This window comes from Metabacillus malikii, from assembly GCF_030813355.1.
Classification (GTDB): Bacteria; Bacillota; Bacilli; order Bacillales; family Bacillaceae; genus Metabacillus; species Metabacillus malikii.
Window position 1 is genome coordinate 115,343 of record NZ_JAUSUD010000004.1, and the last position, 115,343, is coordinate 230,685.

The following is a 115,343-nucleotide window of genomic DNA, read 5'->3' on the forward strand; positions in this document are numbered from 1 at the left end:
CCGTTATCCCTACGTAAGAAACTGCATTAGAATGTGAACCTAGTTCTTGTGCATGCTCTTTATAAACTAAGTTACTATAATCAATTTGTAATGTTGAACGTAATGCATTACTTATTGCGTCTAGTCGGCCATTTCCTTCACCAACGAGCTGCTGTGTTTCCCCATTAATTTTAACGGTAACAATTGTGTTGTAATCATCATGTTTTGTAAATTGATAATCAATAAACTCTAATGGGTTGTTAATGTTAACATATTCCTTTTGGAAAATAGCATGGATTTCTTCTGGCATAAGTTCTTTATTTTGATGGTCAGAAACATTTTTAACAGTGTAACCAAATACTTCACGCATTTCTTTAGGTAAATCTAGGCCGTATTGCTGTTCCAATACATAACCAATACCACCTTTACCAGATTGACTGTTAATTCTGATAACGTCACCTTCATACTCTCTGCCAATATCTTTAGGGTCAATCATTAAATATGGGACAGACCAGTGTTCGCAGTCATGTTCCTCGCGCCATTTCATCCCTTTAGCAATTGCATCTTGATGTGACCCTGAAAAGGCAGCGAAGACAAGTTTTCCACCATATGGTTGTCTTTCGTTTACCTTCATTTTTGTCATACGCTCATATACTTCAATAATCTCAAGAATGTTTTCGAAGTTCAATTTTGGGTCAACACCATGTGAATACATATTTAGTGCGAGAGTGACAATATCAACATTTCCAGTTCTTTCACCATTTCCAAATAGGGTACCTTCAATTCTTTGTCCCCCTGCTAACATACCCAATTCTGCATCCGCTACACCACTACCGCGATCATTATGAGGGTGAAGAGATAGAATGACGTTATCTCGATAGTTTAAATGGTTACTCATGTATTCGATTTGACTTGCATAAACGTGTGGCATTGAAAGCTCTACTGTTGCAGGTAAGTTAATGATTACTTTATTTTCGGCAGTAGGTTTCCAAACATCTAACACTTTATTGCAAATTTCAAGTGCAAAGTCAATTTCTGTCCCTGTAAAGCTTTCAGGGGAATATTGAAATTGGAAGTTTCCTTCTGTTTCTGCTGCATATTTTTCTAGTAATTTTGCTCCTGAAACTGCTATATCAATAATTTCTTCTTTTGATTTTCTAAATACTTGTTCACGTTGAGCAACAGAAGTTGAATTGTATAAGTGTACAACTGCTTTTTTAGTCCCTTTTAATGATTCAAATGTTTTTTTGATAATGTGGTCGCGTGATTGTGTTAATACTTGAATCGTCACATCATCAGGAATTAAATCCTTTTCAATTAATGTTCGAAGAAATGTATATTCTGTTTCGGATGCAGCTGGAAATCCTACTTCAATTTCTTTAAAGCCTATTTTCACAAGTAATTGGAAATATTCAAGTTTTTCTTCAAGTGTCATTGGAACAACTAATGCTTGGTTCCCATCACGTAAATCAACACTACACCATATCGGAGCTTCAGTAATGTATTCCTTCTCAGTCCATTTCAAGCTTTTTTCAGGAGGCATGAAATAACCTCTCGCATACTTTTCAACATTTTTCATTTTAATGACACCCTTTCGTTTCAATTCAATTATTGTTCATTATCTATTTAGTGGAATGAGTTAAGAATGGGATGAAAGAAAACATAAAAAAGCCTTTCATCTCGTAAATAGAGACGAAAGGCTGTTATCAGCTTACGCGGTACCACTCTAATTCATGCCAGATTGACATGCACTCTAGTAGATAAAAGGAATGACTCCTCCTTATATCCTCCTAAAATAACGGTTAGGATCCGTCTCCACCTACTTTTTCTAACACGAAATTTCAGCGAGCTACTTCAAGGTGAGTTCAGATTTTCTCCACGACTGTTTTCCACCGACCAACAGCTCTCTGAGCGTTTTAAAAATCTTACTAGTCCTTTTCGATGTATTTAAATATTTAGAATATTATATCAAGTGAATTCATTTTTATCAATGACTTTTACAGAAAATTTTAGAAACTCAATATATTCTGTATAAGTCTGTATTGGTAAAAAGCTTAATATTATAATGGAAGACTACCCTGAAAATAGTCTCTTTTCTAAAAGATTGTGGCTTTTTGCACTAACCTTTTTAAGGGTTTGTTGGAACTGACCTGAGAGACTCCTGCGGGATGCGTGGAAGAGGTGAGACCCCGCGGAAAGCGAGTACTATAGCGGAGACAAACCCTAAACGACAACTCAGTTAAAAGCACCAATGTTTACGAAAAATGCCTAATGGAAATAGAATATTATTGTTGATTTTACCCTCATAACAGTTAATCATTCATTATTTTATCGGGCTGTGGGTATTCTACGCCAAATGTTTCAATTGTCATTTCTTTAATTTTTTGGTCTTCTAATGGCTTGTCGTTTTCATTTCTCTTTACACTTACTATCTTATCTACTACCTCAATGCCCTCAATAACTTTTCCAAACGCTGCATATTCACCATCTAAATGTGTGGAGTCTTTTACCATAATAAAAAACTGGGATCCAGCTGAATCAGGAGCTTGCGCACGAGCCATTGAAATAACGCCGCGTTCATGTTTTAAATCATTTTCAAAACCGTTTTTAGAAAATTCCCCTTTTATCGAATAATTTGGTCCACCGCTACCGTCGCCATTTGGATCGCCACCTTGAATCATAAAATCAGGTATGACTCTGTGGAAGGTTAAGCCGTTATAAAATCCACCTTCAACAAGTGAGATAAAGTTATGTACAGTATTTGGAGCAATATTTGGATATAATTCTAGTTTCATTTGTTCGTTATTCTCCATCGTAATTGTAACGATTGGATTTTTTTCTACTGTTGTTTTTTTAGTCGTTGTTGCAGTATTTTCTTCCTCTGCCTTCCCACAACCTGCGATAAGCAATAGGATAAATACTACTGTTGTAATCAGATAGGTTTTTAATAAATTTTTCATTGTTTTATTCCCTCCTATTTTCGAACTTCTTTTAATTGTTGCTGTTATCGTAAACATAGTTGCTACTTACTATTAGTAGTTTTGGTTGAATTCCTCCTTGTCGTACTTTCTCTCAATGAACCCTGTTTTAGTTTTGCAATATTATCAGATACTATAGCAAATTTTATCATTAATCTTTAATAGATAGAATATTGATTATATCTAAACAAAACTTTACTGCAAATAAATTACACTAAAATCACCACGTTCGCTTAATTTCTTTTTGTACACATTATGAACTTGGTTTTAGAACATTATAATGAGTTTCAAAATTCAATGAAGCTACAGTGAAACCTATTTTATCGATATTTTATTTCATCGTAGATTAAACTGAAACTCTTATCATACTTAAGAGATAGGCTATCCCTCCCCTTTCACATCATTCATCATTTATGTTACGGTTAACGTATACGTTTTTAGGAGGTTGCGATTAACATGGCGATAACTGAATTAAAACATCTTCTGAGAGATTTCTATCCTTTTTCATTGTTAACCGACTACCAACTACAAGAGATGACGGATAAAGCAACGGAGGTTACATTCTCCAAAAATGAGTTTATTTTTCATGAGGATGAATCGGTTGAAGAATTAGATTTATATTTTCTTGTTTCAGGATTAGCAAAAAATATATTACACCAATCTAATGGCAAACAATTATCACTTCGTTATTACTATCCGGGAGATATTATCGGAATCATGGTGATGTTTACGAATGGAGCATTAAACTTTTCAGTGCAAGCTTTAGAAGATTGTACAGTTTTTAAACTAAATAAGAAACATTTCTTTGAAATGATGACAAGGAATAATGACTTCTCAAAAGTTATTTGGGAAAGTATCGGTGAAAGAACGAAATCATTATATGATGAAATGAAAAACAAAACGAGTGATGACGAACGAGATAATGTTCATTTACTTACTTCTCGTGTCAATACATGGATGGATACTCCTGTTTTCATTTCACCTGAAGCAACTATGGAGCAAGCAGCTAAATTAATGAAGGATAAGAATGTGCTTGGTTTAATTGTAAGTGAGAAGCCGCCAATGAAATATGGAATCATTACTATCGGAAATATCATTCAATACGTGGCAAAAGATATTTATAGTAATAAAGTAAGAGATTGGGTAAATGTTGAACCCTATTATGTGCATGCAGAAGCATTTGCATATGAAGCATTATCATTTATAAAAAATAAATCTTTGGAATTTATTCCTGTTGTTCATTACGATAAAGTAATTGGAACATTGTCAAGTCGTTCCTTTCTGCAATTACAGGATTCAAGTTTTTTAGATTTAACTTATCATGTAAAAAATGGTAAATCTGTTAAGGAACTTGTTAACGAAGGACCTTTGGTTAATCAAACACTTCACACATTTATTAAAAGCTTGATGGAGAAAGATACGTATGCTTATGATATTGCGGAAGTGATTACAAATCATAATGATAACCTCTATCGTCAAGTTTTGAAATTAGCTGAAAGTGAAATGAAAGCTGAAGGATATGGTTTGCCTCCTATCAATTACTGCTTTATTATAATGGGCAGTCAAGCACGTAGAGAGCAAGGGTTTCGTACAGATCAAGATAACGGTATGATATTACATGATTATGAGCATCTCCATAATAAGGAAGAAATCGAGAAGTATTTTAACATCTTCACAACTAAGATAAATAGCCACCTTGCAGCAATTGGTTTTACGGAATGTAGTGGTGGCATTATGGCTCGGGAAAATAAGTGGAGGAAATCATCAACTTCATGGAAAAAAGAAATCGATACATGGAAAAAGGAATTAGATGCCGAGGAAATTCAGAAATTTACGATGTTTTATGATTTTCGGCCAATATATGGTGATTTCTCCCTGGCCGAAGATATCCGTACGACTATTACTGAAAAAGCAATGCGTTCCAATACATTACAGCAACTATTAATGAAAGATGCGTTGCGCTTTAAAATATCAGCACATCCGTTTGGTATTGTGCAAATTAAACAAAAAAATAAAAAGATTAATGTGAAAAAAACTGGATTAACACAAATTATCTATTCCATTCGTATTAATGCGATTAAGTATGGAATCCGTGAAGTTAGTACAATAAAGCGACTTGATGCACTAAAGAAACTGCATGCTATGCATCCTCGTGATGTTGACAATGCAAAAACTGCTCTACATTATTTACATTATTATCGCTTAAAGCAAAATTTATTGGAGCTTGAACTTGGTGAAATGACAACGAATGATATAAACATTATGAACTTAGAAAAGGAAGATCGTCTGAAGCTTAAAGAGGCTCTGCAAATCGCTCACCGTATGCAGCAAGTCACGAAAATCAGCTTCAACAGAAACCGGGTGGTGTAGTGACGTTTGCCGTATGATTTACAAATTATTAAATATTATTTATGGGATCAATTCTTCTTTAAAATGCATCGGCGTAAGTTAAATCATTTCGAATTAAAAAATGTAGCGCATTCAATTGAATTATTTCTAGAGAGTCAAATAGGAGTAACAGTAGATGATTTTTCTTCAACTACCTATACAATATTTGATTTAGAAACAACTGGTTTTTTCCCACAAATTGGTGATGAAGTTTTATCGATTGGAGCAATAAAGGTCCAAAATTATAAGATTCAATATGATGAAGCCTTCTATACTGTTCTAAAGCCTTTTAAAAAAGTACCAAAATCAGTTCAGCAATTGACCGGAATTACAATGGAGACTGTTCAGAATGCACAGTTATTTCCGGTCGGTCTCCAGAAATTTCTTGAATATAGCCAAGGAACTGTCTTGGTTGCACATCCGGCAACTTTTGATGTTGAATTCTTAAAGACTAGTATTAAAAAATGGAAATTGCCAAATTTCAATCCAACCTACATAGATTCACACAAGCTTGCTAATCAAATGTATACGGATAAAAAGAATTATTTAGATCATTTAATTAAACGATTAGGAATTAATGAACGTGAACGACATCATGCGTTAAATGACGCAATAATGACCGCTGAAATTTTTGTACAGCTTGTTCAATTAATGAAAGAGATGATTGATTCAACTACAACATATGAAATTGAAAGAGGATGACGTCGATGGACGTAACATCCTCTTTTTTATTTTTATAGTAGATTTATAGCTTCTTAAAGATTGCCGATATTGTTTCTGCTCCATCACTTTTTTCAGTAATAATATGTGAGAATGTATAAATAGAGCCACAACCATCAATATCAAAGAGTGTCATTTCCATAAAATCTCGAGGTAGTTCATGTAAATGCTTCAAAATGATTTCTTTATTTGATTTCTTCAAAAGGTCTCCTTCTTGCAAATAATGTACATAGGGATTTGTATCAAGAAGATTTTCAAAAGGAACATGGATAAATTTCATTTAAAAGCACCTCACATTGTAGTTTTCAGTATTTTCTGATTATTTATATCATACATGAAATACGTGATTTTGAACAGATATTTTTGAAATTTTTTATATGGAAATATTAAACTGTCAATTAAAATTTATTTCAAATGAAGACTCATCCTACCTATACCATTCATTGTAATCAGGCTAATTTATTCAATACTGATAACAAATGATACCAATTTCAAGCTATCGATTACATGTTAAAATGATGGAAAGGAAGTGACAAAATTGCCAGTTAAAATGAGAGTTTTTATTATATTGATATTTTTGTTGCCTTTTCTATTAAGCTTTCAATCTGAGGGTCGTTCCTATCCTACCTATGAAACATATTTAACTCCAAAAGGGATTGAATTCACTAGTTATTCATCGAATTGGGATCAGAGGAAGTTACAGGAGTTATATGTAGAGCTTTTAAAGAATGGACATGGAGAAGAATTAACAGAGTTAAAAGCGGTTAAAATTTACCCTGATAAGCATCAGGCTTCTAATACAAAGGGCAGTTATCAGGCACTTTCAAAGACTATTACACTATATCAAGGCGATAAATATGTTCATGTTGAAGACTATCGAGATACACTATCACATGAATATGGTCATCATTTTGCATATTATTATTTTCCATCTCATCATTTTCCATTTTCTAAGTGGAGTGTGGTCCGCGGTTTAGAACATGAAGCAATTCGTTGGGATGCATTCTGGAATTATAAAGAGGAGCATCACGCGAACTATCCACAAGAAATATTTGCAGATGATTATGTCCTTCTATTCGGTTCAACATCGGAAATGAATAGTAAAACATTTACTGATCATGAACCATTTTACTTGCGTACAGAACACGAAAATCAGAATATACCTAACATTCTCGAAAATAAACCGTTAATTGAGATGATTGAGTTGGAGAGTGGCTTAAGTGTGGAACCTTCTCGATTAATCGAAATGCCACATTTTACAAATATTACTGATAATCTGGTTAGCTATCAAATTACGAAAAAAGCAAATATCGCTTATCGCTTAAATGTACATTTACATGATATTAAAAATGAGTATGGAAGTACCGTTATGGAGTTTTATGAAATTACAGTAAACGATGATATCTCGGAATTACACTTTAATATTGAACAAGCCATTGAAAAAAATGATTCGAACTATCTATCATTTAGTCTTGATGTAGTCGATCTCTCGACATCAATAGGCTTTGAAACTGAAAAAATTACTGTAGGTATATAAAAGAATTATTGTCATTAATAGAATCTGACCCATCATAAGCATTTAGAACAGATATGAACCATATTCTTTATGTTTTATGGGTCAGGCCTATTGTCAGAGGAGTCTCCTCATAACCTTCCTCTTACTTCATTGCGGATTACTTCAATTTCCTCGTCTGATAAATTTGCTGGGAGTGACGTTTCTTTCTCGAAAATCCAAGCATTTATTAGTTCAAAATCATCTTTATCAAATGTTACACTGTATTCCTTCCCATCATGTGTTACCTGAGCTGTGACGTGTTGCTCGTCATATTGACCTTCATCAACAACCATTGAAAGTATTTGAAATGATTCCATGTACAAAGCTCCTTTTCCTTAGTAAAACTCATATTTGTAGGATGTTCATTAATAGAGCATTTATACTATGTTGGATTACCACCCACCCCGATATTGTGGGACTCGTGGTGCGAAAAACTAGCACAAATATTTTGTACAATAAAAAGTAACACGGAGTCTTAACCCTGTACGTTTTTATCTATTTTGGAAGCATTAATAGTAAACTCTTCTCTAACTTAATAAATCGATAATATCTTCGTCGGATATAGATGGACTTTTACTAGATTGAATGATGTCTTCGATCAGCCCTTTCTTTCGCTCTTGGAGTGCGTTCATTTTCCCTTCTATTGTTCCGTTCGTTACTAGCTTTATGACTTGGACGACCTCAGTTTGTCCGATTCGATGTGCACGGTCAGCTGCTTGCATTTCAACCGCAGGATTCCACCATAAATCGTATAAAATAACTGTATCTGCACCAGTTAAATTGAGTCCAGTACCCCCTGCTTTTAACGAAATTAAAAAAATTTCTCTTTCACCATTATTAAATCTTTTACATAACTCGATTCGCTCAGCTGAAGCTGTTTGGCCATCTAAATAAAAATATGGAAAATCCAATTTAGTTATTTCAGCCCCAATTAGCTGGAGCATTTTCGTGAATTGTGAAAAGATAAGAATTCTTTTACCTGTACTATGGCATTCTTTTATAATATCGATTAATTGATCGAGCTTTGCAGACCTACCATCATAATCATCAATAAATAAGCTTGGATGACAACAAATTTGGCGTAAACGTGTGATTCCAGCTAAAATCTTAATCCGGTTTTTTTGTATCGTTTCTTTATCAAGATGCTTAAATTTATCATGCTTTAATTTGGCTAAGTAAGCGAGATAAAGTTGTTTCTGCTCTGGATAGAGGTCAGAGAAGAATTTATTTTCAACCTTTGCCGGTAGCTCTTGTAAAACATCTTTTTTCTCTCGACGTAATATGAAAGGTTTTACCCGTTTAGCAATTACTCCTCGTGGTAAATGTAGAAACGCTTTACGATTAGGAAACAAACTAGGAAAAACAATTTGAAATATGGACCATAGCTCAGTTAAAGAATTTTCGACAGGAGTTCCTGTTAACGCGAACCGGTTTTTGGCAACAACCATTCTTGCGGATTTAGCAGTTTGAGTTAAGGGGTTTTTAACTGCTTGTGCTTCATCCAAAAAGAGTGTATGAAACTGTTTATCTTTATAATGGTTGTTGTCCTTTACTAATAACGGATAAGACGTAATTAGTACATCGTACTCCCCTGCTTGGTTAAATATATGATTTCTTTCTTTTTTTGTTCCGGCAACGACCATCACTCTAAGTTCAGGTGCAAATTTCTTCAACTCATTTGCCCAATTATAAATAAGTGAAGAAGGTGATACAATAACTGCAGGTTTTTTCAGATGTCGTATTTCTGATACATTAGAAAGAATAAATGTAATTGCTTGGATTGTTTTGCCTAAGCCCATGTCGTCAGCAAGAATACCACCAAATTGATATTTAGATAATGTTTTTAACCAGTTAAAACCAATTTTTTGATAATCCCGAAGAGTGGCATTTAAGTTAGGTGGAACACCATATTGTTCTTGATTTGGTGTTCGTAAATTCTGTAAAAACGATTCGAATTTCTTGCCGAGTTTTACAACTGCTTTATCTTCCAATTTGTCTAATTGTTGTATTCCATATAAAATTGGCAGGTGAATTTCTTTTTGAAGGTCATCGTGATTTAGCTCTAGGCCTTCTAAAAATCGAGCAACTTTTTCAAACTCCTTGTTTTCTAATGACAAAAAGGAGCCGCTTGTTAATTTATAATATGGACGCTTTAGCTCGAGTGACTGTAATATCCCTCGAATATCTTCTTCATTTAAACCATTAATGTCAAACTGAATTGATAACCAATTTGTTCGTTCTTCGACCTCTACTCGAAAAAAAGGGTAAACAGGTTTTGTGAATAATCTTGCTCGAACAGCAGAAGTTGCAAATATCTCAACAAATGATTTTAGCTGAGGAATCATATTGTGTAAAAACTGATACTCTAATTCTTCATTTTGTAAGAAATATCCGCCTTCTGTTTTAGATAGCATACTCTCTTCCAATAGTCCTAGTATTCGTTTCTCTTTTTCTTCATCCCTTACAATCGATGAAGCTTGTTCTTCATAGTCTATTTCTAGAGGATTTAAAATAATGTCATTATATTGAAATTCTAAACCTGCTAACAGCTTATGATTTATTCTATCTAGATATAGTCTAGCTTTTAATTGGTTACCTTTCAGTATCGGTGAGAAAGTCTGTGATACCTCTACTTTACCAAGCTGCTTCATTATTGGAATTACTTTTGTCGTGTATTCTTCAAGTTTCTCTATTGATAGTAGAAAATGACTTCCTTCATGTTCTTCGACCATATTTCTCAACTCTGCAAGTAAATGAAAATGCGTATCTTTTAACATAACTAGTTTATTTTCAATAAATATTATTTGATAAAGGTGCAAGAATTTAAGTTTTTCTATACCGTATATCTTCAAGCGGAAATTATTATCACCATTTTTATAATCGAATGAAAACGATATGGGTAATGTTTCGGTACATTTTGTAACGCCTTCATAGTGCTGATTTTCATAGACGAGCTTCGTCGAAGGTGCCGCTATGAGTAGAGGAAGTACCGTTTCAAATGAGCTTGGCGGAAGATAAAGTCTTGCCGAGTTGTCGCTATGTGTAGTAGTGGCTACATTTTTTGTATAAAATGTTTCTTGTTTAAATATTGTCAGTAATTGCTTGATAAGCTTGTCTGTTTCTCGTTGTAGAAAAAACTGCTTATTATGGTAAGTAAAATCATCAGACACTATAAATGGTTGACCTTTTTCATAATGGGTTAAAAACTGCTTTATATTTACTTCAGTCAACTTATCGCTCCCAATACGAAGACGAATACTTAGCATGTCGTATTGGTCTTCAATGTTCAGGATAAATTCCGTCTTCAATAATTTTCGATCTTCTATATAGTGCTGATTATTTTTAGGAGCTATGGAACTCGGTGAAAATAAATGTAGCAAGTCTGGTTTAGATCTATTAGAAGATTGAGATGAGGTATGTGTTGGAAGAGACTCTTCTTGATAAGAAGAATCTCGTTTAGTCGTATCATTAAGGAAAAGCAACGTTGCTGCAACATGTTGACAATGCTTGTTGAAGGAAGATAACTTAGGGCAGTTGCATTCTGCCTTAATTTTTCCCATTTCTTTTTGTATGGTTACATAGAAATTCTCTATTCCTTTAATAACCGCTTTATATACGAATGGATCTTCATCACTGTTTATAAGTGATACGTGCCCTTTTTTATTATATTGTTTGCCCCTTTTAAAGGATTGCTCCCCGCATAATTCTTTAATTAGTTTTTCACTAGCAAATTGATTCATTTTGATTCCCTTCCACGCGTGGCGCCCACTGCTATAACAGGCACAAGATACCTTTTATTATACTTTATAGAGAGCCTAGCCAATCATTAATTCGATATTGAATATCTGAAAACCAAATATTGAAAAATGTCATTTTATCAAAATACAGCAATATACCAAATATAATCATGATAGCTCCGCCAATTTTCATTAGCTTTTGTGAATGCCTAACGATAAATTTTGTCTTACCAATAAAGAACGCTAATAATATAAATGGGAGGCAAAAGCCTAATGAATAAGCAGTTATATTAATAAATGCCTGTGATGGATTAAGTATACTTGCAGACATGATTACACCAAAAATGGGTCCAATACAAGGTGTCCACCCTGCAGCAAATCCTAGGCCAATTAAAAATGAGTTAAGAAAACCAACTTTCCGCCCTTTTCTTTGAACACGCGTATCTTTCATCATAAATTTCGGCTGGAATACCTCTAGCATAAAGAGTCCCATTAAAACAATAAATACTCCACCCAACATTCTGATTAAGTCTTGATTATTTTTAAACAGTGTTCCGATACTGCTAAACGAAAAGCCTAATATATAATATATGACGGAAAATCCTAGAGAAAAAAAGATGGAATGAAGTAAAATCGTTTGTTTATGGCGACGGTCTTTGTCACCTTTTAATTCACTAATGGACATTCCTGTTATGTATGAAACAAATGATGGATATAATGGCAAACAGCATGGTGAAATAAAAGCAAGTAAACCAGCTGAAAAAGCCATAATAAATGTAATATTTTCCATAATAGCCCCCTTAAGTCATATAATAGTCAATCCTAGTTAATAACGAAAATATGACTATTATCTCCTACGCTCTAGTACATTGGAAATCAGCAGAGAACTCCCTTGTTTGTCAGGAATTATCTGCTGATATCAGTTTAGCATATTCTCATTTATTTTAAAGTAGATTGTTTAAACTGTATGGTTTAGGTGAAAGTATTACTCAACATTTTTAGTACATGTAAAACTAACCTTATCATAAGGTACGGTTAAATTAAATACTATTATGTTCATGTAATTGTTGAAATTTAAATAACTATTTCTGATAAGACGTACTCAATCACTTGTTTAGAATGTAGTCTCGCCGCAATATATGGTGGTTGAACATGCATAGTTGTTTCGAATGGTAACCCTAACCACAAATATTTTTTATCAATTATGATGAAAGGAAATGGCACTGCTACTGATGTGTCAGTTTTATTTTTCTGTTTTACATCATTTGTTGAGAATACTTCAAGTGTTGTAGAAGGATGCCGTGTATTTAATATGTTTCTCCATTCTTGTGTAAGCTTCTTCCTGTCAGGTATATAAATGAATATTGTATGTTTAGCATGTATAATATCATCTTTTAACTTCTCAAGCTTTTTAGCATGAATCCATAAAAGCTTTGGATGTTGGTTTTTTACCCATGAACCAATTTGCCGCGATTGGATAATTTGTTGATTGGTAGTTTGATGATTGACGAGCTGGTGAATTGTCTTGTTGCGATATACATTTGAGCGGATAAATTGCTCGTTGCAAATATGGACAAATTTCCCCCTTGTACGAGTAATCGCGACGTTTATTAACCGTTCACTATCTTTTCCAACTAAAAGCATACCAGGTCTTTCCTGAGGGTAGCTATCAACAACATCAAAAATCATGACATCACGTTCGCTACCTTGAAACTTATGAACTGTAGCTGCAATGATGTCAGCCTCTAACAGCTCTTCTTCATAAAGGTCAGATAATAGTAAATCCATTAGATAAGCTTGTGCCCGATATGGGGTAACGAAACCAATTGATTTTGCCCCAGAGAGATATGCTTCATGGATGACTTGGAATGACAACAAAAGGTGCCAAATATTAAAGCGTGAATTCGTTGATTTCTCACGCAGACAATAGTTGCCCATCCCGGATGTATTAACTAAAATCGATGCAAGATTTTCAAATGGTGGACGCTCAACAATTGGGGTCCTTGAGCGTTTTACGCTTTCATGATCTCCGACCAATGAGTTGTATATATGTTTGTTTGTAAATGCAGAAATATCAGGATGCATTCGTCTTTGTTCTTTTAGCAGGAACAGATGTGGATGAATAGAATGTTTTTGCTTATCTTGTACCCAATTGACAACTTGTGCTTTATGGAAGATATCCTCCCGCAACCATTCATCCACTAGTTTGTGTCTTGCTGTTGCAATTGGTGGTAGTTGCTTAAAATCGCCACATACAATCGTTCGCTTAGCTAACGAAGCTGCAAATGCTATTTGAGGTACATATGCCATACTTGCTTCATCAACAATTACTAAATCATATTGCTTCTCATAAATGGCTGGGTCTGTTGCGGCTTTTGCTAATGTTGTTCCGATAATTTCTGCATCGTTGACAAAACTTAGTTCCTGTTCTCTAATCTTTTCATGCATTTGTGATAATTTTAATTCTAGCTTAAGTAACTGTTCCGAATCTCTATTGGTATAAGAATTTCCTAACGTTTCTTTAAGGCCTTTTCTCTCTTCTATTAGTGCTTGGCGATTTGTTGCGAGACTTGGATTATGGATGTTCAGCAGCTCACTAGTTGTCATAAAATGAGTAGATTTTTCTGTATGTGCACCGTAACGTAAAACATCACCAGTTCGTTTCAATTTCCCCTTTTTATGAATGAATTGAGTTGTCTCAGCAATTAATACATCTACAGCCTGGTTGCTTTGTGCAAGTATTAGGACAGTTTTATGTTTAAAATATTTATTTGCTGCGACTCTGCCGAGGGTATATGTTTTACCAGTACCTGGAGGGCCCCAAACGAATGTAACAGGATTATATTTGCTTCTTAAAACAAGCTCATGCACATTTGATGAGATGGAATCTGTAGGATGTTTCACTTCTAATGGGGGATTCATAAGTTTTTTTATACGTGTTCGTTTCTGTTTACTTTCCTTTATTTCATCCAAACGGTCATGCAACTGATCTAATAATTCCCATGGATCATATACTAGATATAGTTGTTGTAAACTTCCTATTGGGGCTTCAACCGCTATTATAATTGATTTACCTTCAGAAGATAATATTCTACCCGTCATTGCAATAGGTTCAATTGAAATTTTCGATCCGTTGGGAATTCTAGTCGTTTGGGTTGTTTCAAAATAATAAGTGTAGGTCCCATTAGATGCTGTCATTGGTTGACCATTTTTTAATACGTATTTAGAGCTGCCATATTTTTTTAGATGACTAATTTCGGCCCGTAATGCTTTTTGCCAAACATTGAGATAAAAATTTGTTGATTTCATTCTTAACTAATCCTCGTACTTTCATGTATATATTAGCCATACTAATGGATTCTGATCAAAAAATCTAGGAAAGTGTAATGGGGAACTAAAAAACACATTATGATTGTATACGATTAATGAGATGCTTGCCATTCAAAATTAAAGAAAGATAACAACATAAATGAAGGAGGTTGAAATTATCGTAATTTCAACCTCCTTTATAGAAGTTTATTTCTTATTAAGTTCGTCTAAGATTGGATAAAGCTCTTCCAAATGTGTAATTTCATAGGTAGGAACTACTTCGTTTCTTTCTTTATCATGGCGATTAATCCAAACATTCTTCATGCCAATACGGGATGAACCTAAAATATCTGTCATTAGATTATCACCAACCATAATTGCTTCGTCTTTTGAAAGTTGCATTTTTTCTAAAGCATGCTCGAAAATTGTTGGGTCAGGCTTCCCTCTTCCAAACGCACCGGAGATGATAATCTGTTCGAAATACGGTACAAGTTCTGGTGTGATTTCTAACTTAGTATTTTGTAAATCAGGTGAACCGTTTGTAAGTAATAATAATCGATAATCTTCTTTTAACTTATCTAAAACGCTAAACGTCTCATCATACACGAATGGACTTTTACGGCGATTAGCAGGGAATTCTTCAGCTAGTTTAGCTCCGAACACGCTGTTATCGATTCCACATGCCTTCAGTCCCCTAATCCATGCTTCTTTACGATATGTTGGTACAATGGCAGCCATCTTTTTGAAGTTTTCCTCATCATCAAGGAAGTTGCCCCATAGCCCTTCAAAAGGATTAATTCCTATCATTTGTGTGAATTCATACGTTTCATATGAAGAATATAGCTCTCTTGCTTCATGACGAACTGCTTCTTCTAGTTTATTCGCGTCAATACCAAATTCAGCTTCTGCTAGTTTACAAGTTGTAATAAAAGCTTCCTGAACACTTTTCTGGTCCCATAATAATGTATCATCTAAATCAAAAAATATCGCTTTAATCAATGTGGTTGCCTCCAGTTCTATGTACGGTAATACGAAATATTTCCACTATTCTTTCAATAGATTAACCGATTTTTCATAGAGTTGTAAATAGTGGGTTGAAACTTCTAAACTTTGAAAAAACTAAATGAGCTATATTTGAACCTTTTCCTTCAAAATAAATTTTTCAACGACTTTAGCGACCCCATCGTTCATGTTTGTATCTGTGACATAATTTGCAGCTTGCTTTATATCATCTGGAGCATTGCCCATTGCTACTCCAAGACCTGCAAATTCAATCATTGCAAGGTCATTGTAGCTATCACCAATTGCAATAACTTCGTCTTGCTTTATGTTTAAGAGCTGTATCAACTGATTAAGACTTGTCCCTTTTGTCACTCCTTTTTCCGTGAATTCCAGGAAGAAAGGCTTCGAACGCATTACACTAAATTGATCCTTTAATTCCTTTTGTAACGTTTTTTCAACAACTGCCATTTTTTCTGGGGCATCTACCATTAGTACTTTTACTACAGATTCTGTAACTGCTTCTTTGAAACTCGGAACGACCTTAATCGGTAATCCTGTTAGTTCAGATTCTATCGCTGTAAATGGGTTGTCTTTTTCGGTAATAATTTCATCACCAACATATGTATGAATAAATACATCTTCTCGTTGACTTAAATGAAATAATGAATGCGCTTGGTTTGGTGATAAAGTACTGCTAAATATCTCTTCACCTGTTTGGCAATTAATTATTTTCCCGCCATTAAATGATAAAATAAAGCTTCCATATTCAGCTAATAATAATTCATCAGCAATATGCTTCATTCCAAATGTAGGACGGCCAGAAGCTAGTACAACCTTGACTCCATTTTGTTGTGCTTCCATTAAGGCCTGTTTTGTTCGGTCAGATATGGAGTGGTCGTTGCGAAGTAGTGTATCATCTAAATCTAATACGATCATTTTATATGTCATCCTTCATAACCCTTTCTGTATACAAGTACTTATTATCGTACTACAAAAAGCGCTATTATGGGGAGTAATTTATCAAATAGAATAAAAAATGCTGACTTCTTTTTATTAGGAGAAGTCAGCATCGTTTAAGTTTAAAAGTTTTATAGTTTCGCAGCAGCTTGTTTTGATGTTAAAATTTGAACTTCAATGGAGCCACCGTTTGTATCAACGATTGTTTTAATCATCACAGGATAATCTTTATTATTCATAAATTTAAAATCCGGACCATTCCAGGATACTGTTGCATCTCTTCCTGGAGGTACATACCCAATTGACCGGGAATGTGAATGAACTTCAATAACTTCTAATCCTGCAGCTGTCACAGCATTATATAGTGTCGATGAAGTTTGACATATACCGCCACCAATTCCTTCAACAAATTCTTTGTCAACGATCTCCATAGCCTTTTGATAACCTCTTTCAACCGTACGTTCTCCAACAACTAAATTAAAGTAAAAACGGTCTCCTGGGCCTAATACGATTTGATTTATCGTTCCTGCTGACAAAGCAATATTTTTCGTTCTACCTTCTACCCCTGCATTAAACGTAGTTTTATAAGAACCGATGACAACTTCATCAATACCTTTTACTGTCTCTTCGGTGACATTTGGTGCTTCTTCTTCGACAGGAAGAATTACAGTCTTATCGAGTGCACGAATATTTTTTAAGGAATCGACTAGCTTTGCTTCATCGAGAACAACACGTTTTTGTCCCTGTGTAAGTTTTCCGTTTGAAAATTTTGCAGGTACCATTGGTTTATCTAAATCGTTAGCCAAGTTACTAGCAATACTTTTTAATTCTTTTTCGTATTCTTCAGTATTCGGTTTAATCTTTGGATTAAATGAGTATAGTGTTTCTTGAGTAGTTGGATGAAGTAAATCAACTTTATGTTCAATCGATTTTTCAATTAATTGAAAGCTATTCGTACCCATAGCACTAGCCGTTAATGGTTCATCCTTGTTGCCATTTGTGACACCTGAACTACATCCTGTAACTAATAAAATCATAAATAATGAAGATACATATTTTTTGTACATTCTCTCTCCCACATTTCCCACTAAGATATTGTTTCTTTTATAAAAGAGTTAATACTTTTTGAAGACCCCTCCGTCTAGTAATACATCAACCAATTTTATCTTATTCTATAACTGGATTAATTATCATTATTAAATGTAAAAAAATGTTAAAATCAAAAACTCCTGATTGGATTCACACTCTGTTAATGTTAAATGAAGTCCCTATCATATCTCAGATGTTCATATTAATGTACAATTCACGAATGTGTGTTTAGTAAATTGAAGTGAAGTAAGTATATATACAGCTTATTTGTAAGAATATCCCTAAAATTTAGGATGTGAATCATTAACAGATTAATTATTATTTTACTATATTTATAGATGTAAAGTATCAAATTCATGACAAATTTTAAGTTTTTATTTCTAACAGTAAGACGAATCAGGTAATGCAAATGTTTCATTTTTTTCAGCTAAATGAAAAATTATTTAAATTTTCATTAAAAATGTAGTGTAATAAAAACGACCGCTTCTCAGCGGTCGTTTTAACTACATAATTATTCTGTTACTTTAACTACCCAATTAAATAGATCTTCATGTGTACCCGTTTGGATTCCAGTGAGTGTATCGTATAATTTTTTAGAAATTTCACCGGTTTCTCCGTTATTTAGAACCATTTGCACATCGTTATAATAAAACTCACCAATTGGACTGATAACTGCAGCTGTTCCAGTTCCGAATGCTTCCTCTAACTGGCCATTTTTATATGCATTATACACATCTTCCATTGAGATTCTCTTCTCATGAACTGTAAGTCCCCAATGTTTTAACAATTGAATGATTGAGTTACGTGTAACACCTTCTAGTATACTACCATTAAGAGCAGGTGTAACAATTTCACCATTAATTTTGAAGAAGATGTTCATACTGCCAACTTCTTCGATATATTTTTTCTCGACACCGTCTAACCAAAGAACTTGGGAATAACCGTTCTTCTCAGCTTTTTCCTGTGCTTTTAAGCTCGCTGCATAATTTGCGCCAGTTTTTGCCGTACCAGTACCACCTTTAACAGCACGCACATAATTATCTTCCACATAAATTTTCACGGGCTTAATGCCTTCTTTATAATAAGATCCTACCGGAGACAAGATAATCATGAACCGATAAAATTTTGATGGTGCAACACCAAGATAATATTCAGTAGGGATAATAAATGGGCGAACATAAAGTGATGTTCCTTCCAAATTAGGTACCCAATCTTTTTCAATAGCTACTAATTGTTTTAATGCTTCAAGTGCAAATTGTTCGTCAATATGTGGTATACAAAGACGGTCATTTGATTGGTTCATCCTTTGGAAATTTCTGTCAGGTCTGAATAGAAAGATTTCGTCTTCTTTTGTCCGATATGCTTTAAGACCTTCAAAAACGGTTTGACCATAATGAAAAACCATCGTTGATGGACTTAATGAGATTGGTTCGTAAGGGACGATTCGTGGATCATACCATCCTTTTGTCACACTGTAATCCATTACAAACATGTGATCAGTAAATACACGCCCGAATTCTAATGTTTCAGGATTTGGTTTCTCTTTTCTAGTAGTACTAAGTGTAATGTTGATTTTATTTTCCATAGCTAACTCTCCCACTTCAATATAATAATAAAAGTAGCTATTATCGAAATAATAACTTTCTCTACTACGAGAATATCTGTTAACCTATTTTATAACTTTTCTCGTATAATTAACAACTGTTTTTCGACAAAAGATTCAAAATAATCTATAAAAATATAAAAACTCATAATTTTTATACTATTTATATATAGTTTTTTGCAATAATGCAAGAGATAATTAGTCACTTTAATGTGAGAATGGGTAGTTATTTAATGAAAAAGAATTATATTCTACAAATTTTCCTATTACTTTTTTAAGGAATAATTATTTATAGGTTATTACTCTCATCAATTAATAATAGTAATGAACGCACTAATTTCTATGAATCAGATTAACGTGATCGAAACATTTAAGGGTAGATTTGTGAAATATAGCTGTACTTTTTTAAATGTCATTTGAACACTGCGTTGTGAAATATAAAAAGAGAAACTGTATATAGTTTCCCTGAAAATTATATGTCTGCATTTAAACTGTTGCTTTTTACCTTTTCTTATATGGAAGGTTTTCCCGGAATTACTCCAACCAACTATTAAAATAACATAAAATAAGCTATACCCTTCATGAAAAGAATCTAATAAAGTACTTCTTTTATTTCAGTTCCAGCTCTTTCAATCGTATCAATAACTGCTGAAACATTCGTTGTATCTTCGTTATATTCCACTTTAATATCGCCATCACCTACATCGATTAATGCTCTTTCAACACCTTCAATCATTAATAATGAGGATTCTAATTGCTGAAATGCTTGTACATTCTTATGCTGTACTGTAAATGTTACTGTTTTCACGGTTAGAGAACTCCTTTATGCGTTTTTACATAGTCTTTGATGTTTTTTATGTTTTTATCCTCTTTGTTATGCTTATAAAAATGATTATATATTTAACCTGTAAGTATGTTTTTAAAAGGCTGATTTAGCAAACATTCTTGCTTTTTACTTAGTTGCCGTTTTGGGTTGGTTTCTTCTTGCAGTACTCGCTTTCCGCGGGGTGGGTGTTGAGCCTCATAGCTCCTTGCGGCACGAACAAGTAAACTTCAGGTCATCTCCCTACGATAAGTCAACCTTTTAAAAAAGGGTATCTAGATAAGGTATACATTATGTCTAAGTGTCATAAATTTATATAAAAAGCAGCCAATGTTGAATGGCTGCCTTCATAACATATTTAGATTTCTTTTTTGCGTTTCATGTAAATTGCTCCAAATGCGAGGAGGATAAGTCCAATCATTAACAGATTATAAGTAGGTGTTGCTGTATCGGGTAACTTATTTCCTGTTGAGTTATCCTTGCTCGAACTAGTAGTAGTATCTTGTTTGTTGCTAGGTTCAAATCTATTCTTGTTCAACTCATATTTTGTAGACGAATTGTTATTTTTTATGGCAGGCTGTTCATCTTTCTCTTTATCTTTTTCTTCGGTTTCTTCTTCGTTGCTATTCTCTTCATTTGGCTCATTAGCTGTATCGTCTTTTGGTTGTTCATTTATCGGTTTTTCGTTGCCATCTACAGGCTTCGTAGGCTGTTCCTCAGGTTGATTGTCGTTATTTGTTGGTGGTTCTTCTTCATTTACAGGCTCTTTTACTTCGATACCAATTTGGTAAGCAGCAATTGTACCAGAGACTTCATGTGCTGCTAATAATATATTTTGTCCAGTTGGGCTATTAGATGAAGGAATAAATGTCAGTCCTTCTGGTGCGACATCAGCATTAGCAGTTGTTACATTTTCATCTTCGCTGATGATTCGACTTGAGAAGTATTGATTAAAACTTGGATGAGCAGGGTTACTAATATCATAAATCATAATTCCGCCTGTTCTTTCTAATCCGATGAAGGCGAATTGTCGGTCTTGAACTTGTCCAATCGTAACAGTTTCGGGTTCCGGACCTTTATCATCACTGCGTGAATCAAATTCATTCGTATCGTTGCTAGTGTTAAAGTAATCTGGGTATACTTTTGCTGTTATTTCTTCAAAGTCCGATCCGCTATCATATGTCATCGTTAGTGAATCAGCATTCCAAATTGAAAAGGAACGTCCCCCGTATCCATAAATTGCTTCATAATTACCTGACCCATTGACTGGTGCAGAAATTGTTGTTTTTAATCTCCCTAATTGGTGGTCTTCAAACAGACCTTCTTCAATCATTTTGTCAAGCTCTTCTTGGGTATAACCTTCAAATAAGTCAGCGTTTAACGTATAGGAGTCTTTTAACTTCTTTACCCTTTCTTCCTCTGAAAAACCATCATAATCTTGGGCATCTCCTTCATTTGCTGTCAAAATATAGGTTTGTCCATTTACACTATAGGTTGCCATTCCGTCAGGCATGTACATTGATAAAATTGGCCAGTTCCGTATGTTAATTTGGTCATCTTTATCAGATGCATCAAGTTTATTTTTGTCAATTGAATGGTCTTTATAGCCGAGGCTTTTTACTTGAACCACTTTCGAATTGTTTATATCTAACTTGGCAATTGCGTTATTCTCTTGGAGCGCAACATATGCAAATCGATCTTGATTGTCTACGACAATATACTCAGGCTCAAGGTTTTGTTGATTAGTACTATCTTCATGCACCATTCGTACATTTTCATCAATCACTTCATCTGGAAAGCTAACATTTGTTACGCTGTTAGATGTTACATTTTCAGGTCCAGAGGCAACATTTATGATACTTACTGTTCCTTCTGGGTTAACGGTGTAATCATCGTTTGGCTCACCTTCGTTCGCAACAAGTACCTTTGTTCCATCGTGCGTAAATGTTAGCATATCAGGTAATGAACCTACGTTAACATGTGATAGATACTCCCCATCAGTTGAAAGGAACACAACAAACCCAGCATTTACCTTTTCTTTTGCTGGAGCAGCTACTGCAATATAGTTACCATCCGGATGAATGGCTACACTTGTCACATCAGATGCTTCAACACCTAAATCTGCAAGGGTGATTTGTTTTTGACGTGGAAGAGTTTGTTCACCTTTAGCAAGCACAGATAAATCAATGATATCGAGTGCCTTAGCAGCGCCATTAACTGAATATGCTTGGAATGTCTTCTCGTTATAGGCAACGATTTCGGTACCTCCATCTCCGACTGCCGCACCACTTGTGTAACGACCTAATAATTCGACATGTACCGATTCATTTGAGTGATGTACATGTCTTGTTAGGTTCTCAGCAGCATATGTATATGTGGGTGATAGTAAGAGTGCGCAAGATGCAGCTGTAATAATTGACTTTGAAATAAATCTATGAAGCTTTGACATATTTTCCTCCTTTATAATACTTGATAAATTTATGTAGACATCAGAATCTTACAGGAGGGTTATTAAGCTAGTTTGAAAGTTATGTAATGTTTATGTAAATATTGTCGAAATGACTCATAGATTTATTAAAGTTGAATAAACAGGGTGTTTTCCCGACAAGTATCTGCATGTTTATGACAACGTTCTCTGTTATTTAATTAAACGTTTGTTTAAAAGATGTCCTTTTTAAAAAAAGTTTGTTGTTTTTTGTACGAACTACTACTTAAGTGAAAATTTTTTGGAAATGACAATAAATGAATAGAAGATATAAAAACATACTAAAAAAAGAGGCTGAGACAAAAAGGTTGACGTTCTGGTTGATTGCAGCACGAGTGCTCGCTTTCCGCGGGGTGGGTGGTGAGCCTCCTGAGATACTCCTGTGGGGTCTCACCTCTCCCACGTATCCCTCAGGAGTCTCGCAATCAGCTCCAATCAACCTTGACAGAATTTGTAATATTGAACCCCTAAAAATAATGTTCGTATTTAACTAGGTTATTTATGTTATGTCCCAGCCTCTTTCCTTCTTTACTAATTAAATGTTTTCTTGCTTTAATCCATCAATTATATTTTCTTTTTTGACTTTACTTGAGGAATAGAGCATTGCACTTCCGACGATAATGAAAATGGCAATAATCACAAAGATGATACTACCCCAATGTAATGTAAAACCATACTCAAATGTGTTTTGCATTGAAAAATATATGAGCACCATTACAAGTAGACTTAGAGGTAATCCGTAAAGTAGACCTTTAACCCCATAAAAAATACTTTCATAGTGAAGCATTTTATTGAACCCTTTAGGTGTCATTCCAACAGATTTCAGCATGGCAAATTCACGTTTTCGTAAGGCAATACTAGTCGTAATCGTATTAAAGATATTCGCAATCGATATGAAAGAGATGAGTACGATGAAACCGTATATGAAAATTGACATCAACAACATCGTTTGTTCCGCATCTTTCCGTTCACGACTTACATTGTACACTTCCATATTGGATTTTTTCAGTTCTTCTATTTCACGTTGTGTTTTCTCAGGATCTGTAGTATTCATAAAAAAAAATGTTTGAAGCTCTTCCTTTAATTCTTCATCTAATATTTGTTCCAACGTTTTATCTGATACGATAATATCTAATCCACCTAATCTCGAGTGGTTAATCCCGACTGGGACTTGATCGGTTAGTGCGCCAACCTGCACTTTACTCATAAGTTTTTTTTCATTCGTTTCATAATTCATTGAATATAAATCGATAGATGATCCAACCTTTGTTTCAATTGTTTTTGTTTCAATAAATTTGCGTGTTGCCGCATCTTCATAAGTTACTTCGTTAATGATGATTGCTTGAGGTTCTTTAGATGAAGTTAATTTTTCTGGATTGACCCCTATCTGCTTTGCATACTTATGGAAGCTAGCTTCATCCATACCGTATATTGATAGATAATACGGATACTTTCCGTCTTCAAGATTATAATCATCTGTTGTTTCGACTAGCTCCAAAAGTCTATCAGGCATTTCTTCTGGTCCGATTGAGCTATATGCAGATACTACATTATAAATTGTTGAATCAGTAACTTCTTTTAAGGTTCTGAAAGGTGAAAAGTCTTTCACCGTAAGGTCCTCACCATAGATTTGGATATCAAAGTTAGCTTGGTCTTGTGACATATCTAGTGACTTTTGAATACTCCCGGTAAAAAAGGAGACAGTTAAAAATAAAACGATACTGATAATAAGTGAGAAGATCGTCGCTTGATATCTTCGTTTATTCCGTTTCATGTTTTTTAAACCGATATCTGCCTCTATACCGAAAAGTTTACGGACAAGCTTCGATGTCTTAACTGCTTTTTTCGTTAATTTAATGTCTTCTGTTTGTCGTATTGCATCAATGGCAGAAATTTTTGATGCCTTTTTTGCCGGTACAAATGTCGAGATAAAGATTGTAACAATAGAAATAATGCAAGGGACTATTATTGATAACGGCGTTACAATAACGATTAGTTTTTCTTGTATCCCAAACGTATTTCCAATGAAAGTATTGATAAAATGGAAAGTAAGCCCAATTCCACCGATACCAGCTATAATCCCTATCGGAATACTAATCGTGCCAATGACGATGCCTTCAAAAAAGACTGAGTTGCGCTTCTGTTTTTTTGTTGCACCTACACTTGAGAGCATTCCTAAATGACGTGAACGCTCTGAAACACTGATTGCAAAAGCATTGTAAATAAGTGATACAGACCCGGTCATAATAATAGCGATGATAATAGCAATTAATGAGAACAATGTTTTTGCTAAATCACTATTATTCGTTATAGCAGAGTATCTTAACAGTTCTGAATTATAGTGGAATGTTTTTATACCGAGTTTGCTAGCTAACTCTTCTGCATGGTTATAAAGGTTATAGTTAACATCTTTTAATTGAATGACAGCATTTACTTTTTCATCACTCTTTAATGACTTTTTATCAAGATACGTTATGGCTGTATGCCCCGGGGACCAAGACTTTTCCCATAAAGGTTGATTGATAAAGCCAACGATTGTATATGTTTCTGTTTGTTTAGTGATGAGTGTTTCATTTACTGTATCTTCGCCCATCTCTAATGTATCAGTTTGTGTAAGTGGTACTGGCGAAGAATCCGTATATCTGTCGCCAATATCAAGTGTTAGTTGGTCACCGATCGAATATTCGGTATTTGTATCCTTTTCGATTTCTACAGAGAGAACAATTTCGTTTTCTTTTTCAGGTAATCGCCCTTTAGTTAGCTCGATTGGAAATAAATTATTTGCAGTATCGTTATATTGTTTAATAAAAATATATGGCTTATATTTGTTTTGCGCATTTTCTAGACTCGCGTACCCTACATCATTTGATAAAGCTAGCTTTTTAGTTTGTTCATCTTTTTCAAGTTCGTTTACTTGGTCGACAGTAACTTTCTGATATTGGACGTGCCATTCTCCATCTCTAGCAATAGTATCTCGTTTCATCAAATCTAAAAAAGAAAAAACAGAGGTTGCTACTGCTGAAACCATCGCTACCGAGATAATGACTCCTATTATCGTAATTAGGGTCCGCCGTTTATTTTCTATTAAATGTCTAACGGTCAGTTTGTTAACAATATTCATGGACGAATCACCTCGTCCTTAGCAACTCTACCATCTTCTATAGCGATTACACGGTCAGCCTGCAAGGCAATTCGTTCATCATGAGTAATTACGATTAATGTTTGGTTATATGTTTTATTAAACATTTTTAATAATTCGATTATTTCATTGCTATTTTTACTATCTAAATTTCCGGTCGGTTCATCAGCGAGCATAATAGCTGGGTTACTAATCAAAGCTCGTCCGATTGAAACACGTTGCTGTTGACCACCAGATAATTGGTTTGGGAGATGTTGAAGGCGATCCTCTAATCCTAACACCGTAACGATTTGGTTGAATTGTTCTTTGTCAACTTTATGACCGTCTAGTAAAAGTGGTAATGTAATGTTTTCTTCAACAGTTAAAATCGGGATTAAATTATAAAATTGATAGATTAATCCTATTTGTCTGCGGCGAAAAATGGCTAATTGCGTCTCATCTAAGCTATAAATATCTGTATTGTCAATCAGAACCTTTCCACTTGTTGGACGATCGACACCACCTAGCATGTGCAGTAATGTCGATTTCCCCGAACCTGATGGTCCAATAATCACGACAAATTCTCCCTTTTTAATTGAAAATGATACATTATCAAGAGCTTTTACCGCTGTTTCCCCTTTACCGTATATTTTCGATAAATTTTCAATTTTTAAAATATCCATATCTATTTTCCTCCATGTCATTCAAGATGGTTTAAGTATATCCACCGAAAATGACGATAAGGTGACTGTTAAGTGACATTTTAGTCACTTAACAAGAAATACCGCTATTTAAATCACCTGTTTATAAAATTTAATGAGAAAAGTAGTTCCTACTCCTTCTTTGCTCTTTACTTCAATATCACCATTTTGACTTGAAATAATGCTATAGGACATTGCTAATCCAATTCCGACACTATCCTCACTTGTATTTGTCCCTTTATAAAATCTTTTAAAGATATGTGGTAAGTCTTTTTTTGGTATCCCTGTTCCATTATCAGAAATGATAATTTCCGTAAACAGAGGATTTTCTGTTGCTGTAACGGTGATTTTCCCGAAGTCAGCTGTATGTTCAACACAGTTCTTTAAAATATTTATAAATGCTTCAATTGCCCAATTAGCATCACCAGTAAATGTAATATTGTCTTCTTCAATTTTTACCTGAAGGTTTTGTTGTTTAATATCAATTGGTATTAAGACAGGTTCAATTGCTCTTTCTATCGCCCTTTTAACATTCACCTTCTCTTTTTTAAATACAATCGTACCTGCATCAATTTTTGATAGCTTTAATAAAGAAGAGACTAACCATTCGATTCGTTCAAGTTGCATTCTAATGTTTTTCGTAAATTCTGCACGTTTCACTTCGTTTAAATTTGCATCACTTAATAAGTCTGCCATAACCATCATTGAGGTTAATGGTGTTTTAAGTTGATGGGATATATCAGATATCGCGTCAGTTAATTGTAATTTATCGCGTTTTAAAAGTGATTGCTGCTCCGCTAGCATACGAGTTACTGTATATATGTTATTTTTTAATATGCTTAGCTCTCCCTCTTCATTATCACGAATATCTAATGTGTAATCCCCATTGCTAATCCTTTGTAAATAATGAGATAGTTTATAAAGCTCCCGATATCTCCGAGATGTATAATAGAAGCATATACTTATGATGATGATTAAAGTAATAAAAGTAAAGAGTGCTGCATTTTTTGACATTGTAAAAGCGGCAATACAAACAGCAAGAACTGTAAATGAAATCATACTAAACGCCATTATTTGATTTTCACGGCTTCGAAACAACGTTAATCACCTACCTTGTAACCCATGCCACGGACAGTTTTTATTAACGTCGGTTTTTGAGGGTCATCCTCTAACTTTTCACGCAATCTTTTTATGTAAACAGTTAATGTATTATCGTTTACGAAGTCACCTGCAACATCCCAAATTCTTTCTAAAAGCTGACTTCGTGTCAGCACTTGGCCAATATGTGTAGCGAATATTAAAAACAAGCGGTATTCTAGTGCGGTTACATATACTTCTACTTCATTTTTATATATCTTTCCCTCTAATGTATTAATCTTTATCTTTCCGATTTCTATAATAGGCTTTACTCCGACTTGGTTTGTGTAACGGCGGAGAACGGATTTAATTCGTGACAAAAGTTCACGTATGCGGAACGGTTTTGTAATATAATCATCGGCACCCATATCTAGTCCCATCACAACATTCACCTCATCATCAACTGCTGTTAAAAAAATGACAGGTTTATCACTTTGTTGTTTCACAAGTTTACATAAATCATAGCCACTGCCATCTGGTAATGACAAGTCAAACAAAAATAAATCAATTTGGTCAATTTGTTCGCTTATAATCTTTTTAGCTGCTTCACATTGATAACATAATACTGTTTCAAAATCTTCGTTTTGTAAGGAGTATTCTAAACCAGTAGCAATTGTTTTATCATCTTCAACGACTAATATTTTCATTAATTGTTTCCTACCTTTTCTGTATTAAAAGTACTTTTATCATAGTGAATTAGGGAACCTCCGTCAAAGTATTTCATTATTACCGCAGTATATATTGTTGATTTAGAGGGCTTTTATTTGCGAGCCAATCATCGATTAATTGATTAAACATCGTCGGGTTTGTGAATGAAAAACCGTGTCCAATGTTGCGGATAATGAGTCCGTTACATTGTTTATTTGAAGCGATTAGGTCCTTTGCAGATTTCTTCATGATTGTGCGTTCTTTTTCTCCGACTGTAACTAGGATGTTACTATTTGCCTCACTAAACTGTGGTGGAAGGCAGAATGTCATATTTTCTACTAACACTTGAATAAGTGTTTCTTTTTTCATCTCTATACTTTCTTTATAATATAAAGGGAATTGCTCCTTACCTATATAAAGTGTTTGTGCTTGTAGACGGGAGAATGTTTTGATTTTAATAAGTGGGAAGCTTAAATGAATAAGCGGTTTTATCATTGAAGCTGAATAAGGCATTGGTCTAGTGAGGGCACTATTTATCATTGCATAATCGATTAAGTTAGGATTCATGCTTAACATCTGTACTAATACTTGTGCACCGAGTGAAAATCCAACAACGACTATACGCTTACTTTTCCCCTTTTCTTTAAGGATATCAAGTAGTAAATGCGCACTGCGCTTAATCGTAAATGGGCTACAACATTGACTTAAACCTTGTGCTGGCAAATCTGGTATTAAACAATGATATTCACTATAATAATCAACTTGCTTGTCCCACATCCAGCCACTCACACCGCCTCCATGGATAAACATGAATAAAGTATTGGAATGAATATTTCCTGTTTCCTTTATATATATCGACATAATGTTCTCCTCTGCTTTAATAGATTCATGGTATACTATTTTATATTTGTAAAGTCGGTGATTGATTGAACAAACAACGATTGTATCCGTTACTTATTTCACAAGTTATATTTTTTCTAAGCATGCCTTTTTGGCTAAAATTTTTAGATTATTTACACCCAATTGTAATCGGTGTTATTTGGATATTATTAACGAGTATTGCCTTTATCCTCAACGCCATCATTAGAAAGGATAAAATATTTTTACCGATATGGTTCGTTCATCTCATCATTGTTCTGTATACAATTAGCTTATTTGTTTTGTTGTTCTTTAGACCTGAAACACAAACTTATGGAACAATGAATCTGATCCCATTTGATACAATAAACTATTACTTTTCTGGAGATTCTAATCGTTTCATTGCTTTTTATAACATAGTTGCTAATATTTGTCTATTTATACCGTTTGGGATTTATTATCATTATGTGGTGAGTAAACCTCATTGGATGTGGTTAATGATTGTAAGTGTATATGCGATTAGTTTGATAGAGCTTACGCAATTTTTAACAAGAAGAGGAAGCTTGGATGTCGATGACTTAATATTGAATGTGTTGGGGGTTTGGCTCGGGTATTTAATAGCACCTATTTCCTATAAAATTCTAATTATTAATAGAAGAAGGTAGAGTATATGTAGTATCTACCTTTTTCTATATCTTTATTTTAGTATATTTGCTTTTTCAATAGAGAGAATTGCTTCTTTTAATACTTCTACCTCTTGTACTAGAGCAATGCGTACATACCCCTCTCCATGAGGACCGAATGCATGTCCTGGGGTTACGACAACATTTGCCTTTTCGATTAACTCATACGTAAATTGAAGAGAGGTCCATCCGTCAGGCACTTCTGCCCAAATAAACATACCTGCGTCTGGTTTGTCGATAGGCCAGCCTATAGATGTTAATCCTTCAATGATAACGTCACGACGTTGTTGGTAAATTCTTCGACTTTGTTCACAAAACTCTTCTCCATTTTCCAATGCCTGAATAGCTGCTGCTTGAATTGGAAGAAATACACCATAATCTAGATTGCTTTTTAGCTGCTGCATCGCATGGATAATTTGTTGATTTCCTGCTAAGTACCCGATACGGCTACCTGCCATATTGTAGTTTTTGGAGAAAGATGACATTTCAACTCCTACATCTTTTGCACCCTCAACCGAAAGAAAACTAATTGGTTTATTTCCTTCAAAGTAGAGCTCAGAGTATGCAAAATCGTGTAATACAATGATATTATGCTTCTTTGCAAAGGCAATGATTTTCTTGAAAAAGGTCTCATCTGCTAATGCCGGTACTGGATTTCCTGGAAAATTTAAAAACATTAATTTGGCTTGATATGCAATATCCTCAGGAATAATGGAAAGGTCCGGTAAAAACCCGTTTTCTTTTGTTAACGGCATAAAATATGGTTTTGCACCGGCTAATTCTATACCTGCTGTATACGCTGTATAGCCTGGGTCAGGTACTAAAACGATGTCCCCTGGATTAGCGAATGCCATTGGGAAATGGACGAGTCCATCTTGGGAGCCCATCATTAATAATACTTCATGTTCCGGTTCAATATGAACAGAATATTGTTTCTGATAGTGTGATGAAACTGCAAGTTGGAATTTACTCGTTCCCCCCAACGAATACCCGTATTGATCGTCATCTAAAACTTGATTTGCGAGCGCTTTTTTTATAAACAGAGGCGGTGGCAGATCAGGACTTCCGATACTCAAGTCAATCATTTTAACCCCTTCAGTGAGTTTTTTCTTTTTATATGCAGCAAGTTCTGCAAAAATCGATGCGTGAAACGCATTCATTCGATTCGAATATGTAATGTGCATTTGATAACCTCCACCATTGACGAATTTAGTATATTTATATAATTATATGTATTCTGAAAATAAGTTTATCATATAACATGATATAGTTGGAATAAGATTATCAAACTTAAATAAGGAGAAATAAAAAGTTGGTCACTACTTATGAGGACCAACTTTACAATAAACACAGCTTATTTTTTGATTGTGCCTTATAAATTTTTATAGTGTTTCAGTTTCTAGACGAAAGCCTTCAATTTCGACATCTTCATCAATTTCTAATAATAGACATCGTTTACCTTGGTACATAATATATTTTACATTTTTTAAATCTTTCGGATTGATTGATAAGTTTGCTAGATTTGTGTTAATTTTGATTGATTTAGGTACGAGACTACTTGCTTTGAATTCATGTTTTTCATCATCGATAACTTCTTTAAAAGCATGCTCTACCTTAGCGGAATCAACATCTTCAACCCCACTAACTTTCAAAATACGGCCAATGTCTTGGTAATCGAGCATTGGTGTATCTGTCTCTCGGTCTTCTTCCTCTTCATTTTCTTGAACAAGCTTGTCAATTTCTTCATATACATTTGAGATTACTTTCGAATCTATTTCATCGCCTATGACGTTCTTTAAGACATGTTCAAATATCTCTTTGTCCTCGACTGCAGTAATAATCTCCTCACAAGTTAACACTTCTTCAATAAAGACTTCATCTGGTTGATTTGCTTTTCCAGCATAATAAAGAATGTGATTAACATCTGCTGCATTATCAATGAATGCTGGGAATAAAAAGCCAGATAGCGGTGCTGCTAGATTTATTATCGGGTCGACTGCATTGTTCGGTCGGAATTCCTTTTGGACATAATCAAACAGCAATGTCTTCTTCGGTTGGTCCGTTTTATTTTGACTGCATAAAATAAACTCACTAGAGTATACTTCATCGTCGCCACCCAATTCTGACTCGAGGTCACGTTTTTTCGTTGGTTTTCGATACTCCCCACGAATAAATGTAACCATCGTATCGAATTCATAGGCAGAGTGGGCATACATTTTTTCGACGACTTGGAGCATATTCTCTTGCCAATCCTCTGATAATGTCTCATGTAAACCTTCATATAGTATAGTTTGTGTGTTATCTTCAACATCTCTTCTAAATTTGAGGTTGAATAATTTTGAATCAAGTTGGCCTGTTAATACCTTTTTGAAATTAGCTAAAAATAGTTCCTGTGTTTCTTGATCGAGCATACCAAAAGGTAAGCAGAATTGATGATATATTTCACCAGTTTCCTTTTTTACATATACAATAAGGATTTCTCGGATTTCTAATAAGTGATTGTTTAGTTTAAATTGTTTGCGTATAGCTGCTATATCTTTTTTGTTCATTTTTTTCAACTCCCAATCCTGATTATACAGTTTTGGAAAGAAAATAGTAATACTTGAATTTTGACATATTATTACTAGGAATGACTAATATTTCTTAATAAGAAATTAGAGTGTGCAGAAAAAAAGGAGGCTGAGACAAAACAAAAAACAACTTAGTTAAATACGAACTTTGTTTCGGGGGGTTCAATGTTACAAATTCTGTAAAGGTTGATTGGAGCGGAAGTGCGAGACTCCTGCGGGATGCGTGGGAGAGGTGAGACCCCACAGGCGTTTGCGCCGAGGAGGCTCACCACCCACCCCGCGGAAAGCGAGTACTGCAGTGGAAATCAACCAGAACATCTACCCTGTAAAAACATCATGAAGGATAAATGGAAATCTCATCTAATAATTCGTATTGTTCTTATCTTTAAAACCTTTTGTCTCAGCTTCTCTATATTTTGATTATATACCTTTAAATGCTTGTCGATATACTTCGGCTAGCTCTGTTACTAATGGTAATTTTGGATTTGCTGTTGTACATTGGTCTTCAAATGCTCTTTCTGCTAGATAATCAACTTTGCTTTCAAATTCTGCTTTATTAACGCCGTTTGCTTCAATGCTCATTGGGATTTGTAGTTCTTTACCTAACTGGATTACTGCTTGAATCAAGCTTTCTACTCCTTCTTCTGTTGAACGAGCAGGTAAGCCTAGTATTCTAGCAATTTCTGCATAGCGTTGGTCTGCTATGAAGTGAGAGTATTTAGGGAATGATACAAATTTCTTAGGTTTAGTCGCATTGTAACGAATAACGTGTGGCATTAAGATGGCATTTGCACGACCGTGAGCGATATGGAATTCAGGTCCTAATTTATGCGCAAGGCTGTGGTTAATCCCTAGGAACGCATTTGCAAAAGCCATACCAGCAATTGTTGAAGCATTATGCACTTTTTCCCGAGCTAGCTCGTCACTTCCGTCTCGATATGCACGTGGTAAATATTCAAAGATAAGCTGAATTGCCTTAATTGCTAAGCCATCAGTATAATCATTTGCCATACAAGATACGTACGCTTCAATCGCATGTGTTAAGACGTCCATACCTGTATCAGCTGTAATGACTTTAGGTACTGTCATTACAAATTGCGGGTCGATAATCGCAACGTCCGGAGTTAATTCATAATCTGCTAACGGGTATTTAATATTTGCCTTTTTATCTGTAATAACCGCGAAAGATGTTACTTCAGAGCCAGTACCAGATGTTGTTGGTATCGCGACGAATTTTGATTTCACACCAAGTTTAGGATATTTCACTAAACGCTTACGGATATCAAGGAATTTTTGCTTTAATCCGAAGAAATCAGATTCCGGATATTCATAGAATAGCCACATTCCTTTTGCAGCATCCATTGCAGAACCACCACCGAGTGCAATAATGACATCTGGTTGGAATTTTGCCATCATCTCAGCACCTTTCATCACTGTATCGATAGATGGATCTGGTTCAACTTCAGAGAACACTTGACAATGTACATAATCAGAACGTTTACGTAGGTAATAGAGTACTTTGTCGACATAGCCTAGTTTTACCATACCTGGGTCAGTGACAATAAATGCTTTCGTAATATCAGGCATTTTTGCTAAATATTGTGTAGAGTGTTTTTCAAAGTAAATTTTATTTGGTATTTTAAACCACTGCATATTCACATTCCTTCTCGCTACTTTTTTAATATTGATTAAATGAATAGCTCCAACGTTTGTAGAGACAGAATTACCACCATACGTACCACAGCCTAATGTAAGTGATGGGATATATGCGTTGTATATATCACCTATCGCACCTTGAGAAGATGGTGCGTTACATATAATTCTTCCTGCTTTCATACGTAGACCGTATTGTTCAATTACTTCTTTGTCTGAACTGTGAATAACTGCAGAGTGTCCTAAGCCACCAAATTCAAGCATTTCTTCCGCTCTTTTTAAGCCTTCCTCCGTGCTGTTTACTTTATAACATGCAAGTACAGGACTTAGTTTTTCTCTTGATAGTGGATAAGCTGGGCCAACACCTTTTAATTCAGCAATTAATATTTTCGTATCTTCAGGTACTGATACACCTGCCATTTTAGCAATCTTTGCAGCAGCCATCCCTACTATATCTGGGTTTACCGCACAAGATTGTTCATTAATGACGAGCTTTTCAACTTTTGCTTTTTCTTCTTCATTTAAGAAATAGCATTTGTTGGCAATCATTTCTTCCTTGACTTCCGTATAAATTTCCTTATCTATAATCACAGCTTGTTCAGAAGCACAAATCATTCCGTTATCAAATGTTTTTGATAGAATTAAGTCGTTTACTGCTTGTTTAAGGTTTGCTGTTTTCTCAATGTAGCATGGTACGTTACCAGGACCTACACCAAGTGCTGGCTTACCTGAGCTATAAGCTGATTTCACCATTCCTGCTCCACCTGTTGCTAATATTAAAGACACTTTGCTGTGATTCATTAAAGACTGAGTAGCTTCTAATGAAGGTGTTTCGATCCATTGAATACAATGCTCTGGTGCACCTGCTTTAATCGCTGCGTCGCGAAGAACTCTTGCTGCTTGACTACTTGATTTTTGAGCTGACGGGTGGAAAGCAAACACAATTGGATTTCTTGTTTTAATAGAGATTAATGCTTTGAACATTGTCGTAGAAGTTGGATTTGTAACAGGTGTAACCCCTGCAATCACACCTACTGGTTCAGCGATTTCAATGATTCCTTCGTGTTCGTTTTCATTGATGATACCTGCTGTTTTATCATATTTTATCGTATGGTATACATACTCAGTTGAAAACATATTTTTTATAATCTTATCCTCGTATACACCCCGTTTGGTTTCTTCAATTGCCATTTTTGCAAGAGGCATATGTTGATCAAGACCTGCTAACGCCATTTCTTTGACGATATTGTCAATTGCATCTTGGTCCATCTTACGGAATTCATTTAATGCTTTTAACCCATTGTCTACTAATGTGTCTACCATTTGTGATGCATTTTGTTTTGCTTTCTCTTGTTTACCAACTACCGTCATTACAATCCCTCCAAAAGGTTATCTTTGTGAGATGTTTCACATACACTTTTAAAAAATGCGATTTTACTCAAGTTATCTAGGTTAGTCTAATTGTGAAACATTTCACATGAATTTATATAAAAAAAAGTATGACAAACATTTTAATTCAAGTCACGCTAATATTATTCACATACAGGATTTCTTGGTAACTTCTCAAATGAAATGTCTGTCAATACTTTTGAATATCGTTTTACAATTACTACGTAATTAATTGTCCAAATGTACGCTGGTACTTCTTCATTTCCCTTAAACATCATTGCTTCAAACTCATCGCCTACTGCTTCCTCGAATGCCTCTTGTGTGTAAACCTCTGAATCTGTGGTAAATGTTTTCCATTCACAAAGCATCATGTTTATCAACTCCTTATACTTTATGAATTTATCTTACCATGATTTTCTGCAAAAAGTTTGTGAAAAGTTGAACAATGTGTGAATTTATTTTTAATTTTTCTTTTACAAATTCTAATCATGACAAAAGAATGATAAAACCCGCATCATTGCTATTATTTTAGCTGGTTGATACGGGTTAGCGTTATTAATTATTTAAATATTGCTCTAGTTCATATACAGGTAATGGTTTACTGAAATAATATCCCTGTGCTTTATGACAATCATGTTGTTTAAGTACTTCTAATTGTTCTGCTAATTCTACTCCCTCTGCAATAACCTTTAAGCCAAGATTATGTGCCATGAGTAGTATAGCAGTTGCAATATTTTCATCACTTAGATTAATGGCAATATCGCGAATAAAAGATTGGTCTATTTTTAAGAAATCTATCGGAAACGTTTTTAAATAACTAAACGAACTATAGCCTGTTCCAAAATCATCCATTGCTATCGTTAACCCGAGATTTTTTAGTTCGTGTAATATTTGGGTAGCAGACTCAACATCCATGGTCATACTTTCGGTAATTTCAACAATCAGTAACCTTGGATTTATTGCAGTTTTGTTGAGAATTGATTGCATCATATTGATGAGATTTGATTGATAAAATTGTCGAATTGATAAATTAATAGAAACAGAAATTTGCCCAAAGCCATTAGTTTCCCATTCTTTTATTTGCAAACATGCAGTTCTGATTACCCATTCTCCAATCGGAACAATAAGTCCTGTTTCCTCTGCAATCGGGATAAACTTGTTCGGAGGCACCATTCCAAATGTTGGATGTTCCCAGCGAATAAGAGCTTCTACTCCGGACATTTTATTTGTAGATAAATCAATAATTGGTTGATAATGTAAGGTGAACTCTTCTTTATCAAGTGCTTTACGTAGATGGTTTTCAAGCTCTAGACGTTCTTGAACGATTTTGTCAAGCTGTTTATCATAAAATTGAAAATTATTACGCCCACTTCTTTTCGCTTGATACATCGCTAAATCTGCTTTACGAAGTAGTTCATCCTTATTTTGTCCATCATGCGGATAAAGACTGATACCTATACTTGGTGTAACAAAAATTTCATTGCCTTCTATAATAAATGGCTTTGAAAGTATATCAATGATTCGATTAGCAATTGAACTAACATCACTTTTCGAAACATTATGTAAGAGAATTGTAAATTCGTCTCCACCTTGTCGAGAAAATGTATCATTACTTCTAATACAACCTAATAATTGCTTTGATACTTCCTTTAAAAGTAAATCACCTATATTATGTCCTAATGAATCGTTAATAATTTTGAAACGATCTAAGTCGATATAGAGTAAACCTAATGTATGTCTATTAGTTAATCCGTTCTGAATAGCACTATTTACACGGTCATCAAAAAGCCGTCGATTTGGGAGGCCAGTTAACGCATCATGATAAGCCATATAATTAATTTTTTCTTCAGCATAAAAATGTTGGATAACTAGACTTGTTAAATAGGTCGCCTTTTCAATTAGTATACGATCAGATTCAGCAGGTTCTGAAGGTTTGTTATAGTACATTGCGAATACACCTAAAACATTTTGTGCTTGGTCAAAGAATGGCGATGACCAACATGCTTTTAAATTATGCTCCAAGGCTAGGTCTTTAAAATCTGTCCATAATGGATTTGTCTCGATATCACTCACAATAACGGTCTCTTTTAAGAAGGCTGCTGTTCCACAAGAACCAGTACTTGGACTAATTGGAATACATCTTAATTTGTCACTATACTCAATTGGCAGGTTTGGTGATGAATAAAGAATTAATGTATCTGAGTTTTCTTCTGTCAATGATATTGAGCATGTTCCGCCATTTGAACTTTTTTCAATGAGGTAAATGATTTCATTTAGTATACTTGAAAGTGGAAATCCCTTCGCCAGCATTTCTAACACTTTATTTTGCCCGTTTAATAGGGTTTGAATTTGGTTTATTTCAGTGATGTTTTTTGCAATGCCTCCAACACCACAAATCTCATTCTCATTAAAGATTGGTACCGCAGTGACAGATAATTGTTTTAGTACACCTTCAGTCGTCCTAATGACAGTGTTAAACCTTTCACTTTTACTATGGCCATTCATTATTCGAAGAAGGGTAAGATTTGTAGCTTCTATGTACGATTCGTCTAATATAGAGGCAAAAGGCTTGTACAAAAGGTCAGCACGTTTTATGCCAATTAAGTCTACTGCGGCATCATTGATTAATAAGAAATTTCCGTGTAAATCAATTACATAACAAGCATCAGGATTATTCTCCAATAAAGATTGATAGGTTTTATATAAGCATTCTTTATCCATGACTGCACCATTCTTCCTATGTTGTGTTCATCTATTTACTATAATACTATAAAAATTGGCTATAAAATAGTATTAAATACCTATAAAATGACTGGTAAAGTAATCCATAGTCTGAAATAGTTAGTATACTCTCAGTTAACTGAAATTATAGTTAAATAGAAAGAAGGTATCGTTTACTAAACAAGCATGGTCTCTCCTGATTAATTTTCATCATGTTATCTGTATAGAAAATACAATTATGAAGAAGATAAAAGAGGCTGAGACAAAAGGTTTTAAAGACAAGAAAAATACGAACTATTAGATGAGATCTCAATTCAACCTTCGTGTTGTTTATACAGGGTTGACGTTCTGGTTGATTTCCGCTGCAGTACTCGCTTTCCGCGGGGTGGGTGGTGAGCCTCCTCGGAGTAAACTCCTGTGGGGTCTCACCTCTCCCACGCATCCCGCAGGAGTCTCGCACTTCCGCTCCAATCAACCTTGACAGAATTTGTAACATTAGACCCTAAAAATAATGTTCGTATTTAACTAGGTTATTTTTGTTATGTCCCAGCCTCTTTTACTATTATTTTGTCCATCCCTTTTGTTTCAACATATCGATGATAGTTGATTACGATTGAAGCTAGTTCATAAACATCAATTGATAGTTATAAATTTTTATAACGAGTAAGTTTTGTTCCCCAGCCATCTTGTAGGAATCTAGTAATCAGCCTCCATAATTTTATTGATTAAGTAAAAGACAACAACTTACTAGAAAGTTGCTATCCACCTATACAATTAAGATAGATTACTAATCCCTCGTTTAATCTATTTTACAGTGATTACTGTTTTGACAGATTATTTTTTTGTCACCCTTTTTATTGGCTCTATAATGTAACTACGTTACCATGTTTATTATTCAATTACCTACAGACATCAACCAATAAATTATCTTTATATTTAGCTTGTAATTGTTTCGGAATCTTCTTAAAAATATGAGGAGGTATGCCAACTGAATCTTTTATAACAACTTCTCTTCCCATTTCAATAATGTGAATGAATTCCCAATACGCAATAAAAAAGTGAAATGCTGGCTCATGAATAAATTCCATCCATCCTTCTGCAATATGTTCATCCTTTTCATTAAATATGTTAATTCCTGAGAAATTCTCTACAGTGCCATCTAAGTAATCGGTATCGTGTCCTTCTATACAACTTTCGGACCAATCAAATTTCAATTGGGATTCAATCAGGCCATATGCATATATATCTTTCGATAGTTGATGTTCAATTAACTTTCTTAACTTAGGTCCCATTTTGTCAGAGAAACCTAACGATGTATAATTTGGTTTCATTTTTTCCACTCCGATTCTACCTATCTCATAATTCTTCTAAAGATAGCTCACTAACTAATATGTGAGAAAATCTCCAGAATAGATACTTGTCCAATTGAATCCTAAGTAACTATTAATTTATATATAGTGATGGATTAATAGCAGCAATAAGCTGTCTATTCTTCATTTCGTTTTTCCCATTCATCTTTCAACATACTCATTTCCCAAAGACTCCAGTATTGCTCTCCCATTTTCCTAGCATCTCTTAGTAAACCCTCTTTGACAAACCCTACAGATTCATAACATGCAATTGCTAAAAAATTAAAATCAAACACTCCAAGACTAACTCTATGTAAGTTATGCTCTTCAAAGGCGACTTTAAGAATTTGCGTCATCATTAATTGACCAATTCCTTTACCTCTTAACGTTTGCTCACCTACTAGCACTTTTCCTACTCGAGCTGACTCGTTTTCTCGGTCAATATTTCCTAATGAAATATGTCCGATTACTTCATTGGTATTGTTTACTACACTGTATATAAAATGATTGGATTTGTCTTTATTAGCACCTTTTACATAACTTTTTAATTGTTCTTCGCTTAATGGATAGCGAAACTGTGGGCCACCCCATTGGAGTAAAAGCTCTGGTGTCTTTATCCAATCAATAAGTTGCTGAAAATCTGAATCTTCAAAGAATCTTAAATGGACGATAATTAGTCCTCCTCACTTATTTTTTTAACTATTCCCCTTCATTAACTACCTACATGTTGCTTGGGTCTTTCGAAAAAGTTTTTAAGTTGCTTTCCTCTTACTGTACTCCCTCACGGTACACGTTTAGGGGGTGTTCCGAGGAAAAAATTATACTTTATTGTTGACCAACTCCAAAATGTCATCCATTTTCTTATTTGTCTTACGCTTAAATGCGTACATATCTTTTTTTATCTCTGATATTTTATTTAAGAGTTCTTCTAAATCCCCTTTATGGATTGATTTACTCATATTTTTATGTCGATGTTCACTTCGCGGTGATGTGTATTCATCGTCAATTAAGTATAAAGGCGTATTAATTGTTATCATTTCTACTTCAAATGTTTGACCTGCTGTTTCACGTAATGTATCAAAGATTAGAGATTTATATCGTGATTCAAGCCAATCCCTTGAGAATTCATTTGGTGCAATAACATATAATAAATCATCATCTATTTTGACTTCGGTGTTTAATATCCAAGTTTCATAGGAAGGTTTACTAATTTTTTTGGAGATTTTCTCCTTTACTTCGCTCCATAGCTTCGCTTGATATGCTTCGTTTATGTTTATAGTTTTCACAGATGTTTTATCATCAGTTATTTCTTTGTTTGAGAGGATGTTTATCGAATCTTTATTAACTTCTACATTCTTTTGTAAATAGGAAAGGTATTGATAGGCAAGTTTTCGGTAGGTTTTTGCAATATAAGAAGCACGTTCCTTCATGTCAGTTATTGGTGGATTGAATAAATTTTCTGTAACCAAGTAATAATCGTCATCTTCAAATTTCAAATGCTTAAGAAGTCTTTTAAATTCCTCATACGATTTCATTTCCCAAACGGATTGTTCAAAGCTACGTAGAATTGTTTTTATGTCATTTTCTTTTAGTTCAACATAACTGGAATTATCGTTGCTTGGATATAACAAATTTTCTGCTTTTAACCCATTGTTTATATTTTGCTTGGAAAGATAATCAATAATTTCTTGTTTGTATGCTAATTGTCTTAAATCTGCTTCCGTTTCTTTCCCTATTGTGCGAAAATCATTACCTGTAATGAAGTGCATCATCATATCAAGTGTTTCTTTAGGACCGTACCCATATTCTTCAATTCTTGCTACTACATAGTCCCAAACTTGTTGTTTATCGTCGTTATTCAAAGTACTCGTCATAGGATCACCTAACCTTAGATAGTTAATTTAATGATAAAAATAGTAGATTGCAATAGGAATATTTTATAATATTTTCACGATGCTTCCAATAATAAAAAGTCGTTATGATAATATAAATAAATTAGTGGGCAATTCAAAAAGCTCCCCCCTCTAATTCAAACAGAACCGCCTACGATACCTTTTATTTAGTACAGCTAAGCTTAAATTTAATGCAACTAAAAAACGCTATTCCACTGGAATAACGTCTATAATATCTTTTGATTAAAATAAGGACCTTTTTTCTTATCACCATAATGGTTAGTAGCTATAACCTTCGCTGTTAAGATTAATGAACTATTATCCTTCTACTACTTTTCGAAGTTGTTTATTTACGATGTCATTCCAACCATTATTCATTCGTTCACGAACAACTGAACTTTTCTCGTTCGCTTTTGTAATCGTTTCTGAAGCTCCCCAGCCACTATGAATAAGGGTGAATTCTGTTTCTTCACCTAAGTCTTTTAGAAGGAAAGTAATAATCCAACCATCTACATCCCATGTAAACGAAATTTTGTTCGGCTCATCGACTTCTATTACTTTGCATGGAGATGGACCGAACGGAGATTGTAAGGTAAATTCGTGACTTACTTTAGGTTCAAAATCATTAGGCATAAACCATGATGATATGCCTTCAGATGATGACACCGTTTCCCATACCTTTTGTAAAGGTGCTCCGAGACGGATTGTATGCTTAATATCTTGAATTGTTTCCATAATTAATTACTCCTTTTAAAAATCCCAATATTCATAACGGATTCTTTTATATCGTTTTCTGAAAAGATAAAATTAATTCAGGTGAATTTTATCTTTATCATAGTTTATATTTGTATCTTAATACAAATCATAAGAATATTTGTTAATTTGTACGGGCTACTTTCTCATAAGTATAAAGAGCAAAACTTAAGATTTGAGTCTTGTTTTGCCATTACTGACAAATCATTAATATATTTCCATCAGGATCTTTAAAGTTAAACCAATGTCCATGTTCAATTCCTGTTATAAGTTCAACATTTTTTTCTATCATATATTGATAAGCCTGCTTTATATCATTTGTGTTTAATTGGAATGCTGGTACTTGAAAAATGTTTTCAGGGCTGTATAGTTTGCTATCTAGGACAATATTTGGACCTTCTAATGGAAGCACATAGATATGGTCAAAAAAGATATCCCCGTTTGTTGGCAATCCTAATAAGTCACAATACCAATCACGGGCATTTTCGACATTTCGTACAGGAATAAAGACACCACCGATTTTCTTTGAGATTGGATTCAAAAGTCTCCCTCCAAATTAGTTGATATGTTTGGATATATTCGACATATGTTATTCCGTGTCCTTTTTACAAGGAAAATCTTAGATAAATGAATAGAATAAAAAACAAACCTCTTGTACTGCAAGGTTTGCTTTTATAAGTATTACTTTTCTTTGACAATTTCCTTTAATATCTCGTATGAGCGTTTTTGCTTGTCTTCGTCATAAATATAGGAAACGGCCATAATTTCGTCGACATTGTATTTCTCTTGGAAGTTGATTAGCTGTGCTTTTACTGTTTCTTTACTTCCCATAAATGTCACACTTGACATTGATGAAGCCATTTCTTTTTCGGCTGGACTCCATATTCCTTCCATCGTATCAACAGGCGGTTGTAATGGATTGCTGGAGCCACGGACAACATTTAGGAAAAATTGCTGCATTGTTGTGATTTCTTTTTCGGCTTCTGCATCGTTTTCTGTCGCGATGACGTTAAGGCAAACCATCATGTACGGCTTGTCTAAGTACTGTGATGGCTGGAATCTAGCACGATAAATGGAAATTGCCTCTTCCATATATCTTGGTGCAAAATGGGATGCGAACACATATGGTAATCCAAGTTTTGCTGCCAAATATGCTGAATCTGTTGATGAACCAAGAATATAAATCGGGATGTTAGTCCCTACTCCTGGATAAGCTTTTACATAACCCTGTTTTTCTTCCGGACCGAAATATGTAAGCAATGCATTAATATCGTCAGGAAATGTGTAAACTGAATCATTCTGTGAGCGTCTTAATGCACTTGCGGTCATCATATCTGTGCCTGGCGCTCTCCCTAACCCTAAATCAAGTCGGTTTGGATAAATTGTTTCCATTGTTCCGAATTGTTCTGCTACAACTAAAGGTGAATGATTCGGTAGCATTACTCCTCCTGAACCGACACGAATAGTCTTCGTATGTTCTAACGTATGTTTGATTAGAATTGAAGTTGCAGAACTTACAAGTGTTGGCGAGTTATGATGTTCAGCTATCCAATAGCGCTTATAGCCCATCTTTTCCGTTGCTTGTGCTAAATCTACCATTGAGTCAACAGCATCTTTAGGAGTTTGCCCTTCACGAACGGGTGCTAAATTTAAAACTGATACGGGTATATTTATAGTTGACATATTTATAATCCTTTCTCTCACGGTATATTACTATAGTAACAATTGATGGTAAGTAAACAAACAAATATGCTTATGCATTTTATAAAACGAATACTTGTTAGTAGTATTGTGCCATAAAGGTTGTAATATTACTTGCTCATTATTGGCTTACCTGTTATGGAAATTGATTCATTAAAATGATTAGAGTAACCTCATTTCAAGCTAATAAAGTAAATGTAAAGCAAAAAGGGTAGAATATTCCATCCATGATGATAAATTCTACCCTTTTAAATATATAAAAAATATTAATTATTGAACGAGTTCATCAACTGATAAATTTTCGTGTATCCGTTTTATTGCTTCACCAATAAGTGGTGCAACGGAAAGCTCGACAATTTTGTCAATGCGTTTTTCTTCTGGAAGTGCAATTGTATCAGTAATGACTAGTTCTTTAATTTTCGAATTGTCGATTCTGTCGATTGCTGGGCCTGATAGAACTGGATGTGTACAGCACGCGTATACTTCTTTCGCGCCATTTTCCACTAGTGCGTTAGCTGCTAATGTAATTGTACCGGCTGTGTCGATGATGTCGTCAATTAATATCGCTGTTTTGCCTTCAATATTTCCGACGATGTTCATCACTTCCACTACATTTGGTCTTGGTCGTCTTTTGTCGATTATGGCAATCGGTGCTTTAAGACGGTCTGCTAATTTACGTGCACGTGTTACACCACCGTGGTCAGGAGAAACAACGACGATATCATCTAAATTTTTGTTTAAAAAATATTCTCCTAGTATTGGTACACCTAATAAGTGGTCAATTGGAATATTAAAGAACCCTTGAATTTGTTGTGCATGGAGGTCGAGTGCGATGACACGGTTTGCTCCAGCTCGTTCAATGAGATTTGCTACAAGCTTCGCAGTGATTGGCTCTCTTGCTCGTGCTTTTCGGTCTTGTCTAGCATAGCCATAATAAGGGATGACTAGATTGATTGTATTTGCAGAAGCACGTTTTAACGCATCAACCATGATAAGTAGTTCCATTAAATGCTCGTTTACTGGGTTGCTTATAGACTGGATGATATAGACATCATTGCCACGGATACTCTCTTCTATATTAATTTGGATTTCACCATCACTAAAGCGAGTTACAGAGCTTTTTCCCAATTCTACACCAAAGCAGTCACTAATTTTTTCCGCTAGTGCTTTGTTTGAATTTAGTGTAAAGATTTTTAATTTTGTTTTTGGATATTGATTAGACATTATTAAGTGAAGACCTCCACAAGGAATTTTATCTTTTCATCTTTCGACATAATTCTAGTTTACACTATAAAGAATTCATACAATAGTCATTAGATGAAATTTTTATGTGAAATTTTAAGCTTTGTTAAATGGTTTTGACTTTTTTTTGAAGGAATGTAGTTATTTGTTTGGTGACAAACATTTAAAATTACAGCATTTGTTAAAAATTGTAGGTTTCGAATATCTTCTTATACTGGTGGATTTCTACTTAGCTGTCGGATTGAGTTACTTTTCTTTCTTAATCTTCATTGAAAATATAAAAAACATTTAGTTAATAACCTTTCAATAAATCCTTCCTATAATTCTTTTATTACCTTAATTTCTATTCCCCTTCATTCAGGATTAGTTTGTGGTTCATGATAAAGTTTTACTAAAAATCCCTTTTAAAATGGCGATCCAAAAATTAGTCCTTGACAAATTATTGTAACAATAGCTTCATATTATGTTCACATTTTCACAATGAAGGATGGCTATTTTGGTGCTATATTTTAATTGGAAATACGTAGGAGGGATAATATGACAGAACTTATGCTGGCAAGATTACAATTTGCATCAACGACAATTTTTCATTATTTCTTTGTCCCATTGTCAATCGGACTTGCTTTTTTAGTTGCGATTATGCAAACGATGCACTTTGTGACGAAAAATGAAATGTTCTCAAAAATGACAGATTTCTGGGGGAAGTTCTTTTTAATTAACTTTGCGGTAGGAATTGTAACGGGGATTATTCAAGAGTTTCAATTTGGAATGAACTGGTCCGAATATTCACGATTTATGGGTGATATTTTTGGTGTTCCATTGGCAATTGAAGCATTACTAGCCTTCTTTATTGAATCAACGTTTATTGGAATTTGGGTATTTGGGAAAAACCGTATACCAAAAGCATTACATTTAGCTTGTATTTGGCTTGTGTCAATCGGAACTGTTTTATCTGCGTTTTGGATATTAACTGCTAACTCCTTTATGCAAAATCCAGTAGGTTACGAGCTGGAAAATGGGCGGGCACTTATGAATGATTTACTCGCTGTACTTACAAACGAAAAGGTATTAGTGGCTTTCCCGCATACAGTATTTGCAGCATTTGCAACAGGCGCCTTCTTTATTATTGGTGTTAGCGCATGGAAGTTGTTAAAGAAACAAGATGTAACATTCTTTAAATCTTCAATGACGATTGCATTAATTGTCGGAAGTATTTCATCGATAGGAATTGCCTTTTCAGGGCACTCGCAGGCAGGATATCTTGTTGAAGCACAGCCAATGAAAATGGCTGCTGCAGAAGGAATCTATGAAGATACGACAGACCCGGCACCTTGGACTGTTATTGCCAATATTGACACTGATAACAAGGAAGTTAGTGCAAGTTTAAAAGTTCCTTACTTATTGAGTTACTTATCTTACGGTGAATTCAAAGGTGAAGTATTAGGAATGAACACGATTCAGTCACAATATGAAGAAAAATATGGTGAAGGAAATTATATTCCACCAGTTAAAACAACATTTTGGAGCTTTCGGATTATGGTTGGTTTTGGCAGTGCAATGATACTTCTTTCAATACTCGGTCTCATCTATCGTAAATGGGGGAAACCAGAAAATCATCCAGTTTATTTAAGAGTAATGGTATTTATGATTGCAGCGCCGTTTATTGCAAATACTTCGGGTTGGATTATGTCTGAGATTGGCCGTCAGCCTTGGATTGTAAATGGGTTATTTAAAACAGCAGAAGCAGTTAGTCCGAATGTTACATCTGGACAGATATTATTTTCATTAATTGCATTTTTAACCATTTTCACACTATTATTTGCGGCAACTGTATACCTATTTGTGAAAGTGATTAAGCAAGGACCACATGCGAAAATCGCAGAAGATATTTCTGCATCAGACCCATTTAATCAAGGAGGTTTGGAACATGCAGTTAAGTGAGATATGGTTTTTATTAATCGGAATATTATTTGTAGGTTTTATCTTCTTAGAAGGTTTTGATTTTGGTATTGGAATGAGTACGAAGTTTCTCGCCAAAAATGAAACTGAAAAACGAGTGCTTATCAACACGATCGGTCCTTTCTGGGATGCAAATGAGGTTTGGTTAATTACTGCCGGTGGTGCGATGTTTGCGGCATTTCCACATTGGTATGCAACCTTATTTAGCGGCTATTACATTCCGTTTGTTGTGCTTTTGTTAGCATTAATTGCTCGTGGGGTTTCGTTTGAGTTTAGAGGCAAAGCACAAATGCAAAAATGGAAACAAACATGGGATTGGTCGATATTTTTAGGAAGTATTCTTCCCCCATTTTTAATTGGGGTATTGTTTTCAAGCTTGATTCAAGGGTTGCCTGTAGATCGGAGTATGAACATGTACGCTGGCTTTACGGATATTGTCAATTTATATAATGTTGCTGGTGGTGTTGCTTTTGTTCTCCTCTCCTATTTACATGGCTTGATGTTTATTTCGTTAAAAACAACTGATTCTTTAAGGGAACGTGCGCGTGAACAGGCGAAAAAAATCTATATTGTATCAGGCGTTGTTATTATCTTATTTATCGTGTTAACTGCCATATTTACGCCTGCATTTACAGACAAAGGAATGTTTATTATTCCGATGTATAGTATCGCTGTTTTCCTATTTTTGCTGCTCCTACCGTTATTAAAACAAAAACGAGAGCGTTTAAGCTTTACAGTAACCGGGTTGATTATGATTTTAGTGACTGCATCCTTTTTCGTTACATTATTCCCAAATGTATTAATCAGTTCACTAGATACTGAAAACAATATAACGATATATCAGGCAGCTTCAGGCCAATATTCTTTAAAGATTATGACGATTGTAGCTGTGGTAATGGTACCGATCGTCTTAGCTTATACGATTTGGAGTTATTATGTATTTAGAAAACGAGTAACAAGTAAGGAGCATCTAGAATACTAATGGACAAAACATTATTAACATACCGAGGTATTAAGCGAATATTTATAGTAATTTCTGTGCTAACGATTGTTCAAGGTTTCACAATTGTTTTTCAAGCAATCTATTTATCTAAAATGATTACGAATTTATTTCACGGGACAGTTTGGCAAGCTGTCCTTCCCTATTTCACCTTGTTTATAAGTCTCTTTTCATTCCGACATTTTCTCCAATGGATGAAGGAACGTTTGAGTTATCGTTATGCTGAACAAACTTCGATAGCTCTTCAAAAGAAGCTATTGTCGAAGCTTTTTGCAGTCGGACCAAAAAGCGTTTCAAGACATGGGACAGGAAATATCATTACTTTGACTATAGAGGGTATTCAGCAATTTCGTAAGTATCTAGAATTGTTTATTCCTCGTTTTCTATCTATGTTTATTATCCCCGCAATTATTTTATTATATGTCTTCTACTCTGATACTCTCTCTGGTATTGTACTGCTAATTACAATGCCGATTATGATTGTTTTTTTAGCGCTACTAGGGTTAGCTGCTAAAAAGAAAATTGATGACCAAATGGATACTTATCGGTTATTGTCACGCCACTTTGTTGATTCTTTACGTGGAATTGTTACTTTGACTTACTTAGGAAGAAGCAAATCCCATGTTAGAGCAATCGCATCGGTCAGTAATAAATATCGAATTGCTACGAACCGAACGTTACGGTTAGCATTTTTATCAACATTTTCGTTAACATTTTTCTCTAGTCTGTCAATTGCTGTCCTTGCTGTTGAATTAGGGGTGAGATTAATTGAGGGCACAACCGGATTAGAAGTTGCTCTTGCAATGCTTATATTAGCACCTGAATATTTTGCACCTGTACGGGAATTTGGCAATGATTTTCATGCAACGATGGATGGAAAAGAAGCAAGTAGGCAAATTCATGAAATACTACAGGAGAAGAATATTCCGTTTATGAATCGTGACTTCTCCCTCCCTGCTTGGAATCGTGATACAACATTATCGATAAAACATATGTCAGTGACATCCGAGGAAGAACAACGTAAGCTTCTCGATAGTATTTCGTTTGAGGTTAAAGGCTTTAATAAAATAGGAATTATAGGGGCATCTGGTGCAGGTAAATCAACATTGATTGATGTGCTAGCTGGGTTTACTGTGCCGACCGAGGGCTCCATTGTAATTGATTGTGTGGAAATCCCCCATTTTTCGATTGAGCAATGGCATAAACAGCTTTCATATATTCCACAGCATCCGTATATTTTTTCTGGGACAGTTGCTGAAAACATTCGGTGGAATGATCAGACTGCAACAGATGAACAGTTGCATAAAGCAATAAAGCTGGCAGGATTAACAGAGCTGGTTCACAGTCTTCCGAACGGTATTAACGAAAAAATCGGTCAAGGTGGACGGTCCTTAAGCGGAGGTGAAGAACAACGGATATCATTAGCACGCGTCTTGTTGAAAAATCAGCCGATTTTATTATTTGATGAACCGACAGCACATTTAGATGTAGAAACAGAGTACGAAATGAAGCAGATGCTCCTTCCTTTATTAGAGAATAAGCTAGTCTTTTTTGCAACTCATCGTCTCCATTGGATAAAGGATATGGATTACATTTTTGTTTTACAAAAAGGAAAGTTAGTTGAAGCTGGAACACATGAGGAATTGTATGATAAAAAAGGATATTATTTCGATTTTATAGGAGGTGAATCATTAGATGAATCTTTTTAAGGTGTACATTACTCCATACCTAAAGGAATATATAAAATCAATCGTTCTTGCCATTTTCTTTTCAGTGTTAACGATCGCTACAAGTGCGCTACTTGCATTTACATCAGGTTATTTAATTTCTAGAGCCTCTCTTCGACCTGAGACAATTTTACTCTTATATGTACCCATTGTTGGTGTCCGCACGTTCGGAATCTCAAGGGCCGTTTTTCAATATATTGAGAGGCTTACAGGTCATAATGCCGTTTTAAAAATAGTAAGTGCAATGCGTGTGAAATTATATGAAATGATTGAACCACAAGCTTTATTTATCCATAATCATTTTAAGACTGGTGATTTATTAGGGACATTAGCAGATGATATTGAGCATTTACAGGATGTTTACATTCGAACGATTTTTCCAACCATTAGTGCACTCGTCATTCTCTTTATGTCAACAATGACAATTGCTGTTTTCGATTGGAAATTTACGATTTGGATACTGTTTTGTCTTTGTTTAATCGTATTTATCTACCCTATTTTTTCGCTTTACTTTCTAAAATCAAGACAATTAAATCAGAAAATGAGGCATACTAAACAATATGAAACATTAACAGATAGTTTGTTCGGGCTGAGAGATTGGATGATTAGCAGAAAAAGTGAGCAATTTATCGGGGACTTCTACAATGCCCAAATGAAAATCAATGACATTAACCGTTCAATCGTGTTTTGGACGCAATCTAGAGGATTTCAACTACAACTAATATCAGGAATAGTCATGGTATCAATTGCGATTTGGTCTAGTAACATGGTGCAAGCAGAAGAATTTGCACCTGCATATATCGCAGCATTTACATTAGTGACCTTGCCTATACTGGAAGGTATGATTCAAGTTTCCCACGCGGTCGATCGTGTGAGCTCATATGTGGAATCGTTAAAAAGGATTGACAAAATTCAAGCCTTTGCTCATGAGAAGCCAGTGAAAACTATATCAATTGATGCTGCATCTATTGATCATGTAAATATTGAGGTGAATAATCTTCAATATCGTTACGATCAACAGCAACAAGCTTATGCGCTGCAGAATATTACGCTATCAGTTAAACAAGGCGAAAAAATTGCTCTTCTCGGGAAAAGTGGTGCAGGAAAGTCGACATTAATTCAACTACTACAAGGAACACTCATTCCAAATGAAGGTATGGTTACAATTGGTGGCGTCTCCCCTTCTTCATTTGGAGAACATATTTATGACCTAATAAGTGTGTTAAATCAAAAGCCTTATTTATTTGCAACATCAATTGAAAATAATATTCGCTTAGGAAATGAGCATGCCTCCAAAGAAGAGATTATCGAGGTGATGCAACAAGTTGGCTTAGCTGATTATATTGAGTCGTTGCCAAAACGACTTGAAACACAAATGGAAGAAACCGGGCAGCGCTTTTCAGGTGGTGAGCGCCAGCGAATTGCTCTTGCACGAATATTATTAAAAGATACACCTATCGTTATTCTTGATGAACCGACAATTGGTCTAGACCCATTAACTGAAGCAACATTACTCAATACGATTTTTACAGCTCTAAAGAATAAAACAGTGATTTGGATAACCCATCACTTAGTTGCAATGGATAGGATGGATCAAGTCATATTTTTAGATAACGGATTAGTGACGATGAAAGGCAGTCATCATGAATTAATAAAAACTAATAAACGTTATCGACAATTATTTCAAATGGATCGTGGTGGCTTAGTACATTAGATTCATTTGGTGGAGGCACGCTTGTGGAATTTGCAGAAAAGCTTTTACATGAACCATTAATTTTATTATTTATTATTTTATTTATCGGCTCATGGTTCGGTCAAATACAAGTTAAAGGCTTGAGTTTAGGGGCAGCAGGGATTTTGTTAACTGGGATGGTTTTTGGGCATTTTGGCTATCAAATTTCCCCACTCATACAAAATTTTGGTCTTAGCCTCTTTATCGTTGCGGTAGGTTTGAATGCTGGACCGAGATTTTTCCGGATGATACGTTCAAGTGGGTTTATTTTTGGAATTGTTGCTGTCGTCATTATCTTTTCTGCTGTAGTAACGACAGTACTTGTCTCTAAACTTTTTCATTTACCAGAGTCATTAAGTATCGGGATTATGACAGGTGCGTTGACAAGTACTCCTGGTCTCGCGGCCGCTCTTGAAGCAACAAAGGATCCACTTGCGTCCGTCGGCTACGGGATTGCTTATCCTTTTGGCGTACTTGCTGTTGTTATTTTCGTTCAGCTTGTCCCTCGCCTACTTAAGGTAGATTTGATAGCTGATTTACAACAAACAACAAGCCCAACTAAAAATGAAGAGTCACCTGAAGTAATGACGATTGAAGTGACGAATCCTAGCATTAATAAACGGACTTTGAAGGAACTAAAGTTCGAGAAGCGAAATTCGGTTGTTATTTCTCGTGTTATTAGAGGTACTCGTAATATTATTGCCCTAAATGATACCGTGCTATTAATAGGTGACCAGCTCGTTACTGTCGGAACAAAGCGTGAACTGAATGCATTTAGTTCCTATGCCGGTGTTGAGGTTCAAACTAACTTGATAAATGTTGACAATATAATATTTCGGAACGTTATTGTTGATTCGGATGAAGTAATTGGGAAAAACCTGAAAGAGCTCCAGCTACGTCGCAAATATGGGGTAACGGTAACACGAATGGAACGGGCTGGTATTGAATACCCACAGAATCCGAGAATTCGCCTTGAGCGTGGTGATGTGCTTCGCCTTGTTAGTAGTGAGGATCGGTTAGATGAGGTTGAAAAGCTATTTGCTCGTAATAAATTGACTGTTACAAATGTTGATTTACTGTCATTAAGTATTATTTTATTAATCGGAATCTTAGTTGGGATGATACCAATACCTTTACCTGGTTTAGGAATAATTACATTAGGTGTTGCCGGTGGACCGTTATTTATTGCTTTAATCATTGGTCATTTTGGTAAACTTGGTCCAATTCATACGAGGTATTATCAGCCAGCGAATCAAGTAATTAGTGATATTGGTCTCGCTTTATTTTTAGCTGGAGCAGGAGGAGCTGCAGGTCAAGGTATAGTAGATGTCGTAAAAACTGAAGGTATGAGTCTATTGATTGGTGGTGCTTTAATTACAATTGTACCGATGATTGTCGGTTACGTTTTTGCTAGAAAGGTGTTTAAGTTAAGTATGCTTCATTCACTTGGAGCGTTATGTGGCGGAATGACAAGTACGCCTGGCTTAGGGTCTGTAAATCAGTTAGTTGATGCTGAAGACCCAACAATCGCTTATGCTGCTGCCTATCCGTTTGCACTTATTTTAGTAGCGGTTATGGCACAGTTACTCATTTTCATTTTATAAGTCTATGATTCATTATTGAATAAGAGGGTGAGTGAAATCGCCCTCTCTTGAACCTGTAAACCTCCCCCCTCATCTTTTTTTCTTCAAGACATATTCGTGATAGAGGCCTCTTAAAATATACGATTTGTATAACTCAATTTTTCTTTTTTCACTAGGATGACGTGAAATCCCATTTGCCTTTAACTGCTGAACGAACCATCCTTTCGAGCCTGGATATGCCATCATCTCACCTCTTTCTCTCTGCTTGCCTCTATCCTATGAGCTGTTGTGAAAAACAATGAGTAATTCCTCTTTTATTTTTATAGTTCTTTCATATGGACGGGCTGAATACATAATAATGAATGGACTAATTAATATGGGGAGGATATTATGCAATTTTATTACGGAAACCAAATGCCTTTACGTGTACTAGATGAAGCAGAATTTTGGAAACATCAAGAGGAGGAGCATACAGTTGTAATTCGTGAACTTGTAAAGGGTCTTGAAGAACAATATGTAACCGGGTTACAAAAGTGGGAAGCGGAATTTGCAAAAGCACATCAACGTGTTGTTCGCTATATTGAAACCGTCAATCGATCAAATGGACAAGTCTCTCAAGCACTTTATCAAGATGTGCTCCAGCTTGTAACATTCTGTTTAAAGCAAAGTGAGGAGTTCACTGATTATTGCCGCATGCTCACAGAAAAAAGTGAACCAATAAAAACAAATCAAACGGCAAAGGTCGTCATGCACCACATCATCGTGGAATCAGAATACTTTATCGGGGTCGCACAGACGATACTGTACAATAAATAATGTGTGTGGGGACAGTCCCCCGCTGATTTACCGCGTTAAATAGTTGAGGGACAGTCCCCCGCTCTATTACTGCGTTAAAGGGTTGGGGGACAGTCCCCATTTTAAATAGTAGTTGGACATTCACCTTCTAAAGAGCCTATTCGTATACTGTATAAGCTTTAGGAGGTGATGAAGCCATGAAAGGATTGCAACAATTAGAGCCCATTAATATAGATAGATTGTCAGATTGGGAAAAAGAGACGTTTGAAAAGTTCGCAAAAAAAATGAAGGACAGAGAGCAGTTATTTCCTTGTATACCGGCAACACAAGGCTTTGCATTAAACCATCTTCGTTATGGTTTTCTACCAGACCCTCGTAACGAGGAGGCTAAAATTCAACTTAGAAAGCTTTTAGCTGAGTATACAGAATCATCAAATGAGTTTGGGGATTATACTTCATTGATAATCTTTTTCAATACACCAGAAGTGCTGAAAGAAACGTATACAGTTGAACAATTCGAAGAAATTTTTTGGAATCAAATGAATGATTTAGCGAGTCATGATGAAAAAGAGTGGCCAGCACATATTCCTTCTAATCCAGAGGAAACGCTTTGGGAATTTTGTTTTCATGGTGAACAATACTTTATGTATTGTGGTACTCCTGCACATCGAAATCGAAAAAGCAGACACTTTGACGAGTATATGCTAGCAATTACTCCGAGATGGGTGTTAACGAAGTTTGGAGAATCTCCTAAGTACGCAGAAAAAATCAGAAAACAAGTACGGAAGCGAATTGAAAAGTATGACTCTGTCCCGATTCACCCCGAATTAAACAGTTATGGAAATGAGGATAACTTTGAATGGAAACAATACTTTTTACATGATGATGATTCGGCTCTTTCAAAATGTCCTTTTCATAGAATGCTAAAGAATGAAAAGGAAAAGTGACGAATTTAGAGGTGACTCAAAATGATTGAGTCACCCTTTTGCTTTATATATTCTTAATTGCTAATTGATTGCCCAATTTGTTTAATTAGTTCAATTGTCGTAACAATTGTTGCAAATTCCTTGTGTAATGTTGCTAGTTCATGGTTATGAATCGCTTCAGGTGGATAATAGGTTCCTTCATGATCTGTAAGTTCATAGGCTGCTGTTCCATCAGAGACTAGATATGTTTCATAACCTAAGTTACCACTCATTCGTGTTGTTGTGGAAACACAATGTTGTGTTGAAAATCCTGTGATGACGACAGATTGAATCTTTTTTTCCTGAAGGTAAGTTTCAAGCTTTGTTCCGATAAAAGCACTATTTACGCTCTTTTGAAAAATAGCTTCACCTTGAATTGGTTTAAGCATTGCTTTAAATTCAGTTCCTTGTGATTTGTAATGTAACGGTGATTTAGGGTCCATTGAAAGGTGTTGTGAATATATGATCTCCCATTTTTTTTTACGCCAAGTTGTTAATAGCTTTACGATATTGTCTTCAGCATCCGGGTTATTTCGTTTTCCCCAATAAGGGTCGTCAAAGCCGATTTGTGCATCTAAAACAAGAAGTGCAGGCTGCTTGAATAGTTGCGTCATAATTATTGCTCCTTTTTTACGTTCATGTTCCGCAATATGTGCGATAAGGTGTTTGTTGGGCTGGACAGACTGTATAATCCTCATGTTCTAATGAATAGGCATATGGATTTTTAAGAACGTGCAACAGTTTTTCTAAAACAGTAAAATCCCCTTCTGTTACTGCCGCTGATAATGCTTCCTCAACTCGATGATTTCTCGGGATGATTGATGGATTTGATTGTTTCATTAGTGTGATAGCTGCTTCCTTTGTTTCAACTTGTTGTGATAATCTTTTTTGCCACTTGTTATACCATATGTTAAATTCTTCACTTTTAAACAATGGAGTTTCTAGTTGTTGTTCTAGTGTCAGTGCTCTAAACGTGTTCGTATAATCTGCTGCATATTTTTCCATTAGATTTAGAAGTTCCTCAATTAGTAACCCGTCATGTTCTTCTTTGTGAAAGAGGCCAAGCTTTTTTCTCATTCCGGTATTCCAAAATTGATAAAACAATGCAGTGTAATTAGAAATTTCAGCTTGAGCAATTTCGAGTGCTTTTTCTTCTTCATCATCAAGAAAGGGTAGTAACGTTTCTGCAAAGCGCGCCAAGTTCCACCCGCCAATATATGGTTGGTTACCGTATGCATACCTGCCTTCTCTGTCAATCGAGCTAAAAACAGTTGCAGGATTGTATGTATCCATAAATGCGCATGGGCCATAATCGATTGTTTCCCCGCTAATTGTCATGTTATCAGTATTCATAACACCATGAATAAAGCCGACTAACTGCCATTTAGCAATAAGCTGTGCTTGGCGATTTATGACATCTCTCAAAAACATTACATAACGATTTGTGTCATTTGTTATATCCGGATAATGCCGCGAGATTGTATAATCTGCTAATTTACGTTGTTCTTCGACCGTCCCCCATTGTGCTGCATATTGAAACGTTCCGACACGAATATGGCTAGCAGCTACACGTGTTAAAATTGCACCTGGCAGCATTGTTTCACGGATGATTTCCTCTCCTGTTGTAATAACCGCAAGACTCCGAGTTGTTGGAATGCCTAATGCATACATTGACTCACTAATTATGTATTCTCTTAGCATTGGACCTAGTGCTGCCCGTCCATCTCCACCACGAGAATAAGGCGTCCTACCTGCTCCTTTTAGTTGAATATCAACTCGATTACCAGATCGTGTGATATGCTCCCCGTATAAAATGGCCCGCCCGTCTCCGAGCATATTAAAATGTCCAAATTGATGACCAGCGTAGGCTTGTGCAAGAGGTGCTGCTCCGCTTGGGATTGTGTTACCAGCTAACTGCTGTACACCAAGCTCGGTATCTAATTCTTCAGTATTTAAGCCAAGTGATTCGGCCAATTCTTTGTTTAAAATAATGGTTGTCGGTGATTGAACCTCTGTCGGTAGCTGTTTTTTGAAAAATGTTTGTGGCAATGATGTATAACTATTTTCAAAATTCCAACCAATTTTTGCTTGTTCTGTCATTTTCGTCTCCTTAGTACGTCATTAATTATCATCATATCATAGGTTGTAAAAAGTTTAGTGTACAAAAAAAAGCAATGGAATAGAGTACTCCATTACTTATGTTTCTCATATCGGTGTTCATTTATGATTACCGATTTAGCTGATAGCTCTTTTTTTACTATAAGAAGCTATACTGTGAATAATCGCTTGACATCCAGTACTAGCGCCTAGCCCTTCGAAAAGTCATAAGCTGATCAATAATTTAAGGATTAGTTTATGCTTGTCGGGGCTGTTCAAGGTGCTTACGCTTTTGTTCTTGTGCTACTTCCCTAGAGTTTTCTTTAATTAGTAAGCCACCGATCAGTCCCATTAATGCAAAGACAGCCGGTATCATAAAGCCGTAAAAATATCCGATACTCGCTTCAGCACCTTGGAAATGGTCAAGAACTTTTCCGAACGCACTTGGTAATAGGACAGCACTTATAAATCCACCCATATTCGCAAAACCGGAGACAACACCGACTTCTTTAACATCGAACGTTTTGCGGACAACAGCAAATGTTAAGGCACTTGCACCATTTCCATAACCAATTAAAAAATAAAGAAGGATAAGCATGAAAAATGGTGGCTTTCCTTGAAACAATATGAAAGATGACCAGCATAGTAAGACAACGATATGGACAAGAACATATGGTTTGCGAATCATACCGAGCTTACTTGAAAGCCAACTTGTTAGCGGTGCACCAATCATTGCTCCTAATAACCCGATCATTACAAATTGACTTGCACCAGAACGAGACATTTCAAAGACATTCATCCCATAAGGTACAGCCCAAGAACCGATAAAGCCGACATACGTTCCGACTGTACCATAATGACATAAAAATGTTGCCCACGCTTGGCGATTTGTAAATACACGTTTTAATATGTCAGATGTTTTTTCGTGGTGTTGTATAGATTTTTTTATAGTGGATTTTGTCTCTGTTTGTTCAAATTTCTTAGGATTTCGAATTAACACAAAATAGAGAAGGATTCCACATAAACAGATAATAATCCCTGTTGTGGAAAACGGTGGTCTCCAGCCGGTATTGGATATCCATATAGAAAAAGGAACGGTAGCCATTAAAAATCCGAGACTCCCTGTCATGCCGGCCATGCCTAGTAATTTAACAAACTCATTTCCCTTGAACCATACGCTTAAGATTAACACTAGATTTATCCATATTGTTGCATCGCCAGTACCAACTATTAATCTCGCAACTAGAAGTACATATTCATTCGCAGCTATACTATATAGGAACGTTCCAATCCCAGTAAGGAACGTACCAATGACTAGAAATATATTTGGACCATAGCGGTCAGATAAGATACCTACCGGAACTTGTAACCCAGCATAGGCAAAAAATTGAACACTTGTTAGCAACCCTATCATTGAAGCTGTTATGTGAAAGTCAGTCATCAATTGGTCAGTAATTAATCCTGGTGCGGTTCGTTGGCTGACAATGAGAAAGTATGTCAATAACACACTTCCAAAGACGACCCAACGATACTTGCTGTTTTGTTTATCCATCTGTAAAAAACTCCTGTCCGTTTATTCCCTCCACCATTATACTTTATTCATACATATTTATGGGTATTTCATGACACATAGATAATAAGTTTTAATATTCAATCAATTCAGTTTTAGCATATCACAACACGTAAAAAAGCAGAAGTTCTATTAGATTAGAAACTTTCTGCTTTATTTTTTATAATTAATCAGCTAGTATTTCTTCAATTTGTTGAAGTGTTTCATTACTTAGCTTTACGCCTGATGCTTTAACATTTTCTTCGAGCTGCTCTGGACGGCTTGCTCCTACGAGTGCGCTTGCTACGTTTGGTTGTCTTAATATCCAAGCAATCGCTAATTGTGAGAGTGTAAGCTGTTCATGAGCTGCTATTGTTTTGAGTTGTTCTACTCTGTCTAAGTTTTTGTCATTAAGTACACCGTATAAATCGCCTAGATTTTCTTGGGTTGCACGGCTACCTGCTGGGGCTTCTTCGCCCTTTTTGTATTTACCTGTTAATACACCTTGAGCTAATGGTGAGAAGACTACTTGGCCAATTCCGTGTTTTTCGCTGACGGGAATAATCTCTTTTTCTATGTAGCGTTGCAGCATACTGTAATTTGGCTGATTGACGACGATTCGGTCTAATAGTTTTTTATCTGCAAGATGTACTGCTTCTGTAATCTGTTCTGGTGTCCACTCACTAACACCTACATAAAGTATTTTACCTTGTCTAACTAAGTCATCAAGCGCACGTAGTGTCTCTTCAAGTGGTGTTTCTGTATGAAAACGGTGACAATAATAAATATCAATATAATCTGTGCCCAGTCTTTCAAGACTTGCATGACATTGCTCTAAAATATGTTTACGCGAAAGCCCTTGATCATTTGGACCATCGCCCATTTTTCCAAATACTTTAGTCGCTAATACGTATGAACTACGGTCGTATTTGCTTAATGCTTTTCCTACCACTTTTTCTGCTTCTCCACGCATATAGACGTTAGCTGTGTCAAAGAAGTTAATGCCTAGATCGAATGCTTTTTCGATTGAAGCTGTAGCTTTTTGCTCCTCCACATATCCACCATACGTTAACCAACTGCCTAAACTAATTTCACTTACCTTTAGACCGGTATTGCCTAAACGACGATATTCCATATCGTTGCACACCTTCCTATTATGTATTTTGCGAAAAAGTCTTATCTAACTATTATATTTTATCATGTTGGAGAAGGATTTTCTTGTAAGAAGACTTGAAATCTGATTGTAAATCGCAGAATGTTTCAAATGCTAAACTGCTATTTTTTTAAGTAATTAAAAAATATATTAAATAAAAGATACTACAAGAAAAAAGTGCGTTAAATCCTATTTATGGATTCACGCACTATATATAAATTTTTTAAGCCTTAACTTGTTGTGGTTGTGATTGCGGCTTAGGTTTAGGTTTACGTTTATAAATGATAATTTCCGAGTATTTAGTAAAAAATATGAGTACAAATATGGCAACGGAAATACCTAAATGATAGGTAGGGTCTGCTTCAAAGAAAGAGAGTTTATACAATAATATTGGAATTGAAATAATCATAACGACTGCTGCTCCGATAAAGCAAAAAATGAATAAGAGTATATCAAGTATTGTATTTGCCCAGAATGGGAGATCGAAGTCTGTGATAACATCCTTAGAATTATTATAGAAATCCCAACCATCCATTGGATAGTCGATGATGGACTTGCCTAATATGGCAAAACTATTAATTAAACCATCAAAGAAGTTAAGTTCCTCTTTAATAACAAACTCATTATTATCATTTGTTGAATATTCCTTCCAGATGACTTTGAAATTGTCGTCCGTTTGCTCAGAAACATTATAATCTGCAAGAGACATTCCATAAATTATTGCTAACCCTACTAACAGTATAGTTAGTCTTTTTAAAATCTTCATTATATTTCACCTTCTAAATTCTAAGTATCTATTTTATGTATGAGAGTCTAAAAGAATATGGACGTTAACTGCCAATGAACATTCTATTACCTAGCTTAGCCTTTTACTTTTACAAATTAAGTTCATTCTCGACATTTTCTATTATTATGATTGACTTTATTGTACTGTCAGATTATCATTTTTTTCCATGGTCCTTAACTACTATTTCAGTTAAATATAGCTTGACTCCTCTTATATCAAGTGATTGCGTAGTATAAATAATTTTATCTATAGAGAGAATGGAGATAAATTATGATTATTAACAAATTACCTATGTAAAAAGTATTGTTAATTAGTTAAACGTGACAATTTATTTGTGTTATCACGATGATAACTTAAACCTTTTTACTACTTTGCTTTTGAAACGGAGTATATTCATGGTTATTTTTAGTAAAAAGTACTTACCTCATGGTCGAGAGTTGGTGTCGAAAAAGGTTGAATAAACATTTTGGACTACCGGGATAATAATAGTATGAAAGTCTTACTGGAGGGATATTTGTGAAAGAAAATAAAAAACAACGTAAACAGGGAGTTAGTCAAGAACGTAGTAAATCAGAATTACTTAAAGAAAAAGGTAATGAAACTGTACTAAAAGACGGCTTTCGTTATGATTATAATGACCCTTCGGAGTTTTAGAGGTGAAAACCGCATTTATTTTTTAATGCGGTTTGCTTTTTTATCTTATTGTTAAGTTGTTATAAATAATTTCAGAAAGTAATAGGAGAAAGAGAGTATACATACAAAGAAATATTACATTCCTTACCTTACTAATAATGGGTTGTATAGGTTTCACTTTGTCAGGAGCAATTGGTTATCAGCAATTTCAATACTATTGTAAAGATTTTTGTCAAAAAGTAGAGTGTACCAGGTTCATTCATATGCATTAAAAAAACCTAACATGTTGCTCAATGCCGGGATAATGCTGTAACATGACCAGAGTTTGTGACGCTTGTTACAACTTTTTATTTATCACTTATACATAACACTTCAAAAACAACAAATGGAAAGGCCCATGATGATGCTACCGACTTACTTGGTAAGAGTGTAATTAGTTGTTTCATTGACGTTCCCACTTATTACACTAGAAGGAGCGCATTCTTTAAAGTTTCTATCATATTCGATGATATTTGAAGATAAAAAACCTATCCTCTCATCATAGTGTGAGAAGATAGGAATGAAACAGAGTTAATTTACATATTTTCCGTAGTGAGGGACAGCGATGCTATCAAAATCACGAGCAAGTTTTGTTAAGTTGTCTGTTAATTCTGCTCCTGTCATTGGTAAGCCGTGTCCTGTTACGGCTACAGAGGGTTGTAACGCTTCTAATTTTTTTACTGAATCTCGTGCTGCATCCCAGTCAGTTGTTAAATATCGGGGCGGTCCACTAATTTCTTTTTCTTGTGTTAAAACTTTATATAATGATTCTTGTTTTACAGTAACAAAAGCATCCCCGACAATTAATGCACGGTCTCTATCTCTAAATAGTGATACATGTCCAGGAGAATGCCCTGGTGTGTGTATATAGCGGAACTCAGGCAAATGTGGGACTATGCCGTCAGTTGGAAGCACTTTTATATTGTCACCAAGATTTATCGGCTCATTTGGGAACATCGGGGACATTTTTGCCACCATTCCGCCTTCAACTGTAGGATCAGGATCTGGATAGCCTTTTTGTCCAGTTAGATAAGGTATCTCTAATGTATGAGCATAAACGGGAACGTCCCAGTGGTTAACAAGTTCAATAATCGCACCAACATGGTCAAAGTGCCCGTGAGTTAAGATAATTGCTTGCGGACGACTACCTGCCCCAAATCTTTCTTCAGTAACCGAGATAATTTCCTCTGCTGAGCCGGGCATCCCCGCATCAACTAATACAAATTCATTCGAGTCTGGATTTCCAACAAGTGAAATGTTCACAATTTGGATTGTATGTTGGTATATGTCAGGTAAAACAGCCATCCCCACTCCACTACCGATTGATGTTGTAGGGATAAATTTATAGTCACTTCCATAATGCATTTGCTTGTCCATTACATAACCCTCTTTCGTAAAAGTGTGACACGTTTGTAGTCTTCCATATCGGAAAGTCAATAAAGCATGAAAAAACTGGCTAAAAAAGCTTAGCCAGTTTAATAAATGTTTAATTTGGGTGGAATTTGAGTGCATTAACGGTTACTGCTAACACGTCCGACACCTTTTATTATTGGGAGCAGCTTCCCTTTTTTTCTTTCCTTCGTCATAACAATGCTACTGACGACAATTAACTCCGCTAAAATACCCATTGATTGTGCTAACGCTCCAATGATGCCATTCCAATGTGACGCAAACTGAACAGCTATCACTAATACAACAAGTGTCATCAATAGGTTTGCCGATTGAGAATAAATCGTTACTTTCGTTTGTTTGTGAATCATTAGTAAGCCATTAAAATAATCGACAAATGGAAAAATCAATGCCATGAGTAAGAAAAACATTAACACTTGTAGGCTTGCATCAAGCAATCTTCCTGTTACTCCCATGACGTTCTCTAAGAAAAAAGCACCGATTGGAGTAAAGCAAAAAATAGCTAATAAACTAAATGGAATAAACCCGATAATTAGTGAAAATCGTTTTACTTCTCCTTCATGGTCATCATAAAAGTTTATAACAATTTGGTGCATATAAGAGAAGAAGCTTAAAAACAACTGAGCAACACTTAATGCAATAGCATAACTGGCGATTGCTAGTTCGATATCCCCTGTTTTCCCTAAAAAGATGTTGATTGCTGGACCAATCATAACGATAATAACTGATGATAGCATTAATGGACTATAAAATTTAAAGATATACTTCTTTGATTCAATTCGGCTCTTATGCCGTTCAGGCATTTTTCGAACTAATGACCTACCTTCAATATAGCTAACGAGCGCTTCAATCATCATTCCAACGAGAAATATGATTGCCCCAGTTTTACCGGTAATATGCCCAGTGGAAATGAAAATTAACGATAACAAGTACATCGCCGCAAGCCTTATTGCCATTCCAATCGTTAACCATTTCGTTTGACGATTATAAATGATGATACCTTGGTTTAAACAGCGTAGTGCTGAAAAAATTGTTACAAAGATTAACACTTGATAAATTTGTTTAATGTAGGCGACCATGTCAGGATTAGCTCCATAAATAACTGCAAAAATAAAATCGCCGACTGGTGTAAATGCAACTAGGCAGGCAACAACAGTTAAGCTGAGAATAAGATACAAAGTAAATCGTGACATTAATTTAAATGAATATGTATCCCGAACAAGTGATGAACACGTTTGCCTGAGCAAGACACCGAGTCGTTCGGTTATTCCAAATAAGCTCATTGCAATGGCATAGCTTGCAATAATAAACTCCGAGTTTTCTGCACGAACTAATGTGCTATTTATGATAATATGTGATAATGTCACAAGGCTCGCGGAAAATCCTAACGGCAGAAAGAAAAACAACAACGTCCTCGTATCTAAGCCTTCCCGTTTCTCCATATTCTCCCCATCATCCTTTGTTTATTTGTTTAGTAAATATTTCGACACCCTAAATGTATTATAACGCTAATCGCTTTCATTAGGATGAGTATTTTATAAATATATTAATATTTTATAGAAATAGGATAAAATTTCTATAGTTGAATATAAAAAAGGCAGCTATCGAGAAGAAAACCCGAATACTGCCTAATATTTATTATGTGAACTATTCTCTCTTATAAGCTTTTGGAGGTGATTCCATCCAACCTTTATCAATTAATATATTTGCTCCATCATCAACAAATAGACCGATGTTGATTAATGTTCTTCCATACAACAAAGAGATATCCCTTCTACCATTAACTGCTAGTGAATTTCCAAATGACCTAATCTTCATCGCGAACATGTCAACTTTATGGAATAGCATGATTCGGTCTGAAAATGGTGAAAAGTTTGACGTTGTCACAAGATGGTCTAAAAATGACGGGGATGGTAAATTTTCTAGATGGAGCTTTTCCATATACTGCTTTAACGCCTTGTCTGTCATGTCTAAACCACGTTTAAACAATGCTTTAATTTTATCATCTTTAACCACTTGAGTAAAACCTAATAACAATGCCTTACTTGTCGTGTTATTCTCAATATTATCATATAAATGTGTAATTTCTAATGCATGTAATGGCCTAATATCACCAACAAAGCCTGCTAGGAAATTTTCCTTTTTAATAAAATCAGTACCATCGGGAATTGGTATTTTTGGTGGCTTAACGATTAATTTTTTCTCCATTAATACATTATTAATCTGACCTAATAACACGGTTGTACAATGATTACAATAAATGAAAAACTCTCTTACATCTTCTCGCATGACGATGGGAACTGCAATTGCATAAAGGCTCAGTCCCGCCTTAGCGGCATATTTCAAATAATGAACATAAAATTCATCCTGATATAATCGCGGTGCGCCAAGATTGACATCATCCTCCGAGAACCCTACAGGTATCGGAAAGTTTTCTTGTTTTAGAAATTTTTCGATTCTCTGCATGAAATCTTTACTTAACGCAATTCCATTTTCCAATAATGTCTTAATATCCTCATCCTCACAATGTTGTAGGAAATATTGTAGGATTTGTACAGACATGCTGTTTCCTGAATAAGTAGCCCATAATTTTCCCACCTCAACGGTTGAGAAAGCTTCATTTTCATTCAATTCTTTTGAGCTTATATTAATAGGTTTCATAACGTCCATTGGGTTGAAGTCCATTTGTAATCCCCTTTTTCCGCTTTTTTGTTAGGTTTACCTTTTAGGTTCATTTTTATGCTTACTCCTAATGGAATCTAGCTTGAGAATTGAGTGAGAAGTGTTATGACTTATTTGCTATATATTGAAATAGTAAGGTTTTTAGACTTATCTATTATTTGTCAAAAAACTGTAAAATATGGTTTGAGCATATTGATCGAGAAACACATATATCCTCGGTAGGAGCTGTTTTACGCAAAGGCTGTGGTCTTTAATTTTTCACGTCTAATCAAATAATTAGTATGAAGCATCCGCTCATTTCACTTGTTCCGTAAATTAATAAAGAGACCAAATAAATGTTTAATTGGTCTCTCAAAGATTTTTATTCCTTTAGAAAGTTCTGCTATTTTAAAAGTTCTTCTGTTAGTCGAAGAAATTCTTCGGCGTCTTTGGCAACTAGTTGTATACCTGCTTCCCAAAACTCTGGCTTTGTTATATCTACTTCTAAATGCTTCATCGCAAGCTCTTCAACATTCATTGAGCCCGTATCACGTAGTAAGGCAATGTATTTTTCTTCGAATCCATTTGGGTTTTTTAAATACTCACTGTATATGCCAAGACTGAATAAATAGCCGAATGTGTACGGAAAGTTGTAAAATGGCACATCATCTATAAAGAAATGAAGCTTACTGCACCAGAAATGTGGATGATAGCTTGATAAGCTTTCTCCGTATGCTTGTTTTTGTGCATTTACCATCAGTTCGTTAATGCGTTGCTCGCCTACGATGCCATTTGAGCGTTCTTCATAAAATGACTGTTCAAAAATGAAACGAGCGTGTATGTTTAAAAACATTGCTGTAGCATTTTCAAGCTTTGTATTTAATAAAGTAATTTTTTCTTCCTTCGTCTTAGCATTAGAAATTGTTGCATTGCTAATAATTGTTTCAGCGAACGTGCTCGCAGTTTCAGCAACATTCATAGCATAGTGACGATTTAAATTTGGCAAATCTTTCATCACATAGCTATGAAAAGCATGTCCTAGTTCATGTGCTAATGTACTTGTATCGTTTGATGATCCAGTAAACGTCATAAAAATGCGGGATTCTGCAAATTCAGGTAGTTCTTCACAATAGCCACCAGGACGTTTATTTGGACGGTCTTCTGCCTCGACCCAACGGTTTGTTAGCGCATGTTCTGTAAACTCAGCTAGTTTCGGTCCGAATGAAGAAAAATGTTCAATTACGAAATCACATGCTTCATCATATGTATAACGTGGTGGTTTTACATCACCAATTGCAAGTGGTGCATCCACATCCTGCCATTCTAGCTGTTCCATACCGAGCAGCTTTGCCTTTCGTTTTAAAAAGTTGAGAAATGGTTGTTTATTGTTTGAAACAGCAGACCACATCGCCTGCAATGTCTGTGCTGTCATCCTGTTATATTCTAATGGTTCCTCGAGGAAATCCGTTCTGCCATGTGCCTTTTGTAATGTTAACCGATAGCCATCTAAATGATTTAATGTATCGGCAAAAATAGGCGCATATTTTGACCAGGCTGCTTCCCAGTTTACGAATAATTGCTTTCTAACATCAGGATCTGGGTCAGAATACATTCGATTCATCGCTTGACCAACGGAATAATCGATATGCTTACCATCTTTATCTGTAAACGGAATTGTCATGATGGATACAGTTGTATCGTACAATTGACTCCATGCTGATAGGCCATCTTTATTTAAATTGGCAATCATTTTTTCCTCTTCTTCTGATAAGAGACGTTTGCCTTTGTCACGGATTTCGTTTAATGCAAAAGATACTTCTGCTAAAGTACTATCCTGTAAAAGTGCTTGCCAATCTTCATCACTAATTGCAACTAGCTTTTTAGTAAAGATAGTTGACATATTTTCAAACTCTGTTGATAAATCCATTACTTGCCCCATGACAACATTGGCATATTCGTCATTTGTATATGCATCATGCCACATATGTACAAAAGAACCTGCTTGTCCTAGGCCATTTTCAATAATTTCTTGCTTATGTAAGATTTCTTTTAGATTATCTGCTGTGATGGTTGTCACTTTTTGAATAAGTTGCTGGTAATTCTGAATATCTGTTCTGATTGTTTGTAGTTTTTCCTGTAACTGTTGTGATTTTGTTCCTCCAGGAAAAACTGCATCTAAATTCCACGTGTTTTCATATTTCATTTTTTTTTCACTCCTTTTCTGTTGTGTGACCTCTTTATTATATTAGCAAAACTTTTACATTCTGTTCAGTCGTTACTCTTAAGTTGTAGAATATATTCTACTATTTGTAAATAATTCCTTGTTTTTTTCTCATAATAACATAAATAAAGTCAGATTGATGGTGAAGATATGGACAAGGCAGAAAAAGTTGAGAAGGTTGGTAAGTTATTTGATGAATTTCATGAGCTTCACGAAGTGTATGCGCAGATTTGGTTAGATGAGACTTTTCTACATTGGGATTGGTGGTTATCTGTATTTTTAGCTGTAGGTCCATGGGTCTTTTGGTTTTTTTACCGGAAGATGGAAAGCACACATCGGCTTCTCTATGCGGGTTTGTTTGTGATGCTCCTATCACTTTGTTTAGACTACACTGGTGCGGCACTTGGTTTGTGGCATTATTCTGGTAAGGAGACTCCTTCCTTTCCGGCATGGTTACCATTTAATTTTTGTATGATGCCTGTGTGTATTATGTTTCTGATCCAAACAAAGCCACATATTGCAGCATGGAAAAAGGGGCTGTTTTTTGGTGCACTAACGTCCTATGTTGGTGAACCGTTGTTTGTTTTAGCAGGATATTATATTTTAACTGGTTGGAAATATACATATTCATTACCAATTTATGCGTTGATTTACTTGTTTGCAGATTGGTTGACGAAGAGGGAGTCTTTTTCTGAATTGTGATGGAATGATATTAGTTTGATGAAAAGCACTGTCCTCTTTAGCTGTTTATGTTTTATGTGGATAATCACTGCAATTGACTTTTCCCTTTCGATAAAAAGCAAGGTTATGTTAATATGGTGAACTTCATATTAACGGTCAGACCCCCCAACCAGTATAACTTAATAATATTTGTTGAGGAGTCAAACTCCTATATGTCACCACTTATTTTTCAAATTTGAACCATGCAAAGTCAAACTTGCTTCCAGGAAGGAAGATGAATGTTAGCTTTTGAAGTCCTGTAAGTTTTTCAATCGTAAATGTGCGTTCAACATAGTTGTTAGAATAGGTGAATTCAACGAGCTGATTTGATTCGCCTTCTTCATTTGCAGATCGAATATGAATCGTATTTTTATCGATTGGTGAACGACCGCATATGGTTAGTTTTGCGGCCCCTTCAATTGTGAAGTCCATTTCATTAAATTGTAGTGAAACGTTATTGCCGATTCCTTCAATTTCATTGGCAGTTTTAGTAAAGGTGTCTCCATAAATGTAGTCACAGTCAAGTGCGCGATTTTTTGTAAAGGCACGATTTTGTACTTCAAATGTAAAGCCTTTTATATGGATTTTTTGTTTCAGTACAAAGCTAATGGATGAAATCCCTTTTAATCGTTTAGACAGTTTGTAAGTTTCAGGCTGGTAGACATTCCATTTTGATTCTTTTTGATAGATGGCATCCGCTACTAATTCACTATCTTCGTCGCCTGGCGTGCCTTCCCATATTTGCAGTGAATATGGCTCGCTATCTAATGCGAAAATTGGAATAGTAATTGTATCCGAGCCATAAGGACCAAAATTAATATTGTGAAAACTTACCTGTGTTTCGCCATCTCGACTTGTGGCGATGCCACGCTCATTACCGTTGCCAACATCTCCTTTACTGTCGTCGTAAAGGCCAGCAGAAATGAATTCGTATGGGTTTTTATATGCTGTCCCAAGACCTGTCGCTTTGCATTCAATTTGTGATATAAGTCTTATTTTATTACTGCCATTTTTACTAACACAGCGAATGCGAAATTCGCCATCGCCAATCGCAGTTATTTTAGCTGTGAGGCCATTTGCGTCCACTTTAGCAATGTTTGAGATAATTCCCGCATCGTTGACAACGCTCCATTCAACCTCTCTGTAAGTAGTATCTACTGGTGATAGCAATGCTTGAACCGTTATTTCAGTTTTCGACTTATTGAAATACAGACCATCCTGACTAATGATGTTGATTTTACGAAGTGGGATTTCGTCAACCTGACCTAAAAGAATATTTGCCGGTTGATTTTTTAATGAAGTAGAAATACCGACTAGTTGTTCTCTTGGTGCTTCGACCGCTTCTAGCTGAATCATCTTTGATGCCATTCCCTTTGAGGTTACTTCAACTTGAATCTGGCCAGCCTCTGTTGTCGAAGCTATGATGGCCATTAGTTTACCGCTGAATAATCGTCTGCTTGTTCCTTTGTATTGGTCATAGTCTGTACTATCGCCATTGTCTAAACCGACTAAACGTCCTGCCCCAGTGACATTGACATTGACGCGGTTGTTTGCATTTTCCACAGAAATACCGTGTTCATCAACCATTGTTATTTCTACAAACAGCAGGTCAGTTCCGTTTGCGATAAGGTGATTTTTATCTGTTTGTAAACGAATTTGTTTCGGGTCGGTGAAAGATTTTTTCACAGCAGTCGCGATGATTTGATTTATTTCATCATAGGCGATAGCTTTGAGCTCTCCTGCTTCATAGGGGACTTTCCATGTAGCTACTAACTCTGTCCCCTTTTCATGGTCAATCAGATGTGTTCCTATTTTGTTACCATTTAGATAAAGTTCAATTTTCGGTGCATTTGAACAAACACGAACATCTATCATTTGCCCTTCATTAAAATCCCAATACGGGAACAAATGAACCATTGGATTTGTTTTATAATCAGTCCATGCAGCCTGGTAAATGAAGAATGAATCTTTTTTGAATGTTGCTGTATCGATTTGTCCGAAGTACGAGTTCTTTGTATGGTATGGTGTTGGTTCGCCTATGTAGTCAAATCCTGTCCAAATAAATTGACCGAGTGAAAATGGGGTATCACGTTCAGCTATTATACATGCTTCGGCTGATTTGGCACCCCAGCTAGTCGTACTGTTTCCTAATGCAGAGCATTGTTCATCATCGTCTGTTAAAATCGGTTGATCATAGGGAAAGTGATAAATTCCTCTACTTTGTACGACAGAAGCAGTTTCACTTCCATATATAATCCAGTCCGGATGTTCTTGATGATGCTGTTCATAATATTTTTCTGCATAGTTGTAGCCAGCTAGCTTGACGATATCGGCACATTTTTGGGCATTTTCCCATGGCATATAGTTTGAACCTATTGTAACAGGTGCGTTACGCTTAGGATCAAATTCATGGACATAGTCGATTAGCTGTTTTGTCACCTGTTGGCCGCGGTCATCGGCATGTGTATCATAGATTTCATTGCCGATACTCCACATGAGTAAGCTTGGGTGGTTACGGTCACGTTCTACCCAGCTTTTCACATCGTTACGTGCCCATTGTTTGAAAAAGCGTGCGTAATCATACGGTGTTTTCGAACGTTCCCACATATCAAAGGCTTCGGATACGATAAAAAAGCCCATTTCATCGGCTAAATCCATTAATTCGACTGCCGGCATGTTATGGGCAGTTCGGATTGCATTGACACCCATTTCCTTTAAAATGTTTAGCCTTCTTTGTAGTGCGGCCTTATTGAAGGCCGCACCTAATGCGCCAAGATCATGGTGTTCACAAACACCATTCAATTTCATTTTTTTACCATTTAGATATAAACCCTCATCTGGATTAAGGTCAATTGTTCTAAACCCTATATTTTGTTCGATAACCTCTATTACTTCTTCTTGCTGTTTTCGCTTTACTAGTTTTGTGACGAGTTTATAAAGACTTGGTTCGGCTATGCTCCATAGCTTCGGTTTTGTGACAAAAAGAGTTTGCTCGTTAACTGTGTTAGTGTCATTGGTAGCTGAAATCGTTTCAGAAATTGTTGTAATCGGTTGGTCTTTGTCATATATTGTATGGCTGAGTACTAGCTCTTCAGACACTTTCAAGTTAGCATCGATGTCTATTTGCCAGTTATCATGTTCAAGCTTTTTCGTTGTTACATAGACACCATTTGTTACTATATAACTTGTTTCTCTTGTTTTTAAGTATACACTTCGATATATGCCAGCCCCTGAGTACCAGCGACTGTTCGGACTTTGATGAACGACTTTGACGATGATTTCGTTTTCACCTTCAGTTAGTGCAGCTGTAATGTTGTGCTCAAATGAGGAATAACCATATTTCCATTCCCCGACAAGTGTTCCATTAACGTATACAGTAGAATCCATGTAGACACCATCAAACGCTATTAGGACTTCTTCTATATCTTTTGACCAGATAAACTGTTTCCGGTACCAGCCAATACTGTCTTCATATAAATTAGTTGTATCGTATATTAACCAGTCATGCGGAAGATCAATCGGTTCGAATGTTAACGTTTCCAAAGAAGGTGTCTCTAAGGAGCTTTTTGCAAATTGCCACCCATTGTTAAACAAGATTTTTTGATTCACTATTCTCATCCTTTGCCGTGTTATAACGAAAAAATCGACTTTATTTAGTCGTTAAATTAATGGTTCTACGTGATAAGCATTTTTCCTTTAATTAATGTGATAGAATTTTATCTTTTAAGGATGTGCGTGTTGATATGTTGATTTTAGTTTTCATCGCAATAGGAATAGCAATATTTTTGATTATTGTATTGATAGCTTTGAAGAAGATTGTACCTGAAAAAAAGTAAAGTATTACTTTATTGTTTTTACCGTGTAACTGTTGGTAGCACATCGACAATCATCATTAGCATTTTTATCGGTGGCTGGCGTGGAATGGGCTACGGGATTATTGGGGTAACATTCTTTATTGGTACGATTTTGGGTGGGGTCATTCATAGTTTGTTACATTCCTTCTTGGAGAAAACAAAGGCTTAGCAATCTTTGGAATTGAGGTGGTTGCTATGTTTTGGGCTAGCAATTTAGTCTAATTGTTATTTGTTATAGATATTGTTTCAAGAGGTTGGAACAGTTTGACCCAACCTCTTAAAACTTTACTTACAGATAAACAATTTCAGTAGCAACTGTTTGTTGAAAAGCTTTGTCATGTTCAACAATAATCATTGTAGGGTTGAAGCTTCGAATGAGCTCTTCAATTTGAATCCGCGAATAGATATCAATAAAGTTTAACGGTTCATCCCAAATGTATAGATGTGCTTTTTCACATAAGCTTTTAGCAATTAACAGCTTTTTCTTTTGGCCACCAGAATAATCTGCGATGTCCTTTTCAAATTGAATGCGATCAAAATCCAATTTACGAAGAATGGCTTTATATAATGTTTCGTCAATCTCATTGTCTTTAATATATTCGGAAAGATGTCCTTTTAAATGTGACGTATCTTGCTGGACATAGGAAATGATCAGTCCTGAGCTTAATGTGATGGTGCCTGTATACGCTATTTGCTCTCCTAATATAAGTTTTAAGATACTGCTTTTCCCACTTCCGTTTTTTCCATCAAGGACAATGCGGTCTCCATGTGCTACTTTAAAGCTGGTCGGCTTATTTATGGAATGACTATCGTAGGAAATCGAAACATCGTTCAAAACAACTAATTCACTTGAGTGATGTGTTATCGTTGAAAGTTTAAGTGCTTCGGTTTTTTCGACATTTTTAAGAAGCTTTGCCTTGTCCTCAAGCGCTTTTTGTTGTCTTGTTTCTAAGTTTTTTGCTCTTTTCATCATTTTAGCTGCTTTATGTCCGACATATCCTTTATCTACTTTCGATCCGGAGTTTACTGTTCCGTTTTTTGAAGCTTCTACTTTATTAGACCACCCTGCGGTTCGCTTTGAAGACTGTTTTAATCTTTTGATATCATTTTGGAGGCGATGATTTGCAGCTTCTTCATGCACCTGCTGTCTATCAAAATTGATTTTCCAAGTTGAATAGTTCCCAGCTTGGACTTCAATGTTGGCTTTGTTAATCGATAAGATGTGGTCTACGCATCCATCTAAAAAGTTTCTATCATGTGAAATTAAGATAAATCCTATCTTCCGCCGTAAATATTCTGAAACGATTTTCCTTGCATCTGTGTCTAAGTGATTAGTCGGTTCATCAATTAAAAGAAATTGGCCATCATTTAAAAACAATGCAGCAAGCAATACCTTTGTTTGTTCGCCGTTTGATAATGTATTAAACGGTCGGTATATAGCTTCAGCATCGACATTTAGATAAGCAATTTCTCGTAGAAATTGCCAATCCTCTGCCTGTGGGCAAATTTCTTCAAGTATTTCATGTGTATTTCTGTTTTTATTTGACACTGGATAAGGGAAGTAATTAAATTGTACGGATGTGATAATTTTCCCTGTATATTCATAGTACCCTAATAATAAATGTAAAAAGGTTGTTTTGCCTCGCCCGTTTCTTCCAATAAATCCAAGCTTCCAATCTGTATCGATTTGAAAATTGACATTTTCAAAAATATTATCAAAGCTGCTTGGGTAAGCAAATGTTAAGTCTTGTACGTGTATCATTGACATAAACATTCCTCCTTTGTATGTTGCTTTATCATATATACAAAGTTGGCACCTCACCATGATAGGCAGTTATACATAGTAAACGCTTATCTAGTGTAGGTGTCATTAGGGATTAGTTGTTATCATGTCATTCCTCTCCTTTGTTTTTGAGAGAATAAAAAATCCTCCCAATTTTGATTGGAAGGACTAGTCTTTGGTCTAGATTCATGAGTTCATAACTGTCAAAGAATTAAAGATATTCCTAGAACTGATTTAAAAATAGATAGACTAATCCTATATTTTGCGATTTGAATGTATTCATTTCAAATAAAAATATAGATTAGTTAATCATTGTTCATCCATCAGTCCTCTCATCTAATGTATGTTTATCTTATCAACTATTTATTTGGAAATCAATAACAAGTAAAGATGTTAGTTGTATTATCTAGTTAGTAGACTGATACTTCATTTTACGCATCCAGTTTGATTCAGTTAAAAAAATTATGAGAATGGGAAGCCTCATTACTGCCTCTTCATACAACAATATGTGAAATTAGCATAATAAAACGTGAACTAAACAAATAGACCACGTATTTTAATTTTATTTATTTATGAGACCTGTACTAATTTCCTGTAAAGCTCCGTAAAAACACTCAATATCATCAAAATCTGCTTGTTTTTTTAGGCAGGCACAACGCTCATCGATAAAGCCTTGCTTCAACTTCTCAACGTTTAAATGTTCATCTCCTAATTCCCGTACGATTTCATAGCTATTATGGTCATCCACTTTCATTCTCCAGTCCTGATAGACTTTTTTCCCTAGTTCATACTGGTCAACACTACTCATGTTTGTATCCCCTTTTATTTTTTGAAATAGTTTGTCAATTCTATACATAATCATCGTACATAATGTGACAAAAGACAACAGTTATTGTGATTTTTCCTTATTTAATTATTAGTCATTAATAAAAATATACATGATAAACAATTTTATTAACAACTGTTTTTTACATAATTTAAAATTGTTTGTAAGTGTACGGAGAAAAATTGAACATATTCCTATATATTTTCTTTTGCTGCTTCCTCATCTTCACGTTTTATCACATTATCTACTGCACCAAACAAAAAGAAAAATAAATACATGAGCAGAAAGTAAACAATTTCTGTATTCGCAGACTGAAATTCGATGATATGTAAACCTGCGTTCATGAAATGCATGAACAAGAAGAAAATGACAAATTGAATCGTTTCAAATAGAAATAATGTTATTTTATTATCACGTTTTTTATATTTTAAAATCGCTTCTACTAAAATACTTAATGGTGCTAACAATATAAATCCAGCAAAAATTGTTAGACACATATAAAGTGCTCCTAATGGATGTTGAAAACTAAAATCTAAAAATAGTCCTATTAGTGACTGAAAGCCGAGCATGACTGCAAAAACGACAATGGCAATTCCTGTGATGATTAAAGTGATTGTGGAGATATTCTTCGTTTTCATACTATAGTTCCACCTCGTATTATCTACATTTAATTGGATTATTAGAGTTCGTAAGGTCAATAGCTTACCTTACGAATCTTCACCAATAGTTATGACGAAATGGTATGGAAAAAGTTTCATAATTAATCATTTTTATAATGAAATAGTCATAAATGTAATACTCTCTTATGAAAGACCTTCTTCATGTCTCTAGTTTAATAATTGTAGAATAGAAGATTATCATATAACTATAGAAAATGACTTATCTACTGACAAGTCATTTTCTCATTATTTCTTAGTTTGTTTTATATGCTGTTTCGTGTGTATACTTTGAATCTCCTTTTTGCTGTGTTTCTTCGTTTGATTTAACTAGTTGTGATTCAAGCTCTTCTAACGATCTTCCTTTTGTTTCAGGTACAAACTTCCAAATGAAGATTGCTGATAGTAAGCTCATTAGTCCATAGAATGAATAGGTTAACCCTCCACTAATTTCCATCATTGCCGGATAAGTAGATGAGATAAAATAGTTCGCAGCCCATTGTGCTGCAACCGCGATGGCAACTGCTTGACCTCTAATTTTGTTCGGGAAGATTTCAGAGATTAATACCCATACGACTGGTCCCCAAGACATCATGAATGATGCTGTATAAATAATGATGAAAATAAGTGTGCCAATTCCGATTGTATTTGTATATGCCATAGTGGCTACACCGAACATACCGATTGTCATCCCGATAGAACCAATGATTAATAATGGCTTACGCCCAAACTTATCAACAGTGAAGATTGCGATAAGGGTGAAGACGACATTGACTAAGCCCATAATAATTGTTTGGAACATAGATGCATCTCTACCTGCTCCCATACTTTCAAAAATACGTGGTGCATAGTATAGTGCAACGTTAATGCCGACGAACTGCTGGAACACGGATAATAAAATACCGATAATGACGATCGCTTTACCGAATGAAAATAGTTTAGCTTTCCCTTGATGTTTGTCAAAGGAAGATTTAATTTCAACTAATGTTGCTGTTGCTACTGCTTTTTCGTACAAGCGATTTAAAACTGACATCGCTTTCTTGTCCTCGTTCTTTAAAATTAGATAACGTGGTGTTTCCGGTACAGTGAATAAAAGAACTAGGAAAAGTGCTGCTGGGATTGCTTCTGAAAGGAACATGTAACGCCAGCCGATATCGTTAATCCATTCAATTGTTTGGCCGTTCGCGATTCCGTAATTGACGAAATAAACGACAAGCATGCCGAGAATAATGGCAAATTGGTTTAAAGATACTAATGTTCCGCGAATTTTCGGTGGAGCCATTTCACTAATATACATTGGTGCAACTGCTGATGCGAGACCAACCCCTATACCACCGATGATTCTATAGATGTTAAATGTAATTAATAACGCGATTGAAGGCTCTCCTTTTGTGAAAAATAAAAATTCCGGGTAGGCAGAGCCTAATGCAGATAGAATAAACAATACTGCTGCAATAACGAGAGAATATTTTCGTCCGATGTTTGATGCAAAGTAACCGGATACAAAACCGCCAATAATACATCCGATTAATGCACTTGAAACTGTAATTCCGTGGACTAGTGAACTAAGTCCAAGGCTATCTGTAAAATATGCTTGAAGTGCTCCTTCTGCTCCGGATATGACGGCAGTGTCGTATCCAAATAATAAACCACCGAGTGTGGCAACTAATGTAATTAATACAATATAGAAATAACTATTCTTTTTCATATGTTGTTGAAAGAGACTATGCTCTTTCATCCCCTCCCTTTATAGTTCATTCGCTAACGCTTTCATAACAGGTTGCGAAAGTAGTGTTTGCTTGCTGTATAAATAAATTATCATGTAAACGGATACTTGATTTCGCTTTCATCTGTACTTTTTTGTTAGTGTCTAGATTTTTTTGTGATTTGGGGAAGGAGTACATATTTGCTGTAGTAAGTTACTAGATGTTTAATCTTGTTTCAAGTTCTTGTAGTTTTTTGTAACTAAGTAGCGAGGTATGAAGTGTTCTAGCTAATCTAATTTGTGTAGGGGTATTGTGTGGTTATCACAAAAAAATGAAGCAGAAGAACCGTCCGAGACCATTGAAAAAGTATTCTTATTAGAAAAATAGAATTTATCGAACAAAGTTGACGTTCAGTTTGATTGCAGCACGAGTACTCGCTTTCCGCGGGGTGGGTGCTGAGCCTCATAGCTCCTTGCGGCTACCCGTTATCAAACTTCAGGTCACCTCCCTACGATAAGTCATCATCGATTCGCCATACGGCTCATCGTGATTCCTTTGGTCTTAGTCGATGCCCCTCCAGTTTGTACGTCGATGGGCAAGCCGCCTACGCTTTTCGTACTCCTCAGCGCAAACGCCTGCTCACGTCTCAGCTCTCCCACTCATCCCGCAGGAGTCTCGCAATCAGCTCCAACCAAACTATACGGAGGATAAGCACATTAAATGTACAATAAATTGTTTAAGAGTTTATACTTATCTGAAATCAGTATACTTTTTCAGTGGCTTCGAACCGTCCCTCTGCTTCATTTTCGGTATTCGGTGGGGCTTGAGCCTGTTGCTTTTTTGAAGACACGGCTGAAGTAGTTTGGGTCTTTGTAGCCGATTGTGAGCGCGATTTCTTTTAGGGACATCGTTCCTAGTAAGAGCTCTTTTGCTTTTTCGATTCTTTTTTTTGTTAAGTAGTCGATAAAAGTGATATTGAATGTTTCTTTGAAAAGCTTGCTTAAGTAGTAGGAACTAATTCCAGCATGTTCAGCAACTTCTTCTAGGGAAATTGATTTTTGATAGCGGCTATCGACATAATCTTTTGCTTGTAAAAGGAGTGTTTGCACCCCATTTGAACGATATTCTGCTATATGCTCAATAATTTTAAGTAAATGTGCTTTTGCAGCTGTTTTTAGCTGCAACGTTGTTGAAAATTGCCCGAGGTTTATTTGAATTTCATCGTTATAACCTAACTCAGCAAGTGACCGTGTCAGGACAATGAAGAAATGTTCAATTGCCCTATGTGTTGTATTCACTTCGTAGTTGTTCGCTTCCTGGATTACTTGAAAGTATTGCTCGAATAACTGAAGTCCATGCTGGCTGTGTCCCTTTTTGACAACATCAATTAATTTTTTCTCGAGCTCTGATGGGACGAGTTGTTTGCGCATTTGCTTTATTCCATCATGATAAACTAAATAGGAGCCTTTTGACTTCGTTCCAGTAAGCCCTAGGGCATCAAGCGCTTGTTGATATGATGTTGAATAATCATTAACATTTTTTACAATGGAACCAATTCCCGCACTTATACGTGTGTCTTTTAACTGCTTTTGCATATTTAAAATGATTGAGCGTGCAAATTCATCCCGGTCATCATCATCTTCGACAAAACGGAGTACTGGAACTTGAAACCCTGTTAATGGCCCAACGAGAGATTTCGGATAGTACGTTTGGATGACTTGCTTTAAGTTTTGGTACCAGCTACTTCTTTGCTCTCTTGTTGGATGAAGTGCTTGTGCTGTAAATGAAAACACCGTAACGAAGGCCGTTTTATTCCCCAGGTCTAATAAGTCTTCCCAGTCTGTTTCATTGAATTCATGAACGTGGTCCATGATAAATGAGATGATAAATTCCATTTCAACGAGCTGATTGAGCTGCTTTGATTCAGCATCTTTTAGTTTTTCGGCAGTTATTTCATTTGCCATCCGGTCGTAAGCCTCTAGCAATTCTGACATTTTACTTGGCTTTAGCAAATACTCCTTTATCCCATACTTCATTGCTTCACGCGCATATTCAAATGTATCGAATGCTGATACCATAATGTATTTTGTTTGCGGTAGTACGTTTAGAATTCTTCTTATTGCTTCAAGGCCATCAAATTCAGGCATTTTGATGTCCATAAAGATTAAATCCGGTTTATGAATGAGTGCTAGTTCGACGGCTTGTTTTCCATTTTTGGCCTCTGCAACGACTCGAAAGTTTGTACGTTCTTTTGTTAGCATAAGTTTCAAGCCTTCTCGTTCTAGTTGTTCATCATCGACTAGCATGATGTTAATCATCATTTGCCTCCTTCCTTAATTTGATTCTGACAGTTGTTCCTTTACCAGGCATTGAATTTATTTCAAATTTGCTTTCCTTTTGAAACAAACGGAGACGGTCCATTACATTTCTCATACCGATACCTGTTGAGTGACCTGACCCTTGAAGTACCTCTGCATCTTTATCATTGAGAAGTCGGTGAATCGTAGTTTTGTCCATACCAATACCGTTGTCAGATACTTCTATGACGACAAAATCATTTGCTTCATATATTTTAAGTTCTATAACTGCTCCTTCTGCCATGTGTTCGATTCCGTGTATAAACGCATTTTCAACTACTGGTTGTAATGTTAGACATGGAATTGGAATGGCAAGACATTTCGTGTCGATTTTTTCCCTGAATTCAACACGGTCGCCAAAACGGGTCTGTTGAATGAAAAAATATTCCTTAACGATTTTTACTTCATCCCTTAAATATGTTTGCCTATCAAGACTACCAATGTTGTAGCGTAGTAACGTTGACATCGATGAAATAAGCTCACTTGTGTTTTCAGCCCCTTCGATAAAGGCTGTTTTTGAAATCGTATTTAACGTATTAAAAAGAAAATGGGGATTGATTTGATTTTGGAGGCTTTTAAGTTCCATTTCCTTTAGCAATTGTGCTAATTTCGCTTTTTCTTCGATTTCACTCATTGAAGCAAGTATATTTTGCTTCATTTCATTAAATGTTTTTGTTAAAAACCAAAGCTCGTCCTTTCTTGAGACAACAACATCTTCCACATTATAGCGTCGCGCGGATATTTCTTTTGCTGCATTAGTAAGCTTGGCAATCGTTCGCGTAATTCCAGTTGAAAACCAAAGCGCAAATAATATGCTAATGAGGATGAGTAAAACAATTAATGATAAACTAAATAGTTTCGTATACTTTATTTTTTCATCGCTGATCTTTGCTATTTTCTGATATGTTGTTAGGTTTTCGTTGATAATGTCGAGCGTTAACTCATGTATATAGATAGATGTACGATTTGCTTCTTGAAGATGAAATGAGTATGCTTCAATATCCTGCTTTGTCACAGCTTCAACGGTATTCGTTACACTTTCAAGAAAACTCGATATGATATTGATATAGTTTTTTGACTTGACTCCATGATTTTCTTTCAGTTGAAATGTTTTTTTAAGCTGGATAAGTTTCTGTTTATTTTTCTCAAGAGTGTTTAGGTTTTCTTGTAATGGTTCATGAACATAAATTTGTAATGTATCAAAGGTTTGAGTTGTTTGATTAGTTAATTGATTTAATAAGAACTGTGATTGTTCATTTTCTTTATACAGCCCGATTACGTTTTCGTTGCTCTGCTCACGTATTAAAAAGATAATAACGAACAGTAACAGTATCGTTGCAAAATAGATAAGGAGTTTTGTTCTAAGTTTAATCATGATGAACCACCCTGCTCGACATGTGGAGAACGAATAATTGATGATTCCGTATGTGTGACATCATGAATTAGCTTACCGTTCATTACTTCTAGCATTGTTTCGATACTGTGAAAGCCCATCTCATATGGGTGCTGCTCAACAATTGCATCAATGTCTCCATTTCGCAACAACGTCATATTTTCATCAATCGGGTCAAAGGTGATTACATACATATCGTTTTGTTTTTGTAATGATTTAGCTGCGGATACAATTCCTAAGCCGTTATACGAACTTGTTCCATAAAATGCTGTAATATCATTGTGTTTAATAAGCATATCGTATGCAGTCTCTTCTGCTTCCACTCGTGATATTTTTGATTCTTTAATTGCAACAATTTCGATCCCTTTCTCTTTTTCGACAATATCTTTAAAGCCTTGAACTCTCTGCATATGGTGTGGATTTTCTAAGCTGGCGGTTATAATCCCTACGGTAGCTTTACCATTTGTATCCTCGACTAATGCCTTCCCTGCCAGTTGCCCAGCTTCATAGTTATCGGATCCGATATAGGCATGCCGTTTGCTATCTGGTGAATCTGTATCAATTGTTATGACAGGGATATTTTGTGATTCAGCTTGATTAATTAATGCTGTAAAGCTTTCATTGAGACCTTGAACAATAATCCCGTCCACTTTTGATTTGATCGCTTTATCAATAAGCATTAGTTGTTCCTCTGGGTTGGAGCGCTCTGGACCGATGTATTCAACATGAACGTTGTGCTTTGACGCTGCAGCTTTTGCACCATCACCTACAAGCTGCCAATATTCATGCTGCATCTCTTCAACAATTAAGGCAAAATGATATTTTGGTAAAGATGCTTTTGGTGAGAGAGCACTTTCAAGCTTTTTTGTGTGTGTCTGAACTTGATTAAATAAATAAAACGAAATGATAATTGTTAAGATACTTAATGTGATAAGTATGAAATAAATGATTGGTTTACGTTTCATTAGACCACCTAACTTATTTGGTTTTCCCTTCTAGATAATAGATGAAATTGTCTGAAATAAGCAAGGGTAAAGTAAGGAGTCATCTATTTTTGAAACCAATCTGCTCGTTCAATGTGTGCGAACGGAATCACGGTATCGATAACACCGTTAACGGTTTGAAGAGCAATATTTTCACCCTTCAGCCAATTTGAGAAGCTGATTTTTGTATGTGGTTGGTCTCCCCCAATGGCAAGCCATGCTTCTAATGGCTGAGGGAAATAGGCTGACGTATGGATAGTCCCTGCCCAGCTCCCGTAAAGTTTTGAAAACACACCTTTATTTGTATCATTTAAGAGTCTAAATGCTTCTTCACCACTTAAATTCATTTTTTGTTGTTCATCAACTATTTCCAAACGTTTTTTAGAATCATCAAGAATGTGACGATTTTCTTCAGTCAGGATTTTGAAATGATTTGTACATGAATATCCTTCTCGAACTGCAATTTTGCGTGGTGAAGTTTCAACAATCATTGGCGATGCACAGGTTTTATCAAATAAGACATAGCTAAACGAACCGCGATGTGGGATTTCGTTCAGAAATGCAACTGCATCCGAAACAGTTGCACAACATTCAAGAATAAGCCTGCCAATCATATGACAAACAAAGCCGTCACCTGGGCGTTTTCTATTCATAAAGGTGTATCCCATTGATAAGCCTTTTTCGTTCATGCCATCACTTCTGCCGGTGATTTTCTGAGTAAAACCAATTGTCGCAAATCCGCCATCTGTTGGCTGAAATAGAACGTAACGACCGTCATATGTTTTAGGATGGTAATCATAATTACGAATCATATAATCGCGTCCGACATAAATAGAACAACCTGATCGTGTCAGGTTCACCCGGTATCCACCGAATTCCTGTAATACCTTTTCCATTGGCCATTTTAATGCATCTTGTAAGCCTAAAAATTCGTTCCAAATAAACGGTGCCCACTTTTCGATTGCTTGCTTTGCTTCATTTATATCAATTGTGAATTTTGGTCTTCGCATCTTCCATTGCTGCTCACGATTTTTGACGAGAATCGAATCTAGGATTTGCTCTCCTTGTAAATAACCAAAATCATAATGTGTGTTACGTGCTTGAATGATGTTCACATGTATATTCTTCAATTCTTTGCCTCCGGATGATGGTTGAGGAAGCGTGGGGACGGTTCTTGTGCTTCCTTTATATAGATAAGGATATATGGAATTAGTGGAAAAGGAAAGTAACGAAGACTTTAAAAAAAGTTCTAATATAAATTAAAAGTTTACCTAGTAACAAGGATGATGTTTTGTTGCTTTCCTTTACGGTATACAAACTTCATTCATATAGGGTGTAGTTATCATTATACTAGCATACTGTAGGGGGCATAATTGATAACGTTTGAAGCTTCTGTTGATTTGTTGTTATAATATTGTGTTTCCTCTCAAGAAGCACAGGGACGGTTCTTCCGCTTCCTTTTTCATAATAAAGGAAGCAGGAGAACTGTCCGAGACCATTGAAAAAGTATTCTTATTAGAAAAATAGAATTTATCGCACAAAGTTGACGTTCAGTTTGATTACAGCACGAGTACTCGCTTTCCGCGGGGTGGGTGCTGAGCCTGTCTAGCTCCGGCGGCTATCGACTATCAAACTTCAGGTCACCTCCCTACGATAAGTCATCATCGATTCGCCATACGGCTCATCGTGATTCCTTTATCTCAGTCGATGCCCCTCCAGTTTGTACGTCGATGGGCAAGCCGCCTACGCTTTTCGTACTCCTCAGCGCAAACGCCTGCGGGGTCTCAGCTCTCCCACTCATCCCGCAGGAGGTCTCGCAATCAGCTCCAACCAAACTATACGGAGGATAAGCACATTAAATGTACAATAAATTGTTTAAGAGTTTATACTTATCTGAAATCAGTATACTTTTTCAGTGGCTTCGAACCGTCCCTCTGCTTCCATGCTGCTTACAAAGGTTCTAGTTCCTCCTCGGTAAGCCATTTATGGTTTGTTGCCTTTTGTCCGTCAGGTGTTGTGAAGTTTACCATATAAACGGTTGTCTCTGTAGATGAGATAATTTCTTGTTCTGTTCCTTCCATGCCCATCATATGATTAGCGGATGTTTTAGCTTTCTCTCCCCGTTGTAATGTCTCTTCTCCTACATCGATGAGTTCTTCATGAATAATCCATTTATGATTTTCAACTCTTGGGTGGGCATTATCTGAAGGTGTATAGGAAGTGACGTATGCTGTTGTTTCATAGGCGCCAACGATTTCTACTTCTACACCCATCATCATTTCCCCCATATGGTCTGTTTTGCTTTTTGCTTTACTACCAACTGGATAGGTTGGGTTCTCTGCTACTTTTAAATCGCTAGGAACATCACTTGAACCTTGTAAAATCATATGGGAATGGTCCATCTCTTCCATTTGCTGATTTGCACATGCTGTTAAGAAAATTGTTATGACCAATAGAAAAAATTGTGTAAAGCTTAGCTTGTTTGTCAATGTGTAAACTCCTTTAATAATTATTATTCATATAATAGTTTGGACATTATTAATCGTAGGAATACGTAGGAAGCGCGGGGACGGTTCTTTCTGCTTCCTTTTCACAAGAAAAGAAAGCAGGAGAACCGTCCGAGACCATTGAAAAAGTATTCTTATTAGAAAAATAGAATTTATCGCACAAAGTTGACGTTCAGTTTGATTTCCGCTGCAGTACTCGCTTTCCGCGGGGTGGGTGCTGAGCCTCCTCAGCGCAAACGCCTGCGGGGTCTCAGCTCTCCCACTCATCCCGCAGGAGTCTCGCACTTCCGCTCCAACCAAACTATACGGAGGATAAGCACATTAAATGTACAATAAATTGTTTAAGAGTTTATACTTATCTGAAATCAGTATACTTTTTCAGTGGCTTCGAACCGTCCCTCTGCTTCATAGTTTTTTGAAGGTTTGGTGGGAGAACCACATGATGTTGAGGGCAAGGAGGCTGGTTGCTAGTAATGGGATGAGTCCTGAGATGTACCAGTATATGCAAAGTAGGATAGTGGTTGTAAAGATGATGACAAGGGTTGATGATAGCTGTGATAGGCCAATAAGTAGAGAAAATTTTAGGTATTGAAAAAATTTTAGTTTAAAATGTACATAAACAGGAAAGAAATTTAATAAAGTAATGAAGTAAAGCAAACTTATGCAAATCATGATCGCATGGAATATTTGAAATAGTAGATTTGAAGATGACATCTGAAAAAAGATGATTTCAAATCTTAAAAATATGCCAATAGTGAGAAAAATTATTCCAAATAGATTTGCTTTAATAAATTCCTGACGATAAGTGTTCCAAAATATACGGAAGGTTGTTTGTTCTTCATTTCCGGTAATCCATTTCCGGATGAGAGTGAATAAACTAACAGTAGCCGGCATAATACCGAAAATACCTAACCCTAAAAGGGTGAAAAGCATCCAGAGCAAATTGGCGTATACAAGCTTAATCATCCATTCACCTACAAAATTAATTACATTGATTACTCCACTTCGTTGCATGGACGTTTCACCCTTTCTGTTATTGTTTTAACCCTTTACTGCACCAATTGCTACACTGCCGATAATCCGTTTTGAGAATATCGCAAAGACGATTATGATTGGCAATACTGATAGTGCAACACCCAAATATTGCACACCATAATTTGTTCCGTAGTACCCTTGCAGAAGCTGTACTAATAGTGGCAACGGATACTTATCGTTTGTAAATAATAATACTAATGGTCCCATAAAGTTATTCCAGGAACCGATAAAGGTAAAAATCCCTAATGCAGCAAGGGCTGGCATAAGCATAGGTAAAATAATCCGGTTAAATGTTTTAAATTCACCAGCACCGTCTACTCTAGCTGATTCAATGACTTCATCAGGAATTGTACTATCAATAAACTGTTTGACAAAGAAAACGGCAAAGGCATTAGCCGCTGCAGGCAAAATGAGTGCTGCGTACGTATCAATTAAATTTAGAATATACATTATTCGAAATGTCCCAACTAAGCCTAGCTGTTGAGGGACCATCATCGTTGCAAGCACGAAGATGAAAAGAAACTTTTTCCCTTTAAATTTGTATTTTGCGAAGCCATATGCATTTAAGGCACCGAAATATAATGTTAAAGCAGTTGAACAGCAAGCAATGATTAAGCTATTAATAAAGCCACGCCAAATATTGACGTTTTCATTCATAGATTGGTAGTTTTCTATTAATGCGTTACCAGGTAAAAAGATAAATTTTGAAGCGATATCTGCATTTGTATGTGTACCATAAATAAGCATGATATAGAATGGGATGATACAAATTATCGCAAAGCATATGAGAAAAACGTGTACGATGACATGGCTAAGCTTAATTTTTCGCTTGTTCGATTTAATTTCTGTTACCGATGTTGCCAGTGAAAGATTTCGCGACATTTTGCAAACCTCCTTTAATTCGATTCACCCTTCGTTCTTCGGTTCATTAAAGTAAACGATAAGATGGAGAAAATGACAATGACAAGGAATAACCCGAAGGCAATTGCAGAACCGTAGCCATACTGATACCTTGTAAATGCTGTTTCATATAAATACATGACACTTGTTAACGTGGCATGATCCGGGTTACCGGTACCGTTCGTTAGTGTAAAAGGCTGGTCAAAAATTTGCATGCCACCAATGATTGAAGTAACGATTTGGAATAAGATGATTGGTCTTAGTAAAGGAAGTGTGATATGGAAAAATACTTTCACTTTGGAAGCGCCATCAATTTCCGCAGCTTCTAATAAATCTCGTGAGATACCTTGTAGGCCTGCGATGTAAATAATCATTGAGTAACCAAAATATTGCCAAAATAAAATCGATGATACGAGTATTCTCATAAACATTGGCTTATCTGCCCAGTTAATTGGGTCTGAAATAAAGCCAAGAGTCATTAATAATTGATTAAAGCTACCTGTTTGCCAACTGAAGATTAACGCAACTAATAGTCCTAAAGAAGCAGCAGTTACAATGTTTGGAAAGAAAAATACAGCCCGGAACAAACTCTTCCCTTTGACAAATTTTTCATGTAATATAACAGCGAGTACAAGACTGACAGTAAGCTGTGGGATGACGGAGACGCCCCAGATTAGCAATGTATTACCTAGTGACTTATAGAAGAAATAATCACTAAACAATCGTTGATAGTTTTCAAAGCCGATTAAAGCCGGATTGCCAAAACCATCCCAGTTTGTAAAGCTTAGATACAACGAATACAAAATCGGATATAATCCGAATACGATGAAAACGATAAAAAACGGAGCGATAAATATATATCCATAATGATTTTTTTGTAATGTCCTTGAGAACATATCCCTTCCCCCTTTGGTGCAGCTTTCCATAAAATACTGCAGCGGTGGTTTCGTTTACTTCACGTCAATTTCCGGGAAATTCTGGCCCACTTCAGTCTTAAATGTGTTCAGCATAGATTCCTTTGTTTTTAAGCGGCCATTTAAAAAGTCGTTCACCTTTTCATCCCATAACTTATTGATGTCATTGTCATATTTTGACTGTGGTGCTGACGGTACTTGTTCCCCTGCTTCTACGAAGAACTCAAAATATTTTTGTCCCCCTAGAAAATCTGACGTTAGATTTGGTGCTAGCTGTTCATCTATTTCTTTATTACTCAAGAAATATTGTTGACTAGTTGCTAATTCGGTAAGAAATTCTTCATCCGTTGTATAAAACTTCATAAATTCCCATGCAAGGTCTTTATTTTTACTATTGTTGTACATTGCTAGATATGTTCCACCACTGCTAAATGACTTTGGTCCATGTGCTAAGCCCCATAGTCCTGTGGTTTCAGGAGCATTTTTTTCGAAAATGTAAGGGAGCCCCCAGGTTGGCTCAGCGTAAAACATGACGGAACCCTTTTGCATCGATGCTGTCCATGCAGGTCCCCATACTTCATACTTTGCTTCAACATTGTTATCACGTGCTTCCCTTACGATATCGAGCTGATTAATCCTAACCTCATCGATCACAAGTTTTCCGTCAACAACCCATGGTTCTTTAATATTCGAGCTTTCGACTATATTGATGTCAGCCCAGCTTGATAAGGCATGAACTTCACCATTACTCTCCTTATAAACCTTTTTACCAATCTCCATTACTTTATCCCAGCTAGAAATAAGTTCACTTACTTCTTTGGGGTCATCTGTACCTAAGTATTGCTTCGTTAAATCGCGACGATAAAAGAAGCCACCTGGTGTACCTTGGTACCCTAAGCCGCGAACAACCCCTTCTTCATCCCTTTCAATATCTTGAATGTATGGGAATTGCTTATCCAGTATTTCCTCAGCATTGTATGGCTCTTGTGATAAATTTTCGAGTCTAGGAATTTGTTTGATTTGTGGCCAATAGGCATTTTCTACAAAAAACACATCTGGTACATTTTTCTCAACCTGTAAAACAGAAATAAGCTTTTGCACATAGTTATCATTATTAATAAACAGTAAATTGACATCAACATCAGGATTCCGTTCTTGAAATTTTTCAACGGCATATTTCGCTTCATCTGTAAATGTCCAAATCGTTAATTCCTTCTTATCTTCGGAGGCGGAATTTGAACAACCAGATAGTATCAATGACACTACTAAACCAATAACCATCGATAGAGAAAAGAGCCTTTTCTTCACGTTTGCACCACCCTTTTTAATGATTGGTTTTAGTTAAATACAATCTTTCGATTCATCACTCCTTTGTATTATATTTAGTAGCAGATATTTAAAGCGCTTACAAATACTTAAACTTAAATTATCTGCTAAACTAAGTGGCTAGAATGTTCCAAGTTGTTAACCATGAATATTCTGCACCTCGAGTAAAAAGAACTTTGTTTACAGAAAAATTCACAAAACACATAGGCGTCTTTTCGACTACGATAGGAAGCAGAGGGACGGTTCCTCCGCTTCCTTTTCAAAAAAAGGAAGCAGGAGAACCGTCCCTCTGCTTCAATAGCAATCCCAATTGTAAAGTACTTTTGAGAAGTCTAGGTTTTTTAAGTCTTGCTCGCGGATGAAGAAGTTACCTACGCCAGAATCGCCCCACATGATGTCGTTTGAGTTGTCTGTGTCGATTTGGAGGAGAAGAATGTTGTAGTCTCCGCTTCCGTATTCGCGTGGGTCTGTTTGTGTAAAGAAGCCGTAACCACCAATTTTATGACCATCATTTGAGACTTCCTCGGCAAAGATATCCCATAGCTCTGTTCCCTCCTCCTCATCAATCACTTCATCAAAGTTTATTTCTGCTAATTGCTCCTCAGCACGAAAGTCTGACATGCCTAGTGCTTCATATTCGATAGAGAATTCAAGACCTACTTCTGATGTGAATGGGAAACAAAAATCTTTATGCTCTTCATCGATTTTAGGGAATTCCTTTATCAGAATACCTTCCTCAAGAATGTCCTCGTGGTAGATAACTTGATATGTATCCCCATCTACTTTGCGGTCAAAGTCTAACCCCATTAAATCATCATAGGCAGCAATAAAGAATTGAAGAATCCCCTTCTCTGGGAATGGTTCTAGATGTGGAACCTCGGCAAAATTGATTTGTGCTAATAGTTTCATAGGTTTGCCACTATAGTCTACAGGGTATTCCATATTTTTAGGGAAGTATGGGTTGCCGCCGAATTTGCTTTGATAGATTCCAGTTTGTTTTCGTTCTCCATCTATGTGGATATATGGTACGATTGTTTTTTCGATAATGCTTTTGTATTTTTCTAGTTGTTTTGGTAGTGAGAGTTGCTTTTGCATAGTTTCACCTCATTAATTATTCCAAAATATTAGAATTAATAGAGTTCTGAATGGTTCGTTTTAAGACTACCAAAATAAGAAATAATTTTATATAGTCTGAAATATCCCTTCTTAAAATCTTCTATTATTAAACTCACTAATAATGCATTAATAAATTTACATGTTTTCGAATACTAATAAAAGGTTAAAAATCATATATTGTGGTTATAGATAAATAAAGGAATTTGTAGGAGGGGTTGTAGCAATGGAACCAATTAGGGATACGTTTGAAGAACGGAAACGATTTATATATGAATATTTAAACAAGAAATTGAAACTTTCTACTGAAACCAATATACTCTTATCCTACATCTATGCGATACCGTTTCAACAAAATGCACCTTTAACAGATGAATATATGCTTGAATTAAAAAGTTGTACGTCTGATGAGGATGTCAGAAGAGTATTGAAAAAAGTATTTGAGAAGCAAACCGATTATGAGTTTCGACATATACGTGATATTAAGAGGAAGCTGAACGTTCATAGTATGGATATTTACCAACAACTAAATTTGCTTATACATGAATTTAAACGTATTGAATCACATGGGTATCAAAAGGATATTACAGATTTAATTTCTCAGCTTAATAAGCAGAAACAGGATTTAATAGAAGGTTTCGATGTGGCCATAAATTATCTTGAAAATTGGGCTAATAAAAAAGAGAGCTAGATTAAATAACCTTACTCTCTTCTATACCCAAATATTTCTTTAATGATTTCCCAGTAGTGTCTTTGCTGATTAGTTCCCATGAACGTGAAATGATGCTGCTATCATAAGTGTGATTTAACTCTTCGATAATTTTTTCTTTCCCTGTAACGTTGTTTGTGTCAAGTGCTGCAAAGATTAAATCTTCAACGATTAAATCAGTTTCTGATTTGTAGTGCAGACCTCTTTGGGCAACTTTTATTAATTCCACGACTCTTTCCCCCTCATCACTTTTCTTTAATTCCTCTAGTCCATCTTCAAACTGATTCTTTTGTTTAGAGCTCATTTCATGATAGATGTAGTCAAATAGGAACTTGTAAGGTTGAGATAACTGTTCGGGATAGTCTACCTTAGAGTGAAGATTGGCTAATAACTTATGCCCTTCCAACATCATCTTCACACCATCTTTTTTGATAACTCTATTATCTGACATTAATCCCCAAAATGCAATAGCGACGGGGTTCGGGTTCTTCTTGTTATAAAATAGTGGGGCATTCCATACCCATTTTTCGTCATTTAAATTAATTAAATCATAATCAAAGGATTTATGTGACTTCATTCCGTACTTACTAAAATCATAAGCAAACTTCTCCGTTGTTGTATGCTTGAAACCTCTAAAGCCAATTAAAATAGAAATAATCGGAATTTTATTAAATGTATGCGTAAGTAAGTTGTGATAGTCCCTAACCCTTTCATCCATATTATCGTTAGTTGATTGATATTCAAAATGAAGGATGATTTCATTTTTGTCTAGGTTATCCATCCGAACGAGGAAGGCTCTGTCTAAATATTTCTTCCCATCAGGATGTGAAAGCAAGTGCTGATAGTGGTGTCGATAAGGTGAGGTGACATCTTCACTTAATGCTAACCATTTCTCATTTTTATCCAGGTTTAGATATAATTTATTGTAGAAGAGCTTCATAAAATCTTTTACTGAAAACTTAAATAATTGCTTGAAATTATTGTCGTGTTTGTGATGTTCCTCTGACATTAAACCAAATCCCCCCCTGAACTCTGCCATTAACATGATAACTTATTAAAAGTTAGAAAGGAATAGTTTGGTAGTTTTAAATAAATTGACGCGAGTTCAGGAACTAGAATTTGTGAAGATTGTGCAACAAGCAAAGTAAAAACCCTTTTATAACTGATAAAAGGGTGATGTTATGTGTTGTGACATATACGTAACTGACGATTCATTATTAATAGAAATAATGTTATTAGTTGTATTTATTTCTCTGCAATTTGATCAAGAGCCTGTTCTACGTATTTATTTTCGATAACTTTAGATGTTTCTAGCTTATTATCGATGCCGCCAACGGAGTATAAAAAGTCTGCTTGTTCTTGATGTGCTTTAGCAAATTCATCAGTAGTCGGTGATAGAATATACTCTGAATTTGTGAGTACGTTTTGGATAATCTCAACATCTAGTTTTTGGGATTCAGCTAATTCTTTTGAAATTTCATCAATGTTTTTTGAAAAATGCTGTCTGACTTCTTCATAGGTTTTTAGAAAAAGGATGGTTAAATCTGAGTGCTCTTCTGTAAACCTTGTTCTTGCGATAAGGAAGCTTGGTGCATTAATATTTAAATCCTCACCGGTAACCAATACTTTTGCACCTGTCTGATAGACTGCTGTTGTTGCATAAGGCTCCCATATTGACCAGGCATCAATGGAACCATTATCTAAAGCTGGCCTAGCCTCGTCTGGTTGAAGCTGAATGATTTCAATTTCTTTATCTGTCAGATTAGCTTTAGCAATTGCCATATACAGAAAGTTGTATGCACTACTACCTTTTGCGACTCCGATTTTCTTACCTTTTAAGTCTTTTAAATTATCGATTGAGCTACCTTTAGGAACAATAATTGTGTTGCCTTTCTTACCATCACTTGTAACAGCAATGGCTTTAAAATCCACATCTCCTGACTGTCCGGCAATAACAGGTGTCCCTCCGACTGCCCCAAAATCAATCCGTTCTGATGCTAAAGCTTCAAAATGTGGAGGTCCACTTGCAAATTCATTCCACGTTACTTTTACCCCAACTTTTTCAAAAGCTTCCTCAAAAATTTTATTTTCCCTAGCATAAGGCAATATTCCTATTTTTCCTTGTACCCCGATATTGATTATAATTTCTTCTTTTTTCTTATTTTGAGACAAGGATGCAGTCGAATCTGTGCATCCTGATAGAACATTTACAGATAACAGGAATACAACCAACAATAACGTTTTTAACTTCCTCACACTTCTTCGCTCCCTTATTTCTATTTGATAATTTCTATCTGTTTACTTGGTTTTAAAGCATAAAATACCGTTGTTATTACATTAACCTTGGAAGTTGTCTTGCCATTTTAATAACCTTCTTTCAAAAATTCGCACAAATGAATCTGAAAGCTTACCAAACACTGCAAAAATGATAATCCCTACGAACACAATAGATGTTTGTGAAAATTGTCTTGCATCCATAATCAGATAACCAATACCCTGACTAGAGCCCATTAACTCAGCAGCAACTAATGCTAACCACGAAACCCCGAGTGATAATCTCAATCCTAAAAGAATATTTGGTAACGCTGCAGGTAGAATTAATAACGTAATTTGCTTCCATCTATTAAACTCTAATACTTTCGATACAGCAAATAGCTTTGAATCGACACCTCTAATTCCGAGAAATGTGTTCACATATAGTGGGAAAAATGCTCCTTTTGCTATCAATAATATTTTTGATACCTCACCAAAACCAAACCACAAGATAAATAATGGGATAACGGCAAGTGTTGGAATTGTTCGTAGCATTTGTAAGGTCGGATCAACTGTATGTTCAAAATTTTTATTAAAGCCGACAGCCAACCCTGCGAGAAGCCCTAGCGTTCCACCTAGTAAAAATCCACCAATTACTCTTAATAAGCTGATTTGAAAGTGTCCTAGTAATTCACCAGTTGTCACCAAATCTAGAAATGTAGTAGAGATAATACTTGGCCTTGGAAGCAATGTTTCTGATATAAGTCCAAAAACACCTGATAATTCCCATATAATAAGAATGAAGAAAGGTAGATAGAATCCTTTCAAAAAAGTAGCTTGCTTACTACTTCCTCTTTTCCTGTTGAGAGATAGTTTATTTATTTTACGTTTACTAGAAGCAATTGCGATTTGATTTACCATGATTCTCCTTATTTACAATCAATATTGCTGATTCTGTTTGTTAACGCTTTGACTTTTGTATTGTTTGTGATATTCGAGTTCTATTTCTGATAAAGGTAATTCATATAGATGATTGTCTTCCTTCTTGTAAATGCCTAAAGATAACAATTGGTGGATGAGTTTTTCTTTTTTTTGGTTAACGGCTTTGCGCAACTTTGTCACTTTCTCACCTCTTCTCTGCATTAATAAAAATTGTTCGACCTAGATTTTAAGAAATAGTTAAATAATATAGTTACTTTAATTGATTCATAAAACTGTTAAGTGCTTCATTTAACCTTTGCTGCGCTTCTTCATGTATAGTAAACTGATGTTGCTCTAAACGAACTATTTGCTTATCAACTGTATAAACACCATTAACAAATTGAGTTGCACCTATTGCTGATAAAACGGGATTAAGGGCATATTCAATTGCTAGTAAATGGCCAATTGACCCTCCTATTACTAAAGGTAGGACGACTTTCTCTTTCAGACTTTTCTGTGGTAATAAATCAAGAAATGTTTTTAATATCCCAGAGTAGGCTGCTTTATAAACAGGGGTCAATACAATGACTCCTGAAGATGCCTCCACAAGTTTATTTGCTTGAATAATCTGAACACTATCAAATTTTGCTCTGATAAATTCCTCTGCTGGCAAAGTATGAACTGATATCGTTTTAAATGGAATATCATTTTCTTGAAGCACCTTTCTTACAAAGTTCAAGATTCCATATAATCGAGATGTTTCATTTGGCTCACCTGTAATAATTACCACTTTTGACATGTAATCTGCACCTCACTTGTTTTATTTCATTTATAAATTTTCATTACGAGCAAAATTGCGCCCTCATTAAATGAATGAAATATTAACCTATAACTCTTTAGTAAAAAACGGTAAACAAAAAGGCGCTCTAACTCTATGGTTTTATTATTCCATCTAGATTGAGTGCCTCTAGTTTTCTAGTCAGCTACATATATATTTTTTTATTTCATTTACTATCGTTTTATAGGCAACCACCTCCTCAGATTTAAAAGGTAATAAAAAAGGCATAACTCTTGTTATTACAGGAGTTATGCCTTCGGTAGTCCGATCGACTTTTTGCTATATATTAGATTAATGCGATTATAATCCATATTATTCCTACCTGTCAACTGAAGATTACGAAAAATTTACTGATTGTTAACTTTTTTTCTTCAATACTTGTCGGTTGTTAGAAAGTACTTATTTCCATCAAGTATTCATTAATAAGTAGTTGTATTACATTTATAGCATTATATCGTTTATGAGTAGATGATCCGTTACATATCATGTAAAGTTAAGAGTGTAGTGATAATCTAAGGTGGATGAAAGGAGATTTCATTTTGAGTACATCGATTCCAGAAATGACGCTTAATGATGGTGTTACGTTGCCTGTGATTGGTTTGGGTACATATGCTTTAAAAGGAAATCAAGGTGTAGAGTCGATCGAACATGCTGTTGACCGTGTAGGATATCGTCTTTTAGATTCAGCTTATAATTACGAAAATGAAGGTACAGTTGGAGAAGCGGTTCGACGCAGTTCTGTTCCAAGAGAAGAATTAAGGATAACATCAAAATTACCAGGACGTTATCAAGCGTACAACCAAGCTGTTACGACGATTGAAGAATCGTTATATCGTGCTAATCTTGATTATTATGATTTATATTTAATACATTGGCCTAATCCAAAGCAAGACAAATATGTTGAGGCTTGGCAAGCACTAATTGATGCTCAAAAGAAGGGGCTTATCCGGTCTATCGGTGTTTGTAATTTCTTACCGGAGCATATAGAGCGCCTAATAAAAGAAACTGGTGTGAAACCTAGCATTAATCAGATCGAACTACATCCTTTTTTCAATCAAGCTGACCAAAGGGATTGGCATGCTAACCAAAATGTACAAATACAGTCGTGGAGTCCATTAGCTCGAGCAAATGATGTGCTTGAAAACAACGTTATTAAGGAGATTGCTAGTAACTATCATAAAACTGCATCGCAGGTGATTTTACGTTGGCATTATCAATTAGGAGCAATTTCGATTCCAAAATCAGCTTCTCCTAAGAGACAACTTGAAAATATCTCGATCTTTGATTTTTCATTAACTGATGATGAGATTGGCTTGATTTCTGACTTATCGAAGCCTAATGGAAGAATAAATAATCAAGACCCTTCTGTTTATGAGGAGTTTTAACGGTCTTACTTTATGAAACTCGTATCTATCGTGATTTTCTGACGATTAATACCATGAAAAGCCCAAAAATGTTAATTTTGTACATTCTTAGGCTTTCACTATGAGCTACTTTGGAGTGGAAGGAGAAGTTATTGAACTCTAAAGTTTTGAATAATTTGTTGAAGCGATTCTGCATTTTTAGCTAAGATTTGTGCTGATGAGGCAATTTCTTGCATAGATGCTAATTGTTCCTCAGTTGCTGCTGAGATTGATTGAGAATTTGCTGATGTTTCCTCGGCAATATGTTTGACACCGCCAATTGCGTTCGTTACTTGGCTCATGCCAGATACTAATGTATTTACAAGGTTTGCGACTTCATCAATTTGGGTTACAACTTCTGTGATTGAGCCATCAATACTGTTAAAGATTTCCCCCGCATCTTGCACAACAACTAATCCTTCATTTACTTCAGACGTAGCTGACGTAACGGTGTTCATCGTATTTTGGGTATCGATTTGATTACTTTCATTAATTAATCCAACCGTATATGCTGACACACCTATGGAAAATGTAATCATCGTTTTTAAAGATGACGTAAATGAGAAGACAGTTGAGAGATTAAATGGAGAAATTGAAGAAGCGTATCATAATATCCCGATTGTGTCCGGTGAAGTACCTGAGGCAGCGATTCCACTACTTGAAAAAAATAAAGATATAGTTACAGTTGAAGTAGATCAACGCGTTCATATAAATGGTCAGACAGAAGATTGGGGAATTCAAACCGTAAACGCTAAACAATCTTGGAATTCCAATTATACAGGGCAAGGTATAAAAATAGCTGTAATTGATTCAGGGATATCTCCGCATCACGACTTAAAAATTGCTGGGGGGGATATCGTTTACTTCCTATACTACTTCATATCATGATGACAATGGTCATGGTACACATGTTGCAGGAATTATCGGTGCAGAAAATAATGAAATTGGTATTGTAGGTTCTGCTCCTGACGCAGACGTGTTTGCCGTCAAGGTATTAGACAAAAACGGTTCTGGTTACTTATCTGATATTATTAAAGGTATTGATTGGGCAATTTCTAACAAGATGGACATTGTCAATTTAAGTCTCGGGACAAGCAGTGATTCTCTTGCTTTACGACAAATTGTCGATAAGGCTTATAACAGTGGAATGTTAGTTGTTGCTGCTGCAGGTAATAATGGAGATGAAAAGGGTACTCTAGATTCAGTTGGCTTCCCTGCTCGTTATCCATCAACGATTGCAGTAGCTGCAATTGATTCAACTAATCAACGTGGCAGTTTTTCTGCTACAGGTAATACAGTAGAAATTTCTGCGCCTGGAGTAAATGTTCTGAGCACATATTTAAATAATCAATACATGAAAATGAGTGGTACTTCAATGGCTACACCATATGTAGCAGGTACGTTAGCTTTATTTAAACAAATGTACCCTACCCTTTCACATATTCAATTGAGAGCGAAATTAGCCGAAACAGCACTTGATATAGGCACTACTGGTAAAGATTCATTTTATGGGTATGGGGTAGTTCAAGCACCTGTATTTATACAAGAACAGGCCCCTTCACTTCCTAAAGAGATTGTAAAAGAACAAATTCCAGCTTCTGTTGTTAATCAAGTTAAAAAGCAGCCTGTGCCAACACCTGCTAAGCAACCAGTTAAACTACCTGTCAAAGCTGTACCTAACAAGGTTGTTAAAAAACCGATTGTTAAGAAAAACCTTATCTCAACGCTGTCAAGTACTCGTTCTACTTATCATGTAGGTAGCACTATATGGGTGAAATTAAAGGCATTGGATAAGATATCGAGGAAGCCAATAGCAAACGGAACCGTGAAATTAACGGTTAAACCACCAAAAGGTAAGGCGAAAGTTGTCACATTAAAAACAAATAAAAAAGGTGAAGTTTCTTATAAGCTCGTAACGAATAAACGTACTACGAAAGGTTCTTATAAATTTTCAGCTACGACTTCTGTTGCAAACTACAATCAAATTTCTAATACAAAGACTGTTCGGTTAAAATAACATTTATTTTATTTTAAAACTCCATTTGATTGATGGGGTTTTTCCTTTTGCTAAATGAATTTAACAAAATCACACTAAAGATTAGTTTTATTGTTATGTTCGAGAAGAACGCTAATATTATATTGCTTTTTTATTATATTGTTGTCTTACATTGACTCATTAATGAATTTTGAATATCGTACCCCCTATCTCTAATAAAAATGGTCGCCTCGGTAACGATATAAAGAAACGATTTTATTGGATAAGGAGTAGATCATGAGAAATAGAATACTTTTTTGTTTCTTATTAGTAATGCTCATCATAACTGGGTGTGGAGGAAAATCTCAAAATGAAATGGATAAGCAAGAACGGAAAAAGGCTGAACAGCAAGAGAAAAAAATAGAAAAGGAAAACGCACAGATGCAGATTCATGCTGCAATGATTACTGCATTTGGAAATGACGGGTATGAATATTTACAAGCAAGGGATGAGCTGATCACGATTATAGGTGCAAAAAATGTTGGATTTGATTTGGCGTTTGCTGGTGACAAATCGGAAGAGCAAAAGCTAACCCAAGCCTTGCAAATGGCACATGATAAGGAGAGCTTTGCACAACATGGACTTCTACTAGAAGCACCATCAGAGATGCATGATCTGTATGCCGAGACAAAAAGGGCGTTTCAGCTCTTTTCGAATGGAGCAGCATCTATTATATATGGAACGGAAAATTTTGATATTGACCAAGTTCATTCAGGATATGCGGAAATTGATGACGGGATGAGGATTATTAGAAATTTGAACGAATCACATCCTGTTTTATTAGAATATCGCAAACTTCAATCGATGGATGTTCACGAGCGGGCTACTGAAAAGAGGAAACAATCGAAAGTAGTGAGGCCTAAACATTTTAATGTTTATGAAAATGAAAGATTTAATTATAGGCTCGCCTACCCGCCTACATGGCCAAATGGTGTTGAATCTGGAAATGGCGATGGGATGCCTTTATATGAAGCTGATGGTAACCATATCTTCGTGTACGCATCAAACTATGACCCAGCCTCTGTATACACGCCTGATTTACAAGCTTACACACTGATAACATTATATAATGGCGAGACAGCTTATTATTATGAGGAAGATGTAAGTGGAATTGTAACGTTTGAGATGGTTTATTTAGGTATGAATTCGGTCCAATATACCATTCATGGTGAAGTTGACTCTGACTATTTTCAGGAAAACAGAGAAATAATTATGCAAGTCATAAGAAGTTTTGAGGATATGACTGAGGGTGAAGGTTCATGAAGCGATTGAATGTACGGTTTCTTCTATTCTAGGGCACTTGATTGTGGTATTTCGTGTTTATATGCTTCGAATGCTTTATTCATTAATCGAGTGAATGATTTCGTGTCAGATTCGTCGGCGAACCTAATATTCAAGGTAGTTCCTCCTTTTGGTTATAATAAATTGTATCGATAAGTTATATTTTAATTGTTTGCAAAAAGAAAGATGCGTTAGAGCTTTTTATAGATAGCTCTAATGCATCTTTCTCCTTTTTTGAAGCAGGAGAACCGTCCCCGTGCTTCGGAAGCGGAAGAACCGTCCCTCTGCTTCACCTCTGCTTCATTGTAAGTCTTCGATTGAGTTGATTTCGACGTATTTTGGGACGACGAGGCCGTTTTTGGTGCCGTGGAGGTTGCGTCCAAGGTCTTGGAAATCGTTTTTATACGTATTGTAGTATTCTTGGTGTGTTGTTGGTAACCATGCTCCTACCATGCCATCCGCACTACCGTTGGCTACACCTGCAAACATTGGACCGACTTCGACTTGGCTTAGGGTGACGTTATAGCCATGCTCTTGAAGAACTTTACCAACTACATAGGTACTGGCAATTTCAGAATCCCAAGCTACGAAAACAAGCTTTATTTGTTCTCCATTTCCTGACTGTGCACCTTTTGTCCATTCTGCCACTTTTACTTCATTTGCGTTTACCCAGTTTTCTGCTGCATCCGTCGGGTCTGTACCATTTGCGATATCGACCATGACTTCTTCCATATCACTCGGTTCCCATGTAAACTGATCAAGAATTTTATATGCACCGGGTACATCCTTTTCGAGTCCTTTTCTTACGACTGTATGGATATCTTCAGCACCACCAAAGGAGCCTTTCGGGTCTTCGAGATATTTTAAATCAAAGGATGAGAACATCCAATGTGGTGTCCAGCCTGTAATAATAATTGGTTCTTCATTGTTATATGCTTTCTGAAGTTCAGCTACCATTGCTGCTGACGATCCTTCTACTAATGTCCAATCATCTAAATCGTACTCTTCAATTGCGGTACTTGTCAGCTCCATTAAACCTGCTCCAGGTTCAATGCCTATAATTCGATGATTTGTTGCGGCTGCAATTTCACTCATATTTTCATTCTGAGCATTATTGTTTTTTGGAAGTGAAACTGCTATTGCAGTGCCGACTATTAGTAAAGCTAAAATTGAGAAAGCGATTTTGGGTTGAAGTTTATTTGCATATGCCGGTTTTCGTAGGTTTTGTGTGATACGGTCCAGGATAATCGCGATGATGACGATTGATAATCCAGCTTCAAAGCCTTGTCCTACGTCAATTTGGCTAACCGCGCGATAAACGTCTGCCCCTAGACCAGGTGCCCCTACCAATGATGCTGTTACGACCATTGATAAAGCGAGCATAATACTTTGGTTGACACCTGCCATTATTGTCGGCGTTGCTAAAGGTAATTGGACTTTGAACAGTTTTTGACTTGTTGTTGAACCGAACGCATTTGCTGCTTCGATTAAATCTTTCGGTACTTTTTGGATACCAAGATTTGTCATCCTAATTGTCGGTGCTATTGCAAAGATAAAAGATGCAATAATTCCAGGGACTACGCCTATTCCAAAAAATAATATCGCAGGAATTAAATAGACAAAGGCAGGCATTGTTTGCATAAAGTCTAAAACAGGTGTTAGGATACTTTGGACAGTTTTTCGTTGGGCACACCAAATTCCGAGTGGAATACCAATAATAACTGTGAGCAAACCTGACAATAAAACGATAGCAATTGTTTGTATACTTGAGTCCCAATAACCGAGATTGTCGATTAATAGTAAGCTAATTAGTGTAAATATGCCTAATGGCCATCTGCTTGTATAGATGATTAAAAGAGTCAAAAGAATAATTAGGACGATAGGAGGACCTACACTTAATACATTCACGATTAAATCTAATAGGCCATCGATGATATTCGTGATTAATGTAAATAGTCCAGCCCAGGCTATCGTTAACCAGGCAACAAACGAATCAACCCATTCCCCTAATGGTATTTTTGGAATATCCATGTCATTCCTCACTCTCCAAATCATTCAAAGAATCTTTATTCCCAGATAATGCAGCAATGACAGCTCCACGTATGACGATTCCTTTGAATCGCTTATTTTCGTCTACAACAGATATTGGCAGACTTGACGTAGAAATTTCTTCCATCAGGTCTGTGAGTAATGTATCCTCTGAGACCGTTGGGATATTTGTTGTCATCGCTTCAGCTATTGGTTTATTTTGATTGATTGCTTCACGTGCTTGTTCAGCTGTAAGTGCTCCTAATAATGTATTTTTACGGTCAACAATAAAGATGCTAGAATAGCCTTGATTACGCATAATTTCCAAGGCAACCCTCGGTCCTCGGTCGATGCTGATCTTTTCACCGCGTTTCATGACATGTGAGGCGGTGATGACTTTCGATAAGTCGACATCCTCTACAAACTTCTCAACAAATTCATTAGCAGGATTAATCATAATCTCTTCTGGTGTACCTAATTGAATGACACTGCCATCTTTCATGAGGGCAATGCGATCTCCAATGCGCAGTGCTTCATCTAGGTCATGGGTAATAAAAATAATTGTCTTTTTGTATTGTTCTTGGATACCAATTAGTTCATCTTGCATGTCTTTGCGAATTAATGGGTCCAATGCGCTGAAGGCTTCATCCATTAAAATAATATCCGTATCACTTGCAAGAGCTCTAGCAAGTCCAACCCTTTGCTGCATACCACCGCTCAGTTGTGATGGGTATTGATGTTCATATCCTTTGAGTCCAACAGCTTCTAACGCTTGCAGCGCTTTTTCACGACGTTCCTCTGCAGCAACTTTCTTAATTTCAAGACCGAATTCTGCGTTTTCTAAAATCGTTTTATGTGGGAATAAAGCAAAATTTTGAAACACCATACTAATTCGTTTTTGTCGTGTTTCCCGTAATCTTGCTGGATTCATTTTTACAATATCTTCGTTTTTAATGAGGATTTCTCCAATAGTAGGGTCGATTAATCTGTTGAACATTCGTATTAACGTTGACTTACCGCTACCTGATAGACCCATAATCACGAAAATTTCACTGGGGTAAATTTTAAAACTGACATTATTAACGCCAACTGTAAGTCCTGTCTCTTTCAATATTTCCTTTTTTGATTTACCTTGTTTTAATAAATCAATGGCAGCTTTTGGAGATTTACCAAATATTTTCGAGACATTCCTGACCTCTACGTACGGCTCCATTCGTTCATCACCTCAATTTATTAATTACCTATTGCCTAGTTAGTTATCCCCTTTTTGTATGCTGGTATGAAAGGAGAAGTATTAATATTTGATTAACAGTCATCATGTATCAAATATGTTGCATTGATATTTAACAGAAATAATAAAAGACCGATAAAACACCGGTGAAAATCATTACTTATTTCATTCAACTATTTTTGTTACCACTCAAGTTCTTTTCGTTGCAAATCTTATACATTATCATCCTTACCTTCTGAATAGTTTCAATGTCTTTCGTAATTTTTTTAGCTAAAGATACTTTAATAACATTGTTAGGTTATCAAACTATATACACCCTCCATCATAAATAAATTTAATAAACTTCTTTTTCTTCTCAAATCAAAAATAAAATTTAAAAAACGCTAACCCTTTGTGGATTAACGCGCTTGTTACTTATGATATAAACTCCATTTTTTTGTTTTAAGTAAATATAGAAAAATATCTGTTATCCATTTCGAATATAGAGCAATTACAGCATATCCACCAAGAAGGATGAGAAAGTTTTCATTACCACCAAAACGAAATAGTCCAAAGCCTAATAATAGTGGTTTAAGAAAGAAAGAAAAGGCTAAACAAAGTAGTAGTGCCCATAGATAATAATTTTTCCCTTTATTAATGGTGTACTGGTATACAAGTATAAACGAGACAGGAACTAAGGAAGAATCAAGGGAAATATTAGATGGAAGTACCGGGTAAATTTTATAAGGGTACATCCATGTTCCTTTTAATACTCCTATCGAATCCAGAACAGCCATTGATAAATGGACACTGTATCCGAAGAAGCCTAATTGAAATATTTTATTTCTATCTATAAATAGGATCAAAATGATAAGTGGCAGCAAAAGCATTGTAAGAACCACCCAAAATTGCCATGTACCAACGTGTGAATAATCTTGCCAATATTGTAACCATCTATCTGTTTGGGCTATTTCCCCTTTTCGAAGTTCCTCAAGTAATTTTACTTGGTTTTCATCCATGTTGTTCCCTCCAATTACTGTTAGTATTTTCTAGTTTATGGTATTTATACTGTACGTAAATAAATGAATTCACTTCGCAGATGTAATGCAAAGATTCCCCTTTTAACATTTGCATCATTTAAAAAAATCCTTTGACAATTTACAATTGGAAAAATATACTGAAAATGTAAGTTATTTTAGGAAAGGTACGGTGCTAGGTACATGTGGAATTAATCTTATTTGAAAGGGTATCACTCATATGAATCGAAAAATGAGAACCTGGAGAATGGGATTAGTCTGTCCAAATTACCTTTCATTAAGTGCCGATTACGCTACTCGTTTACTTTACTTCTTTCGTGATTGTATTTGAACGTAGCAAATAACGTCTGCATTTTATTTGAATTTGGATAAAACTCTCCTCTCCAGGATTCTGGAGAGGTTTTTCTGTTTATGGCCTCTCCCATTACTAGAAGAGGTGTTAGTATGAAAACTGTTATACAAGTTAAGGATATTCGAAAAAGCTATCGTGAACGCGATATTCTAAAGGACGTAAGCTTCGACATTCGACATGGTGAAAAAATTGGTCTCGTTGGCTTAAATGGTGCCGGAAAAACGACACTTATTAACATTTTGTTGAACCTTAAAGAACCAGATAATGGCTCTGTGACGATGTGGCCACCTGATGTAAAGATCGGGTATCTACCTCAATCAACAGATAATATGCTGTATGTTGAATATGAAAATATACACTTTGAAGAGAAGCTACTAGAATCGAGCAAAAAACTAGGTTTACAAAAGGAGATTTTTACCATCGAAAAGCAGACTGTCTTAAGTGGTGGAGAAAAGCTCAAAATGTCTCTTGCGAAAATATGGTCTGAATCACCTGAGGTGTTAATATTAGATGAACCGACAAACCATTTAGATATGCAAGGAGTCAATTGGCTTGTTGAGGAAGTTAATGAATTTGGTGGTGCTGCGATTATCATTTCACATGATCGCTATTTTTTAGACCAAACCGCAACAAAAATTTTTGAACTTGAGGCTGGTCAACTTAACGTTTTCGATGGAAATTACAGTTTCTATCATGACGAAAAACAAAGAATATTAGAACACCAAAAATGGGAATATGAAAAACAAAAGCGCAAAGTTGAAATGATTGAGAATCAAATTACGACATTGAAAAATTGGTCGGCTAAGGCACATCGTGAGGCTGGTAAAGGTGGTTCAAGCGCTGAAAATCGGCAATTAGGTTTACGTGAATTTGAACGGAAGAAGGCTAAGAAGAAAGATAACCAAATTAAGTCGAAGATTAAACGTTTAAATCTTGAATTAGCAGAGCGTGATATGAAAAAGCCAAAGGAAGAAAAGCCTGTTTCGTTTCAATTTGAAAGTGCGCATAAGCGTGGTAAAAGGATTCTTGAAGCGAAGGACATAAAAAAGCAGTTTGGCAACAGAGTACTGTTTCAAGATAGTAATTTTTTTATTAAATATGGCGAGAGAGTTGGATTACTTGGAGCAAACGGATCAGGGAAAACAACCTTTTTAAACGTGTTACTAGAAAAAGAAGCATTAACGAAAGGCTCTCTTTGGGTTAGTGATTCCATAAAAATTGCTTATCTATCTCAAGATGTTAATGACCTTGCAAATGAGCAAACTCCTTTGCAATATTTAATGCTCGAAAACCGTCAGCAAGAGACATTGGCAAGAACGATGATTGCTAATATGGGCTTTGAGAGAGACATTCTTGATAAGCAAATGACACAGTTAAGCCTTGGTGAACGGACTCGTATTAAACTAATTGGCATGATTCTTAAGGAATACGATGTATTAATTTTAGACGAACCGACAAACCACCTCGATTTACCGAGCCGAGAAGAGCTCGAGCGAACACTTTGTCATTATACTGGAACTTTACTTATTGTATCCCATGATCGCTATTTGATTGAGAAGCTATGCACAAAGTTACTAATGATTGATAATAACAAAATAAATCAAATTGATATGGGTTTACGGGAATATGAAGAACGACGGGAGTTCAATAACAATGAGGTAGCGAATCAAACTAAAGAAGAAATTACACTCATTGAAACAAAAATAGCTGAGCTGTTAGGGAAAATCAGCTTATTGAAATCTGGTACTGACGAGTATAAGCAAGTTGACGAAGAGCTAATTGTTTATATGAATTTAAAGCGGAATTTAACAATGGAATAAACGCTTATGTAAAACATACAATGCACTGATAATTATTGTGTTGAGTAAGTTATAAGCGGAGAACTAGATACTACGGGTAAGCAATTAGTTTTATAAGATAAATATCGAAAGAATGATAAAAAGCTAAATCAGCTACTTCATAAAGTTAGAGACCATCATTTTGCAAGTGATGGTCTTTTCTTTCATACCCCTTCTATGACAGTCAATTTCTACTCATTCCATTCACTTGGTAATTGAATGATGACATATTTTGACGTCCACATTTCTGTCGAAGCAATAATTTACTGTTCTCCTTTTTTGAAAAAATAGCCACTTCCCTCTTGACCTTGAAACACCCATCCATTTTCATTCATCAACATTTTCAAATTTTTGTAACCTTGTCCTTTTTCCTTTCTTGTCATAAACCATTCATAACCATTTTCTTCAGTTAGTTTCACTATACTTTCTGTTGAATCATTGATAGTTGCTAATGCTGATCTTTTGCTTATCGATTTGACAGGTAATGTAGGGTAATAAGCCTTACTAATGAATAAAGAAAATCCTATTATTAAAATGAACAAACAGCTTATACTGATTAGCCACCGCTTCATATTTCCTCCAGAGCACTGATTTCTTCAAAGGTTGACAGCTATGTTCAACTTAGGTCATACCCCTTCAAGTATTGCCTTTGCAAATTCTACATTTCCCATTACATTCACAACATTTTTGCCCGATTCAACATCCCAACAAGCTGCCATTACTGTCTCGATATATAAGCATTGTCTTAAAGTTTCTTTTGAGATTTTTAAGTTTTTTTCAAACGTGTTAATAATGTTGGATATTTTTTGATAGGCTTTTACATCTTTCTCGTCACCGAATTCATTTAAAATAAACCTCGGAATATCAAAAATCGGATCACCTACTACACCTTTTGGATCAATAATTACGTATTGACCATTATTACCGAGTAAAATGTTATCGTGATGAAGATCTCCGTGAAGCATTGCTTCCTGTGAATAGAAGTTAGTGATCGAAAAACAAATTTCTTGTGCTTTATTCATATAAACTGATAATACCCTACAATCGTCTCGACTAGCTATATAGTCTGTTATTCGTGTCACCCATTGTGTATATGTCGGAAATATTGCTTTATTACTATGAGGTTTATGTAGACACTTATAAAGATTACTAAAAACGGATAATCTGTTAGTTAAGTTCTGTTCAGCACGCAATGGTGTACCAGGTTTTACCCATTGTTCAAGAATGGCGCCTTGATTAAGGTCTTCTGCAAAGATTTGACAGAAGTTATTATCTTGATAGTGTTTAAGTGTAAAATACTCCTTCGTAATATCTGGGCTAGAACCAATTTTTAAGACAGCATCTCCAAAACGTTCTGAGTAACAAGTAAAAACAAGGTTGGCGGAAAATGATTGAATTAGTTTGAGAGAGTGTAATGACCACTGATTACGAAAGTGGTTGATATTGTTACAAACTTTATTGTAGAACTGCTGACCAAAACGATTGATTATCGTATTTTCTTCTGATTCCCTGAAGCAATAGCTGCTACTCATATATAAATCCCCTCTATTTCGATATGGTGCGTTGATATTAACTAAACATAAAGGACGTTGGCCAAGGAAGTAGATAGTTGATAGAACGCTGTAATGCTTTTTTCACCTAAATAGGTATACATATGTATCCGAAATGAGGAAAGAGATTCAGAGTTACGTTTTCTTATTGAATTCTCTCCCCATTTTCAAAGCGAAAATTGCCTTTTAATTATTTATCCTTAGATTATAATGGTAATATTGTTCATCTCTTATGTAGCCATTCTTTTCATATAAGCGCTGGGCAGTTTTATTATCATGTGCTGTGCAGAGGCTTAAGCTTTTAGCATTTGTTTCATTTGCGTATTGTTTAGCTTTTTGAAGGAGTAATTCTCCGATACCTTGTTTTCTAGCGGTTTTCTCAACATATAAGTCGTTTAATATCCACGCACGTTTCATTGAGACAGATGAAAATGTCGGATAGAGCTGTGTAAACCCAAGGTATATGTCATTGTCTTTTGCGACAAAAATGATTGACTGCTTGTTTTCAATTCTATCTTTAAGGAATGCTTTAGCACCTTCTAAATCGGAATGTTGTTGATAAAATATTCGATATGAATTAAATAGATTAGCTATTTCATCTAGGTCTTTTAAAGTTGCTTGATATATTTCCACGTGTCCCCACCCCGTATTATTCTTTATAGTCATTACTATCTATTAGACTATGTAATATTTATTAGTATTTTAAATAGAATATTTACTAATTTACTCTTAAGTTCTTATAGCTTAATCCCAATAATTGAAGATGATTTCACCTATCGTTTTAGGTTTCCAGTATGCAATTTGTTCCAATTCGGCATCGTTAAGAGCTGTTCCATGTAACATATTTTGATGAATAGGCATGTTTAGTTCACCTGCGGATATTACTTTATAAAAAGGTGCAAATTCTTTAGTAAGAATAACATTGTCAATGAATCTTATATCACCATATTCTACTGATGATGCAAAAGTAAGATAAGGATAATGTTTATTCAATAATATATATAACTGAGTACATAAGACCTCAACTTGAGCACAATAAAAATTAGCTGTGAGTTGGGATTTATAAAAATCTATTACTTTTCCACCGTTTTGAGAAACAAAATTAAAGCATAGTCTCTTGAATTGTTTTTTGTCTACGTTTGGAGGTTGATTAGCTTTATAGAAGCCTGTTACCCCATTTAAAAGTTTCATCTAACACAACCTCCAATTACACACTAAATTTGCGCTATCGTTAGTATCATACTTTTTACTTACCAAAAATCAAATGAGATTATAAACATACACTTTATTAAAGATTAGTATTTTTGATTAATGAACCAGTACCGACAAATAAATACTTTGTTTAAGAAAACTACATTTACAAATATAAATCACTGCTCTATAAAGGAAAGTTAATCCCACCATAGGAATAGATTTTCAGTTTCAATTAATTCTTCAATTAGGTTCTCAATACTGCCAGTACCTTGGTCGACGATATCCGGACAAAAATCATACATTTCGTGTGCTAATGTTGTGAATTCTTCTCTCGAAGGCATCTCGGTGAATTTCGCTTCAACCCAATCAAAACCAGCTCAAATGATGGAGAAAGGATAGTGATTATGCCATTGCTTTAGCCTTGCAATTACATCTGAATTACTTATATCATGGTTATCCCCATTAGTTTGTAATAATTTCAAAATTTCAAATTGATCGGTTCCTTTTAAAATATTAATTTTTCTATTATCATCGTTTTCACTATCAGACATATAAGATAAATAGCCAAGATGTTCCAGCTCAGACTGAAGTCCCAACACTTCATACTCTGCATCCTCTTTGTATGTTAAGAAAAAGAGCCCAACTGTCTGTTGATCGTTGTGGTCCAAGATGTAAGTTTGGAGTTGCTTATGAAGTGCTACTTCTTTTACTATGTTAATTACTTCTACATCAAAGCCTGTTTCCTTAGTGATTTTCCCGATTTCGTTATCTTGTTTACTAAGTATCCCGAACAGTCTTTTTAAAACCACATTATTCCCACCTGTTCTATTATCAAATTCCTTTTATCATTTGAGATTATTCGACAAAATCTTTAACTTCCCCCTAAAATATGTAGCTATGTTGGACTACAATTCCTTTATAAAATGAATATCTTCAGGGTTTAATGCGTATAGTTCTGAATTTACTTTAGGTGCTAGTTTACAACCATAGTGTAAGTAAAAGCTCACCGCTGATTCTGTTTCGGCTGCAGAAATGTATAATTTTTTTGCTCCCTTTGACTTTGCTAGGTGTGAAACTTTGTCCATTAATTGTTTCCCAATTCCACTTCTTCTATATCCGTTGCTTGTGTATAAGAAGGCCATTTGCAGTTCATCTTGGTTATCGCCAATAAATTCGCCGCCTAAAACAGCTACACCGACTAATTTTTCCTGATGAAAAGCTCCTAAAAAATGGCCTTCATTATCTAATATTGGTGTTAACATGTTGATGTTTTCTTGGATTATTTCTGGTGTCCATCTTGGTGCATGGACATTTAATTCTACCTTCTCTAGTTCTCCATCATTGTGCACGTATTTGTACCCTATTTCTTCGGAGCGGTCAATCTCTTTTATTCTAGTAATCTCATGTTTATTTAGTTCTTTAATTGTTATTTCCATAGTAGTTTTCCCCTATATCTAATCGTTGTTATTAAGAAAAAATAGTAGCTCTGTCTTTTCTCCTATTTTTGTGAACTGATTTTTTTTATACATTTCCTTTGCTGTATCTGCACTGTTTGTTATGAGGTAGGCGATGTCGATACCATTGTTGTATGCGGTTTCGACTAGATGTTTTAACACTGCTGTTCCATAGCCTTTACGTTGATATTGCTCAATAATATCGAAATCTTCTAATTTAACGATACCGTTGAGTTGCATATATTCGATATTGCCAATCGGTACTCCTTCATCGTAACAGACATAGAGATGGAGTGGCTTTGCTTCATTTTGATAAATATCGGCTTTCCTGTTAATCCTTTTTCGGGCGAATTCTAATCCCATATCTTTTTGATTCGCTTCAATATCAACAGTGATTCCATCTTCTAACACTTTTTGATGATCCGCTTTTACAACGTGACAGCGCCTGTTCCCTTTTAGTTCACGATATTTTTGCGTTTTAATATACATGATGTCATATATACATACATGTGGTTTGATGGGTAAACGGTCAAGAAGTTCATTACTAACTTGATATGTTGTTTCTACTCGGAAAAATCCGTTATGTTTTGTTTCGATTTTTTCGATTTCGTTAACAATGAGTTCGTATAGTCCTTTATTAGCTTTATAGAATGTGAAATTATGAGTATACATGTTAGGAAGTGAAGAATCTATATATTTTATTGCAATGTCATCTTCGAATGTGTCAGAAAACAAACGGACGTATGCATGTTCCATTTCAAGTAAACGATTTTTTAAAGAAGTTTTGAGCATTGACGACTCTCCTTTATTTATATTTCTAACGATAATAGGGTGAATACTCTTGCTGAAGTATCACCCTATTATCGTTAAGACAAAGCGTTATTCCACGCTTCATAAAATTGTTGGACGGTGGAGTATCGATTATGTCTATTTTTTTCTACAGCTTTTAATGCAACATCATATAACGATTTAGTTGTTTCCCACTTCGAAAATGTGTAGTCAGTTTCGCCTCCTAAAAGGTTAAATGCGATGGCACCCATTGTATATACATTTGTTACTGAATCGATTGGACTTCCTTTTGTATATTCTTCTGGAGACTTGAATCTATCAGAACCCCAAAATTGGTCACCGACGTCGTTTATTGACGGTGCCGTACGATAAAAATCGATATCACATATTTTTGTTTGATTATTGATAAAATCGTATAAAATGCTTCCATCGTAAAAATCCACGGCAACAAAGCCTTTAGCTTCAACATATGTATGAAATGCATATATGTTTTCGAGTGTCTGTAACCGTTTGGTGATGTCAAGATTCCGAAATCGATAATATGGTGATTTTGGGTGTTTATATTTCACATCTCCTGCAAATTTCCAGTGTGGATGTAGACATTCGCCTTCGAACCACTCAAATACAGCCGCAAAACCGCCGTTTTCAGTATTGAAATAATCTAGCAATTGTATAAGATGTGGGTGCTGTAGAGTTTGATATATGGGAATTGCTGTTTTTAAACGAGCAACTGCATCATTAGGGTTACCTGTAAATTCTTTCGGTTTTGCTCCCGCGTATTTCACGAAGAATTTTTTGTTTTTTCTTTCTATTCCGAAACTAATATTCCCTGAATCCTGTTCATCAAAAACGCAAAATACTTTGCCTAACTGATTTAACCAAGATAAGTTGTGGGGCTCTTGTAATTGAAATGTCACATCGTCAATTGTAATCGTAACAATATCCTGTTTAGCTACTTCTTTCATCATTTGATCCTCCATTGATTGGGATCACGTAGTTTATAGGGGGCAGTGATACGTTTTCCCTGTTAATGAAATATAACCCCATTTAGTATCATCGTTATATTCATTTAACAACGCCTCCTTCCAATTGGATGGTGTATATTATACCATTTTTAGTTAGATATGGAATTGAATTAATTGAGTTATTTTGAGTATAAGTATATTTTCAGGACGTGTTGTGGGGGGAATGTAGATGCCTATTTTTAATGGTACAGCGTAATGGAGAACATTTGAATAAAATTGAAGTGTTCTTCATTTACGATTTGAATAACTTGAACAGTTACTTTTTGTCAGGCTTTGGCATAAAGTATGCGCAACTACCTGTAATAAATCCGCCGCTGATTGCAAGTACGGTTCCGATTACGATCCACAGAGTTGATGAGAAAGTAGAAACATATACCCCTATAGTTAGGAGGAGTACGCCTACTAGTAAGAAAACGATTGTTTTTTTCATATTTCACCTCGTTATATGTTTTAGATAATATGAATGGGGATTATACAAGTGATGACATTATACTGTAGTTATATTTTCGCTTTTTTATAAAATTTATTTTTAAAATAATGATGAATCAATTATCGTTGCTCCAATTTTCTCCATCTTTCTTATCGCTAGACTCTTTTTTCTGTCGTTAGCCCCTGCAATTGCGTCTTCAATTAGTGTAACATTATACTTTTTTTGGAGAGCTTGCTTTACAGTCTCTAATACACAGCCTTCTGCAAATAATCCTACAACGTAAATATTTTTTATATGATGATTTTCGATGTATTGAAGTAAATATCGATTGCTAAATGCATTTCCTTTTTTTTTGGAGAAATAATGATTATTAACAACTTTTAGCTGTTCATTTAGCTTTGCACCTTCACTTCCCTTTAATGCAGCATTGTTGCGAAACCAGTTTGATATGTATTGATTTTTTTCAAATTCATTTCCGATGTATAGAATATGCATGTTTTTTGTAGAAGCTATTTCGATTAATTGATTTATACTCGTAAGCATTGTATTGACATGTTTTTTCGCTACTGGCAATCTAGCATTTTTATCAGTGAAATCTTTTTGGACATCTAATACTAATAACGCAGTTCCCATTAGGTCTCCTTTCTTGTTATACCTCTACTATTAATAAACATTTTAATAGAATTCGAAGGCTAAGGTATCAAATAGATAGAGTCTTTATATCATTATCTTCCTTCAGTTATTAATCAGAAGTTAAATGTGTAAAGGATGCGAAATCATCGATATCATATGTATGTCCATCGTAACGGATGACGGTAATTGAGCATTCGGGGATAAGCTGACTTTGTGTAGCGATAAAATTTGGATGAAGTTTCCTTAATTGTTCGTTACTAAAGACATTAATCATAAAATCTGTGATGATGCCTCCGTGTGTTACGGCTACGGTCTTACGATTAGAAAATTGGTTTGTACAATCAATAATAAATTGTTCAAGCCTTTGTCCAGTTTGTTTAGCAGATATTCCTGATGGTGGTATATAATCTCGATTTATTGAGCATTTATTCCAAATTTCTACAAAGGCTTCAAAAGATTGTCCTTGTATATCCCCCCAATTTGCACGTTCTCTTAACCGTATGTCTTCTATTACTTTCGTTTTGGTTTTAGCCGATATGTATTTAGCAGTTTCTTTTGCCCTTTGTAATGGGCTTGTAAAGATGTAGTTTATTTGTTTATCTTTGATATAATCAGCGGTTTTTTTTGCCTGTTTGATGCCAGTTAGTGAGAGGCTTACGTCTCCCACAGATTTTTCCTTTATACCGTGTCTAACAAGATAAAAGGTGTTCACATCAATTCCCCTTATTTTTATTATAAGTGACATTTTATGTGTTGAAGTTGATTATTACTTAGTTTCTCGCATAGAACCTAACACGATATTGTACCCATCAGGGTCTTTAATACAAGTGATTTTCTCCTCCCATGGTCCGTGATTACTAGTGTAAGGTTCGACTGCGACATTTCCTCCATTATGACGTATTTCTGCAACGATGGAGTCTAAGTCATCCCAGCTAACATGAACATATGTGTCCCATCCAAATTTCGGTCCTTCCCATTCTGTTGGATAATCAAGATGCTTTTGTGAGCATGCATTTGGTCTGACATCATTTGGAGAGTTCGCCTGTTGGAGGATGAACGTCATCTCATCTCGTTCTGCATGGCCCCAACCATCAATATGGCAGCCAAGAACATCGCGGTAATATTCCAATGATTTAGTTAAATTGGAGACTAAACGGACTTGAATGGTTTTACCAAGTTTCCCTACTTTGTTGTCGCTTGTTTGCATGGTTTTATCACTCCTATTTTCTAAGTAATTGCACTTAGTATAAATTCCATATCCTTCCTTCATTTCCTCTTAAATGGCGAAATTTTATCAAGACTATTTTTTATGTTAATAATTTGTGTTGCCTTGTTACTCTTCAATCGGTTTGAGATTTTTCTCAATTTCTGTTCTCTGGTTTTCTAAAAATGGAGGTAAATCTAATCGTTCACCTAGTGTTTCAACATTCCCATCTATTGTGAAACCTGGGCCATCTGTTGCAATTTCAAACAAAATCCCGTTTGATTCACGAAAATATAAACTTTTGAAATAATAGCGGTCAACGATTCCTGAAGATTGAAAGCCTCGTTGTTTTACTTGGTCTTCCCAATAGCTAAGTTCTTTATCGTTTCTTACTCGAATGGCTAAATGGTGTATGCTGCCACGACCAGGTCTTTCGGAAGGTCCGTCTAATGCTTTCACAATGATTTCACCAAATGCCTCTCCTTCTACAGATTGAAAAATTGCTTCGTCAGCAGATCGGGATACTTCTGTATAGCCAAACAAATCTTTTAGTGTGCTTGCTAATTTTTCAAGTCTACGTACGGTCATTTCCACAGGACCCATGCCTTGAATTATATGTTCTCGAGGCACATCTGATTTCTCCCAGGTTTTCCAATGCTCCGCTATCTCTCCGTTTGCTGCTAACAGTACGAAACGAAGGCCTTCATGGTCCTCAAATTTCAAGGCAGGGCGATTAGCATATGTAGTAATCTCTTCATGGTACACACCAAATTTCTCAAACCGCATTTTCCAAAAATGCAAACTTTGTTCTGAAGGTACTAATAATCCGATTCTCGTAATTGCATTTGTCCCGCGATGAGTCTTCCCCGCGGGAGGCATCTCAAAAAACGTTAACTCAGTTCCAGGGCTTCCGATTTTATCTCCATAAAACAAGTGATACATCGTAGGGTCATCTTGGTTCACTGTTACTTTTACACGTCTTAATCCTAGTATGTGACGGTAAAAATGGTTGTTTTTACTCGCGTTTTTAGTAATCATCGAAATGTGGTGATGTCCTGGGATGTTATACATTGATTAATCGTCCACCTTTGGTTTATTATTTTTGTTGCTAAGTACCCTATGAATATTGATACCTTCAGCCACACATCTTATTTCATAAAAATAGTTAATCACTTCATTGTCATTTTTTATCGCTTCGTTTATCTTTTTTAATGTTCGTTTTCCGGTGCGCTTATCGATTAAGGATAGTATTTTTATGACCATATCCGTAGAGGCTAATGATTTATCTATCGGTGATTTAAAGTATTGTTCTAGTGAATCAAAAAAGTCGTATTGTGCAAAGATACCTTCATCCTTTACAAGGTTATGTGCTTGTATTCCTATTTCAAGATTTTGATTGTAGTTATGAACATCATAATCAACATCCTGTTTATGGCGAATTTCGGATTCTTTATTAATTAATGCAATATCTGATGTGATTGTACACATATTTAAAACTTCTTTTTTATCGACTGTAATAACCGCTCTGCCAAGCTTGTCGTGTGCTTTTCGATAATTTATAACGTGAAAATCAATTCGGTCTTTTAACGACTCACAGGTGAAGCTTTTTAAATGCTTTTTGGCTTTACTCCATTTCGGGCTGTACATATTGTTTTTTCCTTCCATAGTTATTGCCTTCAACCAAGAACACATCATAACAAAATAGTTCTTCTATATATCTATTATAGCTCTTTAA

General features: G+C 35.5%; 99 protein-coding genes, 1 pseudogene and 1 other annotated feature (1 of these 101 cut by a window edge). Of the genes and pseudogenes, 20 read left to right on the forward strand and 80 right to left on the reverse strand.

The genetic code is table 11. The features are described 5' to 3' along the window. A protein-coding gene (locus J2S19_RS06030) for a 2-isopropylmalate synthase (protein ID WP_307338723.1) crosses the window boundary here: on the reverse strand, positions 1-1,558 show its 5' portion. 146 nt of this gene lie to the left of the window's left edge; only the first 1,558 of its 1,704 coding nucleotides appear in the window; the start codon lies at positions 1,556-1,558; its stop codon lies beyond the left edge, outside the window. 106 nt (positions 1,559-1,664) lie between these two features. Further along, positions 1,665-1,930, reverse strand: a binding site (T-box leader). Positions 1,931-2,291: 361 nt separating this feature from the next. Continuing rightward, the gene (locus J2S19_RS06035) at positions 2,292-2,939 is read right to left on the reverse strand and encodes a peptidylprolyl isomerase (RefSeq protein ID WP_307338727.1); all 648 of its coding nucleotides are present in this window, start codon (positions 2,937-2,939) and stop codon (positions 2,292-2,294) included. Between the two features lie 474 nt (positions 2,940-3,413). Between J2S19_RS06035 and J2S19_RS06040 the strand changes: the two genes are divergently transcribed. Together J2S19_RS06040 and J2S19_RS06045 are read left to right on the forward strand one after the other, a co-directional pair. Then, complete coding sequence (locus J2S19_RS06040; protein WP_307338731.1) at positions 3,414-5,327, forward strand: DUF294 nucleotidyltransferase-like domain-containing protein; 1,914 nt, start codon at positions 3,414-3,416, stop codon at positions 5,325-5,327. 6 nt (positions 5,328-5,333) lie between these two features. Next, complete coding sequence (locus tag J2S19_RS06045) at positions 5,334-6,047, forward strand: 3'-5' exonuclease (protein ID WP_307338732.1); 714 nt, start codon at positions 5,334-5,336, stop codon at positions 6,045-6,047. 43 nt (positions 6,048-6,090) lie between these two features. Here J2S19_RS06045 and J2S19_RS06050 read toward each other — a convergent pair whose 3' ends face one another. Next, positions 6,091-6,345: a hypothetical protein gene (locus J2S19_RS06050; protein WP_307338734.1), complete on the reverse strand. Its 255-nt coding sequence runs from the start codon at positions 6,343-6,345 to the stop codon at positions 6,091-6,093. Between the two features lie 258 nt (positions 6,346-6,603). Here J2S19_RS06050 and J2S19_RS06055 point away from each other — a divergent pair, with 258 nt between their 5' ends. Further along, the gene (locus J2S19_RS06055; protein ID WP_307338737.1) at positions 6,604-7,602 is read left to right on the forward strand and encodes a hypothetical protein; all 999 of its coding nucleotides are present in this window, start codon (positions 6,604-6,606) and stop codon (positions 7,600-7,602) included. A gap of 107 nt (positions 7,603-7,709) precedes the next feature. On the opposite strand, the gene J2S19_RS06060 is transcribed toward J2S19_RS06055, so the two are convergent. The 15 genes from J2S19_RS06060 to J2S19_RS06130 all read right to left on the reverse strand — a co-directional run bounded on the left by J2S19_RS06060 (position 7,710) and on the right by J2S19_RS06130 (position 29,090). Continuing rightward, a complete protein-coding gene (locus tag J2S19_RS06060) occupies positions 7,710-7,937 on the reverse strand; it encodes a hypothetical protein (protein WP_307338739.1) in 228 nt (75 codons plus the stop codon). Positions 7,938-8,147: 210 nt separating this feature from the next. Continuing rightward, positions 8,148-11,360, reverse strand: coding sequence for a DEAD/DEAH box helicase (locus J2S19_RS06065; protein WP_307338741.1), 3,213 nt, complete (start codon positions 11,358-11,360; stop codon positions 8,148-8,150). Positions 11,361-11,424: 64 nt separating this feature from the next. Beyond that, positions 11,425-12,147, reverse strand: coding sequence for a cytochrome c biogenesis CcdA family protein (locus tag J2S19_RS06070; RefSeq protein WP_307338744.1), 723 nt, complete (start codon positions 12,145-12,147; stop codon positions 11,425-11,427). Positions 12,148-12,431: 284 nt separating this feature from the next. Further along, on the reverse strand, positions 12,432-14,666 hold the full coding sequence (locus J2S19_RS06075) for an AAA domain-containing protein (protein ID WP_307338747.1): 2,235 nt from the start codon (positions 14,664-14,666) through the stop codon (positions 12,432-12,434). 207 nt (positions 14,667-14,873) lie between these two features. Then, positions 14,874-15,665: an HAD family hydrolase gene (locus J2S19_RS06080; RefSeq protein WP_307338750.1), complete on the reverse strand. Its 792-nt coding sequence runs from the start codon at positions 15,663-15,665 to the stop codon at positions 14,874-14,876. A gap of 129 nt (positions 15,666-15,794) precedes the next feature. Further along, entirely contained in the window at positions 15,795-16,616 is an 822-nt protein-coding gene (locus J2S19_RS06085; protein WP_307338754.1) for a Cof-type HAD-IIB family hydrolase, read from the reverse strand. Positions 16,617-16,756: 140 nt separating this feature from the next. Continuing rightward, on the reverse strand, positions 16,757-17,692 hold the full coding sequence (locus J2S19_RS06090; protein WP_307338757.1) for a VanW family protein: 936 nt from the start codon (positions 17,690-17,692) through the stop codon (positions 16,757-16,759). A gap of 533 nt (positions 17,693-18,225) precedes the next feature. Beyond that, complete coding sequence (locus tag J2S19_RS06095) at positions 18,226-19,299, reverse strand: branched-chain amino acid aminotransferase (RefSeq protein WP_307338760.1); 1,074 nt, start codon at positions 19,297-19,299, stop codon at positions 18,226-18,228. A gap of 610 nt (positions 19,300-19,909) precedes the next feature. Next, the gene (locus tag J2S19_RS06100) at positions 19,910-20,125 is read right to left on the reverse strand and encodes a hypothetical protein (protein ID WP_307338763.1); all 216 of its coding nucleotides are present in this window, start codon (positions 20,123-20,125) and stop codon (positions 19,910-19,912) included. A gap of 373 nt (positions 20,126-20,498) precedes the next feature. Continuing rightward, complete coding sequence (locus J2S19_RS06105) at positions 20,499-22,589, reverse strand: choice-of-anchor I family protein (RefSeq protein ID WP_307338767.1); 2,091 nt, start codon at positions 22,587-22,589, stop codon at positions 20,499-20,501. Between the two features lie 571 nt (positions 22,590-23,160). Continuing rightward, on the reverse strand, positions 23,161-25,746 hold the full coding sequence (locus J2S19_RS06110; protein WP_307338770.1) for an FtsX-like permease family protein: 2,586 nt from the start codon (positions 25,744-25,746) through the stop codon (positions 23,161-23,163). Next, positions 25,743-26,426, reverse strand: a complete 684-nt coding sequence (locus tag J2S19_RS06115) for an ABC transporter ATP-binding protein (protein WP_307338773.1) — start codon at positions 26,424-26,426, stop codon at positions 25,743-25,745. The genes J2S19_RS06110 and J2S19_RS06115 overlap by 4 nt, the downstream gene beginning before the upstream one ends. Before the next feature lie 108 nt (positions 26,427-26,534). Next, entirely contained in the window at positions 26,535-27,542 is a 1,008-nt protein-coding gene (locus tag J2S19_RS06120) for a sensor histidine kinase (protein WP_307338776.1), read from the reverse strand. Positions 27,543-27,544: 2 nt separating this feature from the next. Further along, positions 27,545-28,228, reverse strand: a complete 684-nt coding sequence (locus tag J2S19_RS06125; protein WP_307338779.1) for a response regulator transcription factor — start codon at positions 28,226-28,228, stop codon at positions 27,545-27,547. Positions 28,229-28,307: 79 nt separating this feature from the next. Continuing rightward, positions 28,308-29,090: an alpha/beta fold hydrolase gene (locus J2S19_RS06130; protein WP_307338782.1), complete on the reverse strand. Its 783-nt coding sequence runs from the start codon at positions 29,088-29,090 to the stop codon at positions 28,308-28,310. Positions 29,091-29,155: 65 nt separating this feature from the next. Between J2S19_RS06130 and J2S19_RS06135 the strand changes: the two genes are divergently transcribed. Beyond that, on the forward strand, positions 29,156-29,752 hold the full coding sequence (locus tag J2S19_RS06135) for a VanZ family protein (protein WP_307338786.1): 597 nt from the start codon (positions 29,156-29,158) through the stop codon (positions 29,750-29,752). Between the two features lie 32 nt (positions 29,753-29,784). Here the strand turns inward: J2S19_RS06135 and J2S19_RS06140 are convergent, their stop codons facing one another. The 12 genes from J2S19_RS06140 to J2S19_RS06195 form a co-directional block, all read right to left on the reverse strand. Further along, entirely contained in the window at positions 29,785-30,954 is a 1,170-nt protein-coding gene (locus tag J2S19_RS06140; RefSeq protein WP_307338790.1) for an LL-diaminopimelate aminotransferase, read from the reverse strand. Positions 30,955-31,152: 198 nt separating this feature from the next. Further along, the gene (locus tag J2S19_RS06145) at positions 31,153-32,319 is read right to left on the reverse strand and encodes a DUF4317 domain-containing protein (RefSeq protein ID WP_307338792.1); all 1,167 of its coding nucleotides are present in this window, start codon (positions 32,317-32,319) and stop codon (positions 31,153-31,155) included. Between the two features lie 441 nt (positions 32,320-32,760). After that, a complete protein-coding gene (adhE, locus tag J2S19_RS06150) occupies positions 32,761-35,364 on the reverse strand; it encodes a bifunctional acetaldehyde-CoA/alcohol dehydrogenase (protein WP_307338796.1) in 2,604 nt (867 codons plus the stop codon). Positions 35,365-35,525: 161 nt separating this feature from the next. After that, positions 35,526-35,753 carry a hypothetical protein gene (locus tag J2S19_RS06155; protein WP_307338799.1) on the reverse strand — a complete coding sequence of 76 codons (228 nt, stop codon included), beginning with the start codon at positions 35,751-35,753 and terminating at the stop codon, positions 35,526-35,528. Between the two features lie 184 nt (positions 35,754-35,937). Beyond that, positions 35,938-38,103 carry a sensor domain-containing phosphodiesterase gene (locus J2S19_RS06160; protein WP_307338802.1) on the reverse strand — a complete coding sequence of 722 codons (2,166 nt, stop codon included), beginning with the start codon at positions 38,101-38,103 and terminating at the stop codon, positions 35,938-35,940. A gap of 899 nt (positions 38,104-39,002) precedes the next feature. Beyond that, entirely contained in the window at positions 39,003-39,434 is a 432-nt protein-coding gene (locus J2S19_RS06165; protein ID WP_307338805.1) for a hypothetical protein, read from the reverse strand. A 155-nt stretch (positions 39,435-39,589) separates the two neighbouring features. Next, positions 39,590-40,126 (reverse strand): GNAT family N-acetyltransferase, encoded by a 537-nt coding sequence (locus J2S19_RS06170; RefSeq protein ID WP_370875082.1) that lies wholly within the window; start codon positions 40,124-40,126, stop codon positions 39,590-39,592. Positions 40,127-40,270: 144 nt separating this feature from the next. Continuing rightward, positions 40,271-41,326 carry a DnaA N-terminal domain-containing protein gene (locus tag J2S19_RS23670; RefSeq protein ID WP_370875072.1) on the reverse strand — a complete coding sequence of 352 codons (1,056 nt, stop codon included), beginning with the start codon at positions 41,324-41,326 and terminating at the stop codon, positions 40,271-40,273. A gap of 336 nt (positions 41,327-41,662) precedes the next feature. Further along, a complete protein-coding gene (locus J2S19_RS06180) occupies positions 41,663-42,079 on the reverse strand; it encodes an SRPBCC family protein (RefSeq protein WP_307338807.1) in 417 nt (138 codons plus the stop codon). A 211-nt stretch (positions 42,080-42,290) separates the two neighbouring features. Next, complete coding sequence (locus J2S19_RS06185) at positions 42,291-42,638, reverse strand: VOC family protein (protein ID WP_307338810.1); 348 nt, start codon at positions 42,636-42,638, stop codon at positions 42,291-42,293. A 140-nt stretch (positions 42,639-42,778) separates the two neighbouring features. After that, positions 42,779-43,780, reverse strand: a complete 1,002-nt coding sequence (locus J2S19_RS06190) for an LLM class flavin-dependent oxidoreductase (RefSeq protein ID WP_307338813.1) — start codon at positions 43,778-43,780, stop codon at positions 42,779-42,781. A gap of 288 nt (positions 43,781-44,068) precedes the next feature. Beyond that, positions 44,069-45,022: a ribose-phosphate diphosphokinase gene (locus tag J2S19_RS06195; protein WP_307338816.1), complete on the reverse strand. Its 954-nt coding sequence runs from the start codon at positions 45,020-45,022 to the stop codon at positions 44,069-44,071. Positions 45,023-45,577: 555 nt separating this feature from the next. Between J2S19_RS06195 and J2S19_RS06200 the strand changes: the two genes are divergently transcribed. From J2S19_RS06200 to J2S19_RS06220, 5 genes are read left to right on the forward strand one after another with little or no spacing between them, the layout of a single operon-like run. Further along, positions 45,578-46,981, forward strand: coding sequence for a cytochrome ubiquinol oxidase subunit I (locus J2S19_RS06200; RefSeq protein WP_307338819.1), 1,404 nt, complete (start codon positions 45,578-45,580; stop codon positions 46,979-46,981). Then, positions 46,968-47,981, forward strand: coding sequence for a cytochrome d ubiquinol oxidase subunit II (gene cydB, locus J2S19_RS06205; protein ID WP_307338822.1), 1,014 nt, complete (start codon positions 46,968-46,970; stop codon positions 47,979-47,981). Before J2S19_RS06200 ends, cydB begins: the two co-directional genes overlap by 14 nt. Beyond that, positions 47,981-49,708 carry a thiol reductant ABC exporter subunit CydD gene (gene cydD, locus J2S19_RS06210; RefSeq protein ID WP_307338826.1) on the forward strand — a complete coding sequence of 576 codons (1,728 nt, stop codon included), beginning with the start codon at positions 47,981-47,983 and terminating at the stop codon, positions 49,706-49,708. The genes cydB and cydD overlap by 1 nt, the downstream gene beginning before the upstream one ends. Beyond that, positions 49,695-51,440 carry a thiol reductant ABC exporter subunit CydC gene (gene cydC / locus J2S19_RS06215; protein ID WP_307338829.1) on the forward strand — a complete coding sequence of 582 codons (1,746 nt, stop codon included), beginning with the start codon at positions 49,695-49,697 and terminating at the stop codon, positions 51,438-51,440. The genes cydD and cydC overlap by 14 nt, the downstream gene beginning before the upstream one ends. Before the next feature lie 23 nt (positions 51,441-51,463). Beyond that, positions 51,464-53,062 carry an aspartate:alanine exchanger family transporter gene (locus tag J2S19_RS06220; RefSeq protein ID WP_307338832.1) on the forward strand — a complete coding sequence of 533 codons (1,599 nt, stop codon included), beginning with the start codon at positions 51,464-51,466 and terminating at the stop codon, positions 53,060-53,062. A gap of 69 nt (positions 53,063-53,131) precedes the next feature. On the opposite strand, the gene J2S19_RS06225 is transcribed toward J2S19_RS06220, so the two are convergent. Further along, complete coding sequence (locus J2S19_RS06225) at positions 53,132-53,284, reverse strand: DUF2639 domain-containing protein (protein WP_307338835.1); 153 nt, start codon at positions 53,282-53,284, stop codon at positions 53,132-53,134. Between the two features lie 147 nt (positions 53,285-53,431). Here J2S19_RS06225 and J2S19_RS06230 point away from each other — a divergent pair, with 147 nt between their 5' ends. Both J2S19_RS06230 and J2S19_RS06235 read left to right on the forward strand, forming a co-directional pair. Continuing rightward, positions 53,432-53,857, forward strand: a complete 426-nt coding sequence (locus J2S19_RS06230) for a DUF2935 domain-containing protein (RefSeq protein ID WP_307338838.1) — start codon at positions 53,432-53,434, stop codon at positions 53,855-53,857. Between the two features lie 176 nt (positions 53,858-54,033). Then, a complete protein-coding gene (locus tag J2S19_RS06235; RefSeq protein ID WP_307338841.1) occupies positions 54,034-54,783 on the forward strand; it encodes a YqcI/YcgG family protein in 750 nt (249 codons plus the stop codon). A gap of 53 nt (positions 54,784-54,836) precedes the next feature. On the opposite strand, the gene J2S19_RS06240 is transcribed toward J2S19_RS06235, so the two are convergent. The 5 genes from J2S19_RS06240 to J2S19_RS06260 form a co-directional block, all read right to left on the reverse strand. Beyond that, positions 54,837-55,415, reverse strand: a complete 579-nt coding sequence (locus tag J2S19_RS06240) for a cysteine hydrolase family protein (protein ID WP_307338843.1) — start codon at positions 55,413-55,415, stop codon at positions 54,837-54,839. A 22-nt stretch (positions 55,416-55,437) separates the two neighbouring features. Continuing rightward, positions 55,438-56,901, reverse strand: a complete 1,464-nt coding sequence (locus J2S19_RS06245; protein ID WP_307338846.1) for a protein adenylyltransferase SelO — start codon at positions 56,899-56,901, stop codon at positions 55,438-55,440. Between the two features lie 253 nt (positions 56,902-57,154). Then, on the reverse strand, positions 57,155-58,450 hold the full coding sequence (locus J2S19_RS06250; RefSeq protein ID WP_307338848.1) for an MFS transporter: 1,296 nt from the start codon (positions 58,448-58,450) through the stop codon (positions 57,155-57,157). A gap of 184 nt (positions 58,451-58,634) precedes the next feature. Continuing rightward, complete coding sequence (locus J2S19_RS06255) at positions 58,635-59,582, reverse strand: aldo/keto reductase family protein (RefSeq protein WP_307338850.1); 948 nt, start codon at positions 59,580-59,582, stop codon at positions 58,635-58,637. Positions 59,583-59,823: 241 nt separating this feature from the next. Continuing rightward, positions 59,824-60,366, reverse strand: a complete 543-nt coding sequence (locus J2S19_RS06260; protein ID WP_307338853.1) for a hypothetical protein — start codon at positions 60,364-60,366, stop codon at positions 59,824-59,826. 537 nt (positions 60,367-60,903) lie between these two features. Here J2S19_RS06260 and J2S19_RS06265 point away from each other — a divergent pair. Further along, positions 60,904-61,041 (forward strand): hypothetical protein, encoded by a 138-nt coding sequence (locus J2S19_RS06265; protein WP_307338856.1) that lies wholly within the window; start codon positions 60,904-60,906, stop codon positions 61,039-61,041. Between the two features lie 549 nt (positions 61,042-61,590). Here J2S19_RS06265 and J2S19_RS06270 read toward each other — a convergent pair. The 4 genes from J2S19_RS06270 to J2S19_RS06285 all read right to left on the reverse strand — a co-directional run bounded on the left by J2S19_RS06270 (position 61,591) and on the right by J2S19_RS06285 (position 67,333). Further along, entirely contained in the window at positions 61,591-62,436 is an 846-nt protein-coding gene (locus J2S19_RS06270) for an MBL fold metallo-hydrolase (RefSeq protein ID WP_307338859.1), read from the reverse strand. Between the two features lie 134 nt (positions 62,437-62,570). Beyond that, on the reverse strand, positions 62,571-63,911 hold the full coding sequence (locus tag J2S19_RS06275; protein ID WP_307338862.1) for a multi antimicrobial extrusion protein MatE: 1,341 nt from the start codon (positions 63,909-63,911) through the stop codon (positions 62,571-62,573). A 205-nt stretch (positions 63,912-64,116) separates the two neighbouring features. Beyond that, positions 64,117-65,139 carry a DUF3231 family protein gene (locus tag J2S19_RS06280; protein ID WP_370875083.1) on the reverse strand — a complete coding sequence of 341 codons (1,023 nt, stop codon included), beginning with the start codon at positions 65,137-65,139 and terminating at the stop codon, positions 64,117-64,119. A 394-nt stretch (positions 65,140-65,533) separates the two neighbouring features. After that, positions 65,534-67,333 (reverse strand): M3 family oligoendopeptidase, encoded by a 1,800-nt coding sequence (locus tag J2S19_RS06285; RefSeq protein ID WP_307338868.1) that lies wholly within the window; start codon positions 67,331-67,333, stop codon positions 65,534-65,536. A gap of 168 nt (positions 67,334-67,501) precedes the next feature. Between J2S19_RS06285 and J2S19_RS06290 the strand changes: the two genes are divergently transcribed. Beyond that, positions 67,502-68,053 (forward strand): CBO0543 family protein, encoded by a 552-nt coding sequence (locus J2S19_RS06290; RefSeq protein ID WP_307338871.1) that lies wholly within the window; start codon positions 67,502-67,504, stop codon positions 68,051-68,053. Positions 68,054-68,254: 201 nt separating this feature from the next. Here J2S19_RS06290 and J2S19_RS06295 read toward each other — a convergent pair whose 3' ends face one another. Continuing rightward, positions 68,255-71,680: a glycoside hydrolase family 2 TIM barrel-domain containing protein gene (locus J2S19_RS06295; RefSeq protein WP_307338874.1), complete on the reverse strand. Its 3,426-nt coding sequence runs from the start codon at positions 71,678-71,680 to the stop codon at positions 68,255-68,257. A gap of 207 nt (positions 71,681-71,887) precedes the next feature. On the opposite strand from J2S19_RS06295, the gene J2S19_RS06300 reads away from it, so the two are divergent. Next, positions 71,888-72,094: a YesK family protein gene (locus tag J2S19_RS06300; RefSeq protein WP_307338877.1), complete on the forward strand. Its 207-nt coding sequence runs from the start codon at positions 71,888-71,890 to the stop codon at positions 72,092-72,094. Between the two features lie 120 nt (positions 72,095-72,214). Here the strand turns inward: J2S19_RS06300 and J2S19_RS06305 are convergent, their stop codons facing one another. From J2S19_RS06305 to J2S19_RS06370, 15 genes are all read right to left on the reverse strand, one after another. Next, positions 72,215-73,693, reverse strand: a complete 1,479-nt coding sequence (locus tag J2S19_RS06305; protein WP_307338879.1) for an Lsa family ABC-F type ribosomal protection protein — start codon at positions 73,691-73,693, stop codon at positions 72,215-72,217. 577 nt (positions 73,694-74,270) lie between these two features. Next, positions 74,271-74,516 (reverse strand): hypothetical protein, encoded by a 246-nt coding sequence (locus J2S19_RS06310; RefSeq protein WP_307338882.1) that lies wholly within the window; start codon positions 74,514-74,516, stop codon positions 74,271-74,273. A 212-nt stretch (positions 74,517-74,728) separates the two neighbouring features. After that, a complete protein-coding gene (locus tag J2S19_RS06315) occupies positions 74,729-75,172 on the reverse strand; it encodes a hypothetical protein (RefSeq protein ID WP_307338884.1) in 444 nt (147 codons plus the stop codon). Between the two features lie 274 nt (positions 75,173-75,446). Continuing rightward, on the reverse strand, positions 75,447-76,928 hold the full coding sequence (xylE, locus tag J2S19_RS06320) for a D-xylose transporter XylE (RefSeq protein ID WP_370875073.1): 1,482 nt from the start codon (positions 76,926-76,928) through the stop codon (positions 75,447-75,449). Between the two features lie 489 nt (positions 76,929-77,417). Then, on the reverse strand, positions 77,418-77,555 hold the full coding sequence (locus J2S19_RS06325) for a hypothetical protein (RefSeq protein ID WP_307338887.1): 138 nt from the start codon (positions 77,553-77,555) through the stop codon (positions 77,418-77,420). Positions 77,556-77,696: 141 nt separating this feature from the next. Beyond that, positions 77,697-79,214: a response regulator gene (locus J2S19_RS06330; protein ID WP_307338888.1), complete on the reverse strand. Its 1,518-nt coding sequence runs from the start codon at positions 79,212-79,214 to the stop codon at positions 77,697-77,699. Further along, positions 79,207-80,628: a sensor histidine kinase gene (locus J2S19_RS06335; RefSeq protein WP_307338892.1), complete on the reverse strand. Its 1,422-nt coding sequence runs from the start codon at positions 80,626-80,628 to the stop codon at positions 79,207-79,209. The genes J2S19_RS06330 and J2S19_RS06335 overlap by 8 nt, the downstream gene beginning before the upstream one ends. Further along, positions 80,625-81,611: a sugar-binding protein gene (locus J2S19_RS06340; protein ID WP_307338894.1), complete on the reverse strand. Its 987-nt coding sequence runs from the start codon at positions 81,609-81,611 to the stop codon at positions 80,625-80,627. The genes J2S19_RS06335 and J2S19_RS06340 overlap by 4 nt, the downstream gene beginning before the upstream one ends. Positions 81,612-81,694: 83 nt before the next feature. Then, entirely contained in the window at positions 81,695-82,759 is a 1,065-nt protein-coding gene (locus J2S19_RS06345) for a C45 family autoproteolytic acyltransferase/hydrolase (protein WP_307338897.1), read from the reverse strand. 819 nt (positions 82,760-83,578) lie between these two features. Continuing rightward, positions 83,579-84,118, reverse strand: a complete 540-nt coding sequence (locus tag J2S19_RS06350; RefSeq protein WP_307338899.1) for a DUF1541 domain-containing protein — start codon at positions 84,116-84,118, stop codon at positions 83,579-83,581. A gap of 423 nt (positions 84,119-84,541) precedes the next feature. Next, a complete protein-coding gene (locus J2S19_RS23675; RefSeq protein ID WP_370875074.1) occupies positions 84,542-85,150 on the reverse strand; it encodes a YesL family protein in 609 nt (202 codons plus the stop codon). Between the two features lie 27 nt (positions 85,151-85,177). Continuing rightward, a complete protein-coding gene (locus J2S19_RS06355; RefSeq protein WP_307338902.1) occupies positions 85,178-86,053 on the reverse strand; it encodes a carbohydrate ABC transporter permease in 876 nt (291 codons plus the stop codon). Positions 86,054-86,067: 14 nt separating this feature from the next. After that, on the reverse strand, positions 86,068-86,967 hold the full coding sequence (locus J2S19_RS06360; protein WP_307338905.1) for a carbohydrate ABC transporter permease: 900 nt from the start codon (positions 86,965-86,967) through the stop codon (positions 86,068-86,070). A 54-nt stretch (positions 86,968-87,021) separates the two neighbouring features. Further along, positions 87,022-88,293, reverse strand: a complete 1,272-nt coding sequence (locus J2S19_RS06365; RefSeq protein ID WP_307338908.1) for an ABC transporter substrate-binding protein — start codon at positions 88,291-88,293, stop codon at positions 87,022-87,024. Positions 88,294-88,605: 312 nt separating this feature from the next. Next, a complete protein-coding gene (locus J2S19_RS06370) occupies positions 88,606-89,406 on the reverse strand; it encodes a YwqG family protein (protein ID WP_307338910.1) in 801 nt (266 codons plus the stop codon). 244 nt (positions 89,407-89,650) lie between these two features. Here J2S19_RS06370 and J2S19_RS06375 point away from each other — a divergent pair, with 244 nt between their 5' ends. Beyond that, entirely contained in the window at positions 89,651-90,115 is a 465-nt protein-coding gene (locus J2S19_RS06375) for a hypothetical protein (RefSeq protein ID WP_307338912.1), read from the forward strand. A 1-nt stretch (position 90,116) separates the two neighbouring features. Here J2S19_RS06375 and J2S19_RS06380 read toward each other — a convergent pair whose 3' ends face one another. The 5 genes from J2S19_RS06380 to ssuE all read right to left on the reverse strand — a co-directional run bounded on the left by J2S19_RS06380 (position 90,117) and on the right by ssuE (position 94,106). Next, entirely contained in the window at positions 90,117-91,142 is a 1,026-nt protein-coding gene (locus J2S19_RS06380) for an RpnC/YadD family protein (RefSeq protein ID WP_307338915.1), read from the reverse strand. A 236-nt stretch (positions 91,143-91,378) separates the two neighbouring features. Continuing rightward, positions 91,379-92,389 carry an aliphatic sulfonate ABC transporter substrate-binding protein gene (locus J2S19_RS06385; protein WP_307338918.1) on the reverse strand — a complete coding sequence of 337 codons (1,011 nt, stop codon included), beginning with the start codon at positions 92,387-92,389 and terminating at the stop codon, positions 91,379-91,381. Positions 92,390-92,470: 81 nt separating this feature from the next. Beyond that, entirely contained in the window at positions 92,471-93,307 is an 837-nt protein-coding gene (locus tag J2S19_RS06390) for an ABC transporter permease (protein WP_307338921.1), read from the reverse strand. An 18-nt stretch (positions 93,308-93,325) separates the two neighbouring features. Beyond that, on the reverse strand, positions 93,326-93,508 hold the full coding sequence (locus J2S19_RS06395; protein WP_307338923.1) for a Fur-regulated basic protein FbpA: 183 nt from the start codon (positions 93,506-93,508) through the stop codon (positions 93,326-93,328). Between the two features lie 70 nt (positions 93,509-93,578). Then, complete coding sequence (gene ssuE / locus J2S19_RS06400) at positions 93,579-94,106, reverse strand: NADPH-dependent FMN reductase (protein WP_307338926.1); 528 nt, start codon at positions 94,104-94,106, stop codon at positions 93,579-93,581. Positions 94,107-94,684: 578 nt separating this feature from the next. Here ssuE and J2S19_RS06405 point away from each other — a divergent pair. Then, the gene (locus tag J2S19_RS06405) at positions 94,685-95,530 is read left to right on the forward strand and encodes an aldo/keto reductase (RefSeq protein WP_307338928.1); all 846 of its coding nucleotides are present in this window, start codon (positions 94,685-94,687) and stop codon (positions 95,528-95,530) included. A gap of 128 nt (positions 95,531-95,658) precedes the next feature. On the opposite strand, the gene J2S19_RS06410 is transcribed toward J2S19_RS06405, so the two are convergent. Continuing rightward, the gene (locus J2S19_RS06410; protein ID WP_307338931.1) at positions 95,659-96,066 is read right to left on the reverse strand and encodes a methyl-accepting chemotaxis protein; all 408 of its coding nucleotides are present in this window, start codon (positions 96,064-96,066) and stop codon (positions 95,659-95,661) included. Between the two features lie 4 nt (positions 96,067-96,070). Here J2S19_RS06410 and J2S19_RS06415 point away from each other — a divergent pair, with 4 nt between their 5' ends. The 3 genes from J2S19_RS06415 (at position 96,071) to J2S19_RS06425 (ending at position 98,846) form a co-directional block, all read left to right on the forward strand. Then, entirely contained in the window at positions 96,071-96,436 is a 366-nt protein-coding gene (locus J2S19_RS06415; protein WP_307338934.1) for a hypothetical protein, read from the forward strand. Continuing rightward, positions 96,390-97,565 carry a S8 family peptidase gene (locus tag J2S19_RS06420; protein ID WP_307338936.1) on the forward strand — a complete coding sequence of 392 codons (1,176 nt, stop codon included), beginning with the start codon at positions 96,390-96,392 and terminating at the stop codon, positions 97,563-97,565. The genes J2S19_RS06415 and J2S19_RS06420 overlap by 47 nt, the downstream gene beginning before the upstream one ends. A 255-nt stretch (positions 97,566-97,820) precedes the next feature. Further along, a complete protein-coding gene (locus J2S19_RS06425; RefSeq protein WP_307338939.1) occupies positions 97,821-98,846 on the forward strand; it encodes a hypothetical protein in 1,026 nt (341 codons plus the stop codon). Positions 98,847-99,164: 318 nt separating this feature from the next. Here the strand turns inward: J2S19_RS06425 and J2S19_RS06430 are convergent, their stop codons facing one another. The 3 genes from J2S19_RS06430 to J2S19_RS06440 form a co-directional block, all read right to left on the reverse strand. Then, on the reverse strand, positions 99,165-100,895 hold the full coding sequence (locus J2S19_RS06430; RefSeq protein WP_307338942.1) for a glycine betaine ABC transporter substrate-binding protein: 1,731 nt from the start codon (positions 100,893-100,895) through the stop codon (positions 99,165-99,167). A 1-nt stretch (position 100,896) separates the two neighbouring features. After that, on the reverse strand, positions 100,897-102,105 hold the full coding sequence (locus J2S19_RS06435; RefSeq protein ID WP_307338945.1) for a quaternary amine ABC transporter ATP-binding protein: 1,209 nt from the start codon (positions 102,103-102,105) through the stop codon (positions 100,897-100,899). A 428-nt stretch (positions 102,106-102,533) separates the two neighbouring features. Next, entirely contained in the window at positions 102,534-103,121 is a 588-nt protein-coding gene (locus tag J2S19_RS06440) for a CBO0543 family protein (protein WP_307338949.1), read from the reverse strand. A 462-nt stretch (positions 103,122-103,583) separates the two neighbouring features. Here J2S19_RS06440 and abc-f point away from each other — a divergent pair, with 462 nt between their 5' ends. Next, positions 103,584-105,311 (forward strand): ribosomal protection-like ABC-F family protein, encoded by a 1,728-nt coding sequence (gene abc-f / locus J2S19_RS06445; protein ID WP_307338951.1) that lies wholly within the window; start codon positions 103,584-103,586, stop codon positions 105,309-105,311. Positions 105,312-105,592: 281 nt separating this feature from the next. Here the strand turns inward: abc-f and J2S19_RS06450 are convergent, their stop codons facing one another. From J2S19_RS06450 to J2S19_RS06515, 15 genes and pseudogenes are all read right to left on the reverse strand, one after another. Beyond that, on the reverse strand, positions 105,593-105,901 hold the full coding sequence (locus tag J2S19_RS06450) for a hypothetical protein (protein ID WP_307338954.1): 309 nt from the start codon (positions 105,899-105,901) through the stop codon (positions 105,593-105,595). Between the two features lie 54 nt (positions 105,902-105,955). Further along, entirely contained in the window at positions 105,956-106,861 is a 906-nt protein-coding gene (locus J2S19_RS06455) for an aminoglycoside phosphotransferase family protein (RefSeq protein WP_307338957.1), read from the reverse strand. A 204-nt stretch (positions 106,862-107,065) separates the two neighbouring features. Further along, positions 107,066-107,512, reverse strand: coding sequence for a GNAT family N-acetyltransferase (locus J2S19_RS06460; protein WP_307338962.1), 447 nt, complete (start codon positions 107,510-107,512; stop codon positions 107,066-107,068). Positions 107,513-107,623: 111 nt separating this feature from the next. Then, positions 107,624-108,070 carry a hypothetical protein gene (locus J2S19_RS06465; protein WP_307338964.1) on the reverse strand — a complete coding sequence of 149 codons (447 nt, stop codon included), beginning with the start codon at positions 108,068-108,070 and terminating at the stop codon, positions 107,624-107,626. A 200-nt stretch (positions 108,071-108,270) separates the two neighbouring features. Continuing rightward, positions 108,271-108,435 (reverse strand): annotated as a pseudogene (locus J2S19_RS23680) (DUF4253 domain-containing protein); the annotation flags it as partial. Between the two features lie 15 nt (positions 108,436-108,450). Then, entirely contained in the window at positions 108,451-108,882 is a 432-nt protein-coding gene (locus J2S19_RS23685; RefSeq protein WP_370875076.1) for a hypothetical protein, read from the reverse strand. A gap of 96 nt (positions 108,883-108,978) precedes the next feature. Next, the gene (locus tag J2S19_RS06475) at positions 108,979-109,509 is read right to left on the reverse strand and encodes a GNAT family N-acetyltransferase (RefSeq protein ID WP_307338967.1); all 531 of its coding nucleotides are present in this window, start codon (positions 109,507-109,509) and stop codon (positions 108,979-108,981) included. An 18-nt stretch (positions 109,510-109,527) separates the two neighbouring features. Continuing rightward, positions 109,528-110,319, reverse strand: coding sequence for a GNAT family N-acetyltransferase (locus J2S19_RS06480; RefSeq protein WP_307338970.1), 792 nt, complete (start codon positions 110,317-110,319; stop codon positions 109,528-109,530). A gap of 74 nt (positions 110,320-110,393) precedes the next feature. Further along, positions 110,394-111,281: a protein kinase domain-containing protein gene (locus J2S19_RS06485; protein WP_307339158.1), complete on the reverse strand. Its 888-nt coding sequence runs from the start codon at positions 111,279-111,281 to the stop codon at positions 110,394-110,396. Between the two features lie 316 nt (positions 111,282-111,597). Continuing rightward, entirely contained in the window at positions 111,598-111,771 is a 174-nt protein-coding gene (locus tag J2S19_RS06490; protein ID WP_307338972.1) for a hypothetical protein, read from the reverse strand. 99 nt (positions 111,772-111,870) lie between these two features. Then, positions 111,871-112,404: a cysteine hydrolase family protein gene (locus tag J2S19_RS06495; RefSeq protein WP_307338974.1), complete on the reverse strand. Its 534-nt coding sequence runs from the start codon at positions 112,402-112,404 to the stop codon at positions 111,871-111,873. A gap of 109 nt (positions 112,405-112,513) precedes the next feature. Further along, complete coding sequence (locus tag J2S19_RS06500; protein WP_307338976.1) at positions 112,514-113,116, reverse strand: histidine phosphatase family protein; 603 nt, start codon at positions 113,114-113,116, stop codon at positions 112,514-112,516. A gap of 54 nt (positions 113,117-113,170) precedes the next feature. Continuing rightward, positions 113,171-113,611 carry a VOC family protein gene (locus tag J2S19_RS06505; protein ID WP_307338978.1) on the reverse strand — a complete coding sequence of 147 codons (441 nt, stop codon included), beginning with the start codon at positions 113,609-113,611 and terminating at the stop codon, positions 113,171-113,173. A 126-nt stretch (positions 113,612-113,737) separates the two neighbouring features. Then, positions 113,738-114,679, reverse strand: coding sequence for a ring-cleaving dioxygenase (locus tag J2S19_RS06510; RefSeq protein ID WP_307338981.1), 942 nt, complete (start codon positions 114,677-114,679; stop codon positions 113,738-113,740). Positions 114,680-114,682: 3 nt separating this feature from the next. Beyond that, on the reverse strand, positions 114,683-115,273 hold the full coding sequence (locus J2S19_RS06515) for an SF0329 family protein (RefSeq protein WP_307338984.1): 591 nt from the start codon (positions 115,271-115,273) through the stop codon (positions 114,683-114,685). Between the last annotated feature and the right edge of the window lie 70 nt (positions 115,274-115,343).

What these genes read in the sequence shown, in the direction of transcription:
- J2S19_RS06085 (WP_307338754.1), bottom strand. Translation starts at nt 16,616, where the DNA reads ATGACATATAAAATGATCGTATTAGATTTAGATGATACACTACTTCGC.
- J2S19_RS06455 (WP_307338957.1), bottom strand. Translation starts at nt 106,861, where the DNA reads ATGAGTAGCAGCTATTGCTTCAGGGAATCAGAAGAAAATACGATAATC.
- J2S19_RS06315 (WP_307338884.1), bottom strand. Translation starts at nt 75,172, where the DNA reads ATGAAAACGAAGAATATCTCCACAATCACTTTAATCATCACAGGAATT.
- J2S19_RS06060 (WP_307338739.1), bottom strand. Translation starts at nt 7,937, where the DNA reads ATGGAATCATTTCAAATACTTTCAATGGTTGTTGATGAAGGTCAATAT.
- cydB (WP_307338822.1), top strand. Translation starts at nt 46,968, where the DNA reads ATGCAGTTAAGTGAGATATGGTTTTTATTAATCGGAATATTATTTGTA.
- J2S19_RS23675 (WP_370875074.1), bottom strand. Translation starts at nt 85,150, where the DNA reads ATGCAACGAAGTGGAGTAATCAATGTAATTAATTTTGTAGGTGAATGG.
- J2S19_RS06465 (WP_307338964.1), bottom strand. Translation starts at nt 108,070, where the DNA reads ATGAAACTTTTAAATGGGGTAACAGGCTTCTATAAAGCTAATCAACCT.
- J2S19_RS06160 (WP_307338802.1), bottom strand. Translation starts at nt 38,103, where the DNA reads ATGGATAAAGAATGCTTATATAAAACCTATCAATCTTTATTGGAGAAT.
- J2S19_RS06415 (WP_307338934.1), top strand. Translation starts at nt 96,071, where the DNA reads ATGGAAAATGTAATCATCGTTTTTAAAGATGACGTAAATGAGAAGACA.
- J2S19_RS06040 (WP_307338731.1), top strand. Translation starts at nt 3,414, where the DNA reads ATGGCGATAACTGAATTAAAACATCTTCTGAGAGATTTCTATCCTTTT.
- J2S19_RS06260 (WP_307338853.1), bottom strand. Translation starts at nt 60,366, where the DNA reads ATGAAGATTTTAAAAAGACTAACTATACTGTTAGTAGGGTTAGCAATA.
- J2S19_RS06440 (WP_307338949.1), bottom strand. Translation starts at nt 103,121, where the DNA reads ATGGATGAAAACCAAGTAAAATTACTTGAGGAACTTCGAAAAGGGGAA.
- J2S19_RS06450 (WP_307338954.1), bottom strand. Translation starts at nt 105,901, where the DNA reads ATGAAGCGGTGGCTAATCAGTATAAGCTGTTTGTTCATTTTAATAATA.
- J2S19_RS06050 (WP_307338734.1), bottom strand. Translation starts at nt 6,345, where the DNA reads ATGAAATTTATCCATGTTCCTTTTGAAAATCTTCTTGATACAAATCCC.
- J2S19_RS06065 (WP_307338741.1), bottom strand. Translation starts at nt 11,360, where the DNA reads ATGAATCAATTTGCTAGTGAAAAACTAATTAAAGAATTATGCGGGGAG.
- J2S19_RS06310 (WP_307338882.1), bottom strand. Translation starts at nt 74,516, where the DNA reads ATGAGTAGTGTTGACCAGTATGAACTAGGGAAAAAAGTCTATCAGGAC.
- J2S19_RS06390 (WP_307338921.1), bottom strand. Translation starts at nt 93,307, where the DNA reads ATGGTAAATCAAATCGCAATTGCTTCTAGTAAACGTAAAATAAATAAA.
- J2S19_RS06290 (WP_307338871.1), top strand. Translation starts at nt 67,502, where the DNA reads ATGGACAAGGCAGAAAAAGTTGAGAAGGTTGGTAAGTTATTTGATGAA.
- J2S19_RS06230 (WP_307338838.1), top strand. Translation starts at nt 53,432, where the DNA reads ATGCAATTTTATTACGGAAACCAAATGCCTTTACGTGTACTAGATGAA.
- J2S19_RS06130 (WP_307338782.1), bottom strand. Translation starts at nt 29,090, where the DNA reads ATGTCGATATATATAAAGGAAACAGGAAATATTCATTCCAATACTTTA.
- J2S19_RS06490 (WP_307338972.1), bottom strand. Translation starts at nt 111,771, where the DNA reads ATGAAAAAAACAATCGTTTTCTTACTAGTAGGCGTACTCCTCCTAACT.
- J2S19_RS06235 (WP_307338841.1), top strand. Translation starts at nt 54,034, where the DNA reads ATGAAAGGATTGCAACAATTAGAGCCCATTAATATAGATAGATTGTCA.
- J2S19_RS06070 (WP_307338744.1), bottom strand. Translation starts at nt 12,147, where the DNA reads ATGGAAAATATTACATTTATTATGGCTTTTTCAGCTGGTTTACTTGCT.
- J2S19_RS06240 (WP_307338843.1), bottom strand. Translation starts at nt 55,415, where the DNA reads ATGACGCAACTATTCAAGCAGCCTGCACTTCTTGTTTTAGATGCACAA.
- J2S19_RS06330 (WP_307338888.1), bottom strand. Translation starts at nt 79,214, where the DNA reads ATGATTAACATCATGCTAGTCGATGATGAACAACTAGAACGAGAAGGC.
- J2S19_RS06190 (WP_307338813.1), bottom strand. Translation starts at nt 43,780, where the DNA reads ATGTCAACTATAAATATACCCGTATCAGTTTTAAATTTAGCACCCGTT.
- J2S19_RS06200 (WP_307338819.1), top strand. Translation starts at nt 45,578, where the DNA reads ATGACAGAACTTATGCTGGCAAGATTACAATTTGCATCAACGACAATT.
- J2S19_RS06505 (WP_307338978.1), bottom strand. Translation starts at nt 113,611, where the DNA reads ATGCAAACAAGCGACAACAAAGTAGGGAAACTTGGTAAAACCATTCAA.
- ssuE (WP_307338926.1), bottom strand. Translation starts at nt 94,106, where the DNA reads ATGTCAAAAGTGGTAATTATTACAGGTGAGCCAAATGAAACATCTCGA.
- adhE (WP_307338796.1), bottom strand. Translation starts at nt 35,364, where the DNA reads ATGACGGTAGTTGGTAAACAAGAGAAAGCAAAACAAAATGCATCACAA.
- J2S19_RS06140 (WP_307338790.1), bottom strand. Translation starts at nt 30,954, where the DNA reads ATGCACATTACATATTCGAATCGAATGAATGCGTTTCACGCATCGATT.
- J2S19_RS06115 (WP_307338773.1), bottom strand. Translation starts at nt 26,426, where the DNA reads ATGGATATTTTAAAAATTGAAAATTTATCGAAAATATACGGTAAAGGG.
- J2S19_RS06485 (WP_307339158.1), bottom strand. Translation starts at nt 111,281, where the DNA reads ATGAAAGAAGTAGCTAAACAGGATATTGTTACGATTACAATTGACGAT.
- J2S19_RS06075 (WP_307338747.1), bottom strand. Translation starts at nt 14,666, where the DNA reads ATGAAATCAACAAATTTTTATCTCAATGTTTGGCAAAAAGCATTACGG.
- J2S19_RS06245 (WP_307338846.1), bottom strand. Translation starts at nt 56,901, where the DNA reads ATGACAGAACAAGCAAAAATTGGTTGGAATTTTGAAAATAGTTATACA.
- J2S19_RS06110 (WP_307338770.1), bottom strand. Translation starts at nt 25,746, where the DNA reads ATGAATATTGTTAACAAACTGACCGTTAGACATTTAATAGAAAATAAA.
- abc-f (WP_307338951.1), top strand. Translation starts at nt 103,584, where the DNA reads ATGAAAACTGTTATACAAGTTAAGGATATTCGAAAAAGCTATCGTGAA.
- J2S19_RS06305 (WP_307338879.1), bottom strand. Translation starts at nt 73,693, where the DNA reads ATGTCAATGATACACGTACAAGACTTAACATTTGCTTACCCAAGCAGC.
- J2S19_RS06495 (WP_307338974.1), bottom strand. Translation starts at nt 112,404, where the DNA reads ATGGGAACTGCGTTATTAGTATTAGATGTCCAAAAAGATTTCACTGAT.
- J2S19_RS06105 (WP_307338767.1), bottom strand. Translation starts at nt 22,589, where the DNA reads ATGTCAAAGCTTCATAGATTTATTTCAAAGTCAATTATTACAGCTGCA.
- J2S19_RS06335 (WP_307338892.1), bottom strand. Translation starts at nt 80,628, where the DNA reads ATGATTAAACTTAGAACAAAACTCCTTATCTATTTTGCAACGATACTG.
- J2S19_RS06480 (WP_307338970.1), bottom strand. Translation starts at nt 110,319, where the DNA reads ATGCTCAAAACTTCTTTAAAAAATCGTTTACTTGAAATGGAACATGCA.
- J2S19_RS06370 (WP_307338910.1), bottom strand. Translation starts at nt 89,406, where the DNA reads ATGCAAAAGCAACTCTCACTACCAAAACAACTAGAAAAATACAAAAGC.
- J2S19_RS06355 (WP_307338902.1), bottom strand. Translation starts at nt 86,053, where the DNA reads ATGTCGCGAAATCTTTCACTGGCAACATCGGTAACAGAAATTAAATCG.
- J2S19_RS06270 (WP_307338859.1), bottom strand. Translation starts at nt 62,436, where the DNA reads ATGGACAAGCAAATGCATTATGGAAGTGACTATAAATTTATCCCTACA.
- J2S19_RS06095 (WP_307338760.1), bottom strand. Translation starts at nt 19,299, where the DNA reads ATGGAAAATAAAATCAACATTACACTTAGTACTACTAGAAAAGAGAAA.
- J2S19_RS06360 (WP_307338905.1), bottom strand. Translation starts at nt 86,967, where the DNA reads ATGTTCTCAAGGACATTACAAAAAAATCATTATGGATATATATTTATC.
- J2S19_RS06285 (WP_307338868.1), bottom strand. Translation starts at nt 67,333, where the DNA reads ATGAAATATGAAAACACGTGGAATTTAGATGCAGTTTTTCCTGGAGGA.
- J2S19_RS06225 (WP_307338835.1), bottom strand. Translation starts at nt 53,284, where the DNA reads ATGGCATATCCAGGCTCGAAAGGATGGTTCGTTCAGCAGTTAAAGGCA.
- J2S19_RS06375 (WP_307338912.1), top strand. Translation starts at nt 89,651, where the DNA reads ATGGAACCAATTAGGGATACGTTTGAAGAACGGAAACGATTTATATAT.
- J2S19_RS06090 (WP_307338757.1), bottom strand. Translation starts at nt 17,692, where the DNA reads ATGTACAAAAAATATGTATCTTCATTATTTATGATTTTATTAGTTACA.
- J2S19_RS06380 (WP_307338915.1), bottom strand. Translation starts at nt 91,142, where the DNA reads ATGTCAGAGGAACATCACAAACACGACAATAATTTCAAGCAATTATTT.
- cydD (WP_307338826.1), top strand. Translation starts at nt 47,981, where the DNA reads ATGGACAAAACATTATTAACATACCGAGGTATTAAGCGAATATTTATA.
- J2S19_RS06165 (WP_307338805.1), bottom strand. Translation starts at nt 39,434, where the DNA reads ATGAAACCAAATTATACATCGTTAGGTTTCTCTGACAAAATGGGACCT.
- J2S19_RS06125 (WP_307338779.1), bottom strand. Translation starts at nt 28,228, where the DNA reads ATGAAAATATTAGTCGTTGAAGATGATAAAACAATTGCTACTGGTTTA.
- xylE (WP_370875073.1), bottom strand. Translation starts at nt 76,928, where the DNA reads ATGAAAGAGCATAGTCTCTTTCAACAACATATGAAAAAGAATAGTTAT.
- J2S19_RS06515 (WP_307338984.1), bottom strand. Translation starts at nt 115,273, where the DNA reads ATGGAAGGAAAAAACAATATGTACAGCCCGAAATGGAGTAAAGCCAAA.
- J2S19_RS06275 (WP_307338862.1), bottom strand. Translation starts at nt 63,911, where the DNA reads ATGGAGAAACGGGAAGGCTTAGATACGAGGACGTTGTTGTTTTTCTTT.
- J2S19_RS06430 (WP_307338942.1), bottom strand. Translation starts at nt 100,895, where the DNA reads ATGGATATTCCAAAAATACCATTAGGGGAATGGGTTGATTCGTTTGTT.
- J2S19_RS06250 (WP_307338848.1), bottom strand. Translation starts at nt 58,450, where the DNA reads ATGGATAAACAAAACAGCAAGTATCGTTGGGTCGTCTTTGGAAGTGTG.
- cydC (WP_307338829.1), top strand. Translation starts at nt 49,695, where the DNA reads ATGAATCTTTTTAAGGTGTACATTACTCCATACCTAAAGGAATATATA.
- J2S19_RS06195 (WP_307338816.1), bottom strand. Translation starts at nt 45,022, where the DNA reads ATGTCTAATCAATATCCAAAAACAAAATTAAAAATCTTTACACTAAAT.
- J2S19_RS06280 (WP_370875083.1), bottom strand. Translation starts at nt 65,139, where the DNA reads ATGGACGTTATGAAACCTATTAATATAAGCTCAAAAGAATTGAATGAA.
- J2S19_RS06475 (WP_307338967.1), bottom strand. Translation starts at nt 109,509, where the DNA reads ATGGAAATAACAATTAAAGAACTAAATAAACATGAGATTACTAGAATA.
- J2S19_RS06155 (WP_307338799.1), bottom strand. Translation starts at nt 35,753, where the DNA reads ATGATGCTTTGTGAATGGAAAACATTTACCACAGATTCAGAGGTTTAC.
- J2S19_RS06425 (WP_307338939.1), top strand. Translation starts at nt 97,821, where the DNA reads ATGAGAAATAGAATACTTTTTTGTTTCTTATTAGTAATGCTCATCATA.
- J2S19_RS06340 (WP_307338894.1), bottom strand. Translation starts at nt 81,611, where the DNA reads ATGAAACGTAAACCAATCATTTATTTCATACTTATCACATTAAGTATC.
- J2S19_RS06180 (WP_307338807.1), bottom strand. Translation starts at nt 42,079, where the DNA reads ATGGAAACAATTCAAGATATTAAGCATACAATCCGTCTCGGAGCACCT.
- J2S19_RS23670 (WP_370875072.1), bottom strand. Translation starts at nt 41,326, where the DNA reads ATGACGAGTACTTTGAATAACGACGATAAACAACAAGTTTGGGACTAT.
- J2S19_RS06510 (WP_307338981.1), bottom strand. Translation starts at nt 114,679, where the DNA reads ATGTATAACATCCCAGGACATCACCACATTTCGATGATTACTAAAAAC.
- J2S19_RS06435 (WP_307338945.1), bottom strand. Translation starts at nt 102,105, where the DNA reads ATGGAGCCGTACGTAGAGGTCAGGAATGTCTCGAAAATATTTGGTAAA.
- J2S19_RS06035 (WP_307338727.1), bottom strand. Translation starts at nt 2,939, where the DNA reads ATGAAAAATTTATTAAAAACCTATCTGATTACAACAGTAGTATTTATC.
- J2S19_RS06255 (WP_307338850.1), bottom strand. Translation starts at nt 59,582, where the DNA reads ATGGAATATCGTCGTTTAGGCAATACCGGTCTAAAGGTAAGTGAAATT.
- J2S19_RS06145 (WP_307338792.1), bottom strand. Translation starts at nt 32,319, where the DNA reads ATGAACAAAAAAGATATAGCAGCTATACGCAAACAATTTAAACTAAAC.